Below are 113,629 nucleotides of genomic sequence, written 5' to 3'. Positions count from 1 at the left end.
CCGCTGCTGGTCCTGGCCGGCAGCTCCGCCGCCTGGCTCGCGTACCGGCGCCGTGCCGCCGCGGCCCTCACCTGAGGAGAAGCATGCGATGAGCGAGGAATTCGAGGTCCACGTCGCCTGGCCGGCCGACGAGACGGCGAAGCGTCCGCCCGACACGGTGTACTCCCGCGACAGCTGGCTCTCCGCTCCCGGCAAGCCGGAAGTGTTCGGCTCCTCGCCCCCGGCCTTCGGCGGCGATCCAAAGGGCTACAACCCCGAGGTGCTGCTGATCCTCTCGCTCTCGCAGTGCCACATGCTCACGTTCCTCGCGCTCGCCGCCAAGAACAAGCTCTCCGTCCTGCACTACGAGGACCGCGCCATCGGCAAGCTCGGCAAGAACGCCGAGGGCAAGATGCAGATGATGGAGGTCGTGCTGCGGCCGCAGGTGACGGTGGCCAAGGGCACGGACCGGGACGCCGCCGATTCGCTCCACAAGCGCGCGCACTCGCTCTGCTTCATGGCCAACTCCGTGAACTTCCCCGTGATCCACGAGCCGGGGCTGAACGAACGATGACGGAAGGGTTGTCCGGCGCGCCGCTCTCCGCGAGCGCCGCACGAGTGCAGCAAGCGTTGGCCGACCTCGGGCTGGACTGCCGCATCACCGAGCACGCCGCCTCCGCGCGCACGTCGCAGGAAGCGGCCCACCTCCTGGGTTGCGCCGTCGGGCAGATCGCGAAGTCGCTGATCTTCCGCGCCACGGTGAGCGGCGATCCGGTGCTGGTCGTCGCGAGCGGATCCAACCGCGTCGACGAAGGCAAGATCGGCGCGCTCCTGGGTGAAGCGATCGGTCGCGCCAAGCCGGAGTTCGTGCGGGAAGTCACCGGCTACGCCATCGGCGGCATTCCGCCCGTCGGCCATGCTCGCGTCATCCGGACGTTCGTCGATGAAGACTTGCTCGCGTTCGACGTCGTCTACGCCGCGGGCGGTACGCCCAACGCGCTCTTCCCCATCCAACCCGCCGACCTGCTCCGCGTCTGCGGCGGCCACGCCGCCGACGTCAAGAATTAGGGTCAGACCCTATTTCTTTTTCTTCTTCTTGGCGCCGGACCTGAGCGCCGCCGCGTAGGCGAGCCGCGCCCACTCCAGCATCTCCGCCGGACTGTCGAGCGCTTCCTCGGGTGCCTGCACGTACGACGTGGTGACCTTCTCGCCGGTCTGGGTCTTCTCGAACACGAAGGGCTCCAGGCCGCGGGCCTGGAAGACGGGCAAGGTCTCGGCGTCGGTCTTGAGGAAGAGCGTGTCGTCGACGATGAGCGCGAAGAAAACCTCGTCGCGCCAGATGCCCCAGCCGCCGAACATCGCCTTCGTGCGCACGGCGCCGAAGTCGCGCATCGTCTCCACGACGTGTTGGACGAACCCGGTCTGTTTCGGCATGAATTCGATGTCCGGAAACGGCGAGATAGCGCGCTCATGCAAGGCCATCATGGCCACCTCAATCACCGAGGAGGTTACATGGCTTTCAGGATCACCGGACTGGACCCGCGCGAGTTCACGCATCTCGCCCCGCTCACCGACGAGGCGCTCGCCCGCCACCGTGCCGTTCGCCGCATCTGCGACGCGAACCCGGGCTTTCCCTGCCGCGTGAGCCTCGAGGACGCGCAGCCCGGCGAGGCAGTGCTGTTGCTCAACTACGAGCACCTGCCCGTCGACTCGCCGTACCGTTCGAGCCACGCTATCTATGTGCGCCAGGCGGCGAACGAGCCGTTCGACGGGGTCGACGTGATCCCCCCGGCGCTGCGCTCGCGCCTGCTCTCGGTGCGTGCCTTCGACGCGCAGGGCCACATCGTCGATGCGGACATCACCGAAGGCCGCGACGTGGAGCCGCTCATCGAACGCTTTTTCGCCCTCGATGACGTGTCCTATATCCACGCCCACTTCGCCCGGCGCGGCTGCTTCGCTGCCCGGATCGACCGGCACGTCATTCCCGCGTAGGCGGAAATCCAGGCTCGATTTCGATGTCCGAAAACGGCGAGCCGAAAGGCTTCCGTCGGCAGATAATACGATCATGATGCTCGACGACACCCAGTGCTACCGCGCGCTCCTTTCCCACGACGCCCGTTTCGACGGCCGGTTCTTCGTGGGCGTGCGCACGACACGGATCTACTGCCGCCCGGTCTGCACGGTGAAGCCGCCGCTCGCGAAGAATTGCCGCTACTTCCCGAGCGCGGCGGCCGCGGAGATCGAGGGATTCCGCCCCTGCCTGCGCTGCCGGCCGGAGCTGGCCCCGGGGTTCGCCACGGTCGATGCCAATCGCCGCCTCGCGCAATCGGCCGCGCGCCTCATCGATGATGGGCGGCTGCAGGAAGCGAGCCTCGAGGACCTGGCCACGCAGCTCTCGGTCACGGACCGGCACCTGCGCCGCGTCTTCCAGCAGGAGTTCGGCGTCTCGCCCGTCGAGTACGCGCAGACGCAGCGCCTGCTCCTCGCCAAGCGCCTGCTCACGGACACGGACATGACGGTGCTGGATGTCGCGCTCGCCAGCGGCTTCGCGAGCCTTCGCCGCTTCAACGACCTCTTCAAGAAGCGCTATCGCATGACGCCGGGCGAGCTCCGCAAGTCGCGGGGCGCCAAGTCGCCGACCGATCGCCTGGTTTTCGATCTCGCCTATCGCCCGCCGTACGACTGGCCCGCCACGCTCGCCTTCCTTGCGAAGCGCGCGATCACCGGCGTGGAGGTCGTGGACGACAAGCGCTACCGGAGGACCATGCGCGCCGGGAAGCTCTCGGGATGGATCGAGGTCGTGCCGGCACCCAAGCGCGCCGCTCTTCGCGTCACGGTGAGCGCCTCGCTCGCACTCGCCTTGCCGTCGGTCCTCTCGCGCGTGAAGGCGCTCTTCGATCTCGCGTGCAATCCGACTGAGATCGCCGACGCCCTGGGTCCACTCGCGAAGGCAAACCCCGGCCTGCGTCTTCCCGGCGCCGTCGATGGCTTCGAGATCGCGGTGCGCGCCATCCTCGGCCAGCAGGTCACGGTGAAAGCCGCGATCACGATCGCGGGCCGCTTCGTGAAGGCCTTCGGAGACGAATGCGAAACTCCCTTCGAAGGCCTCGACCGCCTCTTCCCGAAACCGGAGGCGATCGCGACCCTCACGCAGGACGACGTGGCGAAGCACGGCATCATCGGCGCCCGCGCACGCGCCATCATCGCGCTCGCCCAGGCGCTCGAGAGCGGCGATCTTTCGCTCGAGCCCACCGCCGAGATCGATGCGACCGTCGCCGCGCTGGAGACGATTCCCGGCGTCGGCCCCTGGACCGCGCAATACATCGCCATGCGGGCTCTCGCGTGGCCCGACGCTTTCCCCCATCCCGACGTCGCGGTGCTGAAGGCCATGCGCCACGACAAACCGCGCGACGCGCTCGCGAACGCCGAGGCCTGGCGCCCGTGGCGAGCCTACGCCGTGCTCCACCTGTGGAAGTCCCTGGAGAAATCGACATGACGACCAAGTACGCCCGATTCGAAACCCCGCTCGGCACGATGTTCGCCGTGGCCACCGATGGCGAGATCACGCGCCTGGATTTCACCGACGCCAAGTACGTCGCGAAGCTCTCCGACGACGCTGTCGAAGACGCCAAGGATCCGGTGCTCGCCAGATGCGCGAAGCAGATGGCCGAGTATTTCGCCGGCAAGCGCGACACGTTCGATCTTCCTGTCGCCCCGCACGGCACCGAGTTCCAGGAAAGCGTGTGGCGCGAGATTGCGCGCGTGCCCTTCGGCAAGACCATCACGTATTCGGAGCTGGCGCGCCGCGCGGGCGCTCCCGGCTCCGCGCGTGCCGCCGGTGCCGCGACCGGCCGCAACCCGATCGCCGTGGCGATTCCCTGCCACCGCATCGTCGGCGCGGACGGCAGCCTCACGGGTTACGCGGGCGGGTTGCCGCGGAAGACGAGGCTCCTCGAGTTGGAAGGCGTGTTGCAGGGCTCGCTCGTTTGAGGCCAGCCGATCTCGCCCGCCTCGTCACGCTGGCGGCGATGTGGGGCGCGTCGTATCTCTTCATGCGCCACGCGGTGCCGTACTTCGGCCCCGTGCCGATGATCGAGCTGCGCGTGATCTTCGGCGGCTTGCTGCTGCTCGCGTACGTGATGGCCACGCGCGACACGGTCGGTTTCCGCCAGCACTGGCCGGCATACCTCTTCGTGGGTGCGATCGGCCTCGCCACGCCGTTCGTGCTGATCGCCGAGGCGCTCACGGCCATCGATGCTTCGACGGCCGCGATCCTCAACGCGCTCTCGCCGCTCTTCGCTTCCGTAGTGGCCGCGATCTGGATCAAGGAGCGCCTCACGCCCGTGAAGCTCGCCGGCATCGCGCTCTGCGTCGCCGGTACCGCGGTGCTGGTGGGCTGGACGCCGAAGCCAATGAGCGGGCGCGAGCTGCTCGCGGCGTCGTTCTCCGTCCTCGCGACGGTGATCTACGGCTACACGATCGTCTTCACCAAGGTGAAGCTGAAGACCGCGAGCCCCATCGGCACCTCGGCGGGCACGCTGCTCATGGCCGCGATCGTGCTCGCGCCCTTCCTGCTCGTCGCTCCGCCCGCGCATCCACTTGCGGAGATCCCCGCCATCGCGTGGATGTCCGTCGCCGGCCTCGCGGTCTTCTCGACGGCCTTCGCGTTCATCCTGTACTACCGGTTGATCGCCGACGTGGGCCCCGTGAAGGCGATCACCGTCACGCTGCTGGTGCCGATCTTCGGGATGATCTGGGGCGTGCTGTTCCTCGGCGAGCCCATCACGCCGGGACGCATCGCCGGTTGCGTGATCATCCTCGCCGGCTGCTCGCTGATCCTGGGCCTCGTTCGATTGCCTTGGGCGCGAGCCGCGGGGTAACGTTGGAGCGATGTCTTCCCGCACCTCCCTCCTCGTACTGCTGATCGCGTTGGGCCTCTCCAGCTGTGCCTCGATCGCGCCTCCCGCGCAGGAGGCCGCGCTGCCGTTCAAGGCGACCGAACACGCCGGTGTGTGGCTCTCCGACGGCTACGGCTATGCGCTCGATTCGCGCCGTGGCGTGCGCCTGTTCCACGTCGCCGGCGAAACCTGCGTGGAAGACAAAACCGAGGGCGACGATTCGATCGTCGCGTTCTACGACCGGTACCGCGCGGCCGATGGCGGGCGAACGCTGCTGCTGTCGAGCACGCTCGATCCCTACGAGGTCCGCTTCCGTCGCGCCGAGCGCTTGCCCGAGCCCTGCGACGCACCGATGCCGAGCACGCCGGCTGCGAACCTGCAGGCCTTCTCCGACTATTACGCGCGTCACTACGCGTACTTCGATCTCTACGGCGTGAACTGGGCCGAGCGTTCGGCCGCGATGCGCAAGGGCGTCACCGGTGCCACGACCGACCGCGAGCTCTTCGAGCGCATGCGTGAAGCGGTCGCGCCGCTCCGTGATTCGCACGTGAAGATCGAGGCGAAGATCGATGGCAAGGCCGCGGTCCACGAGGGTGACCGCGGACGTACGAAGATCAACCCGCGCGCGTATTGGCTCGACGACATCCAGCGCGACCTGCTCGGCGGCAAGGGCCGGATGGTCGCCAACCGGCGCATCCAATACGGTTTCGTGGCGCCGGGTGTCGGCTACCTCGCGTTCGCGAGCATGGGCGGCTTCGTCGACGGCGAGCTGGCTTCGATCCGCAAGGAGCTGCCCACGCTCGAAGCGGCGATGGACGAGGCGATCGCGCACCTCGACGCAGGCGGCGCACGCGCGATGATCGTGGACGTGAGCTTCAACACCGGCGGCTACGACTTCATCGGCCTCGCGATCGCGGGGCGTTTCGCCGAGCGGCGCACTTTCGCCTACGGCCGGCGTGCGGGCGACGATCCCACCGCGCGCGATTTCCCCATCGACGTCGTGCCCTCGGGTGGCCCGCGCTTCACCGGTCCCGTGTACCTGCTCACCTCCGACGGCACCGTGAGCGCCTGCGAAGTCCTCACGCTCGCGATGCGCGCACTGCCCAACGTGACACATGCGGGCGAGCGCACGCGCGGCGCCTTTTCGACGGTGCTCACGAAGTACCTGCCGAACGGATGGGAGCTTTCGCTCTCCAACGAGATCTACACCGACCCGCGTGGCATCGTGTGGGAAGGGCGGGGCATCGAACCGGCGGTGCCGCTCGCCGTGTTCTATCCGGATAACCCGCTGCAGGGCCACGTGGAAGCCGTCCACGCCCTGGCCCGCAGCCTCGAGCCTCGCTGAACCATGCCCAATCGCCTCGCGCAGGAAACCAGCCCCTACCTCCAGCAGCACGCGGACAACCCGGTCGACTGGTACGCGTGGGGGCCGGAGGCGCTCGCGGAATCGAAGCGCAGCGGCAAGCCCATCCTGCTGTCGATCGGCTACTCCGCGTGCCACTGGTGCCACGTGATGGCGCATGAGTCGTTCGAGGACGCGGACGTCGCAAAGGTGATGAACGAACTCTTCGTGAACATCAAGGTGGACCGTGAAGAGCGCCCCGACATCGATCAGATCTACCAGACCGCGCAGGCGATGCTCACGCAGCGCAATGGCGGCTGGCCGCTCACGATGTTCCTCACCGCGGAGCAGGTTCCGTTCTTCGGCGGCACGTATTTTCCGAAGACGGCGCGCTACGGGCTGCCGGGCTTTCCCGATCTCCTGAAGCGCGTGCGGGCGTACCACGACGAAGCCGGCGGCGAGATCCGCGAGCAGAACGCGCAGCTCCTGGCCGCGCTCGCCCGCACCGGTCCCAAGGCAAGCGGTGCGGTGGCGATGCCCGATCGCGGCGCGATCGATGCCGCGTTCGAATTCCTGAAGCAATCGTTCGACGGCGAGAACGGCGGCTTCGGAGGCGCTCCGAAGTTTCCGCATCCCGAATCGATCGAGACGCTGCTCCGCCGCTACGCCGCCGACGGCGACCGCGACGCGCTCTCGATGGCCGCCTTCACGCTCGCGAAGATGGCCGAGGGCGGGATCTTCGACCAACTTGGCGGCGGCTTCGCGCGCTACAGCGTGGACGACGAGTGGGCCATCCCGCACTTCGAGAAGATGCTCTACGACAACGGCTGGCTGCTGCGCCTCTATGCCGATGCGTGGCTCGCGACGCGCGAACCGCTCTTCGAGCGCACTGCCGAAGAGACCGCGGCGTGGGTCATGCGCGAGATGCAATCGTCCGAAGGCGGCTACTACTCCTCGCTCGACGCGGATTCCGAGGGCCACGAGGGCAAGTACTACGTTTGGACGCCCGACGAAGTGAAGGCCCTCCTCAAGCCGGAGGAATACGCGGTCGTGGCGCCGCACTACGGACTCGACGGTGCGCCCAACTTCGAGAACGTCGCATGGAACTTCATCGTGACGGGGCCGGTTACGGATTCCGCTCTGCTGGAGTCCGCGCGGAAGAAGCTCTTCGTCGCGCGCGAGAAACGCATCCGGCCCGGACGCGACGACAAGGTGCTGGTGTCGTGGAACGCGCTGATGATCGCGGGCATGGCACGTGCGGCCCGTGCGTTCGGCAAGCCCGAGTGGCTCGCCTCGGCACGTCGATCGCTCGCGTTCATTCGCCAGCAGATGTGGAAGGACGGCCGCCTCCTCGCTACTTACAAAGACGGCCGCGCGCACCTCGATGCCTACCTCGACGACTACGCCTTCCTGCTCGCCGCTCTCCTGGAGGCGATGCAGGCTTCGCATGAGCCCGGCGATCTCGAGTGGGCCACGCAACTGGGCGACGTGCTCCTCGAGCATTTCCAGGATGCGCAGGACGGCGGCTTCTTCTTTACCGCCCACGACCACGAGACGCTGATCCACCGCCCGAAGCCCGGCCACGACAACGCCACGCCTTCGGGCAACGGAGTCGCGGCGCTGGCCCTGAACCGACTCGCCTACCTCACGGGCGAGATGCGATTCCGTGATGCCGCCGAGAGAACGCTGGCGCTTTACGCGCCGCAGATCGCGCGCCACCCCGCCGGCTTCGGCAGCCTCATCGCCACGCTGGAGGAGATGCTCGTGCCGCCGCGCCTGGTGAAGCTCTCCGGTCCCGAGGACGCCATCGCGCCCTGGAAAGCGATGCTCGACGCCGTCTACATGCCCGCGACGATGGTCGTGTCACAACCCGGAGCCTCGAGCGTCAACGCTTTGGTGTGCGAGGGCGTTACCTGCCTGCCGCCCATCACGAGCGAGGCCGCATTGCGGGAAACGCTGAAAATCCCGACAATCGCGTCTTCGTAGATCCGCGACATTCCACCCGGGAGCTCCCCCTCATGAAGACCCCAGCCATCCTCCTCGCCACGGGCCTCGCCGTCCTCGCGGCCCCCGCTCTCGCCAACGAGGAGCTCGCCAAGAAGAACGCCTGCACCGCCTGCCACGCCATCGACAAGAAGCTGGTCGGCCCCGCGTACAAGGAAGTCGCCAAGAAATACGCCGGCGATGCCACCGCCGAAGCCAAGCTCGTGGACAAAGTGAAGAAGGGCGGCGTGGGTGTGTGGGGCCAGGTCCCGATGCCGCCCAACGCCACCGTGAAGGACGAGGACGTGAAGACCCTCGTGAAGTGGATCCTGGCGCTGAAATAGCGTGGACCACGGTGCCGGGCCAGGAGTGGCGAGGGGGTTGGCGAAACGATGTCCGGACACCGGCTGGTTCCGGAAGGTTTCGACAACCCCCTCGCCACTCCTGGCCCTGATCCTCTTCTCGCTCGCGGCATGCGGCAAGACTGAGGCACCTGCACCTCCCGCGTCCGACACGATCACCGTCACCATTGCCCACGCCGGTCCGCTCACGGGATCCATCGCGCACCAGGGCAAGGATGACGAGAACGGCGTGAACCTCGCGCTCGACCAGGCCAACGCGAAGAAGCTGAAGATCGGCGGCAAGACCGTCACCTTCAAGATTCTCTCCGAAGACGACCAGGGCGATCCCAAGCTCGGCACGCTGGTCGCACAGAAATTCGTCGACGCGAAGGTGGCCGCCGTCATCGGGCACTTGAACAGCGGCGTCACCATCCCGGCCTCCGAGATCTACGCCAAGGCCGGCATCCCCGTGATCTCCGGCTCGGCCACGAATCCGGACCTCACCGAGCGAAAGCTGAAGGGTGTGTTCCGCACCGTCGGCCGCGACGACCAGCAGGGCCCCGCGATCGCGGCCTACATCGCCGGCGAGCTGAAGGCGAAGAGCGTGGCCATCGTCGACGACAAGACGGCGTACGGCGAAGGCCTCGCGACCGAAGTCGACAAGTCGCTGCGCAAGGCCGGCGTCACGATGGTCGGCCGCGAGCGCACCACGGACAAGGAAACCGACTTCAAGTCGATCCTCACGCGCATCAAGAGCCGCAATCCCGACGTGATCTTCCACGGCGGCATGGATGCCACGGGCGGCCTGATGCTGAAGCAGGCGCGCGAGCTGGGAATGAAGTCGGTGTTCGCGTTCGGCGACGGCGCATGCACGGAAGAGATGGCGCAGCTCGCCGGACCGGCCGGCGAAGGCCTCGCGTGCTCGCAGGCCGGGCTGCCCGCGGAGGCTGCCAGCAAGGAATTCCTCGACGCCTTCACGAAGAAGTACGGCCCCACCAAGCTCTACGCGCCGTTCTTCTACGATGCCACCAACGTCGTGATCGAAGCGATGCGCAGGGCCGACTCCGTCGATCCCGCGAAATTCACGCCGGAGATGTACAACGTCTCGCTCGCGGGCGCCACGGGCAAGCTCGAGTTCGACGCGAAAGGCGACCGCAAGGACGCCGAGATGACCATCTTCCGCATGCAGGGCGGCAAGATCGTTCCGGTCGCGGTGGTCAAAGGTGGAGTAGCAACACCTTTTACCAAGTAGGGCTATAATTTTGCCCTTGGTTTTCTTGGCCTCACCGACCCCCGCCGCACCCCCATTCCAATAGTCCAAATCAGGAGAAGTCCATGAATTCGTCGTTCAAGCTGGCCCTCGCCGTTGCCGCCGCCATTGCGGTCGCATCGTGCGGCAAGAAAGAAGAAGCTCCGGCCCCGAAGGCCGCTGACGCCAAGCCGGCCGCCCCCGCCGGGCTGACGGTGACGATCGCCCACGCGGGCCCGCTCACCGGCTCCATCGCCCACCTGGGCAAGGACGACGAGAACGGCGTCGCCCTCGCCGTCGAGAACGCCAACAAGGCCGGCATCAAGCTCGGCGGCCAGCCCGTGACGTTCAAGATGGTGAGCGAGGACGACCAGGCCGACCCGAAAGTCGGCACCACGGTCGCGCAGAAGCTCGTGGACGCGAAGGTCGCCGCCGTCGTGGGCCACCTGAACTCCGGCGTCACCATCCCGGCCTCCGACATCTACGCCAAGGCCGGCATCCCGGTGATCTCCGGCTCCGCCACCAACCCGACGCTGACCGAGCGCGGCCTGAAGAACGTGTTCCGCACGGTCGGCCGTGACGACCAGCAGGGCCCGGCCATCGCCGCCTACATCGCCGGCGAGCTGAAGGGCAAGAAAGTCGCCATCATCGACGACAAGACCGCGTACGGCGAAGGCATCGCCAACGAAGTCGAGAAGACGCTGAAGGCCGCCAAGGTCAACATCGTGGCGCGCGAGCGTACGACGGACAAAGAAACCGATTTCAAATCGATTCTCACCAAGATCAAGGGCAAGAGCCCGGACGTCGTCTTCCACGGCGGCATGGACGCCACCGGCGGCCCGATGCTGAAGCAGGCACGGGAACTGGGCATCAAGGCCGTGTTCGCGTTCGGCGATGGTGCATGCACCAACGAGATGTCCAAGCTGGCCGGCCCCGCGTCGGAAGGCATGGCCTGCTCGCAAGCCGGCCTGCCCGCGGAAGCCGCGAGCAAGGAATTCAAGGACCAGTTCACGGCCAAGTACGGCGAGATCAAGCAGTACGCCCCGTACTTCTACGACGGCGCCATGGCGATGATCGAGGCGATGAAGAAGGCGGATTCCGCGGATCCCGCCAAGTTCGTCCCGATGATCAACCAGGTGAGCTTCACGGGCTCCACCGGCAAAGTCGAGTTCGACGCCAAGGGCGACCGCAAGGACGCGGAAATGACCATCTTCCGCATGGGCAAGGACGGCAAGATCGCCCCCGTGGCGATCGTGAAGAACGGCGTCTCGGCTCCGTTCGTCGCCGCTGCCGCCCCGGCTCCGGCTGCTGCCGCTCCGGCTGCCGCTGCCCCGGCCTCGGCCGCTGGCGCTCCCGGTACGGCTCCCGCCGACGCGGGCAAGTCGCAGGTTCCGGCAGCACCCGGCAAGGTCGAAGAGAAGAAGAAATAAGCCGGCAATAAGGCACAATGGAACGGCACCGGAAACGGTGCCGTTTCCATTTGAGCCGGGGGCACTCGACTGGATATTTTCCTTCAGCAGGTCGTGAACGGCTTGACGCTCGGCTGCGTGTACGCGGTCGTGGCACTCGGCTACACGATGGTCTACGGCATCATCCAGCTGATCAACTTCGCGCACGGCGAAGTCGTGATGATCGGCTGCATGACCGCCTTCTCCGTGATCGTTGCGCTGGCGGGCAGTAGCATGCCGCCGCTCGTGATCGTGGGCCTGGGCATCCTCGCCGCCGTGCCCGTGTGCATGGCCGTAGGCTATGTCGTCGAGCGCGTGGCCTACAGGCCGTTGCGCAATGCGCCACGCCTGGCGCCGCTCATTACCGCCATCGGCGTCTCGATCATCCTCCAGCACCTCGCACTCCTGGTGTGGAGCCGCAACGTCATCGCCTTCCCGCAGATCATCGAGCTGAAGCTCTTCCACCTCGGTACTTCGGAAAACAGCGCGGCGATCAGCAACGTGCAGATCGCGATCATCCTCACGTCGGTCGCAATGATGGCCGGCCTCCTCGCGCTGGTCTACAAGACGAAGATCGGCATCGCGATGCGCGCGACCTCGCAGAATCCTCAGGTCGCCGGGCTGATGGGCATCAACATCAACAACGTGATCTCGTTCACGTTCGTGATCGGCGCGGCGCTCGGCGCCACGGCCGGCGTGATGGTCGGCTCGTACTACGGCATCGCGCACTACCAGATGGGATTTCTCCTCGGCCTGAAAGCCTTCAGCGCCGCGGTGCTGGGCGGCATCGGCAACCTCGCGGGCGCGGTGCTCGGTGGAATCCTGATGGGGCTCATCGAATCGCTGGGCGCGGGCTACGTGGGGGATGCGACCAACGTCTGCTTCCTCAACCACTTCCTGCCGGGCTTCGCGGACGTGTGCGCGGCAAGTCCGGAGTCGAGCCTGTTCGGATCGAACTACAAGGATGTGTACGCGTTCATCGTCCTGATCCTCGTCCTCGTGTTCAGGCCGTCGGGGCTCCTTGGCGAACGTGTAGGCGATCGGGCATGACCATGCGTTATCGAGTGACACATGGAAAGTGCTTTGGAACCGCCGATCCCCGCCGATCTGCCGCCAATTCCCGCCGATATGGATCGAGAGCGACTCGATGCGATGTCGCGGAAGATCATCGGGGCCGCCCAGAAGGTCAGCACGAAGCTGGGTTGCGGGTTCCTGGAGAAGGTCTACGAAAATGCGCTGTGCGTCGAGCTCGCGAGGTCGGCAGTGCCGGTCGAGCAACAGCGCTCCGTGCTGGTCGAGTACGAGGGAACGGTGGTGGGGGAGTACATTCCGGACTTGGTCGTGGACAACGAGATCATCGTCGAGCTCAAGGTCTCGGACTTCCTGACCCGAGTGGATCGTGCGCAGTGCATCAACTATCTTCGCGCCACGGGCTATCGCGTCTGTCTTCTTCTCAACTTCGGGCAAAGGCGCCTGGAGGTTCGCCGTCTCGTTCACCGCTTTTGATCGGCGGCCATCGGCGATCGATCGGCGGGGATCGGCGGTTCCAAAGCCTTTCGTGACCATGGGCACAATCGTCGACATTATTCGGAAGCATCCCCAGGCCCGCTGGATCGGCATGGCGCTGATCGCCGTGGCGCTGCTGGCCCTCCCTTTCGTGCTGATCCAGGCAGGCACGGCGTGGGTGCGCATCACCAACCTCGCCCTCCTCTTCGTGCTGCTCTCGCTCGGCCTGAACATCGTGGTGGGCTTCGCGGGCCTGCTCGATCTCGGCTACATCGCCTTCTACGCGGTAGGGGCGTACGTCTACGCGCTCCTCGCCTCGCCGCACTTCAACCTCCACCTGCAGTGGTGGATGATCCTTCCGATCGGCGCCGCGATCGCGTGCTTCTTCGGAGTGGTCCTCGGCACGCCCACGCTGAAGCTGCGCGGCGACTACCTCGCCATCGTGACGCTGGGCTTCGGCGAGATCATCCGCATCTTCATGAACAACCTGTCGGAGCCGTTCAACCTCACCAACGGCCCGAAAGGCATCAGCAGCATCGACCCGATCCATTTCCCCACGGAGTCGTTCGGCGTCAGCTTCGGCAACATCACCACGTTCGGACCGCTGCAGTTCAACGAGGCGACGAAGTACTACTACTTCCTGCTCGCCGTGCTGATGCTGGTGATCGTCGTGAACCTGCGCCTGCAGGATTCGCGCATCGGCCGAGCGTGGGAAGCGATCCGCGAGGACGAGATCGCGGCGCGTGCGATGGGCATCAACACCACGCGCATGAAGCTGCTCGCCTTCGCGATGGGCGCTTCGTTCGGCGGCGTGGCCGGCGGCATCTTCTCCGCGATCCAGGGCTTCATCAGCCCCGAGAGCTTCGTGCTGAACGAGAGCGTGATGGTGCTCGCGATGGTCGTTCTGGGCGGCATGGGCAACATCTGGGGCGTGATTCTCGGCGCGATCCTCCTGTCCTTCGTGCCCGAGATCCTGCGCTACACGGTCGATCCGGCGCAGCGCATGATCTTCGGCCGCTCGATCATCGACCCCGAAGTCTTCCGCATGCTGCTCTTCGGCCTGGCGATGGTGGTCGTGATGCTGGTGCGGCCGGCCGGCCTCTGGCCCTCGGCCGTGCGCAAGCGTGAGCTCGCGCGCGAAGACGAAGACGTGCCGGTGCCCACCCCCGCGCCCACGCCGTGAGCCAGCCTCCCGTCGCACTGCTCCAGGTCGAGGGCGTCACCAAGCGCTTCGGCGGCCTGACGGCGCTCTCCGACGTCACGTTCACGATCTTCCAGGGCGTGGTCTACGGCCTGATCGGTCCGAATGGCGCCGGCAAGACCACGCTCTTCAACGTGATCACGCGCCTGTACAAGAACGAGGAAGGCACGCTCAAGTTCAACGGCGAGTCGCTCGCCGACGCTCCGCCCGACCGCATCGCCGCGCTCGGCATCGCGCGCACGTTCCAGAACATCCGGCTCTTCGCCAACCTCTCCGCCCTCGAGAACGTGATGATCGGCCGCCATGTGCGTACGCGCGCGGGCGTCTTCGGCGCCATCGTGCGCAACAAGGCCACGCGCGACGAAGAGAGCGCGATCCACAAGCGCGCGATCGAGCTGCTGGAGTACGTCGGCGTGGCCGATCGCGCGAACTCGCTGGCCAAGCACCTCTCGTACGGCGACCAGCGCCGGCTGGAGATCGCGCGGGCGCTGGCCACCGACCCGAAGCTCCTCGCGCTCGACGAACCGGCCGCGGGCATGAACGCCACGGAGAAGCTGGAGCTGAGGAAGCTCATCGAGCGGATCCGCGGCGACGGCATCACCATCCTGCTGATCGAGCACGACGTGAAGCTCGTGATGGGGCTCTGCGACCGCGTCCTCGTGCTCGACTACGGCCGCAAGATCGCCGAGGGCTCGCCGAAGGACGTGCAGAAGGATCCCAAGGTCATCGAGGCCTACCTCGGCACTCCCCATCCCTCGCAAGCCGCGGGCGGTGGTGAATGATTCTGAGAATCACCCCGGAACCGCCGATCCCCGCCGATCGTTCGCCGATGGCCGCCGATAGGAGCTTGGAGAATGGCGTCATCGAGACGCGACCCATCCCTTCATCGGCGGATATTGGCGAACGATCGGCGGGGATCGGCGGTTGCAAAGCCTTTTTCCCATCACTGTCATGCCGCTACTAGCACTCGAGAACCTGCAGGTCTCCTACGGCGGCATCAAGGCCGTCAAGGGCATCGACGTCACCGTCGAGCAAGGCGAGCTGGTCTGCCTCATCGGCGCGAACGGCGCCGGCAAGACGACGACCTTGAAGGCCATCACCGGCCTGATCCATCCCGCCGGCGGACGCGTGGTCTACGGCGGCGAGGATATCTCCGGCCGAAAGACATTCGAGATCGCGCGCAAAGGGCTGGCGCTCGTGCCCGAAGGCCGGGGCGTCTTCCCGCAGCTCACGATCGAGGAGAACCTCCTCATGGGCGCGTACTCCCGCGACGACAAGCCGCAAGTCGCCGCGGACGTCGATCGCGTCTTCGGCCTCTTCGCCCGCCTGAAGGAACGCCGTGGGCAGACCGCCGGCACGCTCTCGGGCGGCGAGCAGCAGATGCTCGCGATCGGCCGCGCCATGATGAGCCGCCCCAAGCTGCTGCTGCTGGACGAGCCCTCGATGGGCCTGGCACCCCTCATGGTGGAGAAGATCTTCGAGGTGATCCGCGGCATCGCGGCCGAGGGCGTCACGATGCTTCTCGTGGAGCAGAACGCCCGCCTCGCGCTGGAGGCTAGCCACCGCGGCTACGTGCTGGAAGGCGGCCTCGTCACGCTCTCCGGCGAGGCCCGGTCCCTGCTGGGAAATCCGCAGGTCCGTCAGGCATACTTGGGGGAGTAGTTGCAGCTGTAACCCCACGAGTGATACGGCTCACACGAGCTGCGCCCGTACAGGACAACAATAACGAATGACCCTCACTGGCAGCCGGCGATCCGCCTTGCTGGGAGGCATTGCGATCGCGCTGCTGGGCACATTGGTTTTTCTTTTCGTGCGCACGGCCGGCTTCGATGCCCGCCGCGATTCGGATAGCGCCAACCTCCTGCGCGAGCTCCGCGCGCTCGACCTCCGCCTCGACGGCGATGCGGGTCGCCTCACCAACGACTATTCCGCCGCGCAGCCCCCCGCCATCGACCGCAGTGCGGTGATCGCACGCGTGCTGCGCGAGCTGGAGCAGCGCGCCGGTCCCGAGCTCTCCCAGAAGGTACCGGGGCTGCGCGAGGGCATGGACCAGAAGCTCGCCGCGCTGCGGGCCCTGCGCACCGAGCACGGCAACTCCGTGGCGGCCCTGCAGGTCGCGGAGGAAGCGATCTCCCGCCTCAGCACCGAAGCGGCGACGGCCCGGCGCAAGAATCCGTCGCTGGCGCAGGCCTCGTTCGCGATCGAGGCGCAAGCCGAGGCACTTCGCTTTCGCTTGAGGGATGCCGGCGTCGACACGCACTCCGAAGACGCACGCACCCTCGACCCCGTGTTGCTCAAGCTGCGTGCCGCCACCGCGCTTCCGGATGCCAGCGTCGTGTCGGCCGGTGCAGGTGCCGATGCCGCGGCGCGCTCCTTCGTCGCGGCCCTCGCTCGCGAAGCCGATGCCTCCCGCAAGGTCCTCTTCCATTCGATCGGCTCGCGCATCGAGCTCACCGCGAACCAGCTCTCGCGCACGGTGGACATGCAGCTGGACGACCAGCAGCGCTGGCGCACCTACCTCTTCTTCTACGCGGCCGCGCTCCTCGTGATCGTGGGCTACCTCGGAACGCGCGTGGTCGCCGGCCAGGCGCTGCTGCGCTCGGCCAACGAAGGGCTCGAGAAACGCGTCGGCGAGCGCACCAGCGAGCTCTCCACCGCGCTCGTGCGCCTGAAGGAATCCGAGGCGCAGCTCGTGCAGTCCGAGAAGATGTCCTCGCTGGGGCAGATGGTCGCGGGCGTCGCGCACGAGATCAACACGCCGCTCGCCTACGTGAAGAACAGCCTCTGGTCGGTGAGGAGCCGCATGCCCGACCTTCGCGACGCGCTCGCCCATGCCGAACGCCTCAAGGTCATCCTGCAGAGCGAGTCGCCGGATGCGAAGGACCTCGAGGAGACCTTCTCCGCCCTCACCGTGCGCCTCGGCCAGCTGAAGGCGCACCACGTGATGGAGGACCTGGATTCGCTCACCAAGGACGGCGTGCACGGCATCGAGCAGATCTCGGAGCTCGTCACCAACCTCAAGAATTTCTCGCGCGTCGACCGCAGCCGGGTCGCGAGCTTCAACGTGAACGAGGGCGTGCAGGCCACGCTGCTGATCGCGCGCGCGCAGCTTCGCAACGTCACCATCGACAAGCGCCTGGGGGAGATTCCCTCGATCACCTGCTCGCCCTCGCAGGTGAACCAGGTGCTGCTGAACCTCGTCACCAACGCGGCGCAGGCGCTGGACAAGCCCGGCGGGCGCATCACGGTGTCCACGCGCCGCGTCGATGCGGGCGCCATCGCCATCGACGTCGAGGACAACGGCCGCGGCATCGACCCCGCGATCCTGCCGAAGATCTTCGATCCCTTCTTCACCACGAAGGAGGTCGGCAAGGGCACGGGCCTCGGGCTTTCGATCGCCTACAAGATCGTGCAGCAGCACGGCGGCCACATCGACGTGCGCAGCGAAGTGGGCTCCGGCAGCACGTTCTGCGTCACGCTGCCGCTCGTGCCTCCCGCCGATCTCGAGAAGGCCGCGAACGACGAGAAGGCCGGCGCGTGAAGCTCCCGGGCCGCATCGGCCGCTACGACGTGCAGTCGGTGCTGGGCAAGGGCGCGGCGGGCACGGTCTATCGCGGCTTCGACAGCGGCATCAAGCGTGCGGTGGCCATCAAGGTCGTCGTGAAGGGCGAGCTCGATCCCTCCGACCAGGACTACGTGCTGCAGCGCTTCCGCCACGAAGCCCAGGCCGTGGGCCGCCTCATGCACCCGCGCATCGCGGCGATCTACGACTTCCTCGAAGACGACGAGATGGCGTGCATCGTGATGGAGCTGGTGGAGGGCCGGCCCCTCGACAAGCACCTGCATGAGGTCCCGCAGTACGGCTTCCGCGAGGCGTGGGAGATCCTTCGCCAGCTTCTCGACGGCCTGGCCTATTCGCATGCCCAGGGCGTGCTGCACCGCGACCTGAAGCCCGGCAACATCCTCGTGCACACCGACGGGCGCATCAAGATCACCGACTTCGGCGTCGCCCGCCTCGACAACTCCACGATCACGCAGCTGGGCGACATCGTCGGCACGCCGCACTACATGGCGCCCGAGCAGTTCAGCGGTGCGGACAGCTCCGAGCGTACCGACCTCTACCAGGTCGGCGTGATCGCCTACGAGCTCGTGACCGGCGCGCGCCCCTTCCTCGGGACGAACGCGGAGATCCTTCGCCTGGTGCTGAACGAGCGGCCGGCGAACCCGTCGCAGCACAATGCGCGCATCACCTGGGGCCTCGACTGGGCGATCCAGAAGTCCTTGTCGAAGGATCCGGCCGACCGCTTCCCGACCTGCAAGGCGCTCGCCGAGGCACTGCGCAAAGGCCTCGAGGAAAGCCTGGGCGGCGCGATGGCGACGACGCGTGCCGCGGCCAACACGCCGCTCGCGGCCCCCGTCGGAGGGGCGACCACGCTGCTCGACAAGGCGCGGCTCCTCGCGGGCGCCAAGGAAGCGGGCTTGCTCACCAACACCGTTTCCGGCGACCTCAAGGCCTCGACCTTCATCGCGCCCGGCGACCCGAAGAAGGCGCGCGTGCTCTTCGTGGACGACGAGGAGCGCATCCTCAACGCGCTGCGCACCGTCTTCCGCTCGCAGTACCACGTGTTCACCGCCGAGAACGGCACGCTCGCCCTCGAGTTCGTGAAGCGCTTCGGCATCCACGTCGTGGTGAGCGATCAACGCATGCCGGGCATGTCGGGCGTGGAGCTGCTGCGCCAGGTGCGCGAGGCCGCGCCCGCCACCGTGCGCATCCTGCTCACCGGCTACTCGGACCTCGCCGCCATCGTGGGCTCGATCAACGACGGCGAGGTCTTCCGCTTCGTGAAGAAGCCGTGGGACAACGCGGACCTGCAGAAGACGCTCGCCGACGGTGTCGCCATCGCGCTCGAGCTGGCCGCGGCCGCCACCGACAAGCCCGCCGTTCCCGAGAAGTTCGAAGGCTCCGTGCTGGTCATCGAGCCCGCCAACGAGGTGACCGACGGCCTGCGGCAGCTCTTCGCCGGCAGCGCGGGTGTGCACCACGTCGATTCCCCGATGGACGCCGTGAAGGTGATGGAGAACGAGCCGGTCGCGGTCATCGTCGCCGACCTCGCCTCCAGCCGCGAAGGTCTCTCCACGCTCTTCAAGCTGCTGAAGGTGGAGCGCCCGGAGATCCTCGCCATCCTCGTCTCCGACACGCCCGACTCCGAGCTCGCCATCGAGCTCATCAACGAGGCGCAGCTCTACCGCCTGCTCGCGAAGCCGATCGACGCACGGCAGCTCCGCGTGCACGTCGATGCAGCGCTTCGCCGCCACGCGCTCTACAAGCAGAGGCCGTCGCTCACGAAGCAGCACAAGGTCGAAGAAAACGGGTTGATCGAGACCTCGCTCTGGGGCGCCCGCCTCCTCGACCGCGTCCGCTCCCTCTCCGAGAAATAGGCAGGGGAATAAAGGAGAAATAATTAGGGTCAGACCCTTTATTCCGCCAGCGTCGGCCTCGAGGCCGACGACGGAAAAAAGGGTCTGACCCTAATTATTTCTTCAGCCAGGCTTCGAGGTCGGCCGCGGGCATGGGCCGGGCGAAGCGGTATCCCTGGGCCATGTCGCAGCCGAAGCGCTGGAGGTTCGCCAGCTCGTGGTCGGTCTCGACGCCTTCCGCGACGACCACCAAGCCGAGGTTGTGGCCCAGCTCGATCGTGGAGCGCACGATGGCGGCGTTGCGGTCGTCGACCTCCATCCCCGCCACGAATGCGCGGTCGATCTTGAGCTCGTTCACCGGCAGCTGCTTGATGTAGGCGAGCGACGAGTAGCCGGTGCCGTAGTCGTCGATCGAGGTCGCCACGCCCAGGTCGCGGATGCGCCGCAGCGTCGCCTGCGCGCTCGAAGGATCCTCCATGAGGCCGCTCTCCGTGATCTCGAGGCACATCAGCGATGCGGGCACTTCCTCGACGCGCAGTGCGTTCGCCAGCGTTTCCACCAATGACTCTCCGGTACGAAGGTCGCGCGCGGAGACATTCGCCGACACGCGAAGCTGCAGCCCCTGCCGGTGCCACACCGCGCACTGGTGGACGGCTCGGCGCAGCACCCAATGCGTGATGGCGCCGATGGATCCCGTCTGCTCGGCGAAGGGCACGAACTCGCCGGGCGGGATGAAGCCGCGCACCGGATGGTCCCACCGCACCAGGGCCTCGACCGCGCCGACCTTCATCGTCGCGAGCGTCATCTTCGGCTGGTAGTGGAGGACCAGCTCGTCGTGCTCGACGGCGTGGCGAAGCTCCCCCAGCAGCGTGAGGTGCTCGCGGCGGCGCTCGTCGTGGCCCGGATCGTAGATCGCATACCCGCCCTTGTTGCGCTTGGCGACGTACATGGCGACGTCGGCGGCTCGCAGCAGTGCCGCAGGGTCCGAGCCATGCTGCGGGAACGTCGCGATGCCGATGCTCGCACCCAGGTCCATCGATTGGCCGTCCACGACGAGGCGCTGCTCGAGCGCCTTGAGGATCTTGATCGCGACCTGCGGCGCTCTCTCGGCGTCGCCCGTGGCGAGCAGCACCGCGAACTCATCGCCGCCCAGGCGCGAGACCACGTCCGACTCGCGCAACGCCGCGCGCACGCGCAGCCCCACTTCGCGCAGCACCTGGTCGCCCACGGGATGTCCCAGCGTGTCGTTGATCGCCTTGAAGCGGTCGAGGTCGAGCAGCATCACGGTGAGCGGCTCCTCGATGCGCTTGGCGGTCAGCACCGCCTGCTCGAGCTGCACGTTGAACATCGCGCGGTTGGGCAGCGCCGTGAGGCCATCCTCGTAGGCCAGGCGCAGGATCTCGCGCTCCCGGCTCTTGATGCCGTCCAGCATGTGGTTGAAGCCCACCGCGAGCTCGCCGATCTCGTCCTTGTGCTCGACCTCCACGGGACGGGAGTAGTCGCCCTGCTGGATGCGCTTGGCCCCGTCGGCCAGGCGCTGCATGGGCCCGGTGATGCCGCGCGCGATCACGAGGCTGCCGAGGGCCAGCGTGACGAGCGACGCGATGGCGAGGCCGACGAAGATGTTGTCGATGCGCCGGAAAGGCAGCAGCCCCTCGGCGAGCGGGCGCTGGAGCACCGCCACGATCGGCACGCCCGTCGCGGTGCGAAGGTCGCTCTCGCGCGTCTCGTAGGGCACACCCGCGACCTCGAGCTCGCGCGTGAGCCCGGCGAAGCCTTCGGCGGGCAGCGCCGCGGCGAGCGCAGCGCGCGCTTCAGTCCCGAGCGTCGAGGCATACAACCGCCATGGCGCCTGATGCGCCGTCCGCCCGACGAACGAGACCTCCAGGCCCGTGAGACCCTTCATCTCGCGCGCGAACTCGTCGTTTACTTCGAACGCCAGGCCGACCCACGCGATGGCATCCGGCGCCAGCACCGGTACGACGACGAGCTGGTAGGGACGCTCGCCCTGCACCACGATCGCCGTGGCCTTGCCTTCGTTCACGGCCTCTTCGATGAGGCTTCCGAACGGGAACGGTCTGCCGGTGCGCGCACGATCCTGCGTATCCGCGCGCACGACACGGTCGAGCGAGATCAGCATCATCGCGCTCGCGCCCAGGCGCGCCCCGTGGTTGCGCAGCACCGAAGTCACGGTGTCCGCGTCGCCCGTCGCGATGGCCTGCCGGAACGCGAAGTCCGCCGAGAGGATGGCGGCACCCTGCTCGAGGCGTGCCTGGTTCTGCGCCAGCAGCCGCTGGAACACGCGCTCGCCCTGCAGGAGCGCGGCGTCGATCGTCTCGCGTGCGACCTGCCCATTGGCGCGCGTCACCAGCACCGCGGCGATTCCCTGCACCAGGACCAGCAGGACCAGGAAGAGGATGGCGATGCGCGCGCGAAGGCTGCGGACGGCCATCAGTACTTGAGGCGATCGAGCGGAGGCTTGAAGCGCGGCTTGCGGGGTACCACGTCGATCACATACGCGGCTTCGTGGCGGCCCTGCGCATCGAGGGTCACGGTGGCGGGCTCCACGGCCGCACGCTGCCCCGGGTGCCACACGCGAAGCTCGTAGGCCCCCGCGGGAAGCTCGCGCAGCCGTGCCGCCCCGTGCTCGTCGGTGCGCGCGAAGTGCGGCGTCGAGACCACCAGGATGTAGGCGATCATCCAGTCGTGGATGTTGCAGCCGAGGGTGACGAGGCCGGGCCGGTCGAAGCGCACCTCGCCGGGCGGACGACCCGTGTAGAGCTTGATCTCGAACGGCTTGGCGGGCGAGAACGAATAGACGTGGTGCTGGATGGGATCGCGGTTGGGGAAGGCGACCTGCGTGCCCGTCTGGATCACGCTAACATACGGCACGAATTCGCGATCGACCTGCTGCACGTCGACCGTTTTCGCGGCGCGCGCTTCGACGGGGCCGCTTGCAGGCGTGGCATAGACCACCGCATCGGCCAGGGGCTTGCCGGACGCATCCCGGACCAGCGCCTCGATGGCGGCAGCTTCCACGGAAAGCGCCGTGAGCAGCGCGAGCGCCGCGCAAGCAGGGAGGAGGACCGCAGGTCTGGATCCCATGGGCGCACCTATTCTAGAGCTTCTCGTTGCCTTCGCATCGGTCTCCGGCCTGGCCGAGGAGCCCGCGCCCGGCCCCATGGACGCGCTCCAGGGCGGCCGCGCCATCGTGGAGCTGCGGCCCCGCTACAACCGCATCGAGGAAAGCGACAAGCCGCTCACCAGCGAGGGCTTCACCTACCGGGCCATTTTCGGATGGGCGAGCGCTCCCTGGCAGGACCTTCGCCTCACCGCCGAGCTCATCAACACCGGGCACATCGGACCCAAGAAGTACAACGACGACGGCGCCCTGATCCGCACGTCGCCTTATCCCCTGCTGCCGGATCCCGATTCGACCGACGTGAACCGCGCCTTCATCGACTACACCGGCATCGCATCGACGCGCCTGCGGGCGGGCCGCCAGCTCGTGCGCATGGACAACCAGCGCTGGGTGAGCGACAACGACTTCCGCAACACGCCACAGCTCTTCGACGGCGTGGCGGGGACCAACACCTCGATCGCCAACGTCGAGCTGCACGCGAGTTATTACTGGCGGCAGCGCACCACCAACGGCACGTCCGCGCCGCTGAACCTCACGCTGCTGCACGCGGCGTGGAATCCCGCGCCGGAGCACGCCCTCGGGGCCTACGCCTACTTCCATGACCAGGCCGTGAATGGTGCCTTCACCGGCTTCGCCGACAACTCGTACCGCGTGACAGGCGTTCGCGCGGAAGGCGCGTTCCGCGGCGTCGTGCCCTTCGACGTCGTGTACACCGCCGAAGCGGCCGCACAACGCCCCTACTCCGGCGGCGACTCGCGCATCGACGCGAACTACTGGCGCCTCGGCGGCGGGGCGAGCGCGGACGCCTGGACGATCCGCTACGACTACGAAGTAAAGGGCAGCAACGACGGCGTGTACGGATTGCAGATGCCGCTCACCGACTTCTACGGCTTCAACGGCTGGACGCTGCATTTCTTCAACACGCCGCCGCGGGGCCTGCGCGACCAGTGGCTCACGGGCCGCTTCCGGGCCGGGGCCTTCACGCTCTACGGCGAGACGCACCGCTTCAAGTCCGACTTCGGCTCGCTCGACTACGGCAAGGAAGACGACGTGGGCCTCACGTGGCAGGCGATGGACGGGCTGGCGCTTCGGCTGCAGCACGCGCGCTACCGGCCGGGAACTGCGCAGCCGCCGCAGCCTCGAATCACCAAGACCTGGGCCACCCTCACGTACACTTACTGACGATGCCGCTCTCGAAAACCGACCTCGAAGACCTGCAGCGCGCCAAGGGGCTGCTGGAGAATCCCGGCCTCGCCGCGAAGCTCACGGGCATGCTGGGCGCGCCGCTGGAAAAGGGCATGAAGCTGCTGCCCTCCTCGATGCAGAAAGCGGTGCACAAGGCCACGACGGCGGCACTGAACAAGGCCCTCGATACGGCCGTGAGGTCCATGGGAAGCCAGACGCATGGACCCGCCCGCGATCGCATGCACACGCTGGCCGCGGCTGCGTCGGGAGCGGTGGGTGGGGCGTTCGGCATCAGCGCCCTCGCCATCGAGCTGCCTATTTCCACCACCGTGATGCTCCGTTCGATCGCCGCGATCGCCGCCTCCGAGGGCGAGAATCCGCACCACATCGAGACGAAGGTCGCCTGTATCGAGGTCTTCGCCCTGGGCAGCACCAAGGACAGGCGTGACGACGCGGCCGAGTCGGGCTACTTCGCGGCACGGAGTGCGCTCGCCACGGCGGTGTCCGAAGCCACCAAGTACCTGGCGCAGAAGGGGCTGTCGAAATCCGGCGCGCCTGCGCTGATCCGGTTGGTAGCGCTGATCAGCTCGCGCTTCGGGATCGTGGTGTCCGAGAAGGCGGCCGCGCAGGCCATTCCGATTCTCGGCGCCGCGGGCGGAGCGATGATCAACACCATCTTCATCGGCCACTACCAGGACATGGCGCGCGGCCATTTCATCGTCCGCCGCCTGGAGAAGATCCACGGCGCGGAGCCGGTGCGCATCGCCTACAACAAACTCTAGGGAGAGAAACCGCAATGGCTGCTGCTTACGTGCTCGCCGAGATCGAGATCACCAACGCCGAGGGCTACAAGGATTACACCGCGGTCGTGCCCGCCACCATCGCGCAATACGGCGGCAAGTTCCTCCACCGCGGCGGCGGGGTGCATGTGCTGGAAGGCGATTGGCCGCAACGCCGGCGCGTGATCCTCGAGTTCCCCTCGAAGGAGCGCGCGCTCGAGTGGTACAACTCGCCGGAGTATGAGAAGCCGCTCGCGCTTCGCCAGGCCAATTCCAATGGCCGGCTGCTCCTCTTGGAAGGCGTTTAGAACCCTTCGGAACCCCTTGAACCACGGAGGCACGGAGACACGGAGGGCCACGGAGGAATGCTTGTGCGATCGTGAGGGATGCGAGCGGAGGTGAGTCGCGATCGCTTGAATCGATTTCCCTACAAGATTTTCCCGTGGCCCTCCGTGTCTCCGTGCCTCCGTGGTTCAAGGGGTTCCGAAGGGTTGTCTCTAAACCCAATCCCTTCCGACCAGGAAGTCCGAGTAGAGACGAGCCTCGGGTGAGCCGGGCTCCGGCACCCAGTTGTAGCGCCACGAGACGTTGGGCGGCATCGACATCAGGATCGACTCGGTGCGCCCGCCCGACTGCAGGCCGAAGAGCGTGCCGCGGTCCCACACCAGGTTGAACTCCACGTAGCGGCCGCGGCGATAGGCCTGGAAGGCGCGCTCGCGTTCGCCGTAGGGCGTGGCGACGCGCCTGGCGAGGATCGGGCCGTAGGCGGGAAGGAATGCGTTGCCCGTCGCGCGCATCACGTCGAAGGCGTGATCGAAGCCGCCGAGCGTGAAGTCGTCGAAGAACGTGCCGCCGATGCCGCGCGGCTCGCGGCGATGCTTGAGGAAGAAGTACGCGTCGCACGCCTTCTTGAAGCGCGGGTAGAGCGCCGGATCGTGGGGGTTCAACGCGTCGCGCAACGTGGCGTGGAAGTGGACGCAGTCTTCCTCGAAGCCGTAGTAGGGCGTGAGGTCCATGCCGCCGCCGAACCACCACACGTCGCCGGCGACGAAGCAGCGCACGTTCATGTGCACCGTCGGCGCGTAGGGATTGCGTGGGTGGAACACGAGCGAGACGCCGAGCGCCTCCCAGGGACGGCCGGCGATCTCGGGCCGGTGCACTGAGGCCGATGGTGGAAGGCTGGCGCCCTTCACATGCGAGAAGCCGACCCCCGCGCGCTCGAGTACGTCGCCGCCCTCGAGGATGCAGGTGAGGCCGCCGCCGCCTTCGGGCCGCTGCCATTCGTCGCGTGCGAAAGCACCGCCGTCGCGTTGCGACATCTCGGCGACGATCGATTGCTGCAGGCCCAGCAGGTAGTCCTTGACCGCGTTCACGTCCATGGCGCGCAGTCTATCAAGCCGTGGCGGGCTCGCCCTTGAAAAGCGCCTCGACCTCGTGCGCCCATTCGACGTGGTGGTCGGCCGCCGCGCGGCGCGACGCGATCTGCCCTGGCCAGAGCTCGGCCATGACGCCCGACACGAACACGGTGCGAAGCCCCACGGCCCTGGCACCCGCGAGCTCGTCGGAGCCACCGTCGCCCACGAACACGCACTCGCTCGCGGGAAGGCCCAATGCCTCGAGGCACTTGTGGAAGATCTCCGGCTCGGGCTTCACGCAGCCCACGTCGCACGAGAAGATCTCGACGTCGAAGCACCCGCGAAGCGCGCTGCTGCCGTAGTCCGCGATGTCGAAGGCGTCGGCATTGCTGAGCAGTGCGACCTTGTACCCCAGGCCGCGCAACGACCGGAGCATCGCCACGTTCTCGGCGGGAATGTTCCGGAAGCAGTCGGCGAAGCGCACCGTGCGGCGCGCGAGCACGTCACGCACCTTGGCATCGGGAATCGTCGGATCGACCTCGGTCACCAGGCGGCTGAAGATGGTGTACGGATCGCGCTCCTCGCCCACCAGGCGCCAGCGCGACGACTCCAGGAGCACGCGGTCCCATGCGACGCGGTCCACGCCCAGCATGTCGTACGTGGCCGGGCATGCGGACCACTGCGACTCGCGCGCGGTCAGCGTATGGAAGAGATCGAAGATGACACCGCGGATCGCCGGTGCGCTCATCGCAGCGTGTACCACCCCGCGTCGACGAGGATGCGCATCGCGTCGGCCGGCGTGCGCTGGCGGGAGAGGTCGATCGCGAAGAAACTGACACCCAGCGAATCGGAGAGGCCGTCGACGTACACCGCGACGGTCTTCTCGAAATTCGACGCCGAGACCGACGTGCGATCGACCACGGTCAGCTTCGCGGCCTTGTTTTCCGCAAGGACGACGAGCTCGATGGGCCCGGAAGACTCCGGTCGCGCCGACAGCAGCTTGTAGCGCACGCCCTCGGGGTTCTCCTCGTCCGTGGTCCAGGTCGAGAACCAGTACCGGTGCGGAAACCGGTGGACGTAATCGATGTCGATCGGTTCGTTCATGGCCTAGCGCCGGTTGAACGCGCGGTGGCCGATATCGCGGCGCATCTGCTGGCCGTCGAAGCGGATCTTCTCGGCGACCTGGTAGGCGCGATCGGCGGCGATCTTCACCTTGTCGCCCAGCGCGGTGACGCAGAGCACGCGACCGCCGTGGGTGACGACTTTTCCATTCTTCACGGCCGTCCCCGCATGGAAGACGTGGAAGTCCTCCTCGTCCTTCGGCAGGCCGGTGATCTCGTCGCCCTTCTTCGGCGCTTCGGGGTACCCCGCCGCGGCGAGGACCACGCCGAGCGCGGCGCGGCGATCCCATTCCGCCTCGACGTCACCCAGCGTTCCGTCGATCGCGTGGTCGACGATCTCGAGGAAGTCGCTCTTCAGGCGCATGAAGATGGGTTGCGTCTCGGGGTCGCCCATGCGGCAGTTGAATTCCACCACGCGCGGCGCTCCGTCCTTGCCGACCATGAGGCCCGCGTAGAGGAAGCCCGTGTACGGAATGCCATCGGCGGCCATGCCCTTCACGGTGGGCATGATGATCTCGCGCATCGTGCGGTTGTGGACTTCGGGCGTGACGACCGGCGCGGGCGAGTACGCGCCCATGCCGCCGGTGTTCGGGCCCTTGTCGCCGTCGAAGATGCGCTTGTGGTCCTGGCTCGAGGCGAAGGGCAGCACGTTCTTGCCGTCCACCATGACGATGAAGCTCGCCTCCTCGCCGTCCATGAATTCCTCGACGACGACGCGATGGCCGGCGTCACCGAGCTTGTTGCCGGCCAGCATCATGTCGATGGCGTCGTGCGCTTCCTTGAGGTCCATCGCGACGACGACGCCCTTGCCCGCGGCGAGGCCGTCGGCCTTGATCACGATCGGCGCGCCGTTCGCGTCGATGTACGCGTGCGCCGCCTTGGCATCGGTGAAGGTCTCGTACTTCGAGGTCGGGATCTTGTGGCGCGCCATGAAGCGCTTGGCGAAGTCCTTGGACGACTCCAGCTGCGCGCCCGCCTTCGTGGGGCCGAAGATGCGCAGGCCCGCTTCGCGGAAAGCATCGACGACACCCGCGGCGAGCGGTCCCTCGGGGCCGACGACCGTGGTCTCGATGCCTTCCTTCTTCGCGAAGGCCACGAGCTCGGGAATGCCGGTGATGTCGACGTTGAAGAGGCCGTCCTCGCGCGCGGTGCCGGCGTTGCCGGGCGCCAGGTAGACGCGCGAGACCTTGGGGGATTGCGCCAAGCGCCACGCCATTGCGTGTTCCCGACCGCCGGACCCGATGACCAGTAGCTTCATTGCTTCCCGACGCTCCCCATTTCGTCTCCCCCGCGCGAAAATAAATGGGGTCAGACTCCAATTAAGTTAATTCGGATGCGGAACACCGCATCGGAGGAATTAACTTAATTGGAGTCTGACCCCATTTATTTTCGCGGGAATGACGGATCTAGTGACGGAAGTGACGCATCCCCGTGATCACCATCGCCATGCCGTGCTCGTCGGCCGCGGCGATCACTTCCTTGTCGCGCATGCTTCCGCCCGGCTGGATCACGGCCTTCGCACCCGCGGCGGCGATGACGTCGAGGCCGTCGCGGAACGGGAAGAACGCGTCCGACGCGGCGACCGAGCCCTTCAGCGAAAGCCCGTTGTTCTTCGCCTTGATGGAAGCGATGCGCGTGGAGTCGACGCGGCTCATCTGCCCGGCGCCCACGCCCAGCGTCATGCCGCCGGAGCAGAAGACGATCGCGTTGGACTTCACGAACTTGGCGACGCGGAAGGCGAAGATGAGGTCGTTCATCTCCTGCTTCGACGGGTCGCGCTTGGAGACGATGCGGAGCTCGGAGACGTCGAAGTCATCCGCGGTCTGGACGAGCAAGCCGCCGCCCACGCGCTTCATCTCGACCTTGTTCAGGTTCTTGGCGACCTCGATCGAAAGCACGCGAACGTTCTTCTTGGCCGCGAACACTTCCAGCGCGGCCGCATCGTAGGACGGCGCGAGCACCACTTCGGCGAATTGCTTCGAGATGGCTTCGGCCGTGGTGCCGTCGACTTCGCGGTTGAACGCGATGATGCCGCCGAACGCCGATGTCGGGTCGGTGAGGAAGGCGCGCTGGTAGGCCTGCGCCGAGGATTCCGCGACCGCGACGCCGCAGGGGTTCGCGTGCTTCACGATCACGCACGCAGGCACGTCGAACGTGCGGACACATTCCCACGCAGCATCCGAGTCCGCGATGTTGTTGTACGAGAGCTCCTTGCCCTGCAGCTGCTTGAAAGAAGCCAGCGTGCCCTTGGGCGGATCGCGTTCGACGTAGAACGCCGCCTTCTGGTGCGGGTTCTCGCCGTAGCGCAGCTCCTGCGCGAGCTTCATCGAGACGTTGAAGCGGTCCGGGAAGTCGCGGGCCGTACCCTTGTCATCGCGCGCCGTGAGCCAGTTGCTGATCATCCCGTCGTACTCGGCGGTATGGCTGAAGGCCTTGGCCGCGAACGCGTAGCGGTCGGCCATCTCCAGCGCGCCGCCATTCGCCTTCATCGACTTGATGATCCCCGCGTAGTCGGCGGGATCGGTCACCACCGTGACGAACGCATGGTTCTTCGCCGCCGCGCGCACCATCGCCGGGCCGCCGATGTCGATGTTCTCGATGGCGTCTTCCATCGAGACGCCCTTCTTCGCGACGGTCTGCGCGAAGGGATAGAGGTTCACGACGACGAGGTCGATGGGCGGGATGTCGTGCTTCGACATCGCGTCCGTGTGTTCCGGGAGATCGCGCCGCGCGAGGATGCCGCCGTGCACCTTGGGGTGCAGCGTCTTCACGCGGCCGTCCATCATCTCGGGGAAGCCGGTGTAGTCGCCGACCTCGGTCACCACGACGCCGTTCAGCTGCAGGAGCTTCGCGGTGCCGCCGGTGGAGAGGATCTGCACGCCGTGGGTGAGGAGGGTCTTCGCGAGCTCGACGATGCCCGACTTGTCCGAAACGCTGAGCAGTGCCCGCCGGATCTTCACAGCGGACATGTCATTCGATCCCGTGTTCCTGGAGCTTCTTGCGCAGCGTGTTGCGGTTGATGCCGAGGAGCTCGGCGGCTTTCGTCTGGTTGCCCTGCGCGTGGTTCATCACCACCTCCAGCATGGGCTTCTCCACGCACGCCAGCACCATCGCGTACACGTCGACCGTCTTCTCGCCGTCCAGGTCCTTGAAGTACTGCTTCATGACCTTGCGCACGGTGGAGGAAAGCTCGTTCTCGCGGCCGGATGAATCGGCCCGGGCGTCGGAGCGCTTGTTTTGGTGGGTTCTAGGCTGCAAGGGCGACCTCGTCTTCGTATTCCAGGCGCGGCGAGGCTTCCAGCTGCTCGCCGAAGAATTGCTTGATCGCGGCGATCTGCTCCTCCGCGGACTCCATCGTGTTCATGCTCGAGCGGAAGACCGCGGAGTTCCGCAGGCCCTTCGTGTACCACGCGATGTGCTTGCGGGCCACGCGGGAGCCGCGTTCGATCCCGTAGAACTCGTAGAGATCATGAATGTGCTCGAGACAGACGTCGCGGATCTCGGTCACCTCGGGAGGTGCCAGCTTCTCGCCCGTCTTCAGGTAATGCTCGATCTCGCGGAAGATCCACGGACGGCCCTGGGCGGCGCGGCCGATCATCACGGCATCCGCTCCGGTGTACTCCAGCACGAACTTCGCCTTCTCCGGCGTGGTGATGTCGCCGTTGGCGACCACGGGGATCTTCACCGACTGCTTCACGGCGCGGATGGTGTCGTACTCCGCGTCGCCGGTGTACATGCAGGCGCGCGTGCGGCCGTGCATGGCGAGCGACTGGATGCCGTGCTCCTCCGCGATGCGCGCGATGATGAGCGCGTTGCGGTTGTCCTTGCTCCAGCCGGTGCGGATCTTGAGGGTGACGGGGACGTTGACGGCTCTCACCACCGCATCCACGATGCGCGCGACCAGCGGCTCGTCCTTCAGGAGCGCGGAGCCCGCGGCCACGTTGCAGATCTTCTTGGCCGGGCAGCCCATGTTGATGTCGATGATGTGGGCGCCCTTGTCCACGTTGTACCGGGCGGCCTCGGCCATCATCTCCGGATCGCTGCCGGCGATCTGGATCACCTTCGGCTCCACCTCGCCGTCGTGGTTGCCGCGGCGGATGGTCTTCTCCGAGCCCCACAGCAGGGAGTTCGACGCCACCATCTCGGACACGGCCATGCCCGCGCCGAGCTTCTTGCAAAGCTGGCGGAAAGGCCTGTCGGTCACGCCGGCCATGGGCGCGACGATGAGATTGTTCTTGAGCTGGTGGGGGCCGATTTTCACGGGAACGACGCTGTGTGTTTTCCACGCCGTGCATCGCGCGGAAGGGGTGCCTATTTTATACGCAGCGGGGGGTGCGACAAAGTGATTTTTCGCACACGGCCGTTGACGCTTCCGCTTGCAAATGAAAAATGTCAACCGAGGGCGCCCTCGCCTATAGTGGTCGTACAAACAGGACTCCCGGAGGAGCCAAAGATGATCCGACTGCGACTACGTATCGCATCGATCGCCGCTGCCTGCATGTTCGCCACCGCGGCGGGCGCCCAGGCACCGATACGACTCGGTGTTTCCGCCACCCTGACCGGACCCAACGCCGTCAACGGCGTGAGCACGGTGAACGGGCTCAACCTCGCGCTCGAGCACCTGAACGCCGCCGGTGGCGTGGACGGCAAGCCCGTCGCCCTCGACGTGAAGGACGACAAGGGAACGCCGGCGGATGCGCAGGCCGTGTTCGACCAGCTCATCAAGGCCAACGTCCTGATGATCTTCGGGCCGACCCTCACGCCGCAGGCCGAGCAGGCCTGGGTGTTCTCGGACGGGGCCAAGGTCGTCGCCTTCGGGACCAGCCTCACGTCCTCGCACCTCACGAAGATCGGCACCTACACGTTCCGCAACGCCGTGACCGAGGACATCATGACGCCGCAGTCGATCCGCGCCGCGGCGGCCAAGCTGGGCGTGAAGCGCGTCGCCGCGATCTTCCAGGACGACGACAACTTCGCCCAGAACGCCTTCTTCGCCGCCGGTCCGGAGATCCTGAAGAGCAAGGCCACGCTGGTGGCCCGCGAGCCCTTCCTCGCGGGGACGAAGGATTTCCCCGCCCGCATCACGCGCATCAAGGCCAAGACGCCCGACGTCCTCTACGTCTCGACCCGCGCCAACGACGCCGCGGCGATCATGATCGAGGCGAAGAAGCAGGGGCTGGACATCCCCATCATCGGCAACAACAACTTCGTCTCCCAGACGATCTACGACACGGCGAAGGACGCGGCGAACAACGTCGTGTTCACGATCCCGTGGTCGCTGGACTTCGACTCGCCCAGGAACCTCGCCTTCATCGCGGCCTACGAGGCGAAGTACAAGGTGAAGCCCAACCACTTCGCCGCGCTCGCCTACGACGCGCTCTTCATCGTGGCCGAGGGGCTGAAGAAGACGAGCCTCACCGGCAACGTCGCCGCCGACCGCACGGCCTTCCGCGACGCGCTGGCGAAGGTGAGCTACGAGGGTGCCACGGGCAAGATGAAGTTCGTGCGCAACGGCAGCAACGGCTACGACGCCGACAAGGACGTCTTCACGCACATCTATCGCAACAAGAAGTTCGAGTACTGGAAGACCGGATTCTTTGGCGGCTTCTAGCGGCTACGGCGTGCCGTAGCCTCCGCCGCCGGGCGTTTCGATGACGAAGATGTCGCCGATCTCCATCTCGGTCTCGTCGGCGAAGGAAAGCTCGGTGCGCGATCCGTCGGAGCGCTCGACCCAATTGGCGCCGACCGCGCCGGGCTTGCCACCCGCCATGCCGTAGGGAGGAATCCGCCGGTGGCCGGCCAGGATCGCCGCCGTCATCTTCTCGAGGAAGCGCACGCGCCGCGTAGCGCCATTGCCCCCATGCCATTTCCCGCCGCCGCCGCTGCCCTGGCGGATGGTGTGCTCGTCGATCCGCACCGGGAAGCGCCACTCCAGCACCTCGGGATCGGTGAGGCGTGAGTTGGTCATGTGCGTCTGCACGGTGTCGGTTCCGTTGAACCCGGGCCCCGCGCCCGTTCCGCCCGAGACGGTCTCGTAGTACTGGTAGCGGTCGTTGCCGAACGTGAAGTTGTTCATCGTCCCGCAGGAGGCGCCCATCGCGCCGAGCGCCCCGTAGAGCGTGTCGGTGATGCACTGCGAGGTCTCGACGTTGCCGGCGACCGTGGCCGCGGGCGGGCTCGGGTTCAACATCGAGCCCTCGGGGATGATCACCTTCAGCGGCTTCAGGCACCCGGCATTCAGCGGAATCTCGTCGTCCACGAGCGTGCGGAAGACGTAGAGCACGGCGGCGTACACCACCGCGGCCGGCGCGTTGAAGTTGCTCTCGAGCTGGGCGCTGGTGCCGGTGAAGTCGATCGTGGCGCTGCGGCGGTCGGTGCCGATGGAGATCTTCACGCGGATCATCGCGCCGTTGTCCATCTCGTACTCGTACGATCCGTCCTTCAGCACGCCGATCACGCGGCGAACGCTCTCCTCGGCGTTGTCCTGCACGTGCTTCATGTACGCCTTCACGACCTCCAGGCCGAAGTGGCCGACCATCCGGCGCAGCTCCTGCACGCCCTTCTCGTTGGCGGCGATCTGCGCTCGAAGGTCCGCGATGTTCTGGTCGGGATTGCGCGCGGGATACGTCGCCGCCTTCAGGCGCTCGCGCATCGCCTTCTCGAGCATGCGCCCGCCCTCGACCAGCTTCACGTTGTCGAGGAGCACGCCTTCCTCCTCGACCGTGTGCGAGAACGGCGGCATGGAGCCCGGCGTGATGCCGCCGATGTCGGCGTGGTGGCCGCGAGACCCGACGTAGAAAAGGATCCCGGCGTTCTTGTCGTCGAACACGGGCGTGATCACCGTGACGTCGGGCAGGTGCGTGCCGCCGTTGTACGGGTCGTTCAGCACGTACACGTCGCCGGGCTTCATCGTTCCCGCGTTCTTGCGGATCACGGTCTTGATCGATTCACCCATCGAGCCCAGGTGCACCGGCATGTGCGGAGCGTTGGCGATCAGGTTGCCCTCGGCGTCGAAGAGCGCGCAGGAGAAATCGAGGCGCTCCTTGATGTTGACGGAATAGGCCGTCTGCGCGAGACGCACGCCCATCTGCTCCGCGATCGACATGAAGAGGTTGTTGAACACCTCCAGCATCACCGGGTCGGCCTGCGTTCCGGCGGCGTAGCGCGCCTGCCGCGGCACCACGCGCTCCAGCACCATGTGGTCGAGCGGCGTCACGCGCGCCTCCCAGCCCGGCTCGACGATCGTGGTGGCGTTCTTCTCGGCGATGATCGCGGGCCCGGCGATCTTCTGGCCGACGGCGAGCTGGTCGCGGTCGTAGATCGGCGTGCGGTGCGAGGCCGCCTGCGTGGTCATCTCGGCGTGGCCCAGGGGTTGGGCGAGCGGGCGGGCGGCGAGCCCGGCGGCGGTCTGCTCCTCGGGCGCATCGGCCTGGCCCACCGCCTCGACCGAGACCGCCTCGATCACCAGCGAGCGGTCCGGCATGAGGAAGCTGAAGCGCGCGCCGTATTGCTTCTCGAATTCCGCGCGCATCTGCGCCGGCGGGCCGAGCGGCACCGGGAGCGCCGTATCCGTGCCGTCGTACTTGAGGTGGACGCGCTTGTGGATCTCGCCCACGGCCGCACCCTGCGCGGCCAGCTCCTCGGTGCACTGCATCGCGAGCTTGGCGCCGAGGAATTCCACGGTCGTGAGCGCTTCGTCGCCGAGCTTGCCTTCGACGGCCTCTTCGCGAAGCGCGCGCACCTGGGCCAGCCCCATGCCGTACGCGGAGAGGACGCCCGCGAGCGGATGGATGAAGACGCGCTTCATGCCGAGCTCGTCGGCCACCAGGCACGCATGCTGCCCGCCCGCGCCGCCGAAGCAGGCGAGCGTGTACTCGGTGACGTCGTGGCCGCGCTGCACGGAGATGAACTTGATCGCGTTGGCCATGTTCGCCACGGCGATCGCGATGTAGCCCTCGGCGAGCTGCTCGGGGGTCTGCTTCTTTCCGGTCGCCTTCTCGATCTCGGCGGCGATCGCGGTGAACTTCTCCCGCACCACGTCCGCATCGAGCGCTTCGTTCGCCTTCGGCCCGAATACCTTCGGGAAGTACGCCGGCTGGATCTTGCCCAGCATCACGTTGCAGTCGGTGACGGCGAGCGGGCCGCCGCGCCGGTAGCAAGCGGGGCCGGGGTTGGCGCCCGCGGAATCCGGGCCCACGCGCTGGCGCTGGCCGTCGAAATGCAGGATCGATCCGCCGCCGGCCGCGATGGTGTGGATCGACATCATCGGCGCCCGCATGCGCACGCCCGCGACCAGCGTCTCGAACTCGCGCTCGAGCGCTCCGGCGTAGTGCGAGACGTCCGTGGACGTGCCGCCCATGTCGAAGCCGATGACCTTGCCGAAGCCCGCGAGCTCCGACGTGCGCACCATGCCGACGATCCCGCCCGCGGGTCCGGAGAGGATGGAATCCTTCCCCTGGAAGCGATGCGCGTCGGTGAGGCCGCCGTTGGACTGCATGAACATCACGCGGGCACCCGGAAGGTCGCCCGAGACCTGGTCCACGTAGCGCCGCAGGATCGGCGAGAGGTACGCGTCGACCACCGTCGTGTCCCCGCGCGAGACGATCTTCATGAGCGGACTCACCTGGTGCGACACCGACACCTGGCGGAAGCCCGCCTCCCACGCCAGCTCCGCTACGCGCGCCTCGTGCTTCGGATAGCGGTAGCCGTGCATGAAGACGATGGCGATGGAGCGGAAGCCTTCGGCGTGCGCGGCCTTCAGCTCGCGCCAGGCCTCGCCCTCGTCCAGCGCCTCCACCCTGTCGCCCTGCGCGCTCATGCGCTCGGGCACCTCGACGACTTTCTTGTAGAGCAGCTCCGGCAGCCGGATGTGGCGCTCGAAGATCTTCGGCCGGTTCTGGTAAGCGATACGCAACTGGTCGCGGAAGCCCTTCGTGATGAAGAGCACCGTCGGCTCGCCCTTGCGCTCGAGGAGCGCGTTGGTGGCGACGGTGGTGCCCATCTTCACCGCCTCGATCTTCTCGACCGGCACCGGATCGCCCGGCTTCACGCCGAGCAGGTGGCGGATGGCGGCGACGGCCGCGTCACGGTACTGCTCGGGGTTCTCGGAGAGGAGCTTGTGGGTGACGAGGGAGCCGTCGGGCTTGCGGCCGACGACGTCCGTGAAGGTGCCGCCACGGTCGATCCAGAACTGCCATTTGGTCGCTTCGCTCATAACCCGGATTGAACCACGGAGAACACGGAGAACACGGAGGAAAAGCAAAGGCAATCTGAATGGATCGCGAAGGGCCCAATGTCGCCGCCACGAATCATCCTGCTTTGGCTTTTCCTCCGTGTTCTCCGTGTTCTCCGTGGTTCATATGCTTTTCTTTAGTCGTTAAAGAGAAGACGCAGCGCGAGCGGCTTGGTCATACAGTCCCGACATGAAACGCAGGAAGGAAGCAACGTCCGCCAGCTTGTCGTTGTCCGAGCCGTCGGGGTTCAGGCTCGCCACCAGGCACGCCTCCCGCACTTCCCGATACTTGTCGATCAGCGCCTGCCCGCGAGCCGTGGTGGCGAAGAGGACCTCCTTGCCGTTCCGCTCGCTCTTCACGAAGCCGGCCGCGGCGAGCTTCTTCAGCGAGTAGCTGACGACGTGGGTATCCTCGACGTTCAGCACGAAGCAGATGTCGGCGAGCTTCTTGTTGCGGGCGCGGTGGTTCACGTGATGGAGGACCAGGACGTCCATGGGCGTCATGTCCTTCATGCCCGCGGCGGCCATGCAGCGCACGATCCAGCGATGGAACGCGTGGCCGCACATGATCATCCCGTACTCGAATTCCGAGACCTCGGCCCCGCGCCCCACGGCGAGGTGGGCGGAGGAGACGATGCGCGGCGGGACGATCGGTTTCGTTTTCATGGCACTTTGCCGACAAATTATCAGTATTTCGTTGACATGCGCAAGTCGGCGATGCTAGAAAGACCGTGGATCCCCGCCCCCCGATAGATTCATTCGGGGGCAGGCTCCGCGGGAATGACGATCACCAACGGGAGAACACCATCATGAAGCGCCTGCACGCCCTCGCCGCCGCCTTTGCGATCGCGGCCGCCCTGCCCGCCGCCGCACAGACCAAATGGGACATGCCCACGCCGTACGGCCCGGCGAACCTTCATACCGTCAACATCAACCAGTTCGCGGCCGACATCGACAAGGCCACGGCCGGCAAGCTGAAGATCACGGTGCACGCCAACGCCTCGCTCTTCAAGGCCAACGAGATCAAGCGCGCCGTGCAGAGCGGCCAGGCGCAGATCGGCGAGATCCTCATCTCCGGCTACTCCAACGAGGACCCGATCTTCGGCCTCGATTCCGTCCCCTTCCTCGCCACCAGCTATGCGGACGCGATGAAGCTCTGGCAGGTCTCGCGCAAGGTGACCGAGGACCGCTTCGCCAAGCAGGGCCTGAAGATCCTCTACTCGGTGGCCTGGCCGCCGCAGGGCATCTACACCAACAAGCCGATCGCCTCGGTGGCCGACATGAAGGGCCTCAAGATGCGCGCCTACAACCCGGCCACGGCGAAGATCGCCGAGCTGGTCGGTGCGCAGCCGGTCACCGTTCAAGCAGCCGAGCTCGCGCAGGCCATGACCACGGGTGTGGTGAACGCCAACATCACGTCCGGCGCCACCGGTGTCGACACGAAGGCCTGGGAGAGCGTGAAGTACTACTACGACACGCAGGCGTGGCTCCCGAAGAACATCGTGTTCGTGAGCCAGGAAGCGTTCGACAAGCTCGACAAGCCCACGCAGGCCGCCGTGCTGAAGGCGGCGGCGGATGCGGAGGCTCGCGGCTGGAAGGACAGCGAGGAAAAAGCCAAGGGCTACCTGGAGACGCTCGCCAAGAACGGCATGACGGTGGCACCCCCTTCGCCGCAGCTGCGCGCGGACCTGAAGAAGATCGGCGACACCATGACCGCGGACTGGGTCAAGGCCGCGGGGCCCGACGGGCAGGCGGTCGTCGACGCGTTCAAGAAGTAGGTCGTGCGCAAGGCGCTCGACTTCCTCTACGACGCCGCGGGCTACCTCGCGGCGTTTTTCGTTCTGGGGATCTTCGTCCTCATGATCGCGCAGACGGTGCTGCGCGAGACGGGCATGAAATCGGGCGGCATGGATGACCTCGTGGCGTGGTTCTGCGCGGCTTCGGCCTTCCTCGCGTTCGCGCACACCTTCCGCTATGGAGATTTCGTGCGCGTGACGCTCGGCATCGACAAGCTGCCGGCGCGCGCCCGCCACTGGCAGGAGGTCGCCTCGCTCGCGATCGCCTCGGCCTTCACGGGCTACCTCGCGTTCTGGGCGGTGAAGTACGTCTACGAGAGCTGGAAGTACCACGAGATGTCCACGGGGCTCCTGGTCGTGCCGATGTGGATCCCGCAGATGTCGTTCGTCGTCGGCGCCACGCTGCTCTTCGTGGCCGTCCTCGACCAGTTGATCGTGGTGCTGCGCGGCGGGAAGCCCATCTACGTCGTGAAGATGGAAGAGCGCCACGCCCGCGGCGACTACAGCGAGGACATGTAGATGGAGTTGATCGAGATCGCGGGCCTGCTCCTCGTGTTCATGTTCGCGCTGCTGGCCGGCGGCGTGTGGATCGCGCTCACGCTCGCGATCGTGGGCTTCGTCTGCTTCTCGTTCTTCACCGGCACGCCGCCCGGCAAGAACCTCTTCACGGCGTTCTGGAGCTCGTCGTCCTCGTGGACGCTCGCCGCACTGCCGATGTTCGTGTGGATGGGCGAGATCCTCTTCCGCACCAAGCTCTCGCAGGAGATGTTCGATGGGCTCGCCCCGTGGCTCAACAAGCTTCCGGGCCGGCTCATGCACGTGAACATCCTCGGCTGTGGGATCTTCGGCTCCGTGTCGGGCTCCTCCGCGGCTACGTGCGCCACGGTGTCGAAAGTGGCACTGCCCGAGTTGATGAAGCGCGGCTACGACGAGAAGGTGGCGTTGGGCTCGCTCGCCACGGCCGGGACGCTGGGCATCCTCATCCCGCCGTCGATCACGATGGTGGTGTACGCGGTTGCGGCGGACGCATCGATCATCCGCATCTTTCTCGCGGGCTTCATCCCCGGGTTCATCCTGATGGCGCTCTTCTCGGGCTACATCATCGTGTGGGCGCTCATGAACCCCGAGAAGACGCCGCCGCCGGGCCCGTCGATGACGTTCATGCAGAAGATCAAGGCCTCGGGAAACCTGATCCCGGTGACGCTCCTGATCGTGTTCATCGTGTGGGTGCTGGTGACCGGTATCGCGAGCGCCACGGAATGCGCGGCCTACGGCGTGCTGGGGTCGCTCGCCATCGCGTGGTGGAGCGGCTCGCTCACCGTGCGCAATTTCTTCGAGAGCCTCATGTCCGCCACGCGCGTGTCGTGCATGATCATGATCATCCTCGCCGGCGCCTCGTACCTCTCGCTCGCGATGGGCTTCACCGGCATTCCGCGCGCGCTCGCCGAGTGGGTGGCCGCGATGAACCTGAGCCCGTACATGCTGATCGGCGTGCTCGCCATCCTCTACATCGTGCTGGGCACCGCGCTGGACGGCATCTCGATGATCGTCCTCACCTCGGCCGTCGTGCTGCCGATGATCCAGAAGGCCGGCTTCGACCTCGTGTGGTTCGGCATCTTCATCGTGCTGATGGTGGAGATCGCGGAGGTCACGCCGCCGGTGGGCTTCAACCTCTTCGTGCTGCAGAACATGACCGGGCACGACTCGAACTACATCGCGAAGGCGTCGCTCCCGTTCTTCGCGATGCTCGTCGTCACCATCGCCATCATCACGATCTTCCCCGCGACCGTGACGTGGCTCCCCGACGTCGTGATGGGAATCGAGAAGAAGTAAGGCTGAATAAAGGGGTCAGACTCCTTTATTGCTGGCTGGATTCCCGCCTTCGCGGGAATGACGAGCAATAAAGGAGTCTGACCCCTTTATTCAGCATTTATACTCGGGGGATGGAGTCCGTGACGCAGTTGCTCTCCTCGATACGCTCGGGGGAGCCGGATGCCGCCGCGCGGCTCTACGCAGTCCTCTATCCCGAGATCAAACGTCTCGCGAGGGCGCGCCTCTTCGAGGCGGGCGGCGTCACCAGCCTCAACACCACCGCGCTCGTGAACGAGGGGTTCCTGCGCATCGCGCAGCGCGAAGGCATCGAGGGCGCCACGCGCGCCCAGTTCTTCGCCTACATGGGCAAGGTGCTTCGTTCCGTCGTGCTGGACCACCTTCGCGGCCAGGCCGCGGACAAGCGCGGCGCCGGAGCGACACACGTCACGCTGTCGGGCGCGGAGAACATTGCCGCGGGCGGTGACCTGGACTCGTGGGCCGCGCTCGACGAAGCGCTCGCGCGCCTGCAGCGTGTGGAGCCCGACTTGCATGCGTTGGTGGAGCTGCGCTACTTCGCGGGCTTCGGGCTGGACGAGATCGCGCAAATGCGCGGCGTCTCCACCCGCACCGTGGACCGTGACTGGGTCCGTGCCCGCGCGCTGCTGGAAGAAATGCTCGGGACCGCGAATGGATGACGCACAGCTCCGCCGGCGTTCCGCACTGATCGCCGAAGCGCTCGAGCGCGACCCCGCGACGCTCGAAGGCTGGCTCGCCACGTTGCCCGAGGAAGAGGCGCGCGCCGTTCGCCGGGCCCTCGAGCTGCAGGCCCGGCCCGACGCCGGCAACCTGGGCGGCGTGAGCGCCGATCGTTTCGCGCACGCGCTCGCCGCCGCGGTCGATCGCGGTGCCATCCCCGCCGCACACGCCGGCGATCGCTTCGGTCCGTGGTCTCTCACCCACAAGTTGGGCGAGGGCGGCATGGGCGAGGTGTGGAAGGCCGAGCGCGCCGACGGCCTCTACCAGGGCGCGGCCGCCATCAAGCTGCTGCGTGCAGACGTGGATCGCCACGTGCTTGCCCGCCGCTTCGCGCGCGAGCGCGAGGTGCTCGCGCGGCTGGACCACCCCAACATCGCGCGCCTGCTCGACGCCGGCCTCGCGGATACGCACCCGTTCATCGTGCTGGAGTATGTCGAGGGGCGCACGCTGCTCGAGCACGCCGCGCAGCGCAAGCTCTCCACGCGCGCGCGAGTGTCGTTGGTGCAGAAGGTCGCCGAGGCGGTGGCGCATGCGCACGGGCGCCTCGTGGTGCACCGCGACCTGAAGCCCCACAACATCCTCGTGACCGATGCGGGCGTGCCCAAGGTCCTGGACTTCGGCATCGCCGCGCTGCTCGACGCCGAGGGCCAGGCTGGCGACGGGCTCACGCGCGCCACGGGGCGGGCCCTCACGCTCGAGTACAGCGCGCCCGAGCAGGTCGCCGGCACGGCCACCGACGTGCGAGCCGATGTCTACTCCCTCGGTGTCGTGCTCTATGAGTTGCTCGCCGGATCGCGTCCGCACCAGCCGAAGGACGGCACGCGCCGCTCGCTCGAATACGCGATCGTCCACGACGAGGCGCGGCCGCTTGCGGGAAGCTTCGACGCAAGCCTCGTCGCGGTGCTCGCGCGCGCGCTGGCGCGGGAACCGGAACGCCGCTATCCCACCATGGCCGCGTTCGCCGACGACCTCGCGCGCTGGCTCGACGCGAGGCCGGTCACGGCAACGACGCCCACCGCTCTCCAACGCTTGCTGCTGTGGTCGCGCCGCAACCGTGCGCTGTCGATAGCCACCGCCGCGGCGCTGGTCGCGGTGACGGTCGGCCTCGTGGCGGCGATCTGGCTCGCGGAGCAGGCACGCGGGCAGGAGCGAGTGGCCGTTGCCGCGCTCGCCGATGCGCAGCAGCAGGCGCTGCGCGCCAAGGCGGCACTCGCGCGTGCGGAGAGCGAATCGTCACGCGCCGAGCGCGAGGCGGCGAACGCGCAGCAACAGGCGGCGATCGCCACCAGCGAGAGCGACAACGCGAAGCGCGGCGAAGCAAAGGCGCTCGCGGCCGAGGCCGCATCCCGGCGCGACAAGGCGCAGGCCGAAAGCGAGGCCGGCAAGGCGAAAGCCGTGAGCGCGTTCCTCGTCGACATCTTCCAGGCCGCCGACCCCGAGAAGGCCAAGGGCGAGAAGCTCACCGCCCGCGACGTGGTCGATGCCGCCACGACGGAGCTCGACAGGCGGTTCGCCACGCAACCCGAAACACGCGCCGAGCTGCAACGCACGCTGGGCACGACGTACACGTCGCTGCAGCGCCCGGACAAGGCGCTGCCGCTGCTCCTCGCGGCGGCGAACGCGGAGGAAGCGAAGTCGGGGAAGGGCTCGCTGGAACGCGCGCGCATCCTGCTGTCGCTCGCCCTCGCCGAGTCCGACGCCGAGAAGTTCGCCGATGCAGTGGGGCACTACCGCGAGGCGCTACCGATCGTCGAGGCCGCCGACGGGCCGGTGGCCGAGTCGGTCGCACTGGGCAAGGTCTACCTCACGTTCGCGCAGTGCAAGGTGGAACCGAACGACGCCTGCCTGGTGACCTCCGAGAAGCTCGCGGAAGACGTACGCGCGCGGCTCGGCGAGACCCACTGGCTCTACGCCGAAGCGCAGAACGGCCGCGCCACGGGCTTGAGCGTGATCGGGCGATGGCGCGAAGTGCCGGGGGTGCTGCGCCCGCTGGAGCCGATCCTCCTCACGCCACCGCCGGGCAAGGTCGTCTCGGCGCTCACCATTCGCGGCAACCTCGCGATCAGCATTTACCGCAGTGGCGACATCGTCGGCGCCGCGGCGCGCCTGGGGCCTCTCACGGACGATCTCGCGAAGGTCCTCGGCCCCGATGCCAACCAGACGCTGATCCACCGCTGGTACCTGGCGGAGTTCCAGCGCCAGCTCGGCGAGTACCGCGACTGCCAGGCGCAGAACGCCCAACTGGTGGAGGTGCGCTCGCGAACCTCCGGGCCCGACCACGCGCTCACCATCGACGTGCTCTCCAAGGCCGCCATCTGCGCGCGCGCGGCCAACGATCCGGCCGCGGCAAAGGCCTACTTCGATCGGGCGCTCGCCGCCCTGCCCGAGAAGGACGTCCCGCCGCAGCGTTCGGTCCTCCGCGCCCTGGTGGGCCTGGCGAACGTCGCGATCGATGCAGGAGACCTGCCGCGCGCGACGGCCCTCCTCGACCGTTCGCAGGCGCTCATCACCGCGTTGAAGCTCGAGACCGGCGACGAGTGGCTCATGCTCTGCGCCCTCCGCGCCACGGTTCGCAGCGCCACCGACGCTCCCGGCGCGGCGGCGCAACTCTCGGCCGACTTCGCGACGCCCACCGGAGCACGCACCGCCGGCAGCCACGCGCTGAAGGGAATCCTCTCTTACGTCCTTGCCCAGGCCGGGCAATCGGACCGCGCGCGCGAGGAAAGCGCCACGGCCCGCAAGCTCGCCGCCACCCGCATCCCGGCCACGCACCCTTACTTCGCCGTGCTCGACCACGTGGACGCCATCGCGAGCGGCGATCCGGCGAAAAAGGCGGCCACGCTCGCCGCGCTGGAGACGGCCGCGAAGCGCCCGGCAACCCTTCCGCTCGCTCCGCTCTGGTTCACGCTCTAACCGTCGTTCCCGCTCGAGCCGTCGTTCCCGCGTAGGCGGGAACCCAGCCGCTGGATTCCCGCGTTCGCGGGAATGACGGGCATGTCGTAGTTTCCGCCGCGCCCGCGTCTGTATCGGTAAGCCTCCTTGCCGGAACGACCGACTTGCCGCGCGCCGCACTTTTTCTCCTCCTGGCCTTCCTGGTTTCCCCCGCGTTCGCGGCCGCGATCGATTTCGGCGGCTTCGCCTTCGACCGCCAGCCCTACGAGGCCTTCGCGCGCTCGACAGGCATGAGCTGCCATGCCCATGCCACCACCACGACCTGCTCCGGCGCGATCGATATAGAAGGCATGAAGGTCCCCGCCGTCGCGGTGTGGCGCAAGACCCGGCGCGGCGAGAGGGTGCTGGCCCAGGGCACGGCCGACCTCGGCTGTGACACCGCGAGCGTCCAGCGCCTCGTGAACGCGGGCATCAAGCGCTGGGGCAAGCCTGCCGCACACGTGCTTCCGGCCCGGAAGACCCTCTGGACCTGGCGCGACGCCGCCGGCAACCGCGCCACCTTCACCGACGCCCCCGACGCCGGCCGCGCGACCTGCACCTTGCTGGTCGAAGACGGTCGCTGGGCACGCGAATAGATGTCGTGTTTCGCGGCGCGCCCGCGTCTGTATCCCTGAAGCCCCTCTTTCCAACACCCGGAGAACCCGCATGCGCCCCACCCGCCTCGCCGTAGCCGTTGCCGCCCTCTGCCTCGCCACCGCCGCGCATGCCGACGTGAGCCGGCCCGGCAAGTACGACTACTCCGTGAAGGTGACCATGATGGGAATGGGCATGCCCGCCATCAACTTCTCCCAGTGCGTCACGAAGAAGGACATCGACGAAGGCAAGGCCTACGTGAACAAGGAGCAGAAGGGCTGCACCTACTCCGACATGAAACGCGAGGGGGACCGCATCTCGTTTCGCATGTCCTGCAGCGATCCGAAGATGACCGGGCAGGCGACCGGCACGATCGGCGCCGAGGCCTTCACCATCGACATGCAGGCGAAGATCACCGAGCCCATGCAGATGGAGCAGCGCTCGACCGTGAGCGCCAAGCGCGTCGGGGATTGCTGATGAACACGCCCTCGCGGCTGCTCGCGCTCTCCCTCGTTGCGCTTGCCGCGACGGGCGCGCGCGCCGACGTCTTCAGCGACGCGTACCAATGCGTGAAGGCCAACGCGAAACTGGCGCTCGTCACCGCGGAGCTCGGCCCGGGTGCCGTGGAGTTCGTCGTCACCAAGCCGCAGTGCGTGGCCCTCGTGACCTCGCCCGCGCCGGTGCCGGCGACTGTCATGATCGGCACGCTCGGGCTGACCGCCACCAACGTGCTGCCGAAGAAGAACCCGCAGTGCGAGGGCGCGCTCTACACGACTGCCGCGAAGCCCGTCGCGAAGATCCTGGACAAGGCCGGCCTGCTGCCGGACTCCGTCAACAAGCTGATCTCCGGCAATGCCGCAGATGCGGCCGTCGGAGAGGCCGTCCAGAAGATCCCCGGCGCATCCATCGCGTTCGCCTCGTTCAGCTGCGGCTGCGGGCTTTCCAACGCCGGCTTGAATCCCGACTCGGTGAAGGAGATCTATAAGGCGACCGTGGCCGCCGGCAGCAAGTGCTCGGACGTCCTCGGCAACGTGATCGAGGGCGGAGCCAAGGGCATCGAGTCCGCGGCCAGCGCGGCCGGCGATGTCCTCTCGGGCCAGACGAAGCACGTCGACCCGCAGGTCTACTACAAGGCCGCGTTCCGGCCGCGGCTCTATCGCGACTACGCCGCCTTCAAGAACCAGCCGCAGAACCTCCGCCCCTACATCTGGAACGACGAGCCGGTGCCGCAGTGCATCCACTACTTCGACAAGCACACGATGTCGCCGGACAACGCGTCGAAGACCTGCCACGCGCTCGCCGAGCAGTACTTCGCGGAATACGCGCAGAAGCAACCGCAGATGGAAGAGACGCGGCAGATGACGGACCTGCGCTCGTTCGGCCCCGACACGCAGAGCGCGGGCCGCTACCTGCTCAACAGTGACACGACCCCCTATGGCAAGTACTGCGCCACCAAATTCAAGAAGGAACCCGGATACACCGTCGACAACCGGGCGCGCGAGAACTTCCAGCTCGCCTGCATGACGACCGCGGGCCTGTACCTGGGTTACACGGTGAAGCATTACGAATACAAGCATCCGAACTGGACCTACACCGTCAACCAGAACAGCCCGGACCGCTTCCAGAACCGGATGGCTGCCGCGGCCAACAACCCCGGCAACCGCAAGGCGGCAGACATCCGCAAGCAGGCGATGGACCAGCTCTACGCGGAGTTCGCGCCGTTCGCGGACAAGGCGTACCCGGCGTGGGTATCCGCCGTCGTGAAACTGGAGAAGGAGACGGACGCGAAAGGCGCGAAGCAGGAGGCCTCCAACAAGGAGAAGGAGGCCAAGGACAAGGCCGACAAGGAAGCGAAGGAGAAGGCCGCCGGCGCCAAGAACCTCGCCGAGGCGCAGGCCGCGTGCAAGGACGAGCGCTGCAAGGCCGACATCGTGTCCTATCTCGCGAACTGCAAGTCGCGCTCCGGCGGCACCGAAGGCGCGCAGTTCAAGTCGGATCTCAACTGCAAGTCGAACATGGGCGTGCTGCACGACATCTCCGCGCGCCGCGCCGCACTGGACGCCCGGCTCGACGGCGAGGTGAAGAAGCACGTCGCCATCCTCTGTCCGCCCGACAAGGATTGCTCCACCGGCGTGCACAAGCAGCGCTCCGACATCCAGGCCGAAGAGGACAAGGTGTGGAAGTACGTGAGCGACTCGGCCAACGAACGCGGCAACCAGGACAACGCGAAGGCGCTGATCTATGCCGAGGCGTTGAAGATGCTCACGCCCATCGAGGCGAAGACGATCGTCGCGGCCACGGTGACGAAGGTGAACACGGTCGGGCGCGAGCCGATCCGCATTCCGGGCAAGAAGGCGAACGACCCGCCGCCGCCCCCGCCCGTGGTCGCCTACACGCCTCCGCCCACACCCACCACGACCGCGAAGCCGCCGACGACGTACACCATCCCGCCGCCGGTCGCGAAGCCGCCGCCCCCGCCGCCGTCCACGTTCCCGAAGAACACGCCGGGCTCGATCGGAGGAAACCTCGCCGCGGGCGGCAGCAGCATCGTCGCCGGGTGCGAGCCGAAGAGCGCGTCGGAACTGCAGGCCCTCGTGTGCGAGACCGAGGCCGCGCTGAACAAATGCCGCTCGCTGATCGTATCGGGCAAGGTGCGCAGCTGCGCCAAGTCCCGCTGAACCGGAGACCGCGATGAAGATCGTCCTGCTGGCCGTTGCAACCACGCTGGCCCTCGTGCCCGCCGCCCACGCGGCCGACGCGAAGGTCGACCGATCGAAGAGCACGCAGCGCCTGGAGAAGATGGAGAAGGCTCCGACGCGCCCCTACGTGACCGTTTACGAGGTGAAGTCGAACGTGGGCGAGATCGACGCCCGCGGGACGACGGCGATGTTCACCACCGCGCTCGTGAAGAGCCGGCAGTGGCGCGTGGTCGAGAGGAACCGCCTCGCCGAGGGCGTGGGCCGCGAGCGCGAGCTCAACGCCTCGGGCGTCACCACGGGCGACGGCGCCACGAAGCAGCTCAAGGGCGCGGGCTACGTGTTCGAGGCCTCGATCACGGAGCTCGCCGCGCAGACGTCGCAATCCTCGAGCGGCTTCTCGATCGGCGGCATGCAGATCGGCCAGTCCGCTTCGCAGGACGAGCTCGGCATGGACATTCGCGTGCTCTCGGTGCAGACGGGCGAGGTGCTCGACTCCATCAACGTCCGCAAGAAGCTCGATGCCTCGGGCTCGAGCGTGAGCGGCGTGGGCTCGCTGCTGGACACGATCGCGAGCCGCAAGGGCGTCAACACCGGCGGCCTCACGCCGGACGTGAACGCGCAGGGCTCGAAGCGCGAATCGATCGACCGCGCGCTGCGCGAGCTGATCGAGCTCGCGGTCGTGGAGCTCTCGCAGCGCCGCTCCTCGTGGGAAGAAGACTAGGGCGATACACTCGGAGGCATGTGCCTCATCGCCCTCGCCTGGCAGTCGCATCCGGAGTTTTCCCTCGTCGTCGCCGCGAATCGCGACGAATGGCGCGAGCGGCCGACCGAGGCTTCGGGATGGTGGAAGGATCATCCGGAAATCCTCGCGGGCCGCGACCTTCGCGCCGGTGGAACCTGGATGGGCATCACGAAGGGCGGGCGCTTCGCGGCGGTGACGAACTTCCGCGATCCGTCGGACAAGCGCACGACGGCGCTCTCGCGCGGCAACCTCGTGGCCGACTTCCTGCTCGCCGACTCGTCGCCGCACGACTACCTCGCGAGCCTCGTGCCGCGCGCTCCGCAGTTCAACGGCTTCAACCTCATCGTGGGCGACGGAAAGTCGCTCGCCTACTTCGGCAGCCGTGAATCGACGGCGCGCGACATCGAACCCGGCGTGCACGGCCTTTCCAACCATCTCCTGGACGAGCCGTGGCCCAAGGTCACGCGCGCCCGGCTGGCGATGGAAGCCGCACGGGGCGACCCGAAGCCCGCGCCGCGCCTGTTCGCGCTGCTCTCGGATAGGAACGTCGCTTCAGATGGCGAGCTTCCCGACACCGGCGTCGGCATCGCCTGGGAGCGCCGGCTGGCTCCGGCCCTGATTACCGGCGAGGAATACGGCACCCGGTCGTCGACGGTCCTCACCGTTTCCCGGGCCGGACTCGTCACCTGGGAGGAACGCACCCTGGACGCCGCCGGGGGGGATTCCGCCGTCCGAAACGCCTCCTTCCGCGTATCATGATTCCCAGTGTCACCCGCGTCTGGGGAGAAGCGATGGATACCGAAAAGACCGTCAAGAACCCGTACATCCAGGTGGTCGAGGACCACGTGGCGAGCGGGGATCCACCCGATACGAAAGCCGCGGTGGATACGCTGGTCGGCAAGGGCCGTTCGCCCGGCGAGGCGAAGCAGCTGGTGGCCACCGTCGTCCGCGACGAGATGCAGGAAATGCTGTCCGCAGGCCGCGACTTCGACAACGCGAAATACGCGGCCGCGTTAAAGAAGCTTATCGCGACCGAAAAGTAGTCCGTCGCACTCGCTTGGAGGTGCACCGATGAATCACGGCAAGCTCGCCCTCGCGGCGGTGGCAGCGTTTGCGCTCGCACTGACAGCGCAGGCCGCCGCCCCCGGCGTCACGGACAAGGAAATCCTCATCGGCCAGGACGTGGACCTGACCGGTGCCATCGCCGTGCGCATGAAGCCGCTCAACCAGGCCGCCGACGCGTACTTCGAGAAGGTGAACGCCGCCGGCGGCGTGCACGGCCGCAAGATCCGCATCCTGCGCATCGACAGCGCCAACAAGCCCGACAAGACCAAGGAGAACCTCAAGGTCTTCGAGAAGGAAGGCGTGTTCGCGATGTGGGCGGTCTCCGGCACGGGCAACACGGCCGCCGCGCTGCCCACGCTCACCGAGAAAGGCATCCCGCTCATCGCCTCCACGTCCGGCGCCGATGCGTTCTTCCTGAAGAAGAACCCGATGCTCTTCAACCTCAAGGCGGGCTACGGCGACGAGATCCGCCGCATGATGGTCCACCTGAAGGACTCATACACCACCCGCGTGGGCATCGTGTATGTCGATAACGGCTTCGGCAAGGAAGCGCTCAAGACAGCGCAGGAATCGATCAAGGCCAACAACCTCGAGCTGGCCGGCGTCGCCGGGCACAAGGAGGACAAGTCGGACATCGACGCCGCGGTGAAGAAGGTCGCGGACACGAAGCCCGCCGCCGTCCTCGCGCTCACGCTCTCCGGCCCCGCACCGGACGTGATCGCGGCCTATGCGAAGACCGGCCAGAAGACGCAGCTCTTCGCGCTCTCCATCGTCGCGGCCGACGCGCTCTACAAGTCGATCGGCGACAAGTCGCGCGGCGTCATCGTCACGCAGGTGGTTCCGTATCCGCAGGACCGCACCAACCAGGTGGTGCGCGAATACCAGGACCTCGTGATCCCGAAGGGCGTGAAGGACTTCTCGCACGCCGGCGTCGAGGGCTACATCTACGCCAAGACGCTCGTGGAAGGGCTGCAGGCCGGGGGCAAGAACCTCACGCGCGAGAGCCTCGTCGCGGGGATGGAGAAGATGCAGCGCGACTTCGGCGGCATGAAGATGGCCTTCTCCCCGACGAGCCACAACGGCAGCGACTTCGTGGAGATCACGATGATCGGGCGCGAAGGCAAGCTGGTGCGTTGATGCGCATCGCGGGCGGCTGTCACTGCGGGAACATCGCGTTCCGCTTCGACTGGCCGGAGGACTCCACCGAGATCCCCGCGCGCATTTGCAGCTGCTCTTTCTGCGCCAAGCACGGCGGCGTGTGGACGTCGCACCCCAAGGCCTCGATCGAGGTCACCGTGAAGGATCCGGATCAGGTCTCCCGCTATGCGTTCGGCACCGCCACGGCGGATTTCCACGTGTGCAAGCGCTGCGGCATCGTGCCGGTGGTCACCAGCACGATCGAAGGCCACCTCTACGGCATCGTGAGCGCGAATGCCTTCGATGCCGCGCAGGACCTTCGCATCCGCAAGCTGCCCGCGGATTTCGAGGGCGAGCATGCCGCGGACCGCCTCGCGCGTCGGCAGCGCAACTGGGTCTACGACGTGAAGTTCGTCGGCGGCTGAATCAGTCGACGATGTAGAGGCGGGCACCCCGAGGGGCGCTCGAGCGATGCGGCTCGGCCCCGTCGGCCACCTGGTAGCTCATGCCGGGCCCCAGCACCATCGTCCGGCCATCCGCGAGCTTCGTGTGCAGCTCGCCCTCCAGGCAGAGCAGCAGGTGGCCCTTCTCGCACCAGTGGTCGGAGCGGTAGCCGCGCGAGTACTCCACCATGCGCACGCGGATGTCGCCGAAATTCTGCGTGCGCCACGTGGCTTCGCCCTCTTCCCCGGCGTGGCGCGTGGCCTCCACCGTGCTCCAGTCCGTGACGCAGAACGGGATGTCGGCGAGCTTCACAACAGCTTGCCTTCGGCCTTCGCCTTCGCGACCTCGGCGGCGAGCGCCTCGCTGGTCTTGTAGTGCGGCACGCGGAACACCATCCGCTTCGAGCGCTGCCAGAAAGCGTTCGAGCCGTTCATCTCCTCGCTCCAGTACTTGTTGGCGAGCGCCATGTTGCCCTTCGGGTCGAGCAGGAACGCGTCCTTCGCGCCCTGGCCGCCGAAGATGTAGACCTTCCCGTCGATCATCGCCCACGAGTTGGCATTGCCGCCCCAGGGGATGCCGTAGACGATGCCGTTGGTGCAGTAGCCGCCGAACTGCGGGATGAATTTCTCCGGCGCCATGTCGAACATCTTCTTGTGCTCGGCGGTCGCGAAGCGGAACGTGACGCCCTTGTAGACGCTCTTGATCGCCGGGTCGCCCGCCTTGTGCGTGTTGTCGGTGAAGTAATTCACGACGTCGTAGCCGAAGAGGAAGAGGTGCTTGTCCTCGCCCTCGGAAACGGCGTTCACCGGCGAGAGACCTTCACCCGGGCTTTGCGTGAACATCGGCGCGCAGCCTGAAAGTCCAAGAACGGCGAAACACAAAATCAACAATCTGTTTGTTATGGACGCCATCGAATCCTCCAATGAATACAAACCCGCTAGAGAAGGGTCTCTCTGTCCCCCAAAACACCCTCGAAAGCCAACGCTCCATCCAATGTCAGAGTTACCCTCTGCCTGATCGGATTGCCGATATTTCCATGAGTTAGCGACAGAGTGTCATTCGCCATAAATTTTTCATTCTCCCAGCCACCAAGTTTCTTCCCCTGAAGGTCGCGTACCTGAACACGGGCTCGAAACGGGCCGGGCGAGCGGCTCGCAGCGTTGAAGCGAAAGGTTGCGCGGTCCGGCGCAAGCGACACCGATTCAAGAAATGTCCAATATTTATAGTGAACCTTCGTCGAGACACCAACAAATCTTGCATACCGTCGGCGCACTTCCGGAGAAACGATGTTGAGCAGCGTTTCGTGTTCGGCCTGACTTCGGCAAAGAATGTGTCTGAGGTGTTCTAGTCCCAATTGATTGGGAACCAAAACTTCCGCGCAACGACGAAACACAATGTCGGCCTTGTGGGATTCTGAGATTGGGCCATCGTGATGAACCCTCTCGAACGGAATCGAAGAGAGAAATTTGGCCGAGCTGCCTCGACTAACGGAGTGTGAAGCAGCGTTGCCATCAGTGAACTGCGTACCATCTGCGCACAGTATTGGCACCGCGTCGAAGACCATCACAATCGGCATAGGTCGATGCGCACCCATACTGATGTCGGTCTGCGCTCGAAATCCTTCGCTCCGAAATTCCGTTGGCGTGCGGGGGCGAAAGTACAGGCGGGCAAACTCTCGAATCCAATCTGGAGAGTGGCCCATTACGTCCGGGCTGGCCGCGTCGTGGCCCAAAATTCCCAAAGCAGTCGCACGATTTCGCGCCAAGAGCGCTCCTCGCTCCAAAATTGACGCTATTGCACGGACGTCATCTACGCGGAAAAGATGGAGGGGCCACTTCGCTCGCGCTGACCCTGCGATCCACGGCTGCAGTGGCAAGCTACGAACAAATTCTTCGATCGTGGCGCTGTCAGCTTTCACGTCACTCTGCGCCCATCTCCACCGTCACCTCAGAGGAAGAATTCTTAGCGGCAGGCACATGAAGCTGCAATCCCAGTTCCACCGCCGGACTCTTGTCACTGGCCGAGAGTTGAATGGATCGAAAATAGGGGAGTTCCCGCAGCAGGGAGATGACGTACGGGGTTAGCTCTTCGAGACCAACCGGCATCGTCTGTGAGTAGCAGAATCCATTGAAACGGATGGCCTGCCAGAGTTCGAGCAATGAGTCCTCAGGAACAAACACCGCTCGCGGAGAGACCAGACGCCAGGTCCGCAGCTTTCGGTTAACGAAGTCCCGCACCGAATCTCTAAACTCTTCTGCCCAAGTACGTTCCTTGAGATAGAGCAAGAGACCCTCCTGATCGTATCGCACGATTGAAGCCGAAAACGTCGCCTCGGATATGACTTCGCGAAACAGCGGCTTAGTACGAACGACATCCTTGATGTCGCTCCAGAATTCATCGAACGGGAGAGCAGCAGGCTCGGATCGCAACCAAGTACGCATGCCAGCAAGATCCCGGTGTTCCACCTCGCCGCCGCGTTGGTAGAGGTATACAAAAACATTAATTGGGAGAGCCCGGAGATATCGCTGCATCACGGGCTCCACATCCTCCCACAGCAGTTCACCGTTGCCGCAACCGAGCTGCGGGAACGCAATGCTCACGATGTTTTGTTCGGAATACGTGTCAACGAATTTCTGAAGACCCCGCTCGATATACTCCAACTTTGAGGGGTTCCTCCAGTGTTTTTTCGTCGGGAAGTTGAGAATCCACTTATTTTGCGTCTTGTATAGAAATAGATTGCCGATGTCGAACTGCTTACTTTCACAAAGCGCCACGTACTTCGTGAACATCTCCGGATAGACGGACTTGAAGGTCAGTGCAATTCCCTTCCCCATAACACCGACGGTGTTGACCGTGTTGACCAACACCTGCGCTGGAGAATCAAAAAGGTTGCCGCGGACATAAGTAAGCATCTGTGCCTCTACGATGTCTCTTGATCTAACTCAAAGTGTTCAAAGTATGACCTGAGATGTCTGCTGAAAACCCACTTGAGTCAGATTGTTAATAATTTGTTCCTTCGCGTCTCGTTACTCATGGCTCGTCCGACTCATTCACTGCTTTCGACGCGCGCCCGAGTCGGTCGTTCACGGCGTCCCATGCCAAGTCCGCAGGCGGTGCCTCCACGGCGATGATGTCGGCACCGCTCGAATCGAGTGAACGCAGGTAAGCGTACAGATCGTGTGCGTAGGCGGCGGGGTTCTCCGCGGCTGCCTGCCAGACGAATGCGGCCGAAGCGCGCGCCGGACCGCGTGCAAGCACCGCGACGCGCTTGCCGGCGGTGGCAAGCTCGCGCACGCGAAGCTCGAGCTGCGCTTCGGCCACCAGCTCCAGCGGCGTGCGCGGCGCGTAGTGCGACGCCAGGGTTCCGGAGGCGCGCGGGGCATCGGCATCCGGAGCACGCGGCTCCACGCCGAGCGCATGCGCGAGCTGCTCGCGCGTGATGGCGCCCGGGCGCAGGAGCACCGGCGTGCCGCGCGACAGATCCACGATCGTCGATTCGATTCCGACGTCGCACGCGCCGCCGTCGAGAATCAGGAGATCGGGGCCGAACTCGTCGCGCACGTGCTGCGCCGTGGTCGGGCTCACGTGGCCGAACTTGTTGGCGGAAGGTGCGGCGATCGCGCCGCTGCCCATCTTCGCGAACGCGCGCAGCAATTCCTGCGCCACGGGATGCGAGGGACACCGCAGGCCCACGCTGTCCTGGCCGCCGGTGACCGCGGGAGAGACGTGTGCAGCCTTCCTGAGAATCAGCGTGAGCGGTCCCGGCCAGAAGGCCGCGGCGGCTTTGCGTGCGCCCTCCGGAACATCACGCGCCCAGTCGTCGAGCGCTTCCGCATCGGCCACATGCACGATCACCGGATGGTCGGCGGGACGGCCCTTCAGCGCGAAGATCTTCGCGACGGCCTTCGGGTTCGCGGCGTCGGCGCCCAGTCCGTAGACGGTCTCCGTCGGAAACGCGACGAGCTCTCCCGCCGCGAGTCGTGCCGCGGCGGCGGCGACGCTATCCGTCATGGCGGCCGCACTTCACGTGCAGCGGCATCGTGACCCGGCGGGATCCGTCGCCCCAGAGCGGCGCGAGCGCGGCAGCGATCTCCTCGAGATAGGCCGGCTGCGATGGGAGCAGCGTCCGCGTAGCGCTCCACGACGCCACGTAGCCCAGCAACTGTTCCAGCGTCCAGTCCAGCTCGATGTCCGTCGCCGGGAAGTCGACCGGCGTGAACGGAAACGGAAGGTCCTTGTAGCCATCCCACAGCAGCTTGTTCTGCTGGGGCCAATGCGGTTTAAGCGGCGCCAGCACGATCCGCTCGAACTCGGGCTCGATCGCCGGCTCGAACCGGGAGCGATCGTATCCGACGACGAGCAGCAGGCCGCGCGGACGCAGCACGCGCTTCGCCTCCGCATAGAACCGCCCCACGTCGAACCAGTGCAGCGCCTGCGCGACGCAGATCGCGTCGAAGCTGCCCGCCGCGAAGGTCGTGGACTCGGCCGGCTGCACGGAGAACGTCACGCCGGGTGTTGCGATCGCATTGCCGATCTGCTGCGCGCTCGCGTCGGTGGCCTCGACGTGCTCGAAGTGGCGCGCGAGGCCGATCGCCGCCTGGCCGCTGCCGGTGGCGCAGTCCCACGCGCGCTCGCGGGCCGGGGCGAGGTCCGCCAGGCGACGGAAGATCGAGTCCGGATAGGTCGGGCGCGACTGCGCATACACATCCGAGTGCTTCGAGAAATGGTCGACGAACCGCGCGGCGCTCAATGCGCCTTCTCCCAGTTGTCGCCGACCCCCGCCTCCACCACCAGCGGCACGTCGAGTGTGGCGACACCCATCATCAGCTTCTCGACTTCCGGCTTCACGCGATCGAGCTCGTTCTCCGGAACCTCCAGCACCAGCTCGTCGTGCACCTGCATCACGAGCTTGGTGGCGAGCTTCTCGCGCTCGAGCCAGCCCTGCACCGCGATCATCGCGAGCTTGATGAGGTCCGCGGCCGTGCCCTGCATGGGCGCGTTGATCGCCTGGCGCTCGGCGCCCTGCCGTCGCGGCGCGTTGCCCGAGTTGATGTCCGGGAGCCACAAGCGGCGGCCGAACACGGTCTCCACGTAGCCGTGCTCCTTCGCCTCCTGCCGCGTGCGGTCCATGTACTGGGCCACGCCTGGATAGCGCGCGAAGTACTTGTCCATGTAGCTCGCGGCGGCCGAGCGCTCGATGCCGAGGTTGCCCGCGAGGCCGAAGGCGCTCATGCCGTAGATGAGGCCGAAGTTGATCACCTTCGCGTAGCGGCGCTGCTCGGAGGTCACTTCATCCGTCGTGGCACCGAACACTTCCGCGGCGGTGTGGCGGTGGATATCCTCGCCGCGCGAGAAGGCGTCGATCAGGCTCTTGTCGCCCGAGAGGTGCGCCATGATCCGCAGCTCGATCTGCGAGTAGTCGGCGGAGACGATCTTCGAGGCCGCGGGCGCCACGAACGCTTCGCGAATACGCCGGCCCTCGGTAGTGCGCACCGGGATGTTCTGCAGGTTCGGATCGTTCGACGACAGGCGCCCGGTCACCGCGACGGCCTGCGCGTAGTTGGTGTGCACGCGCCCCGTCTTCGGGTGGACCATGCGCGGCAGCTTGTCGGTGTAGGTGCTCTTCAGCTTCGACACCGAGCGATGGTCGAGCAGCGTGCGGGCGAGCGGATGGTCTTCGGCGAGCTTCTCGAGGACTTCCTCATCGGTGGACGGCGCACCGGACGGCGTCTTCTTGACCGCCTTCAGTCCCATGCGCACGAAGAGGATCTCGGCCAGCTGCTTCGGCGAGCCGAGGTTGAAGGGCCCGCCCGCGAGCTCGTGCGCCTTCCGCTCGAGGTCCAGCATCTTCTGGCCGAGCTCCTGGCCCTGCTTCGCCAGGAGCTGCCCGTCGATGAGCACGCCGTTCCGCTCCATCGTGAGCAGCACGCTCGACACGGGGATCTCGATGTCCGCGTAGATGCGCTTCAGCTTCGCGTCGGCCTCCACGCGCGGCCAGAGCGCGCCGTGGATCTGCAGCGTCACGTCGGCGTCTTCGGCGGAGTAGGCCGCGGCGCGCGCGATGTCCACCTGGTCGAAGGGGATCGACGAGGCACCCTTGCCCGCGACGTCGGTGTACTGCATCAGGCCGGAGGCGCCCAGGAAGCGCGTGGCGAGCGCATCCATGTCGTGGCGCTGGTGGCTCTGGAAGACGTACGACTCGAGCAGCGTGTCGTGCAGGAACCCGCGCGTGGCGATGCCGTAGCTCGCGAACACCTGGCGGTCGTACTTGGTGTTCTGGCCCACCTTGGCCTTCGAGGCATCCTCGAGCCATGGCTTCAGGCGCGCGAGCACGCCCTCGATCGGGAGCTGGTCCGGGGCGCCGGCATAACGGTGCGTGAGCGGGATGTACGCGCCCTCGCCGGGCGCCGCGGAAAACGAGATGCCCACGATCTCGGCCAGCATGGGGTCGAGGCTCGTCGTTTCGGTATCGACGCTCGCGAGCGTCGCCGCTTCCAGCTTGCGCGCCCAGCGCTCGAGCGCCTCGCCGTCGAGGATCGTCTCGTAGTTGCGCGTATCGACGAACGGCACGGCGTCGGCCACCGTGTCGATGCCCGCATTGAGGATCGCGAAGTTGCGGCCCTTCTTCTCCTGTACGCGTGCGCCGGCGGCGCGCTTGGCCTCGTCGGAATCGGCGGCCGGTGCGGGGGCGTCACCTTTCTCCGGCGCATCTTCGGTCTTGAGGATCGCGTCGCGAAGCGTGCGGAAGCCGAAGCGCTCGAAGAGGCCGAGGAGCTTCTCGCGATCGATGTCGCGCTCGACCAGCGTCTCGACCGCGAACGGAAGCTCCACGTCGCATTTCACGGTGACGAGCGTCTTCGCGGTGGGCAGCCAATCCAGCGCCTTGCGAAGGTTCTCGCCGACGGCACCCTTCACCTGCGCCGCGTTGGCCATCAGCCCATCGAGCGAGCCGTATTCCTGGATCAGCTTCGCCGCGGTCTTCGGGCCGACCTTGTCGACGCCGGGCACGTTGTCCACCGTGTCGCCGACGAGCGCCAGGTAATCGATGATCCGCTCGGGTGGCACGCCGAATTTTTCCTTCACGCCTTCCGGGCCGAGGCGGTCGCCGGACATCGTGTTGACCCACAGCGTGCGCTCGTCCACGAGCTGCGTGAGGTCCTTGTCGCCGGTGGAGATGATCGTCTTCCAGCCTTCGCGGCGCGCCATCGCGGCGATGGTGCCGATCACGTCGTCGGCCTCGACGCCGTCGACGACGACGATGGGCCAGCCCAACGCACCGATGGTTTCGATCAGCGGCTCGATCTGCGAGGCGAGGTCCTCGGGCATGGCCGAGCGCGTGGCCTTGTAGTCGGCGTAGATCTCGTCGCGGAAGGTCTTGCCCTTGGGATCGAGAACGCAGGCGATATAATCGGACGGAAAGTCCTGCTTCGCCTTGCGAAGCATGTTCACCACGCCGTAGATGGCGTTGGTGGGCTCGCCCGCCGGGCTGGTCATCGACTTGATCGCGAAGAACGCGCGATACAGGTAGCCGGAGAAGTCGACCAGCAGGATGGTCTTTTGGGCTTCCGTCATCTCACTTCCGCAGGTCCCGACATGCTCTCCAACAAGATTCCCAAGCTCTCCGACCCGCAGCTCATCCAGAAGACCCAGACGTCCGCGCGCGAATCGTGGCGGATGCTCGAGATTATCGCAGAGTTCGTGAACGTGACCGAGCGCCTGCAGGAGGTGCAGCCCGCGGTCACGATCTTCGGCAGCGCGCGCACCACGCCCGAGCATCCGTACTACGTGCTCGCCGAGCAGGTCGCGCGCCGGCTCTCGGATGCGGGCTTCTCCGTCATCTCCGGCGGTGGCCCCGGAATCATGGAGGCGGCGAACAAGGGCGCCTTCGCGGGGCCGAGCCCGAGCGTGGGGCTCAACATCGAGCTGCCGCACGAGCAGGGCGCGAATGCCTACCAGGACGTGTCCACCACGTTCAAGCACTTCTTCGCGCGGAAGGTGATGTTCGTGAAGCTCTCGGCCGCGTTCGTGATGATGCCCGGCGGCTTCGGCACGCTGGACGAGCTCTCCGAGGTGCTGACGCTCGTGCAGACCGCGAAGATCCGCAAGGTCCCCGTCATCCTCGTGCACTCGGGGTTCTGGGGCGGCCTCGTGGAGTGGATGCGCGGCACGCTGGAAGCCCAGGGAATGATCAGTCCCGGCGACCTCGAGCTCTTCCAGGTGATCGACGATCCGGCGAAGGTCGTCGACGCCATTTTCGAGCACTACCAGACGCGCGGATTCACTCCTTCTCCCTCGGAACGCGAGGCCGAGCTCGCACTCTAAGTGTTAGACTGGTTTTCGAAAGAAGAGAGGCACGCCATGCGTTTCCCGCTCGCCGTGATGCTCCTCGCCGCGACGTTCGCGGCCCAGGCCCAATCGCAACCCCGCCCCACCCCGCCCGGCTCCCGGCCGCTCGACGAGCCGCCGCCGATGCCCGCCGCAACCACGCCGCGCGATCTCGCCATCGCACCCGCCACGGCCACGCGCATGGATGGTGAGGACGAGGTCACCGAGTACCGCGTGAAGGGCAAGCTCTACATGATGAAGGTGAAGCCCAAGAACGGCCCCGGCTACACGCTGATGGACAACAAGGGCGACGGAACCTTCACCCGGCAGGACCACACGCTGACACCGAACACCTCGGTGCCGCAGTGGGTCCTGCTCGAATTCTGAACCCCACGACCCGGTCCTCTTCATGTCGGTCTACACGCCGGTCACGGATGCCGACGCATCCGCGCTGCTCGAGCACTACACGCTGGGCGAGCTCGAGCTCCTCGAAGGCATCGCCCAGGGCATCGAGAACAGCAATTTCTTCCTGACCACCACGACGGGCCGCTACGTCCTCACGCTCTTCGAGAGCGTGCCGCGCGAGGACCTGCCGTTCTACATGGGGTTGATGGACCACCTCGCCACGCACGACATCCTGTGCCCCGCGCCGATGAAGCGGGACGACGGTGCGTTCGTCGGCGAGCTGAACGGCAAGGCCGCGGCGATCGTCACGCGCCTCGAAGGCGAGCCCCACATGCATCCGGACGCGGACGATTGCCGCGCCACCGGGCGCATCCTCGCGGCGATGCACGTCGCGAGCATCGAGTACGACGCGGGCCTCGCCAACGCCAAGGGCCAGGAATGGCGCGAGCATTTCGCGCAGGTCGCGGCGCCCAGGCTCTCGCGCGCCGAGAACGACCTCATCGCCTCCGAGAACCGCTACCAGGCGATGCACGACGATTCCGTGCTGCCGCAGAGCATCATCCACGGCGACCTCTTCCGCGACAACGTGCTGTGGGGCGAGCAGGGCGGCGGCGTGATCGACTTCTACTTCGCCTGCGACGACGTGCTGCTCTACGACCTCGCCATCACCGCCAACGACTGGTGCGTGACCCGCGAGGCGGCGCTCGATCCCGCGCGCGCCAAGGCGCTGATCGCCGGCTACGAGACGCTGCGCCCGTTGACCGAGCTCGAGCGCGAGCTCTGGCCGGTGATGCTGCGCCGGGCGGCGCTGCGCACGTGGCTGGGCCGCATCGGCTACAACCACTTCCCGCGCGATTCGCACATGACGATCCCCAAGGACCACGAGTTCTCCCGCCGCCTGCTCGTGCACCACATCGAGCACGCCCGCGAGCTGCAAGAGTCGGCGGCATGAGCGCGGCCCCGCCGGCCGGCACGGCGCCGATCCACGTCGCCGACGTGAAAGCCGCGCGCGGCGCGGCGTGGCTGAAGCAGGCTTTCCTGATGTATCGCGGCCGCCCGCTCGCGTGGACCGGCCTCGTCTTCGGCTGGATCGCGATCACGCTGGGCCTGTCGATCGTGCCGCTGGTCGGCTGGGCCGCGGCCTACCTGCTGCAGCCGGTGTTCTTCGCGAGCTTCGCGCTCATCGCCCGCAAGCAATTGGCCGGCGGCCGCCCCGAGATGGGCGACCTCTTCCTCGCCTTCAAGGGCAACGTGCGCTCGTTGATGGGCATCGGGGCGATCGAGCTCTTCGCCTTCGTGGCGGCGATGCTGCTCATGGCCACGTTCGTGCTGCCCGCGGGCGCCGACGGGCAGGCACTCACTCGCGAGGAGCTGCCGGCCCAGCTGAAGGGCAAGGAATGGGGCGTGCTCGCGTGCCTGGCGATCGTGGCCCTGGTGCGAAGCGCGCTGTGGTTCGCGCCGGCCGTGATCGCCTTCCACGGCATCCCCACGGCGCACGCGGTGCGCTGGAGCATCTATGCGGTGCTCTCGAACCTGGGCGCGATGGTCGTCTACGCGCTCGTGCTCACCGCCATCATGGTGCTCTCGGCGCTCACGCTCTATCTCGGGCTGCTGGTGGCCGTGCCGGTGATGGCGATCAGCACCTTCGTCGGCTACACCGACGTCTTCGAGAAGCCCGGGGAGCCTACGCCGGCGTGAGCTTGGCGTACTGGAGGGCGAGCCACTTGGTGCCCTCGTTGCGGAAGCGCACCTGCACACGCGCGTCCAGGCCCTGGCCCTCGAAATTCAGCACGACGCCCTCACCGAACTTCGCGTGCGACACGTTCTGGCCGATCGCGAACGGGTGCGCGTCGGGACGCTTGGTCTCGAACGCGGCTCTCGGAGCCGTTGCATAGCGGTCCGGATCGGCCTGCGGTGCGCGCCCACCGCCCGAGGACCAGCGCTCCCCGCTGCCGTGTCCGCCGCCGTAGCCTCCGCTCCACTTGGACGATTGCGGCGTGAAGAACTGCTTCTTCTCGGGCAGCACGATCCACTTGCACAGCTCGTGAGGGATCTCGTCGATGAAGCGCGAGACGATGCCGTAGCGCGGCTGGCCGTGCAGCATGCGGCTGCCGGCGTAGGTGATGTACAGGCGCTTCCGCGCCCGCGTGATGGCCACGTACATCAGGCGGCGCTCTTCCTCGATGCCGCCGTCCTCGTTCATGCTGTTGTCGTGCGGGAAGAGCCCTTCCTCGAGGCCGGAGACGAACACGGCCGAGAATTCCAGGCCCTTGGCCGAGTGCACCGTCATCAGCTGCAGCGCATCCTGGCCCGCGGTGGCTTCGTGGTCGCCCGCCTCCAGGCTCGCGTGCGAGAGGAATGCGGCGAGCACCTGCTGCTGGTGCGTGCCCGTGGGCGGCACGTCGGCCGCGGCTTCTCCCGCCGGCGTGTCGCCGTGCTCGAACTCCTCCGCGAAGAGCGCCGCGGCGTTCCCGAGCTCGGTCAGGTTCTCGAGGCGGTCCTGCCCATCGCGCTCGGCGGCGTAATGGTTCTTCAAGTTGCTGCGCTCGAGGATTTCCTCCACCAGCTCCGGGAGCGTGAGCGTTTCGCTCGCGACGGTGAGGCCGTCGATCATCGCGACGAATTGCCCGAGCGCGGAACCGCTGCGCCCGCCGATCGCGCCGGTGCGCGCGGCCTTGAGCAGGTTGGGCGCGACGCCCCGTTCCACCATCTCCTGGAGCTGCTCGATGCTGCGCGAGCCGATGCCGCGCGTGGGGAAGTTCACGACGCGAGTGAAGGCCGTGTCGTCGTCCCCGTTGCCCGCGAGGCGCAGGTACGCGAGGGCGTGCTTCACTTCCTGGCGCTCGAAGAACCTCAGGCCCCCGTAGACCTTGTACGAGATGCCGGCACGGAAGAGCGCGTGTTCGAGCGTGCGCGACTGGGCGTTGGAGCGATAGAGCAGCGCCATGTCGGAGAGGTTGGTCCCTTCGCGGTGGAGCTGCTTCACCTCGTCCACGACGAACTGCGCCTCTTCGAGATCGTTGGAGGCCGCGAAGACGCGCAACTGTTCGCCCTTGCCCTCGGCGGTCCAGAGGTTCTTGCCGAGGCGCGCCTTGTTCTGCGCGATGACGGCATTGGCCGCGTCGAGGATGTGGCCCTGCGAGCGGTAGTTCTGCTCCAGCTTCACGACGCTCGAGATCCCGAAGTCCTTCACCAGCTCGTTCATGTTGCCGACGTCGGCGCCGCGGAAGCGGTAGATCGAGTTGTGCGTGACGATGCCGTTGGCGACGAAGTTGTGCGTGGGCTCGACGTCCAGGTCGTGCACGAGGCGGCCGCGGCCCGCGATGCGGTCGACCGATTGCACGACGGTGAAGTCGCCGTGCTCGTCCAGCATCGACATGCCGGGGACGACCTGCGTGGCCAGGAGCTGGCCGAAGGGCAGCTCGACTTCGTCCTCCTCCAGGCCGGGAACGATCGACTGCTCGATGATCATCTCCGGACCGCCGGGGCGAACACGCGCGGTGCGGGTCACGGTGAAGCCGTCGTGCGTCTCCTCGACGGCGACGAAGCCCGCGAAGTGGGCATGCTCCGGCGTGCTGGTGAGCGTGCGCCCGTCGCGAAGCGTGATGCGCACGAGGTCCTTCCGCGCACGGCTCGCGTGCACGCCGACCACCTTGGCCACGCCCATCACGCCTTCGGCGAGGCAGGTCATCACGCGATCACCGGGGCGCACGTCCTCGATGGCCTTGTATTCGCCGCCGGCCATCGTGACCGCCGTGCCTTCGACCAGGCACTGGTCGTCGTCGCCCACCGCGAAGACGCAGCCGTTGGTGCCGGCCAGCAGCTTGATCCACTTGTACTGGAGCTTGTTCGTGTCCTGGAACTCGTCGACGAGGATGTACTTGAAGCGCTCCTGGTAGTGGTGCAGGAGGTTCAGGTGCTTCGTGAGGAGCTCGTAGGTGCGCAGCAACAGCTCGGCGAAATCCACCACGCCTTCGCGGTTGCACTGTGCGTCGTAGTCGGCATAGAACGCGACCATCCTGCGCGTGAAGTCATCCCCCGCCTCGACGGCGTTGGCGCGCAGGCCCATTTCCTTGCAGTTGTTGATGAAGTTCTGCAGCTGCCGGGGCGGGAATTTCTCTTCGTCCACGCCCTGCGCCTTGGCGAGGCGCTTGATCAGCGCCTGCTGGTCGGCCGAATCGAGGATCTGGAAGAGCTGGGGCAGGCTCGCGTCGCGGAAATGCGCGCGGAGCATGCGGTTGCACAGCCCGTGGAACGTTCCGATCCACATGCCGCGCGTGTTGATGGGCAGCATGGCCGAGAGGCGCGTGAGCATCTCGCGGGCGGCCTTGTTGGTGAAGGTGACCGCCAGGATGCCCGCGGGGCTCACCTGCCCGGTCTGGACCAGGTAGGCGATTCGGGTGGTGAGCACTCGCGTCTTGCCGCTGCCGGCGCCCGCCAGGATGAGGGCGGATTCTCGCGGCAGGGTGACGGCCTGGTGCTGCTCGGGGTTGAGTCCGGAAACGAGGGCGTGCATGGAATGCGGGAGGATCGAACAGCGCTATTTTCTCACGCCGGGCCGCGGAATACCTCCCGGAATTTCGAACAAAAAAAAGGGCGCCGAAAACGGGCGCCCTTTAAGTTGTTACCCCAATCCAAAGGAGAACCGAGCCCGAATTGCAGGCTCAACGGATAGACCGCGGGACCTCGGCAAAAGTTCCCATCTCGGTCTCCCGGGCGTACTCGGCCAGGGTGGCCGGATCGAGCCGCTTCACCCCGGCGGCTCCCGCGGCGGTGCGCTCGTAGAAATCGAGGGGCGTGGAGAGCGTGACCGGCGGCTGCCCGGCCGCGCCCACGGAGATCCGACCCTCGATCAGCACGATGAATTCCCGCTCCGGCGTGGACTTTCCCCAGAGGTCGGTGCCGCGCACGCCCGCCGTCACGTGGAGCGTCTTGATTTCGACGTCCCGGCCCTCACCTTTTCGGGAGGGATCGGTCGTGAACCGGAAGGCTCCGGCCGTGGCCGTGAAAGTTGCGCGAAAGACACCGCCCGCCTCCGCTTTCTCGACGCCGAAGCTGGCCTGCTTGCCGAGCTTCACGGTGCTGCCCTCGGCGAGCTTGAGCCGCAGCCGCCCCTCCTCGCCGGTGCGCAGGCGATCGCCCGCACGCACTTCATCTCCCGCCTTCACTTCGACGCGCTGCCCGCCGCGCTCGACCCAGGCCGGTGCCTGGACGGCGTCCACGACGACCGCCGGTGCCGCGAACACGGGGAGTCCTGCCGCAATGCTCGCGATGGCGAGCCACAGCCTTGCCTTGTCCATGTGAATTCCCTCCTGCAGCCATTACGCAACCCCGAGGAAGGCGGATGCGGCCCGGTATAATTTCGGGATGGAACCGCAATACCACCCGAAGGCGATCGAATCGAAGGTGCAGGACGAATGGGCCCGTACGAAGGCCTTCGTCGCACCCGACGATTCCCCGAAGCCCAAGTACTACTGCGTCTCGATGCTCCCGTACCCCTCCGGCAAGCTGCACATGGGGCATGTTCGCAACTACACGATCAACGACGCGCTCTACCACTACCTGCGCATGAAGGGCATGAACGTGCTCTTCCCCATGGGCTGGGACGCCTTCGGCCTGCCCGCGGAAAACGCGGCGATGAAGAACGGCGTGCCGCCCGCGAAGTGGACGTGGGAAAACATCGCGTACATGAAGAAGCAGTGCGAGGCGATGGGCTGGGCCATCGACTGGTCGCGTGAAGTCGCCACCTGCTCGCCCGAGTACTACCGCTGGAACCAGTGGTTCTTCCTGCGCCTGTGGGAAAAGGGCATCGCGTACAAGAAGACCGGCACGGTGAACTGGGATCCGGTCGACATGACCGTGCTCGCCAACGAGCAGGTGATCGACGGCAAGGGCTGGCGCACGGGCGCCACGGTCGAGAAACGCGAGATCCCCATGTGGTACATGCGGATCACGGACTACGCCGACGAGCTCGTCGATTCGCTGGACGGCCTGGGCTGGCCCGAGCAGGTGAAGCAGATGCAGCGCAACTGGATCGGCCGCTCGTCGGGCGTGGAATTCACGCTGCCCTACGACGAGGCCACCGCCGCGCGCATGAAGGACGGCAAGAAAGGCCTCAAGGTCTTCACCACGCGCGCCGATACGATCATGGGCATCACCTTCGCCGCCGTGGCCGCGGAGCATCCGCTCGCCACCGAAGCCGCGAAGGACAATCCGGCGCTGGCCGCCTTCATCGAGGAGTGCAAGCAGGGCGGCGTGCAGGAAGCCGAGCTCGCCACGATGGAGAAGAAGGGCATGCGCACCGGGCTTCACGTGCTGCACCCCTTCACGAAAGAGAAGGTCGAAGTCTGGGTCGGCAACTACGTGTTGATGGGCTACGGCGAGGGTGCGGTGATGGCCGTGCCGGGCCACGACGAGCGCGACTTCGCGTTCGCCAAGCAGTACGGCCTGCCGATCAAGCCCGTGATCGACGTGAACGGCCAGGCCTATTCGACCGACGCGTGGCAGCCCTGGTACGAGGCCGCGGGACGCAACGTGAATTCCGGCAAGTACGATGGGCTCGAGCAGGTCGCGTCGATCGACGCGGTGTCGAAGGACCTCGAGGCGATGGGCCTCGGCACCAAGCGCATCCAGTACCGCCTGCGCGATTGGGGTATCTCCCGCCAGCGCTACTGGGGCACGCCAATCCCGATCATCCATTGCCCGAAGTGCGGCGACGTGGGCGTTCCCGACGACCAGCTCCCGGTGAAGCTGCCCGAGGACCTCGTGCCCGACGGCAGCGGCAACCCGCTCAACAAGTGCGAGTCGTTCCTGAAGGTGAAGTGCCCGAAGTGCAACGCGGATGCGAAGCGCGAGACGGACACGATGGATACCTTCGTCGATTCTTCGTGGTATTTCATGCGCTACGCCTGCCCCGGCGCCCCGAAGATGGTGGACGGGCGCACCGACTACTGGATGCCGATGGACCAGTACATCGGCGGCATCGAGCACGCGATCCTCCACCTGCTCTACGCGCGCTTCTGGACCAAGGCCATGCGCGACATGGGCCTGGTGAAGATGGACGAGCCGTTCCAGAACCTGCTCACGCAGGGCATGGTGCTCAATCACATCTACTCGCGCCGCGGCGCCAAGGGCGGCATCGAGTACTTCGCGCCCGAGGAGATCACGCCGGTCTTCGACAAGGAGGGCAAGACGATCGTCGGGGCTACGCTCAAGTCCGACGGCAAGCCCGTGGAGTACGAGGGCATCGGCACGATGTCCAAGTCGAAGCGCAACGGCGTCGATCCGCAGGACATGATCGAGAAGTACGGCGCCGACACCGCCCGCTTCTACGTGATGCAGGCCAACCCGCCGACGGACACGATGCTCTGGTCCGACGACAGCGTGGATGGTTCCTTCCGGTTCCTTCGCAGCCTCTGGAAGATGGTGCATGACCACGTTGCAGCCGGAGTCGTGCCGAGGTTCTTCCTGTCACTTGAAGCGGGCTACGAAGCAGGTTTGAATAAAGAGCTCAAGGATTTGCGTTTCAAGTTGCACAAGACGATCGACAAGGTAGGCGACGACTACGGCCGGCGCATGCAATTCAACACGGCGATCGCGGCGATCCGCGAGCTGCTGAACCTGCACGACACGCTGAAGGACAGGACTCCCGCCGCGCGCTCGGTCTCGCAGGAGGTGCTCGAGAGCGCCGTCGTGCTCCTCTCGCCGATCGTCCCGCACATCGCGACGGTGCTGTGGGGCGAGCTGCGCCCCGGCACGAAGCTGGTCGACCAGCCATGGCCTTCGGTGGATCCTGCCGCGCTGGTGCAGGACACGGTGCAGCTCGTCGTGCAGGTGAACGGCAAGCTTCGAGCCCACATCGAAGTTCCGGCCTCCGCGAGTCGCGAGGATATTGAACGCGTCGCACTCGCCGACGAAACCGTCATCAAATTTCTGAACGGACAGACCCCCAAGAAGGTGATCGTTGTGCCGGGAAAACTGGTGAACGTCGTTGTCTAGGCTCCTTCTGGCAAGCGTCGCGATCCTGCTCGCGAACTGCGGCTTCACGCTGCGCGGCGATGCGCCCACGGGCCTCAAGTCGCTCTATGTCTCGAACGACATGCCCTCGCAGGTGGCCGTCGAGGTGAAGCGCACGCTCGCCAGCAGCGCCACGCGCTTGACGAAGACGCCCTCGGAGGCCGAGGCGCACCTGCGCATCACGAGCGAGACCCGCGAGAAGACGATCTTCACGATCACGGGCGCGGGCCGCGTGTACGAGTTCCAGCTTCGCCTGCTGGTGACATACGTCGTGCAGGTGCCCGGCAAGGACGAGCCGCTCATCGCGCCCACGGAGATCGACATCCGCCGCGTGGTGACCTACTCCGAGACGGCGCCGGTGGCCAAGGAAGCGGAGGAAGCGCTGCTCTACCGCGACATGGTGACCGAGGCCACGGGCCAGGTGCTGCGCCGCATCTCCGCGGTGCGCCGCGCGGGCGAGCAATGAAGCTCGCGATCCGCACGCTCGACGCGTCGCTGAAGAAGGGGCTCGCCCCGCTCTACGTGATCCACGGCCCCGAGGCGCTGGCCGCCCTCGAGGCTTCCGACCGCATCCGCGATGCCGCGCGCGCCGCCGGTTACACCGAGCGCGAGGTCTTCACCGCCGAGCCGGGCGCGGACTGGGGCAAGCTCGCCGCGTCGGCGTCCAACCTTTCGCTCTTCGCGTCGCTCAAGCTCTTCGAGCTGCGCATTCCCACGGGCAAGCCCGGCGTCGAAGGCTCGAAGGCGATCGTTGCGTACACCTCGAAACTGCCGGACGACACGGTGACGCTCGTCTTCCTGCCCGAGCTCGACTGGCAGCAGTTGAAGTCCACTTGGTTCGAAGCACTCGATGCCGCGGGCTCCGTGATCGAGGCCAAGCCCGTCACGCGCGATGAATTGCCCGATTGGCTGGCTTCCCGCCTCGCGCGCCAGAAGCAGCAAGCCTCGGTGGAAACGCTCGAGTGGCTCGCCGACCGCGTCGAAGGCAACCTCCTCGCCGCGCGCCAGGAAGTCGAGAAGCTCGCCTTGCTGCTTCCGGAGGGCGAGGTGTCGCTGGAATCGATCCGCGAGGCGGTGACCGACGTCTCTCGCTTCGAACGCGACGGCCTGCTGGAAGCGATCCACGATGCGGATCGCGCGAAGATTGCCAAGGTGGTCGATTCCCTCGAGGCCGAGGGCGAACCGCTGCCGCTGCTGTTGTGGCAGCTCTCCGAAGAGCTGCGCCTGATGATGACGATCTCCGCCGGCCAGCGCCCGCGCCGCTTCATGCCGCCCGAGCGCCAGCAGGCCCTCGCGAAGACCGCGCGCAAGCACGACGCCGCGAGCTTCGGGCGCGAACTCTTGCGGGCCCACAAGATCGACCGCATGATCAAAGGCGTCGAGACCGGCGATCCATGGGACAGCGTGCTCGAGATGTCGCTGGGCCTCGCCGGCGCGCCCGTCATGAAGACTTCCCTCGCCGCATGAACATGCCCAACGACCTCCCGGATTCCGAGCTGCGCGACGCGATGCTGGCCCTCGGCAAGGCCGCGCGGAAAGCAGCGCGCGAGCTGGCGCGGGCGCCGACGGCTGCGAAGAATGCGGCGCTGCTCGCGGCGGCGGAGGCGATGGAGGAACGCGAGAAGACCATCCTCGCCGCCAACGCGCGCGACGTGAAGGCCGCGCGCGCCGAGGGCCGCGACGACGCGTTCATCGACCGCCTCGTGCTCACCGCCAAGGCGGTCGAGGAGATGGCCGCGGGGCTACGACAAGTGGCCACCCTCCCCGATCCCGTCGGCGCCATCACCGATCTCGCCTATCGCCCCTCCGGCATCCAGGTGGGCCACATGCGGGTGCCGCTGGGTGTCGTCGCGATCATCTACGAGTCGCGACCCGATGTGACGGCCGACGCGGGCGCGCTCTGTCTCAAGTCCGGCAACGCGTGCATCCTGCGCGGCGGCAGTGAGGCGACGCATTCCAACCAGGCGATCGCCGCGTGCCTCGCCGATGGCCTGAAGAAAGCGGGGCTCCCCGAGGCCGCGATCCAGCTCGTGGAGACGACCGACCGCGCCGCGGTGGGCGAGCTGATCGCGATGGAAGGCTACGTGGATGTGGTCGTCCCTCGCGGCGGCAAGAGCCTCATCGAGCGTGTCGCGAAGGATGCGCGCGTCCCCGTCATCAAGCACCTGGACGGCGTGTGCCACGTGTACGTGGACGCGAGCGCCGATCTTGCGAAGGCCGTGCGCGTCGCGGACAACGCGAAGACCCAGCGCTACGGCACCTGCAACACGATGGAGACGTTGCTGGTCGCGCGCCATGTCGCCAGCGCCTTCCTGCAGGAGATCGGCAAGGTCTATGTGGCCAAGGGCGTGGAGATTCGCGGCTGTGCCGAGACGCGCAAGTACATCCACGAGGCCAAGCTCGCCACCGAGGACGACTGGTACGCCGAGTACCTGGCGCCCATCGTGTCCATCAAAGTCGTCGCCGGCCTGGACGAGGCGATGGAGCACATCGCGCAGTACGGCTCGCAGCACACGGATGCGATCGTCACCGAGAACTGGGCGTGCGCGCAGCGTTTCCTCCGCGAGGTCGATTCCTCGAGCGTGATGGTGAACGCGTCCACCCGCTTCGCCGACGGCTTCGAGTACGGACTCGGCGCGGAAGTCGGCATCTCCACCAACAAGCTGCACGCTCGTGGCCCGGTCGGTCTCGAAGGCCTCACGTCCCGCAAGTGGGTCGTGCTGGGCGACGGCCACGTCCGGAGCTGACCGCGCGATGCCGGACCGATGACGAGCCCCCTGGGCCTTTTCGGCGGGACATTCGATCCGATCCACTTCGGGCACCTGCGGCTTGCCACCGAGCTCGCCGAGGCGTTCAAGCTGGAGCAGGTGATCTTCCTGCCCGCGGGCCTTCCTTATCACCGGGGCGCCGCCGCGCACGCCACGGCCGAGCAGCGCCTCACGATGGTGAAGCTCGCCATCCAGCGCGACGCGCGCTTCGACGTGGACGACCGCGAGCTTCGCCGCAGCGGGCCCACGTACACGTACGACACGCTGGCCGAGGTCCGCGCCGAGCGCGGGCCGCAAGTGCCCTTGGTCTTCCTGCTGGGCTCCGACGCCTTCGGCCAGATCCACACCTGGCACCGGTGGACCGAGCTCTTCGACCTTGCGCACTTCGCCGTGGCCATCCGCGCCGACGACACCGAGTGGCTTTCCAAGGGCCCGGGCGCCTTCCACGCGGATGTGGGCCCGCGCGTCACGCTGAACCTGCGCGAGCTGCTCGGCTCCCCCGCCGGCAAGGTGATGACCTTCTCGATGACGCCGCTCGCCATCGCCAGCACCGCGATCCGAAACCTCGTGAAGGATGACGGGTCTATCCGTTACCTCACGCCCGATCCCGTGGCGGAATACATCCGCTCCCACAAGCTCTACCACTCCGGAACCTGAATGACCTCACTCTCCACTCCCGCCAAGAAACGCCTCGTGGTCGAGGCGCTCGACGACATCAAGGCCCGCGACATCCTCGCCATCGACGTGCGCAAGGTCACGTACGCGTTCGACTGGATCGTGGTCGCCACCGCCGAATCCGCGCGCCAGACGAAGGCGCTCGCCCACCACGTGAAGGACAAGCTGAAGGAAGCCGGCTCCGTCGTGATCGGCATGGAGGGCGAGGGGACTGGGGACTGGATCCTCGTGGATGCCGGCGACGTAGTCGCGCACATCATGCAGCCGGTGGCGCGCCGCTACTACAACCTCGAGGAGCTCTGGGGCGAGGGCAAGAGCGATCCGGTGGTGAACTCCACGGAGCCGGTCGACACCACGACGATCCCGGTGCCCACGCGGCCGCCGCGCAAGAAGACGGAGGCGAAGGAGCCCGCGGCAAAGAAGCCCACCGTCAAGAAGCCTGTGGCGAAGAAACCGGCCGCGAAGAAGCCCGCCGTGAAAAAGCCTGCCGAGAAGAAACCCGCCGTGAAGAAGCCCGCGGCGAAGAAGCCCGTCGCGAAGAAGACCGTTGCGAAGAAACCGGCGGCGAAGAAGGCCGTTGCGAAGAAGCCGGCCGCCAAGAAGGCTGCCGTGAAGAAGAAGCCCGCGGCGAAGAAGGCCGCGAAGAAGCGCGCCGGCTGAAGGTGCGCGTCACCGTCCTCGCGATCGGCCACAAGATGCCCTCGTGGGTGCAGGAGGGCTACCAGGAGTACGCGAAGCGGATGCCTCCGGAGATCCGCCTCGATCTCGTCGAGCTGAAGCCCGAGGACCGCACCTCCGGCAAGACCACGGAGAAGGCGAAGGCCCTCGAAGGCGAGCGCCTGCTGGGGGCACTCCCGAAGGGCGACACGCTGATCGCGCTGGACGAGAAGGGCCGCGCGGTGACGACGCAGGGCCTCTCGGTGATGCTCGCCGAATGGATGCGCGACGGGACCAACCCGGCCTTCGCCATCGGCGGCGCCGACGGCCACGGGACGGAGGTGCGCGAGCGTGCCTCCAAGCTCATCTCGCTCTCCCCCCTCACGCTGCCGCACGCGATGGTGCGGGTGGTGCTCGCCGAGCAGCTTTACCGCGCCTGGTCTATCCTCGCCCGGCACCCTTATCACCGCGAATAAGAACTCACCATGATCTACCTGGCCTCCCGAAGCCCCCGCCGCCGAGAGCTGCTGCAGCAGATCGGGGTCAAGTTCGAGCCGCTGCTGTTTCGCGAGGGCAACCGCCAGGACAACGAGACCAGCGAGGACGTGCAGCCCGGCGAGCAGCCCGACGACTACGTGCGGCGCGTGACCGACCTCAAGGTGAACGCCGCCTGGGATCGCGTCGTGATGCGCCGCGGCCTGCAGAGAAAGCCCGTCCTCGCCGCCGACACGACCGTCGCGCTCGCGAGCGAGATCCTCGGCAAGCCCGCGGACCGGGCCGACGCCGAGCGCATGCTCACCCTCCTCTCCGGCACCCAGCACCGCGTGCTCACCGCCGTGGCGCTCAAGTTCGAGGACCGGACGCGAATGGAGGTGAGCGAGTCGCTCGTCACCTTCACGCCCCTGGATGCGGAGCGCATCACGGCCTACGTGGCCTCCGGCGAGCCCTTCGACAAGGCCGGCGCCTATGCCATCCAGGGCCGCGCCGCCGTCTTCGTCGAGCGCCTCGAGGGGAGTTACACTGGGGTCATGGGCCTGCCGCTTTTCGAGACGGCCCGCCTTCTACGGGAATTCGGCGTCACCGTCCCCTGACGGGCTTCACGCTCCGCTGCGGACCCAAGACTTTTTCATCCACGGATAAACACGGATAAACACAGATGGGTTTCGAGGACATGAGGTGCTGCACCGTTAGCTAGCGGACACCCTCCATTCTCGCTTCGATGGATTCGTGGTTGGAATCCATCCGTGTTTATCCGTGTTTATCCGTGGACATCGCCTTAGTCTTTCCGCGAGCCACCGATGAACGAGCAGATCCTCATCAACGTCACCCCGCAGGAAACGCGGGTCGCGCTCACCGAGCAGGGCTCGGTGCAGGAGCTGCACATCGAGCGCGACTCGAGCCGCGGCCTCGTGGGCAACGTCTACCTGGGCCGCGTGTGCCGCGTGCTGCCGGGCATGCAATCCGCGTTCGTCGAGATCGGCCTCACCCGCGCCGCCTTCCTGCACGTGGCCGACATCTGGTCCGCGCGCAACGGCGGTGTCGAGCGGCCCATCGAGCGCATCCTCACCGAAGGGCAGACGCTGCTCGTGCAGGTGGTGAAGGATCCGATCGGCTCCAAGGGCGCACGCCTTTCCACGCAGGTGTCGATCGCCGGGCGGCTGCTCGTGTACCTGCCGCAGGACCCGCACATCGGCATCTCGCAGCGGATCGAGGACGAAGTCGAGCGCGAGCACCTGCGCGAGAAGGTCCACGCGCTGATCCCCGCGGGCGAATCGGGCGGCTTCATCGTGCGCACCGTGGCCGAGACCGCGACGGATGCCGAGCTCACCGCGGACATCGAATACCTGATCACCCTGTGGAAGCAGATCCAGGTGTCGGCCACGAGGGCCGCACCGCAGGAGCTGCTCTACCAGGACCTCTCGCTCGCAACACGGGTGCTGCGCGACTTCGTCTCCAGCAACACCGACCGCATCGTCGTCGACTCGCGCGAGACGCACCAGAAGCTGCTGGAGTTCGCGACCCGCTACACGCCGGCGGCGCTGCCGGTGCTGGAGCACTACCAGGGCGAGCGGCCCCTCTTCGACCTCTTCGCGGTGGAAGACGAGATCGAGCGGGCCTTGGCACGCCGCGTGGACCTGAAGAGCGGCGGCTACGTGATCCTCGACCAGACCGAGGCGCTCACGACCATCGACGTGAACACCGGCGGCTTCGTCTCCGGGAGATCCTTCGACGACACGATCTTCAAGACCAACCTCGAGGCCACGCAGGCGATCGCACGGCAGCTCCGGCTGAGGAACCTCGGCGGCATCATCATCGTCGACTTCATCGACATGGACACGCAGGAGCATCGCGACGCGGTGCTGGCGGAGTTCAAGAAGGCCCTCTCGAAGGACCGCACGCGCATCACCGTGAACGGCTTCACGCAGCTCGGTCTCGTGGAGATGACGAGGAAGCGCACCCGCGAATCATTGGCCCACGTGCTGTGCGAGGCCTGCCCGGTGTGCGCGGGGCGCGGCGAGATGAAGACCGCGCAGACGATCTGCTACGAGATCCTGCGCGAGATCCTTCGCGTGGATCGGCAGTTCAGCGCCAAGGAGTACCGCATCCTCGCTTCGCAGAAGGTGATCGACCTCTTCCTCGACGAGGAATCGCAGGGCCTCACCTCCCTGGGCGACTTCATCCAGAAGCCCATCTCGATGCAGGTCGAGACCGCCTACGCCCAGGAACAGTACGACGTGATCCTGGTGTAGAAGAAATTAGGGTCAGCTACTTTTTTCGCGCAGCACGCGAAAAAAGTAGCTGACCCTAATTTCTTCCTGTCCTGCTTCCTACGACTTGAGGTTCTGGAGGAGGCGCTTCGCTTCTTGCAGCCGCTGGATCGAGTTGTCCAGGCGCTGGGTGGTGGTCGCATCCTTCTCGACCTCCGTGCCCGGCACCGGCGGACGCCAGTTGGGGTCGAGGGCGGCGATCTGGACGGTCTTGTCGCCTTCGGCGTTGGGAATGCGCTGCGTGCGCTCCGGCTCGGCCGCCGGAGCGGGAGTCGATGCTACCGGCGCGGCAGCAGCAGGCGGAGGAGTTGCAGCCGCCAGGCGCTGCGTGTCCATCATCCCCGCACCCTCGGAGGGCTTCGTACGTTGGGTGCGCTGGATCTCCTCCGGAATACCCGAGATGCCGAGCGCCAGGCGCTGCGTCTCCTGCATGCGGTCGACCGCGGAGGGCACCGATTCCGTGGGTGACACGGCCGCGAGCTGCGCCAGGAGGTCGTCGGAAGCGATCATCGGTTGGGCGGTGCTGGGCGCGGGCTTCGGTGCGCTCGGCACGGCGGCAACGGGGGCGGGGGCGGGAGCAGCCTTCTGCGCTCCGGCCGCGGCCATGCGCGCCGTCTGCATCATCTCGGGCGTGATGGTGTCGTCGGGGCGGGCCAGCGGGGCGCCGACCATGTCGGGGATGGGCGCGCGTCCCTCGGAGGCGGACACGCGGGAGATGAGGCCCTCGATCATGTCGCGCTGTTTCTTCAGATCCGCTTCGACCTTCTTCAGCTCCGCCATCTGCTCGTTGATGGTGGTGGTCTTCTCGTTGATCTTGGAGAGGTTGTCGAGGCGCGACTGCAGCAGCTGCTTGTGGTCCTTCATCTGCGTCTCGAGCGGCATGATCACGGCCTGGACCCAGCGGTCGGCCTGCGTCTTGGCGTCCGTGAACGTCAAGCGCGCCTGCTTCACGATCGTGTTGTAGAACTTCTTGATGAAGGGGCCGGTGTAGTGCGCGACGTTGACCGGGTCGCGCGAGAAGGCCTCGGCCTCGTGCACCAGCAGCTTCAGTTTCGTGCGCTGCGGGTCGAGGTCCAGCGAGGGCAGCGTCATCTTCTGGAAGCCGAACTTCTGGATGAACGTGTTGTACACGCCCTGCATCATCTTCTTGATGTCCTCGCTCGCGACGAAGACGGTCTCGAAATCCTCGCTCATCAGGCGCGACATCTCGCGCATCGAGCGCTGCAGGCCCACGGTGGTCCAGGACTTTTCCATCGCCGCTTCGCTCTTCCCCATGATCTGGTCGAGGTGGGCGGGGTTGAGCCGGTCCATGAGCGCCGCACGCTTGGCGTTGAACTGGGCGCTGTTGACCTTGTATTCGGCGAGCGACGTGTTGTACGCGTTCTTCTCGGCGGTGATCTTCTGCCAGAGCTTGGTCACCACGTCGCGGCTCTTGCCCTGCAGGCCCTGGAGCTCGGCCACGGCGGCGAGGTTGGATTCCTGCTTCTTGGCCACGAGCGCGCGCGACGAGCTCATCATGCCGCCGATCTCGCTCACCACGGCCTTGCAGAGGATGGAGCGCTTCATCGGGACGATCTCGTCGGCCATGAAGCGCTCGAGCTGCTCGATGCCGCTCTTCTTCACCAGCGCGGGATCGTCGCGGATCTTGCCCAGCAGCGCCTTCTGCGCCGAGATCGGGAAGATGCGCTCGCGCGGCAGGTTCAAATGCGCTCCGGTGGTATCCACCATGCGGGTGATGGCGCGGTCGATCTCCGGCGGAGTCTTCAGCTCGTCCCACATGAGGTCGATCTTGTTCAGCACCGCGATCTTCTGCGGCAGGCCCGGGCGGACGTAGCGGTCCCAGATCTCGAGGTCGCTCTTCGTGACGCCGGTGTCGATCGAAAGCAGGAACAGCACCGCATGCGCCGACGGGATGGTGGAGACCGTGAGCTCCGGCTCCATGCCCAGCGCGTTGAGGCCCGGCGTGTCGAGGATGGACAGGCCGTTGCTCAGCAGCGGGTGCGGGTAATTGATCATGGCGTAGCGCCACGCGGGCACTTCCACCAGCTCTTCTTCGCCGGGCAGCTCGCCGTTCTCGTTCAGCATCGGCGAAAGGCCGAGCATGCGGGCTTCGAGCGCGTAGACCTTCTTGGTCTCGGCGAGCGCGGCCAGGGCCTTCTGCATTTCCGCCGTGGAGTTGGTGTTCAGGCGGATCTTGCTCCACTCCACCGGCATGTTCTTCAGCTGCGAGATCGACTCGTCCCGGTAGCGGGTCTCCACCGACAGGAGCTTCAGGTACGGCTCCTCGGTGGGGTCGTGGAAGATCTCCGTCGGGCACATCGTGGTGCGCCCCACGTCGGAGGGCAGCAGCCGCTCCTTGAAATTGGAGAAGAAGAGGGCGTTGATGAGCTCGGACTTCCCGCGGGAGAACTCGGCCAGGAAGGCGAGCAGCAGCCGCCCCTTGTTGAGGTTCTCGAGGAGGTCGTAGAAGCGGATCGATTGCTGGACGTCGAGGTGTCCGTTGCTCTCCAGCCAGTCGTGGTACTCGTGGACGGACTGGGTGAGCTCCTCGCGCCACTGGTTGTAGCGGCCGATCTCGGCTTCGAAACGCGTGTGGTTGGGGTTCTGGGGCGCGGGCATAGGGACCCATTATTAGCCCGATTCCCGAAAAGAACCAGTGAGTTACTGCACAGAAAGCAGAAGGCCGGGCGCCAGGCCCGGCCTTCCGGTGTTACGAGCGTAGGAGACAGCGGTGGTGCGGGGTCCTACGCGACTCGCGAGAACGTGTCGTCGTTGGCCGGTTTGGCGTAGTACTGGCCGTCGTTGGCGGCGGCCTGCGGCGTCCAGTCCGTGGACGGGAGCATCAGGGTGCCGCGCTCGCCTTCCAGCATCAGGAAGACGTTCATGGCGAAGATCACGGCAAGCGGGGTGGCTACGGCAAACAGCAGGGCGAATTCCTGGATGAAGCTGATCATGGTGTGTCTCCTTGGGCTCGTTTGGTTCGGGGTCTTTTTGTGCCTTGGCTGCAGCACATGACCGCACTCTAGGGACGGGCCCGGGGACCTGCCAGCGGGATGCGACGAAACGAAGAAACCGGGGGCTGAAACGCTGGTGCGGGGGCGTTTCCGACAGCCTGGCCGATCGCCAGGAAGCGTTCCCGCCAGGCTGTCCGGCGTCCGAAGGCGGGGGATTGGGGGGTCACGACGGTGATCTTCATGACCCGGACGATACGGGGCCAACGTGACGATTTCGTTGGAGGTTTCCGTCCTCCGGGCCGTGAATTTGCACGGCCGAATAAAGGGGTCGGAACCGGTAATTAGGGTCAGACCCTTTATTCCGCTAGCCTCGGCCCGCAGGCCGAGGACGGAAAAAAGGGTCTGACCCTAATTACCTAGAAAGCCCCGCCGGTGGCGGCGAGGACCCGGTCCCGGAGGGCCAGGAGGCGGGGACCGATTTCGGCGATGACCCGCTGCCGGGTCATGTCGAAGATGGGTCCGCTGCAGTTCAGGGCCAGGATCCGGTGGCCGTCGCGGGAGACCATCGGGACCCCGACCGCCCAGACGTCCTTCACCCACTCCCCCACCGACAGGCAGAAGCCATAGCGCTCGTAGTCGCGAACGGCTTTCTCGAGCCCGGGCTCGATGTTCTCCCACTGGGCGCGGGGAGTGTTCTTGCGGTAGTTGGCGAGGCGTTCTTCGCGAGCCTCGGGGGTGAGCGCCGCGAGGTAGGCCCGGCCCATCGCCGTCCAGCCGTGCGGCACGCGCGAGCCCACTTCGAGGCTGATGTGGAACATCTGGCCCGCGCCCTGGCAGATCTCGAGGAACACCATGTGCTGGCCGCTGGGGTCGGGCGCGCCGAGCGAGACCGAGGCGTGCACATCGTCGGCGAGCGCCTGCATGAGCGGCCGCGCGAGGTTGCGCACGTCGAGCGTGCCGAGATAAGCGTGGCTGAACGCGAGCACGCCGACCGACAACGCGTAGCGGCCGGTCTCGGGCGAATAGGTGAGGTAGCCGAGCTGCGTGAGCGTGAACGTGAGGCGGCTCACGGTCGGCTTGGCGAGCCTGGTGCGCTTGGCGATCTCCGCGTTGCCGAGCTCGCGATCCTTGCGCGAGAAGCATCGCAGGATATCCAGGCCGCGGGCGAGCGCGGTGACGAAGCGCCGGTCCTGCTGGGCGGAGCGGCTTCGGATCGGCGGCAGGGCAGCGCGCTTCATGGATTCACCACGACCTTTCCCAGCACGCGCCGGCCGGACATGCGCTCCAACGCGTCCGCCACGCCGTCGAGGCCGATGCGTTCGGTGATCGCGGGGCGGGCACGGCCTTCGCGCATCCACGCGACCAGTTGTTCCATGTTCTTCGCATGGGCGGCGGGATCGCGCCTCGTCCAGTCGCCCCAATAGACGCCGAGGATCTGGCGTTCCTTCAGCAGCGCGAGGTTGAGCGGCAGCTTCGGGATCTCGCCCGCGGCGAAGCCGATCACCAGCAACCGCCCGCGCCAGCCCAGCGCGCGCATCGCAGGCTCCGTGTGCGGGCCGCCGACCGCGTCGAACACGACATCGATGCCCTTCTTCCCCGCGATGGCATCGAGCCGCGCGCGAAGATCCTCGGTCGTGTAGTCGATCGTCTCGTCGGCGCCGTGCTCCCGTGCGAGCGCGAGCTTCTCCGCGCTCGACGCGCATGCGATCACCCTGGCGCCCATCGCCTTGCCGCATTCGATCGCCGCGATGCCCGTGCCGCCGGCCGCGCCCAGCACCGCGAGCGTCTCGCCGGGCTGGATCGCCGCGACTTCCTTCAGTGCGTGAAGCGCGGTGCCGTACGTGAGCGCGAAGGCCGCGGCCGTGTCGAAATCGATGCCCTTGGGAAGCGGCATGGTGCGCGCGGCATCGGCAACGCACAGTGCAGCGCAGCCTCCGTGCCCCGAGAGCGCGATCACCGAATCGCCGATGCGCGGGCGCTCGACGCCCTCGCCCACCGCGACGACCACGCCCGAGAGCTCCGCGCCCGGCGAGAACGGCAGCGGCGGCTTCACCTGGTAGAGGCCGCGCACCATCAACGCGTCGGGAAAATTGAGCGAGGCGGCCTTCACCTCGATGACTACTTGCCCGGGACCGGGCGGGGGATCGGGAAGATCGCCCACGGCGAGCGCGCCCGGACCTTCGAGCTTCGAGCAGATCACGGCCTTCATGCAGCCCTCCCGGCATCTCGCAGCACGCCCTGCTCCAGGTGCGGGATCACGGAGAGCACGTCGCGCTGCGCCGCATAGGCGACTTCCGCATCCAGGCCGCGCTCGCGCATCATCCGGCCGACGCGCGAGTCGCGAAGGCATTCGTCGGGCGTCGTGCCGTCGAAGAGCTTGATGGCGGCGAGCGCCGCATCGGAGAGATCCACGCCGCCGTCGCGCGCGAAGAGCTTCGCGAAATGGCCCGCGCCGTAGAAGTCCTCGAGGTTGAAGTTCTGCACCGAACCGGAACACACGATGAGCACGGTCTCCTCCGGATGCTGGTCGCGCACGCGATCGACGACGGCGCGCGCGTTCACGAGCGCCGCCGCATAGACATGGTCCGCGCCCACCGACTTGGCGATCGCCACGGTGCCATTGGTGGTCGCGTAGATGAGCGTGCTTCCCTTGAGCGGCGCGCGGCTCGTGAGCGCGAGCGGCGACGGATGGTGGAATCCGGCGATCGTCTCGGCGCGCAACTCGCCGGAGAGCACGTAGGTTCCTTCCGCACGGCCCTTCGCGGCGGCGCGTGCGGAATCGCCGTCCAGTGCGGGAACGACCTCCGTAGCGCCGGCCGCGAACGCCGCGGCGATCGTCGTCGTGGCGAACAGCACGTCCAGCACGATCACGACCTTGCCCGGCAGGCGCTCGGCATCGAGGTCCTCCTTGCGCATCAGCACGTGCACGCGGCGCGTCATTTGCGGGGCTCGACCACCGCGAACGTGCCGTTGGCGCGCATCACCTTGCGGTCGCCCACGAGGAGCAGGCCCTCGACGAACGCGAGGCGCCGGCCGATGCGCAGCGCGTCGACGTGCGCCTCGATCCAGTCGCCTTCCTTCGCGGGCTCGAGGTAGTCCATGCCCAGGCTCACGGTCACGGTCGAGATCTTTCCCTCGGTGGTGCGCCAGAGCGTGATGCCGAAGGCGGTGTCGATCAGCGAGGCCAGCGCCCCGCCGTGAACGATGCCGCGCAGGTTGAGGTGCTTCTTCATCGCGCGCATCGCGATCACGTTCCGGATCGCGGGATCGCTCGAGCGGTAGAGCGGGCCGAAGAGCTCGAGGTAGTCGCCGGGCCGGTCGAGTGCGACAAACCCCGCCGGTACCTCGCTCAAGCGTCCTCTTTCAACAGCAGGTCGCTGAAGACGCCGAGGTGGTGCTCCGCGTCGCCGAACGTCGCGTTGATCATCGCGAGGCGCTTGAACCAGTGGCTCACGATCAGCTCGTCGGTGACGCCGATGCCGCCGTGCAGCTGAACCGCCTGCTGGCCCACGTAGCGCGCGCATTGGCCGATGTGAGCCTTGGCCGCGCTTACCTTGCGGCGGCGCTCCATCGGGTCCGAGTCGTTGGCGCCCGCCGCGGCCACGATCGCCATCGAGCGCGCCTCGACGGCACGGATCGTCATGTCGACCATGCGGTGCTGCAGCGCCTGGAAGCGGCCGATGGGCTGGCCGAACTGCTGGCGGGTCTTGAGGTATTCGAGCGTGGCCTCGTTCAGCGCGTCGATGATGCCGAGCGCTTCGGCGCACAACCCGGCGATGCCCCGGTCCACCGCGCGCTCGATCACGGGATAGGCCTCGCCCGCATTTCCGAGCAAGGCGTCCTTGTCGACCTGCACCCCAGTGAGCGTCACTTCACCCGCGCGGCCGCCGTCCTGAGTCGCATAACCGCGGATGGCGACACCCTTTGCTTTCGCATCCACGAGGAAGAGCGAGATGCCTTTCTCGTCCGACGTGCTTCCGGCCGTGCGTGCGGAGACGAGCAGGACGTCGGCCGTAGCCGCATCGCGCACGACGGCCTTCTGCCCATCGAGCTTCCAGCCCGCGCCGTCGGCTTTCGCCGTGCACTCCACGTGCGAAAGCGCGTAGCGCGAACGCGGCTCGCCATGCGCGAAGGCGACGAGCGTCTCGCCGCCCACGATCGCCGGCAGCCACTTCGCCTTCTGGTCCGCGTTGCCCGCGGCCGCGATGGTGGCACCGCCCAGCACCACGGTGGAGAGATAGGGCTCGACCACGAGCGCGCGGCCGAGCGACTCCATCACCAGCATCGAGTCGAACGCATCGCCGCCCAGGCCGCCGTCGTCCTCGGAGATGGCGATGCCCAGCAGGCCGAGCTCGGCCAGCTGCGCCCACGTGTCGCGCGAGAAGCCGTCGGCGCTCTCCGCACGCTTGCGCCGCGAATCGAAGCCGTACTCGTTGGCGAGGAACTTGCGAAGCGAGTCCTGCAACATGCCCTGTTCGGGCGTGAGGCTGAAGTCCATGGTCTTAGAGTCCGAGCGAGAGCTGCGCGACGATGTTCTTCTGGATCTCGTTGGATCCGCCGTAGATCGACGTCTTGCGCATGTTGAAGTAGTGGCCCGACAACGGCGCGGCGTACTCGGCGCCCACGGGCACCCCGCCCCATTCCGCATCGAGCGCCTCGGGCACATACGGGATTCCGTAGACGCCCACGGCCTGCATCATCAATTCCGAAAGGGACTGCTGGATCTCGGTGCCGCGCACCTTGAGGATCGACGCCTCGGGGCCGGGCGCACGCTTGCCACCTTCCGCCTCGGCGGAGAGCACGCGCAGGTTCGTGACCTCGAGTGCCATCAGCTCGATCTCGACCTGCGCGATGCGGTCGCGGAAACGCACGTCCTTCATGAGTGAATCGCCGCCGCCCGCGGGCTCCCTGCGCGCGATCTCCTTCAGGTGCTTCAGCTCCCGCTTGCACGCGCCCACGCCGGCGATTCCGGTGCGCTCGTGGCCGAGCAGGAACTTGGCGCACGTCCAGCCCTTGTTCTCTTCACCGACGAGATTGGCGACGGGCACCTTCACGTTCTCGAACCACACTTCGTTGATCTCGTGCTCGCCATCCAGCATGCGGATCGGACGCACCGTGATGCCGGGCGTCTTCATGTCCACGAGCAGGAAGGAGATGCCCTCCTGGGGGCGGCCCGCGCTCGCGGTGCGAACCAGCACGAAGATCCAGTCGGCGAACTGTCCGAGCGTGTTCCAGGTCTTCTGGCCGTTGACGACGTAGTGGTCGCCGGCTCGCTCGGCCTTCGTCTTGAGAGAGGCGAGGTCCGACCCCGCGCCCGGCTCCGAATAGCCCTGGCACCACCAGTCTTCGCCCGAGAGGATGCGCGGCAGGAAGTGCTGCTTCTGCGCCGCGTTGCCGAACCGCATGATCACCGGCGCCACCATCTTCACGCCGAAGGGCAGGATGCGCGGCGCACCGGCGGCGGCGCACTCGTCGTCGAAGATCTGCTGCTGCACCGTGTTCCAGCCGGGGCCGCCGAACTCCTTCGGCCAGCCCGGAGCGACCCAGCCCTGGCGGGCGAGGATCTTGTGCCAGGTCATGTAATCGTCACGCCCCAGGCGCTTGCCGCCGTGGACCTTCGCGGCGATTTCCGGGGGCAGGTTTTTCGCGATGAACGCATGCACGTCATCACGGAAAGCAATCTCTTCGGCGGTATGGGCGAGGTTCATGGTCATCGTTCCGCGAAGCGGAACTGAATTCTGCTATTGATTGCGGCAGCTTATATCGGGCGCTATGCTTCGCGCAAAGACCCGAGGAGGAGAGACATGGCTACCCGGAAAATACTGGGGGCGGCGCTGGCGGCTTTCGCCTTCGCTGCACCCGCTTGCGCATGGGCGCAAGTCCGCATCGCATACATCGATCCCCTGTCCGGCGCGATGGGCGCCACGGGCGAGCACGGGCTTCGCGAGCTGGAGTTCGCCATCGAGGCGATCAATGCGAAGGGCGGCGTCCTCGGCCAGAAGATGGCCGTGGTGCCGATGGACAACAAGCTCTCCTCGCAGGAGAGCCTGAACCTCTTGAAGAGCGCGATCGACCAGGGCATCCGCTACGTTTCGCAGGGCAACGGTTCCGCCGTCGCCGGAGCGTTGATCGACGCGATCAACAAACACAACGAGCGCAACCCCGATCAAGCGGTGGTGTACCTCAACTACGCCGCGGTCGACCCCGACTTCACGAACGACAAGTGCAGCTTCTGGCACTTCCGCTTCGACGCGAACACGGACATGAAGATGGCCGCGCTCACGGACTACCTCAAGGACCAGAAGAAGGTCTCGAAGGTCTACCTGCTGAACCAGGACTACTCCCACGGCCACCAGGTCTCGAAGGTGGCGAAGGCGATGCTGGCCGAGAAGCGCCCCGACGTGAAAGTGGTCGGCGACGAGCTCCATCCCCTCGCGCGCGTGAAGGATTTCGCGCCCTACATCGCGAAGATCCAGGCCTCGGGCGCGGATACCGTGATCACCGGCAACTGGGGCACGGACCTCTCGCTGCTCGTGAAGGCCGCCAAGGACGCGAACCTGAAGGCGGACTTCTATACCTACTACGGCGGCACCGTGGGCGTGCCGCCCGCGATGGGCGATGCGGGCATCGATCGCGTGAAGGTCGTCAGCTACTGGAGCTCGAACTCGATGAACGCGGCGGGCCAGGTGGTGCAGGACGCCTATCGCAAGAAGTACGGCGCGGACCAGGACCCCTACTCCCAGTCGATCCGCATCTCCGCGGAATTCCTCGTGCGCGCGATGGAGAAGGCGAAGACGACGAACCCGGTCGCGGTCGCCAAGGCGATGGAAGGCATGAAGGTCGACGGCCCCTTCGGCGAGATCACGATGCGCGCGGAGGACCACCAGCTGATCCAGCCGATGTTCATCGCGACGTTCGTGAAGGCCGGCGGGCCACTCAAGTATTCGGCCGACGGCACGAAGGAATACGCCTTCCGCGCCGATGCGCGCGTGGAGGCGGCCGCGGCGGCGCGCCCCACCACGTGCAAGATGAAACGGCCGTAAGCCGTTGGAGCTGTTCCTCACGTCCCTGCTGAACGGGGTGACCTACGGGTTGCTGCTGTTCATGCTCTCGTCGGGGCTGACACTCATCTTCAGCATGATGGGCGTGCTCAATTTCGCGCACGCGAGCTTCTACATGCTGGGCGCGTACTTCGGCTACGTGATCTCCACGCACGTGGGCTTCGTTCCCGCGCTGCTGATTGCACCGCTCGTCGTGGGTGCCATCGGCGCATTGATCGAGCGCTACGGCGTGCGGCGCGCCCACGCCTCGGGTCACGTCGCGGAGCTGCTCTTCACGTTCGGCCTCGCCTTCCTCATCGAGGAGGTCGTGCACCTCGTGTGGGGCAAGTCGCCGGTGCCGTACAAGGTGCCCGCCGCGCTGGACGGCCCGCTCTTCACCGTCTTCGCCGCGACGTTCCCGACCTACAAGGCCTTCATGATGGCGGTGTCGGTGGGAATGCTGATCGCGCTCTACGCGGTGCTTACGCGCACGCGCGTGGGTCTTGTCATTCAAGCAGCCCTCTCGCGACCCGACATGGTCGAAGCGCTGGGCCACGACGTGCCGAAGCTCTTCATGCTCGTCTTCGGCGGCGGCGTGGCGCTCGCGGCGCTGGCCGGCGTGATCGGGGGCAACGCGTTCGTCACGGAGCCCGGCATGGCCGCGGCCGTCGGCACGATCGTCTTCGTGGTCGTCGTGGTGGGCGGGCTGGGATCGCTGATGGGCGCCTTCGTCGCGTCGCTCGCGATCGGCATCCTGCAGACGTTCGCGATCGCCATCGACTGGAAGGTGCCGGGCTTCGAGCGCCTCACCGTGTCGCAGACGGCGCCCGTGCTCCCCTACCTGATCATGGTGCTCATCCTGATCGCGCGGCCGCGCGGCCTGATGGGCACGCGCGAGACATGACGCGCCGCCTCGCGATGTGGGCGCTGCTGCTGGCCGCGCTCGCGCTGGCACCGCTGCTCTTCAGCAAGGGCTTCGCGATCTCGCTGCTCTGCCAGACCGGCATCCTCGTGATCTTCGCGCTCTCGTACAACATGCAGCTCGGCCAGACGGGGCTGCTCTCGTTCGGCCACGCCGTGTACTACGGGCTGGGCGCCCTCTTCTCGATCCACGCCCTGAACCTGGGCTACGTGCCCACGCCGCTCGTGCCGCTGGTCGGCGGCGCAGCGGGCCTCGTGTTCGGCTTGCTGTTCGGCTACGTGACGACGCGGCGCGCGGGCACCACGTTCGCCATGATCACCATGGGCATCGGCGAGATGGTCGCGGCCTGCTCGCTGATGTTCCCCGCGTTCTTCGGCGGCGAGGCGGGCGTGTCGGGCAACCGGGCGCTGCGCGAGCCCATCGCCGGCCTCACGTTCGGGCCGCAGATCCAGGTGTACTACCTCGTCGCCCTGTGGCTGGTCGTCTGCATGATCGCGATGCACCTCATCACGCGTACGCCGCTCGGGCGCATCGCCAACGCGGTGCGGGACAATCCGGAGAGAGCCCAATTCGTCGGCTACGACCCGCAGGCCGTGCGCTTCCACATGGTGGCGCTCTCCGGGCTCTTCGCCGGCATCGCGGGCGGGCTCGCGGCGGTGAACTACGAGATCGTCTCCGCCGAATCGCTCTCGGCGCTCACCTCGGGCCAGGTGCTGCTCGCCACGTTCCTGGGTGGCGTCGGCTTCTTCGCCGGGCCGGTGGTCGGCGCGATCGTCGTGACGCTCATGTCCACGGTCCTCGCGGCGTACACGCAGGCGTGGCCGTTCTACTTCGGCACGCTCTTCCTCGTGATGGTGCTCTTCGCCCCCGGCGGCCTTGCAAGCCTCGCGGTGCTGCAGAAGCGCCTGTGGGAAGCGGGAGCGCTGCGGGAAGCGTTCGCCGTCTACGCTCGCCTCGCCATTCCCGTGGCGTTTGCCGTCGGCGCGGCCGTGCTCGCCGTGGAGATGACGTATCGCGGGGTACGTACGCCCGGCGCGTGGCTTGGCGCCGCCGCGGTGCTCGTCGTCGCGTCGTGGGCCACGCGTTGGACCTGGATGCGTTCGCGCGACCGCTGGGCCGTCGCATCCACCGCGCTCGAAGCGAAGGCGCGCGCATGACCCCCGCGCTCGAGCTCACCGGCGTCCGCAAGAAATTCGGCGCCACCGAGATCGTGCGCGGCGTGGATCTCTCCGTGCGCCCCGGCGAACGCCATGCGCTGATCGGCCCCAATGGCGCCGGCAAGTCGGTGCTGTTCCACCTGATCTCCGCGCGCTTCGCCGCGAGCGAAGGGCGCATCGTGCTGAACGGCACCGAGATCACGCATCGCAAGCCCCACGAGATCAGCCGCCTCGGCCTCGCGCGGAGCTTCCAGGTCACGAACCTGTTTCATCGCCTGTCGGTGTTCGAGAACGTGCGCTGCGCCGTGCTCGGGTCGCTGGGACAGCGCTACGCGTTCTGGAAGCTCGTCGACCGCCCGCGCGAGGCGAACCAGCGCGCCCGCGACATCGTCGAACGCGTGGGCCTCTCCGCGCGCGAACGCTCGCCCGCGGGCATCCTTTCCTACGCGGAACAACGCGCGCTCGAGATCGGCATCGCCATCGCCGGCGACGCCAAGGTGATCCTTCTCGACGAGCCGACCGCGGGCATGAGCAGGACGGAGACCGGCGCCGCGGTCGAGCTGATCCGCCGCGTCACCGAGGGCCGCACGCTGCTCGTGGTCGAGCACGACATGAGCGTGGTCTTCGGCCTCGCCGACCGCATCTCGGTGCTCGTGTACGGCCAGGTGATCGCGACGGGCACGCCCGACGAGATCCGCGCCGATCCGAAGGTGCGAGAGGCCTATCTCGGGAGCGCGGGCCATGCTTGAGGTGCGCGGCCTCCACGCCTGGTACGGCAAGAGCCACATCCTCCAGGGCGTGGACCTGGACGTCCGCTCCGGCGAGATCGTGAGCCTGCTGGGCCGCAACGGCGTCGGGCGCTCGACCACGGTGAAGTCGATCATGGGCCAGGTCGTCGCGAAGGGCGCCGTGCGCTTCCGCGGCGAGGACCTCGTGGGACGGCGCCCGCACGAGATCGCGCGCCGCGGCCTGGGCTACGTCCCCGAGGATCGCGCGATCTTCCCCGACCTCACGGTGCGGCAGAACCTGGCGCTCGGCCGCAAGTCGCTTCGCGGCGCTGCCACGTTCACCGAGGACAATGCGTACGAGATGTTCCCGCGGCTGAAGGAGCGCGCGGAGACGCCCGGCGGCGTGCTTTCCGGCGGCGAGCAGCAGATGCTGACGCTCTGCCGTACGCTGATGGGCGATCCCAAGCTCGTGATGGTCGACGAGCCCACCGAGGGCCTGGCGCCGAAGATCGTGGAGCTGGTGGCGCAGTTTCTCTTGGCGATCCGGGATCGCGGGATTCCGATCCTGCTGGTGGAACAGAAACTCGACATCGCGCTGGATATCTCGGAGCGCGTTTACGTGCTGGGGCATGGCAAGACCGTCTTCGAAGGAACGCCCGCGGAGCTTCGCGAGCGTGGCGATATCAGGAAAGAATGGCTTGAAGTCTAGAAACCAAAACCCGGGTCAGAGTGGAGTTTTCCTGCGCATTCAAGTCGGGAAAACTCCACTCTGACCCGGGTTTTGATGTCAATCAGGAGAGATCGTGGAAAAGAGCAACACGGCACGCTATGAAACAAAGGGCGACGTCGCCCTGATCACGTTCGACAACCCGCCGATCAACGGGCTCGGCCACTCGGTACGCACCGCGGTCGTCGCCGGCCTGGACAAGGCGAACGCGGACCCGGCGATCAAGGCGATCGTCGTCACCGGCGCCGGCCGCGCGTTTTCGGGCGGTGCGGACATCAAGGAATTCGGCACGCCGAAGGCGGCCGCGGAGCCCACGCTCCACACGATGATTCGCGTCGCGGAGGCCTCGCCCAAGCCGGTGATCGCCGCGATCCACACGGTGTGCATGGGCGGTGGGCTCGAGTTCTCGCTCGCCTGCCACTTCCGCATCGCCTCGCCTGGGGCGCAGATCGCGCTGCCGGAGGTGAAGCTGGGCCTGGTGCCGGGCGCCGGCGGCACGCAGCGCCTGCCGCGCGCAGTGGGGCTCGAGGCGGCGGTGAACATGATCGTCTCGGGCAATCCGGTTCCGTCGGAGAAGCTGAAGGGCACGGCGCTCTTCGACGAGATCATCGAGGGTGATCTCACCACCGGCGCCATCGCGTTCGCCCAAAAGGTGGTCGCCGAGAAGCGGCCGCTGAAGAAGGTGCGCGACATGAAGGTCACGCATCCCGCGGCCGAGGCGTTCCTCGATTTCGCCCAGACGAGCGTGAAGGCGGTCGCGAAGAACTTCCCGGCGCCCGCGAAATGCGTCGAGGCCATTGCCGCCTCCGTGGACAAGCCGTTCGAGGAAGGCCTCAAGATCGAGCGCGAGATCTTCCTGGGCCTCATGCAGTCGCCGGAATCGCGGGCGCTGCGCCACGCGTTCTTCGCCGAGCGAGCCGCCGCGAAGATCCCCGACATCCCCGAGGACACGGCGGTTCGCAAGATCGAGAAGGTGGCGGTCATCGGCGCCGGCACCATGGGTGGCGGCATCGCCATGAACTTCCTCAACGCCGGCATCCCGGTGACGATCCTCGAGACGAAGCAGGAGGCGCTCGACCGCGGCCTTGCCACGATCCGCAAGAACTACGAGGGCACGGTGAAGAAGGGCCGGCTCACCGCGGACAAGATGGAGCAGCGCCTGGGCCTGCTGAAGCCCACGCTCTCGTACGACGACCTCAAGGATGCGGACCTCATCATCGAGGCCGTGTTCGAGGAGATCGGCGTGAAGGAGCAGGTGTTCAAGAAATTGGATGAGGTCGCCAAGCCCGGCGCCATCCTCGCCTCCAATACGTCCACGCTCGACGTCGACAAGATCGCCGCGTTCACCAAGCGCCCGCAGGACGTGGTCGGCATGCACTTCTTCAGCCCCGCCAACGTGATGAAGCTTCTCGAAGTGGTCCGCGGCAAGAGGAGCGCGCCCGATGTGATGGCCACCGTGATGGGCATCGGCAAGAAGATCAAGAAGACCTCCGTCGTCTCCGGTGTGTGCGACGGCTTCATCGGCAACCGCATGCTGAAGTACTACGGCCGCCAGGCGAACGAGCTGGTGGAGGAAGGCGCCTCGCCCCAGCAGGTGGACCGCGCGATGGAGAAGTTCGGCTTCGCCATGGGCCCGTTCCGCGTGGCCGACCTCGCGGGCAACGACATCGGCTTCGCCATCCGCAAGCGCCTCTACGCCGAAGACCCGAAGTCGAAGAAGCTGCCGATCGCCGACGCGATCTGCGAGCTGGGCCGCTTCGGCCAGAAGACCGGCGCCGGCTGGTACCGCTACGAGCCGGGCAAGCGCGACGCGCTCCCCGATCCGGTGGTCGACAAGGTGATCGAGGACGTCCGCAGGGCCCAGGGCATCACGCCGCGCAAGATCAGCGACGAGGAGATCGTCGAGCGCTGCGTCTACGCGCTGGTGAACGAGGGGGCCCGCATCGTCGAGGAAGGCATCGCGCAGCGCGCCTCCGACGTCGACATGGTCTACCTCACGGGCTACGGCTTTCCGCTCTTCCGCGGCGGGCCGATGCTCTATGCGGACATGGTGGGATTGCCGAATGTGGTGCGGGCGATGGAGCGGTTCCGGGTGCAGACGAAAGATGAATTCTGGAAGCCCGCCGCCCTGCTCTCTCGCCTCGCGGCAGACGGCAAGACCTTCAACTGACTAAAGAAAGGCCATGTCCACGGATAAACACGGATAAACACAGATGAGAGTCTCGATGCAGGCTATGTCGAAGTCGCATTCCCTGCAGCAACCGATCCGTGTTTATCCGTGTTTATCCGTGGACAACGCCTTTCGCCTTTGACCTTGTTTTAGGAGAATCACATGCGTGAAGCAGTGATCGTTTCAACCGCCCGCACGGGCCTCGCGAAGAGCTGGCGAGGCGCCCTCAACATGACGCACGGCGCCGACATGGCCGGCCACGTCGTGAAAGCCGCCGTCGAGCGCGCGAAGATCGAGCCCGGCGAGGTCGAGGACATCATCATGGGCTGCGGCTATCCCGAAGGCGCCACCGGCGTGAACATCGCGCGCCAGGCGGGCATCCGCGCGGGGCTGCCGGTCACCAGCACCGGCGTCACCGTGAGCCGCTTCTGCTCCTCGGGCCTGCAGGCCATCGCGATGGCCGCGCACTCGGTGATCGTGGACGGCTCGCCCATCATGGTCGCGGGCGGCGTCGAGTCGATCTCGTGCGTGCAGCAGCACTCGAACCAGCACATGCGCAAGAACCCGTGGATCGCCGAGCACAAGCCGGCGCTCTACATGACGATGCTGGAGACCGCGGAGAACGTCGCCAAGCGCTACGGCATCCCGCGCGACAAGCAGGACGAATACGGCGTGCGCTCGCAGCTGCGAGCAGCGGCGGCCGCTGCGGCCGGCAAGACCAAGGACGAGATCGCGCCCTTCAAGACGCTGATGGGCGTGGGCGACAAGGACAGCGGCATGCTCTTCACGAAGGAAGTCACGCTCGAAACCGACGAGGGCATCCGCGCCGACACGACGCTGGAAGGGGTCGCCAAGATCAAGTCCGCGGTGCCCGGCGGCGTGGTGGCCGCGGGCAATGCGAGCCAATTTTCCGACGGCGCCTCGGCTTGCGTGATCATGGATTCGAAGCTCGCGGAGAAGCGCGGTATCGCTCCGCTCGGCATCTTCCGCGGCTTCGCGGTCGCCGGCTGCGAGCCCGACGAGATGGGCATCGGCCCGGTGTTCGCGGTACCCCGCCTTCTCGAGCGCCACGGCTTGAAGGTCGGCGACATCGGCCTGTGGGAGCTGAACGAGGCGTTCGCGGTGCAGGTGATCTATTGCCGCGACAAGCTCGGCATTCCCGACGAGCGCCTCAACGTGAACGGCGGATCGATCGCCGTCGGCCATCCCTTCGGCATGACGGGCGCACGCCTCGTCGGCCATGCGCTGATCGAGGGCAAGCGCCGCGGCGTCAAGTACGTCGTGGCCACGATGTGCGTAGCCGGCGGCATCGGCGCCGCGGGCCTGTTCGAGGTGGCGTGATGGGCGCGCGGGATCTCTTCGACTTGAAAGGGCAGGTCGCACTCGTGACGGGCGGCTCCCGCGGGCTCGGGCTGCAGATCGCCGAGGGCCTGGGCGAGATGGGCTGCAAGGTCGCGATCACGGCCCGCAAGGCCGACGAGCTCGCCGAAGGCAAGGCGCGCCTCGAGAAGCTCGGCATCGAAGTCCTCACGGTCGTCTCCGACCTCGGCAAGCCCGAGGGCATCCCGGCGCTCGTGGACGCGGTGCTCGCGAAGTTCGGCGCCATCGACGTCCTGGTGAACAACGCCGGCGCCACGTGGGGCGCGCCCGCCGAGGATTATCCCAACGAGGCGTGGCACAAGGTCATGAACCTCAACGTGAACGCGATGTTCTTCCTCTCGCGCGAAGTCGCGAAGCGATCGATGATCGAGCGGAAGGGCGGACGCATCATCAACGTGGCGTCGATCGCGGGCCTGCGCGGCGGCCCGCCCGACATGCACACGGTGGCCTACAACACATCGAAGGCGGCCGCGATCAATCTCACGCGCGCGCTGGCTTCCGAGTGGGGCCACTACGAGATCCGCGTGAACGCGATCTGCCCGGGCTTCTTCCCGTCGAAGATGGCCAACGGGATCCTGGAGAAGGTGGGCCCGCGCATCATGAAGGCCACACCCCTGGGCCGCATCGGCGGCGACGAGGACCTGAAGGGGGCCGCGATCTTCCTCGCCTCCAACGCCTCGCGCCACATCACGGGGCAGCACATCGTCGTCGACGGAGGCATCAGCATCGCATGAGCTTCGAGAAATTCACCGGCACGCGCCCGGTCGCTCCGCAGCACGCCTTCGACGCGGGACGGCTCGCGCAGTGGTTGCGCGCGAACGTCGATCCGGCCGCGAAGGAGCTGGAGGTCGCGCAGTTCAAGGGCGGCCAGTCCAATCCGACGTATCTCGTCTCCGGCGGTGGCAAGCGCTATGCGCTGCGCAGGAAGCCCCCGGGGAAGCTCCTCCCGTCCGCGCACGCCGTCGATCGCGAGTACCGCGTGATGACCGCGCTTCGCGACACGGACGTCCCGGTCCCGAAGACCTACGCGCTGTGTGAAGACGCGGAGGTGATCGGCACGCCGTTCTTCCTCATGGATTACCTCGAGGGCCGCGTGCTGTGGGATCCGCAGCTCCCCGGCTTCACGCCCGCCGAGCGCGCCGCGCACTACGAGGAGATGGGCCGCGTGATCGCGGCGCTCCACAAGGTGGACTATGCGGCCGTGGGCCTGGGCGACTACGGCAAGACCGGCAGCTACCTCTCGCGGCAGATCGACCGCTGGAGCAAGCAGTACCGCGCCTCGGAAACCGAGCCCATCGAGGCGATGGACCGCTTGATCGAGTGGCTGCCCGCGAACCTGCCCGCCGGCGACGAGACCTCGATCGTCCACGGCGACTACCGCATCGACAACGTCGTGTTCCACCCCACCGAGCCGCGCATCCTCGGCGTGCTCGACTGGGAGCTCTCGACACTGGGACACCCGCTCGCCGACTTCGCCTACCACTGCATGACGTGGCGCATGCCCGGCGGGCCACACGCGCGCGGGCTGCTGGGCGCGGACTTCGCGGGACTTGGCATTCCCGACGAAGCGTCGTACGTCGCCGCGTACTGCAAGCGCACCGGGCGCAGCGGCATCGAGAATTGGGAGTACTACCTCGCGTTCAACATGTTCCGCCTCGCGGCCATCCTGCAGGGCGTGATGGCGCGGGCGCTGCAAGGCAACGCGGCGAGCGCGGAAGCAGTGGAAGCAGGCAAGCGCGCAAGGCCGATCGGCGAAGAGGGTTGGCGGCAGGCACAAAGACTGAATGCTGGATCCCCGCCTACGCGGGGATGACGAAGTCGTAGGGGATACCAAGGGGAACGCACATGCAATTCGGCTATTCGGACAAGACCCAGAAGCTGCGCGAGCGCGTCACCGCGTTCATGGACCAGAACGTGTATCCGGCGGAGCACGCGTTCGCCGACGAGGTGCGCGCCAACCGCGCCCAGGGCAACCCCTGGCAGCCCACCAGGGTGATGGAGCAGCTGAAGGAGAAGGCGCGCGCCCAGGGCCTGTGGAACCTCTTCCTTCCGGCTTCCGAGAAAGGCGCAGGGCTCACCAACCTCGAATACGCGCCGCTCTGCGAGATCATGGGCCGCTCGGAGATCGGGCCCGAGTCGTTCAACTGCAACGCGCCCGACACCGGGAACATGGAGGTGCTCGAGCGATACGGCACCCCCGAGCACAAGCGCCAATGGCTGGAGCCGCTGCTGGCCGGCAAGATCCGCTCGGCCTTCGCGATGACGGAGCCCGATGTCGCGTCGTCGGACGCCACCAACATCCAGGCGCGCATCGAGCGCGACGGCGGCGACTACGTGATCAACGGCCGCAAGTGGTGGACGACGGGCGCGCCCGATCCGCGCTGCAAGATCCTCATCTTCATGGGGAAGACGGACCCGGACAACGCCAACAAGCACCAGCAGCAGTCGATGGTCCTCGTGCCGATGGATTCGCCGGGCGTGAAGCTGATCCGCCCCCTCACCGTCTTCGGTGATGACGATGCACCGCACGGCCATGGCGAGTTCGTCTTCGAGAACGTGCGCGTGCCGGCCTCGAACATCCTGCTCGGCGAGGGCCGCGGCTTCGAGATCGCGCAGGGCCGCCTCGGGCCTGGGCGCATCCACCATTGCATGCGCCTCATCGGCGTGGCCGAGCGCGCGCTGGAACTGATGTGCAAGCGCGTGAAGTCGCGCGTCGCGTTCGGCAAGCCTGTGGCCGACCAGGGCGTGACCCTCGAGCGCGTGGCCAATGCGCGAATCATGATCGACCAGGCGCGCCTCCTCGTGCTGAACGCCGCGTGGATGATGGACACGGCCGGCAACAAGGTCGCGCGGAAGGAGATCGCGATGATCAAGGTCGCCGCGCCCAACATGGCGCTCACCGTCATCGACTGGGCGATCCAGGCGCACGGCGCGGCCGGCGTCTCGGAGGACTTCCCGCTCGCCAGCATGTACGCCAAGGCGCGCACGCTTCGCCTCGCCGACGGGCCCGACGAAGTGCATCGCGCGCAGATCGGCCGCCTGGAGCTGGCTCGCCATGGCTGAGGCCACGATGCGCCACTACGCGGTGTGGCCGAGGGAGGTGCCGCACGACCTGGACCTGCCGCAGACCTCCGTCTGGTACAACCTCGAAGTGAGCGCGACGCGCTATGCGGGCAAGGACGCGTTCATCTGCTACGACAACGCGATGACCTACGCGACGCTCCGGTCCGAAGCGGAGGCGGTCGCCGGGTTCCTGCAGAAGCGCTGCGGAGTCGCGAAGGGCGACCGCGTGCTGCTCTTCATGCAGAACAGCCTGCAGTTCGTGATCGCGTACTACGCGATCCTGCGCGCCGACGCCGTCGTGGTGCCGCTCAACCCGATGAACCTCACCGACGAGCTGCGCCACTACGTGAAGGACTGCGGCGCCAAGGTCGCCCTGGTCGCGCAGGAGCTCTGGCCGCAGGCCGCACCGCTCGCCGCCGACGGCACCCTCGCGCATTCGATCGTCGCGGCCTACGCCGACTACCTGCCGAAGCCCACGGACCTCAAGGTGCCGGATGCCTTCAAGCTCCCGCGCCAGCCGATCGCCGGCCCCAACATCACGCTGTGGTCGGATGCGGTGGGCCAGCGCCTCGCACCGGGGCCGCACACCGTGGGACCCGACGACCTTGCCGTCATGCCCTACACCTCGGGCACCACGGGCCAGCCCAAGGGCTGCATGCATACGCACCGCACGGTGATGAGCACGGCGGTGTTCAGCAGCGAGTGGTTCAAGATCTCGCACGAGGTGAAGTACCTCGGCGTGCTGCCCTACTTCCACGTGACGGGCATGCAGAACAGCATGAACACGCCGATCTTCAACGGCGGCACGGTGATCCTGCTGCCGCGCTGGGACCGCGAGGTCGCCGGCCCGCTCATCGCGCGCTACGGCGTGCAGGCGTGGACGCTGATCCCGACGATGGTGGTCGATCTCCTCGCGAGCCCCAACGCCGCAAGCTGGGACCTCTCCAGCCTGCAGCGCATGAGCGGCGGTGGCGCCGCGATGCCCGAGGCAATCGCGACCAAGCTGAAGGAGCTCTGCGGCATCTCGTTCGTCGAGGGCTACGGCCTCACCGAGACGATGGCGCCCTCGCACGTGAACCCGCCCGACCGGCCGAAGAAGCAATGCCTCGGCATTCCCTTCATCGGCACCGATTCACGAGTGGTCGATCCCGGCACGCTCGAGGAGCTGCCCGTGGGCGAAGTGGGCGAGATCGTCTCGGCCGGCCCGCAGATCTTCCTCGGCTACTGGGGCAAGCCCGAGGCCACGGCCGAGGCGTTCTTCGAGCGCGACGGCAAGCGCTTCTTCCGCACCGGCGATCTCGGCCGCGTGGACGAGGAAGGCTATTTCTTCCTGGTCGATCGCCTGAAGCGAATGATCAACGCGCACGGCCTCAAGGTCTGGCCCGCGGAAGTGGAATCGCTGCTCTACGGGCATCCCGACGTGCAGGAGGCGTGCGTCATCGCCGCGAAGGATGCGACCCGGGGCGAAACGGTGAAGGCTGTCGTGGTGCTCAAGCCCGCCAGCAAGGGCAAGGTCGATGGCGAGGCCATCACCGCCTGGGCGCGCGAGAAGATGGCGGCCTACAAGGTGCCGCGCGTCGTGGAATTCGTCGACGCCCTGCCGCGCTCCGCCACCGGCAAGATCCTGTGGCGGGCGCTGCAGGAACGGGAAAACGCGAAGTAGCCTTACGAAGCGGTGCGGAACTGCTCGTAGCTCAAGCCGTAGATCATCCGCGTGCGCTGGATGAAGCGGCGCAGCTCGGCGGGGCCTTTCTTCGCGGCCTCGACGGCGCGCTGCTCTCCGGTGTTGGGCTCGGAGGCTTGCGCGACCGGGGCGAGGATGAAGCCCGCAGCAACGGCGGCTGCGGCAAAACGCATGGTGCGGTTCATGGCGGATCTCCTGGGTTGCGACTGGGGGGTCACTGCAGCATCCACGCTAGACCGCGGTTCCAGCACGGACGATCCTTTTGCGACGAGGCGCGCCTTAGCGGGAACGGACTGCGCCCGCGGCGGAGTCCCCGGCTTCGAAATCGAGTATCGGAGCGACGCGTTCGCCCACCGATCCCGGCGGCCAGCGCAGCGGGCACGACACTTTCGTGTCCACCCGGGCACCGGCCGGGATGTTGTTGAAGACCCAGACGGGGGACTCGCCCCGCGTGCGCTTACGCGACTTCACGGAAGGACTCGTCGTTGGCCGCTTCGAACGCGGCCGGGAAGCGGGCCAGGCGGGCGCGTTCGGCGGACCTCAGGATCGCGCCGAGCACGCAGGCCGGGCAGGTGCGCAGGTCGAAGGCGCCGGTCGCGGGCAGGAGCAGGGAGCCGCGCTCTCCGTTCAGCGCGAGCCACGCATGCAGGGCGGCGACAGCCGCAACCGGCACGGTGATCGCGAAGAGCAGCCAGAGGTTCGGGGCATCCATGTTTCTTCCTTTCGGTCAGTGGGGCGCGATCAGGTCTCGCGCTGGAACCCACTGTACGGATCGGTGCCCGGGAAGTCCGTCGGACGCTCTACGCGTTACAGGTGAAATTGTGGACGCGTTTATGTGACGAATCGCACAGCAATGCCCTAGTAGCCCGCCAGCATCCTCAGCGTGGTGACCCTGCAGGCCTCTTCCAGCCAGGTGACGGGGATCATGAGGATCAGCTGGCCGAGGATCAGCACCAGGATCGGCGTGATGTCCACGCCGCCGATCAGCGGCACCATCTTCCGGAAGGGCTTCAGGAAGGGGCGCGTGAGGGCGTCGAAGAACGGCATCACCGGGTGGTAGGGATTCACCCACGAGAGGATCGCCTGGATGAACACTGCACCCAGGACGATGTAGACCGAAAGGCGCACCAGCTTCACGAAGGCCCACAGGAATACGGGAGTGAGCGCCGCCGGGTATTGCGCCAGCGGCAGGTCGTCCAGCAACAGCAGGATCACCAGCAGCACGAACTCCGCGAGCCACGCGACGATGAGCGAGGCCAGGTCGAGGCCGAAGAGGCCCGGCACGATGCGGCGCAGCGGCTTCACGGCGAAATCCGTGAGCGCCATCGTGAACTGCGCGATCGGGTTGCGGGCGGGCGCCCTCAGCACCTGCATCCAGAAGCGCAGCAGCGCCGAGAGGATGAACAGGTTGAAGAGCGTCTCGACGACGAACTTGATGGCGGGGATGAGCATGTCCGTCAGTCCTTCCCGAACTCGTCGCCCAGCTCGCGCGAGCGCTGCGCGGCGGCCTTCACGGCTTCCATGATCTTCTCGCGAACGTACGAGGCTTCCATCACGGAGATGGCGCGCTCCGTGGTGCCGCCCTTCGAAGTCACGTTGGCGCGGAGCTTTGCCGGATCTTCGTTGCGTTCGATGGCGAGCTTGGCCGCGCCGACGAAGGTCCAGAGGGCGAGCGTGCGCGCCTTCTCGGGTGCCAGGCCCAGCTCGCGCGCCGCCGCTTCGAGCGACTCCATCGCGAAGAAGACGTAGGCCGGGCCGCTGCCCGAGACGGCGACGACGGCATCGAGGTCGGTCTCCTTGTCGAACCACACGGTGGCGCCCACGGCGTTCATCAGTGTGTCGGCGAGGCGGCGGTCGCCTTCGGAAACGGCCGGGTCCGCATAAAGGCCCGTGACTCCGGCATGCACCAGCGCCGGCGTGTTGGGCATCGTGCGCACGAGACGCGCGTAGCCCCCGAGCCAGCGCGAGAGATCGCCCAGGCGGATGCCCGCGGCGATGGAGATCACGACCGCGCGATTCACGTACGGCTTGATCGACGCCGCGGCCTCGCGCATCACCTGCGGCTTCACCGCGAGGACGATCGCCTCGGCGTGCGAGAGCTCCTCGCCCGGAGCCTCGACGGCGTTCACGCCGTAATCCTTCGCGAGCGTCGCGCGCGCCTTCGCGTTGGGCTCGACCACGAGGAGGTCCTCCCCGCGCGTGCCCTTGGCCACGAGGCCGCCCACGATCGCCGCGGCCATGTTGCCGCCGCCGATGAATGCCACCTTCATGCCGGGTGCTTCCTTTCGCGTTCGCCGAAGATTGCCGTGCCGATCCGCACCATCGTCGCACCCTCCGCGATCGCGGCCTCGAGATCCTGCGTCATGCCCATCGACAGGGTATCGACTTCGTGGCCTTCGGCGCGCAGATCCTCGAGCAGGCCTCGCAACAGCGCGAACTCCTTGCGCTGCCGTTCGGGACCCACGTCGGGTGTGGCGATGCCCATCAGTCCCCGCAGGCGCAGGCCCGGGAGCCTGGCGACGGCGGCGGCGAGCGGCAACGCCTCGGCGGCTTCCACGCCGCTCTTCGTCGCCTCGCGGCTGATGTTCACCTGGATGCACGCCTCCAGCGGCGCCATGCCCGGCGGCCGGTGGCGCGAGAGCGCTTCGGCGATCTTCAGGCGGTCGATGCTGTGGCACCAATCGAACGCCTGGGCGACGTCCTTCGCCTTGTTGCCCTGCAGCGGCCCGATGAAATGCCAGGTCGCTCCGGAGCCCGAAAGGGCGGCTACCTTGGGTAGGGCTTCCTGCACATAGTTTTCGCCGAAGTCGCGGCACCCGGCGTCGAGGGCTTCGCGTATCGTCCCGGAAGAGCGCGTCTTGGACACGGCGACAAGGCGAACTTCGCGCCTATCCCCTTGTAAAGCCTCGGAAATGCGCCGCCGGACGGCTTGCAGGTTGGCGGCGATTGGGGACATACTTAGGCTCGTTGTCGAGGCGCAATTCTAACGGATCGACCCCATGGATATCGCAGAGCTTCTCGCCTTTTCGGTCAAGAACAAGGCTTCCGACCTTCACCTCTCCGCCGGCCTGCCGCCGATGATCCGCGTGCACGGCGACGTGCGGCGCATCAACGTGCCCCCGCTCGAGCACAAGGACGTGCACGGGATGGTGTACGACATCATGAACGACTCGCAGCGCAAGGTGTACGAGGAAACGCTGGAGGTCGACTTCAGCTTCGAGATCCCCAACCTCGCGCGCTTCCGCGTCAACGCGTTCAACCAGAACCGCGGCGCCGGTGCTGTGTTCCGGACCATTCCGTCGAAGGTCCTCACGCTCGAGGACCTGAACGCCCCCAAGATCTTCAAGGAAATCGCCAACCAGCCGCGCGGCCTGGTGCTGGTGACGGGCCCGACGGGCTCGGGCAAGTCCACGACGCTGGCCGCCATGGTCAACGACGTGAACGAGACCGAATACGGCCACATCCTCACCGTCGAGGACCCGATCGAATTCGTGCACGAGGCGAAGAAGTGCCTCATCAACCAGCGCGAGGTCGGACCGCACACGCTGTCGTTCTCCAACGCGCTTCGCAGCGCCCTTCGCGAGGACCCGGACATCATCCTCGTGGGCGAGATGCGAGATCTGGAAACCATCCGCCTCGCCATGACGGCCGCCGAAACGGGCCACCTGGTGTTCGGCACGCTGCACACGTCCTCGGCCGCCAAGACCGTGGACCGCATCATCGACGTCTTCCCGGCGGCGGAAAAGGAAATGATCCGAGCGATGCTGTCGGAATCGCTGCGCGCGGTGATCTCGCAAACGCTCTGCAAGACCAAGGACGGCACGGGTCGCGTCGCGGCGCACGAGATCATGATCGGCACGCCCGCGATCCGGAACCTCATTCGCGAGGCGAAGGTCGCGCAGATGTACTCCGCGATCCAGACCGGCGGCAACATCGGGATGCAGACGCTCGACCAGAACCTGCAGGACCTCGTGAAGCGCAACCTCATCTCGGTCCCCGAGGCCAAGACGAAGGCCGCCAACAAGGATGCGTTCATCGGATAAGCGCGTGCGCGCGCGATAGGAGAAGCTCATGGAACGCGAACAGTCACTCAAGTTCATGCACGACCTGCTGCGCGCCCTGATCGCGCGCCGTGGCTCCGATCTCTTCATCACCGCGGGCTTTCCCCCGGCGATGAAGGTGGACGGCAAGGTGACGCCCGTGTCCCAGCAGAGCCTGTCGCCGGTGCACTCGCAGGAGCTGTGCCGCTCGATCATGACGGACAAGCAGGCGGCCGAATTCGAAGCCACCAACGAGTGCAACTTCGCGATCTCGCCCTCGGGCATCGGCCGCTTCCGCGTGAATGCGTTCGTGCAGCAGGGCCGCGTCGGCATCGTGCTTCGCACCATCACCACGACCATCCCCAAGTTCGACGACCTGGGCCTGCCCCACGTGCTGAAGGACGTGGCGATGACCAAGCGCGGCCTGGTGATCTTCGTGGGCGGCACGGGCTCGGGCAAGTCGACCTCGCTCGCCGCGATGATCGGCCACCGCAACGAGAACAGCTACGGCCACATCATCACCATCGAGGACCCGGTCGAATACGTCCACGAGCACAACAACTGCATCATCACGCAGCGCGAAGTGGGCGTGGACACCGACAACTGGTTCGCCGCGCTCAAGAACACGCTGCGCCAGGCGCCCGACGTGATCCTCATCGGCGAGATCCGCGAGAGGGAGACGATGGAGTTCGCCATCGCCTTCGCGGAAACCGGCCACCTGTGCATGTCCACGCTGCACGCCAACAGCGCCAACCAGGCGCTGGACCGGATCATCAACTTCTTCCCCGAAGAGCGCCGCGCCCAGCTGCTGATGGACTTGTCGCTGAACTTGAAGGCCATCATCTCGCAGCGCCTGATCCCCAAGAAGGCCACCAAGGGCCGCGTGGCCGCGATCGAGATCCTGCTCAACTCGCCGCTCATGTCGGACCTCATCTTCAAGGGCGAGGTGCACGAGATGAAGGCACTCGTGGCCCGCAGCCGCGAGCTCGGCATGCAGACCTTCGACCAGGCGCTCTTCGACCTCTTCGAGGCCGACATGATCACCTTCGAAGACGCGCTGCGGAATGCGGACTCGGTCAACGACCTTCGCCTGAAGATCAAGCTCGAGAGCAAGAACGCGAAGAACCGCGACCTCGGCTCCGGCCTGGAGCACCTCGAGATCGTGAAGTGACGAGGCCGAAGGTGGCGATTGCCACCTGAGGTTTCGTCATCCCCGAGTCGTCGGGGATCCAGCGTCTTTTTCTAACTGGATTCCCGCCTTCGCGGGAATGACGGCGTGGCACCTACCAGCGAGCCGGAGGCTTCCGGTGGATCACGATCCGGTCGGTCTCGACCGAGATGTAGTTCCCCTGCACGAGGTCCTTGAAGATCCGGCTCACCATCTCGCGGGAGCAACCCACGCGGCTCGCGATCTCCGCCTGCGTGAGGCGTTCCGGGATGTACTGCACGCCGTCGTTGGTGACGGCGCTGTCCAGCAGCAGCCGCGCGACGCGGCCGTAGGCGTCCATGAGTGCTAGGCTGCGCACGTTCTCGGTGAGCACGCGCACCTGGTGGATGAGCTTGCGGATGAAGCTCATGGCGAAGGCGGGGTTGGTCTTGATGAACTCCGCGAACTCCGCGCGCGGCACGACCAGCATCTTGCAGGTCTCGAGCGTGATCACGGAGGCCGAGCGCGGCCCCTCGTCGAAGGCGATCTCGCCGAAGTACTCCCCCGGTCCCATGATGGACAGCACCACCTCGCGCCCGCTGGCGTCTCCCACGTAGGCGCGCGCCTTGCCCTCGACGATGATGTAGAGGGCGTCGGTGTTCTCGCCCTCGCTCACCAGCACCGTGCGCGGGCGGAAGGTCCGCGCGACGGCGTGGCGCGTGATCTCGGCGAGCTCCTCGGGACTGAGGACCAGGCTGGCGTCTGCCTTGACGCGGTCGTTCATGGGGCCTCCTTCGCTAGGGCCCCATTGTGCACGTACCGCGGGCGACGGCGAACCCGCCCGGCGGCGCAGGATGCGGCGCCGCGGGCGTTAAATCTTCACGTCAGGAGAGATCGGCCAGGAGGTCCGAGAGGTCGTCGGCGTGCTCTTCCTCGACGGCGAGGATGCCTTCGAGCATCCGCTTGGTCGTGGTGTCGTCGTCGCCGATGTAGTTGATCATCGCGCGGTAGCTGTCGATCGCGATGCGCTCGGCGATGAGGTTTTCCTTGATCATGTCCTTCAGCTGCGTGCTCGGCCGGTACTCGGCGTGCGCGCGCTCCTTCAGGCGGGCCGGGTCCATGTCCGGCTCACCGCCCAGCTGGACGATGCGCTCGGCGATCTGGTCGGCGTGGCCCTGCTCCTCGTTGGAATGCTCGAGGAATTCCTCCGCCGCGATCTTGGCCTTGATGCCGCGGGCGACGAAGTAGTCGTGGCGATAGCGCAGAACGCAGATGAGCTCGGTCGCGAGCGCCTCGTTCAGCAGCTTCACGACTTCCTCGCGATTGCCGATGTACGTGGGGGTCACCGCCCCGTCCTCGATGTGCTTGCGAGCGTCGCGGCGCAGGGTCTCGACGTCGGGCATCACCCGCTTCTGTATCTGAGACTGGTCGTTCATGGAACCTCCCGGGGGTCGAAAATGGGACTGCGCGGAGGGGTCCCCGCGCACCTTCCCTCATTCAACCGTTTCGAAGGGGGGTTCTCTGTAGGAAACGAGCGAATCGCCTGTGGGAGAGGTCCGACGAGCCGCCGGGGGAGGACCCGGAAGGCGCGCCATGATGGCCGGCGACGGGCCGCGCATGCGCAGCAGCTCGCGCAGGATCCGCCCGGTGAGCTCGTCGTCGTGCAGCTGGGCCGAGGGCGGCGCGAAGTAGAAGCCCTGGAGGTAGTCCGCACCCGACTCGATGGCAATCAGCGCCCCGGCGGAGTCCTCGATGCCCTCGACCACGACGCGCGAACCCGCGGCGTGGAGGATGTCGATCAGGGACGGCAGCACGCGGCGCGCCTTGGCGTCGCCCATGGCGTTGGCCAGCACCGTGCGGTCGAGCTTCACGTAGTCGGGGCGCAGGGCCGCGACACGGTCGAAATTGGAGCGCTCCACGCCGAAGTCGTCCATCGCCACCGCGAAGCCCATCTCGCGGCAGGCGGCAACGGCGTCGACCAGCAGGCCCTCGTCGGCGCACGCGCCCTCGAGGATCTCGAAGCAGATGCGCGACGGCTGGAGGCCGAAGTACCCCACGCGCCCGCGCATGGCCTTGGCGCTGCCGGCCTCGGCGAGCGCGGCCACGGGGTGCAGGTTCAGGAAAAGGGTTTTGGTACCCGGGTCGACCGAAGCAAAGGTGCGCAGGTGCAGCGTGCGCGCGGTGCGGTCGAGGGAAACGATCTCGGCGTCGTTCAGGCCGGCGATGAGCGCGTTGATGCGGATCATGCGGCCGGGGGCGGCGCTGGCGCGCAGCAGCCCTTCGTACCCGGCGAGCTCGCCCTGGGCCACGGCGTAGATCGGCTGGAATACGGAAGTGAGCTGGTGCTCGTTGAATGCGATGGAGGGCGGCACGCTCGGCGATCCCGGTCTTGTCGTGCCGGCGTCTCCGGCGATGGACGTACTTTGCCCGGCAGGAATTACCCGGCAATGACATGGGTAGAAGGTTTCATTACAGCTGTCACCGTCTACCGGTTCGGGAAGAACCCCGCGAGGGCCTCGGCGATCTCGGTCATGCGGTACGGCTTCTTCAGCACGCGGTTGATGCCCGCCGAAAGGGCGCGCGTCTCGAAGCCCGCGCCGCCGTAGCCGGTGGCGATCACGATCGGGATCGACGGCTTCATGCGCCGCAGCTCGACCGCGAGCGAGGTGCCCGACATCTCCGGCATCACCTCGTCGCTCACCACCGCGTCGAAGCGCTTCGGGTCGGCCTGGAAAGCCTCGAGCGCCTCCTGGCTGGACGAGAAGCCCGCGGGCTCGTAGCCCAGGTTGGCCAGCATCTCCTCCAGGGCCGCGAGCACCTGGATCTCGTCGTCCACGGCCAGGATGACTTGTCCGCGGCCGGGCAGCGCCGGTTCCGGTTTCGCCGCTTCCACCGCCGCTTCGTTGAGGCGCGGCATCCAGACGATGAACGCGGTGCCCTTGCCGAGCTCGCTCTGCACGTCGAGGCAGCCCTTGTGCTCCTTCACCACGGAGTGCACGAGGGCCAGGCCCAGGCCCGTGCCGCGCCCGGCGCGCTTGGTGGTGAAGAACGGCTCGAAGATGCGGTCGATCACCTCGGGCGCGATGCCGTGGCCCGAGTCCTTCACCGTGACGCGCACGTAGTCGCCGGGGCCGAGCTCGCCGATGCGCGTGATGCGCGCGTGCTCGACCACTTCGATCGCCAGGCTCACGTCGAGCACCCCGCCGTCGGGCATCGCATGGACGGCGTTGGTGCAGAGGTTCATGAAGAGCTGGTGCAGGCGCGTGGGGTCGCCCATCACCGTCGCCTCGCCCGACTCGGGCTCGTAGCGCACGTCCACGCCCGCCGTCGATCCGCGGATCAAGTCCACGGCTTCCTGCACGATCGGGCTCACGAGCACGGGGATGCGCTCCCCCGTGTCCACGCGGCTGTACGAGAGGATCTGCGTCACCAGCGACTTGGCGCGGTTGCCCGCATTCATGATCGTGTCGAGGTAGCGCTTCATGTCCTCGTCCTTCGCCTTCAGCTGGGCCAGCTCGCCGTAGCCGAGGATCGCGCCGAGGATGTTGTTGAAGTCGTGCGCGATGCCGCCCGCGAGGTGGCCCACCGCCTCCATCTTTTCCGCCTGCTTCAGCTGCGACTCGAGCCGGACGCGGTCTTCCTCCGACTTGATCTTCTCGGACACGTCGGTGACGAAGCCGATGAGCCGCTTCTTCGGCGGGCCCAGCGACATCGGCTCCTCGATCATGTAGCCGTTCACGCTCACGGGCACGTAGCTGCCGTCGTCGCGCTGCATGCGGTACTCGATCGCCATGTGGCGCAGCTTCCCGCCCTCCAGTTGCTCGCGCACGCCCCGCAGCCTTGCGCGGTCGTCCGGGTGCGTACGCGACATCCAGGGGCCCAGCTCGCTCACGTTCTCGGGCGCCACGCCGATCACCGCCATCGTGTCGCCGTCCCAGAGGATCTTGCCGGTCGCGGGGTCGAGGTCGTAGAGCAGGTTGCCCGAGGCGCGAATCACCGCTTCGTATCGCCGTCGCCAGGCCCGCGTGGTCTTGGCCGCATCCTGGCGCTCGTTCAGCAGCGCCGCGGCGAAGAGCGTGGTGACCACGATCGTCGCGAGGTAGGCCTGCAGGTGGAGGATCGACTTCCAGTCGGCGATGCCGTCGATGGAGAACGGCCCGAAGCCCTGCGCCGTGTGCCAGTAGCAGATGAGGCCGAAGGCGGCGAGGCCCAGCGTCGCGGCGCGCAGGCCAAAGCCCAGCGCGGCCCAGATCAGGAACGGGGCGCACAGGTAGGCGAGCGGCGGGATGAACCCCGAGGCCTGCGAGCGCGTGCCGAACACGTAGTGGGCGGTGAAGACCAGGCCCGAGTACAGGACCACCAGCTCCGGGAGGCGCGAGCGCGAGGCCTGCATCGCCTCGCGCCAGCCTTCGCGGCTCCACGCGAGGATGAGGGGCGCCACGAGGATCATGCCCAGCATGTCCGAGACGAACACCACCGACCACTGCTCGCGGAAGGGCGCGTCGAACTGCACGTAGCTGGTCAGCGCGTCGAAGATCGACAGGCCCGCCACCAGCGGCACCATGCCGATCAGCATCGCGGCCAGGCCCTTCACCGTGTCGATCGTGACCTGGGGCTTGGCGAGCTGCTGGAGGCCGAGGGCGACCAGTGCCGGCTCGGCCGTGTTCACGAAGGACGCGACGAAGGTCCGGGGAAGGGAGACCCCCAGCTCGTAGCCGAAGAACAGGTTGGCCAGGAAGACCAGGCCCAGGTAGACGGGCCAGCGGCGCGGGGCGGCCACGAGGAGCGTCCCCAGCACCAGGCCGTCGGCGGGCCAGATGAAGTGGGGAAAGCGCGTCTGGACCGGGAGGTCCGTCGCGTACCAGGCGAGGGCGAAGTAGAAGACGCCGAAGGAGAGATACGCGAGTGCCTGCCCCATGGGGGAGGCCCCCGCCGCCCAGTCCTCCGCGCTCCAGCGGGTGGCTGAATTCATGGGTTTTGGCGAACGCTTCGGATTCTACGGGCTCCGGCGGTAAAATGCGCTTTCAGGCCCCCGCTGAGGAACCTCCAAGCACATGGAAGCCCACATCCTGGTCGTCGACGACGATCCGGCCATCCGCGAACTGATCCGCGAGTACCTGGCCGAGAACGATTTCAAGGTGTCCGTCGCAGAAACGGGCGGAGACATGGACCGCGTCCTCGGCGCCGAGGTGGTGGATCTCGTGATCCTCGACCTGAAGCTCCCCGACGAGGACGGCCTGGCCATCGCGCGGAGGCTGCGCGAGTCGCTCGACCTGCCGATCATCATCCTCACCGGCCGGAAGGACGAAGCCGACCGCGTCATGGGCCTCGAGCTCGGCGCGGACGACTACGTCACCAAGCCCTTCAGCCAGCGCGAGCTCCTCGCCCGCATCAAGGCGGTCCTGCGCCGGACGGAATCCAAGCGCGAGGCGCGCCGCGGCGAAAGCGTGCGGGCCTACCTCTTCTCCAACTGGGAGCTGAACACCGGCACGCGCCGGCTGAAGGCCCCGGCGGGCGAGATGGTGGACCTCACCAACAGCGAGTACGCGCTGCTGGTGGCTTTCCTCCGCTCGCCGCAACGCGTGCTCACGCGCGACCAGCTGCTGGAAGCGAGCCGCCTGCACGACGACATCTACGACCGCTCGATCGACGTCCAGATCCTGCGCCTGCGCCGCAAGATCGAGGAAAGCCCCAACCAGCCGAACCTCATCAAGACCGAGCGCGGCGCCGGCTACTATTTGAATTCGTCCGTCGAGACGAAATGACCGCGGGGCGGCGGAATGGCTGAGTCGCGCCTCCGCTACCTGCGCTTCAAGCCCCGGCTGGTCACGGCGCTTCGCGGCTACAGCCGCGACGATTTCTTCGCCGACCTCGCCTCCGGCATCACGGTCGCGATCATCGCCCTGCCCCTCGCGATGGCCTTCGGCATCGCCTCGGGCGTGCGGCCCGAGCAGGGGATCGTCACCGCCATCGTCGCCGGTTTCCTGATCTCCGCGCTGGGCGGCTCGCGCGTGCAGATCGGCGGGCCCGCGGGCGCCTTCGTCGCCCTTCTCTATTCCATCGCGGAGAAGTACGGCGTCGCGAACCTCCTCATCGCCACGATGATGGCCGGCGTGCTGCTCTTCGCGATGGGGGCGCTGCGGATGGGCTCGCTCATCCGCTACATCCCCGTGGCGATCATCACCGGCTTCACGGCGGGCATCGCGGTCATCATCGGCATCTCGCAGGTGCGCGACTTCCTCGGCATCGAGGTCGAGAAGATGCCGGCCAATTTCTTCTCGCAGCTGAACGTGATCGCCGAGAACCTCGAGACCGCGAACGTCTACGCCATCGTGATCGGGCTGGTGTCGCTGCTCATCATCATGGTGTGGCCCGTGCGTTCGTCCCAGGACCAGGGCAGCGGCTTGCGGAAGCTCGCCGCGAAGCTGCCGGCCACGATCGCGGTGCTGGGCCTCTCGGGCGTGGCGGTGTGGGCGCTGCAGCTGCCGGTGGAGACGCTGGGTACACGCTTCGGTGAGCTGCCAAGGGGGCTCCCCATGCCCGCGCTGCCGCGCTTCGACTGGGCCACGGCGCAGAACCTCTTCGCGCCGACGATCGCGATCGCGCTGCTGGGGGCGATCGAATCGCTGCTCTGCGCCCGGGTGGCCGACAACCTGATCGACGAGCGCCACGATCCCAACCAGGAGCTGATGGCGCAAGGCATCGCCAATTTCGTGAGCCCGTTCTTCGGCGGCATCGCGGCCACGGGCACGATCGCGCGGACCGTGACCAACGTGAAGAGCGGTGGCCGCACGCCGATCGCCGGGATCATCCACGCGGCGGTGCTCTTCCTCATCGTGCTCGTGCTGGCACCCTTTGCGCGCTACGTGCCGCTCTCGGCGCTCGCGGCGATCCTCCTGTGGGTCGCGTTCAACATGGGCAACTGGCGCGAGTTCCCGAAGATGCAGCAGTTCTCGCTCGCCTATCGCGCGACGATGCTCACCACGTTCGTGCTCACAGTGGCGCTGGACGTCGCCGTGGCCGTGCAGGCGGGCCTGATCCTCGCGTGCCTCTTCTTCATCTACCGTATGTCGGCGCTCACGCGCGTGGACAAGCTGCCGATGCCGCCCGCGCTCGCCATCCGCGCCGACGGACGACGCGTGGAGGCCTGGCGTGTGTACGGCTCGCTCTTCTTCGGCTCGGTCACCAAGGTCGAGGCGCTGGCCGAGCCGGGGACGGAACCTCCGGGCGCCCTGGTGCTCGAGCTCCACCAGGTGATCAACATCGACAACACGGGGCTGGAGGCGCTGGAGCACCTGCTCGCCCACATGCGCCGGCACAACGCGCGGCTGATCCTCGTGGCGCCCAACGACCAGCCGCTCAACATGCTGCGGCGCGGCGGCTTCCTGGAGCGCCTGGGCAAGGCCCATCTCTTCGAAACCATGGACGCGGCCCTCGAGGCCCTCCGCGCCGAGTCCGGACGCTTCACCCCCTGATTTCTGCAGTTGGTCACTGTTTGTCACGGCTTGTCGACAAAGCCTTGCGCGGCTACGCGGGCGCCACCAAACTGCGCGGATTCCATCAGGGGGTAACCAAGAATGCTCACGCTCGAAGGCGTCACCCACGTCTATCCCAACGGCACGCGCGCGCTGGACAACGCCTCGCTCACGATTCCCAACGGCATGTTCGGCCTGCTCGGCCCCAACGGGGCGGGCAAGTCCACGCTGATGCGCTGCATCGCGACGCTGCAGACGCCCTCGCAGGGCACGATCCGCTTCGGCGACATCGACGCGATCCGCGAGCCGGAACGGCTGCGCGCCACGCTGGGCTACCTGCCGCAGGATTTCGGCGTCTATCCGCGCGTCTCGGCCTGGGACCTCCTCGACCACCTGGCGGTGCTGAAGGGCATCGCGACGAAAGGCGAGCGCAAGCAAACCGTGGAGACGCTGCTGCAGCAGGTGAACCTGTGGGACGTGCGCAAGAAGGCCGTCGCGGGCTTCTCCGGCGGCATGCGCCAGCGCTTCGGCATCGCGCAGGCGCTGATCGGCAACCCCAAGCTCATCATCGTGGACGAGCCCACCGCGGGCCTCGACCCCGAGGAGCGCAACCGCTTCAACAACCTGCTGGCCGAGATCGGCCAGAACGTCGTCGTGATCCTCTCCACGCACATCGTGGACGACGTGACCGACCTCTGCGAGAACATGGCGATCATCGTGGGCGGCAAGATCGTCTCGGTGGGCAAGCCGCAGGAGCTGCTGCAGGCGCTGCGCGGGCGCATCTGGACCAGCGTGATCGACAAGGCGGCGCTCGAGGAGGCGAAGCAACGCCTGCAGGTGATCTCGACGCGGCTTCGCGCCGGGCGCACCGAGGTGCACGTGGCGGCGGATACGGCGCCCCCGGGCTTCGAGCCGGTGGAAGCGACGCTGGAGGACCTGTACTTCGCGACGCTGTCGACGCATCGGCGCGCTCCTGCTCCCGCCACCGCCGCCTAGGAGATCGCCATGCTCGGAAAGATCGCGGCCTTCGAGGTCCGCTACCAGCTGCGTGCGCCGCTCTTCGCGATCGGCTTCGCCCTCTTCTTCCTGCTCACGTTCGGCTCGGTGACGGTCGACACGATCCAGATCGGCGGGCGGGGCAACGTGAACGTGAATTCGCCCTACGCCATCGCGCTCACCGTGGCGACAATGTGCATCTTCGCGCTCTTCATCGCCACCGCGTTCGTCTCGAACGTGATCCTGCGCGACGACGAGACCGGCTTCGCACCCATCCTGCGCGCCACCCGCATCACCAAGCGCGACTACCTGGTGGGCCGCTTCTCGGGCGCCTTCCTCGTCGCGTTCCTGGTGGTGATGTCGGTGCCGCTCGGAATCCTCGTCGGCACATGGATGCCCTGGCTCGATGCGGAGAAGGTCGGCCCGTTCGTGGCCATGCACTACGTCTATGCGGCGTTCGTGATGGCGCTGCCGGCGCTGCTCGTGATGTCGGCCGGCCTCTTCGCGCTCGCCACCGTCACGCGCTCGATGATGTGGACGTACGTGGGATTGATCGCGTTCCTCGTCCTCTTCATCACCAGCCGCGTGCTGCTGCGGGACCCGGCATACGACACCATCGCCGCGCTCTCCGATCCGTTCGGCTTCAGCGCGCTCTCGCGCGTGACGCGCTATTGGACCGCGGCCGACCGCAACACGATGATGCCGCCGCTCGAAGGCCTGATGCTCGCCAACCGGCTGCTGTGGCTGGGCGTGGCGTTCGTGCTCTTCGCGATCGCGTACTGGCGCTTCCGCTTCGAAGTGGTCGGCAAGAAGACGAAGGCGCCCAAGGCGGAGGCCGCGGGCGATGCTCCGGCGGCGCTGCGCGAGCTGCCCGCCCCGCGCTCCGGCGGATCCACGAGCTGGGGGCAGCTGAAGGCGCTCACGCGCTTCGACATGGCGTTCGTGTTCAAGAGCCCCGCCTTCTTCGTGCTGCTGGCCCTGGGCTGCCTGAACGCGGTCGGCGGCCTGCTCGGCGTGGCCTCCAATCGCGGTATCGACTACTTCCCGGTGACGCGCGCCGTCGTGCGCGCGCTGAACGACTCGTTCACCTTCTTCCCGATCATCATCGCGATGTACTACTCGGGCGAGCTGGTGTGGCGCGACCACGACCGGCGCATGCACGAGATCGTCGGCGCCACCGCGGCGCCCGACTGGGCGTTCGCGCTGCCGAAGGTACTGGCCATCACGCTGGTGCTGCTCGCGACGTTCATCGCCGGCACGGCGATGGGTGTCGGCTTCCAGCTCTTCCACGGCTACACCGATGTCCAGCTGGGCAGCTATCTCCTGTGGTTCGTGCTGCCGAGCCTGATCGTCGGCACGCAGCTCGCGATCCTCGCGGTGTTCGTCCAGGTCGTGGCGCCGAACAAGTACATCGGCTGGGCCGTGCTGCTGATCTACGTGGTGGCGCAAACGGCGCTCGCTCCCGCGGGCTTCGAGCACAACCTCTACAACTACGGCGCGGCTTCCCCGACGCCGCTGTCGGACATGAACGGCCTCGGCCGCTTCTGGGTCGGCGCGGCGTGGTTCCAGTTCTACTGGATGGCCTTCGCGCTGGTGCTCGTCGTGTTCGCGCACCTGCTGTGGCGCCGGGGGACGGAGACACGCTTGAAGCCACGAGCCACGCGTGCCGTACGGCGCCTGAAGGGTTTGCCGGGCGCCTTCGCCGCCGTGGGGGTCCTGGCCTTCGCGGGCTCGGGCGCCTACATCTACTACAACACCAACGTCCTCAATCGCTACACCACGGTGCCGCAGCGCGAGGAGCGCCAGGCCGAGTACGAGAAGACGCTGCTCGCGTTCGAGAAGGTGCCGCAGCCGCGCATCACCGACGTGAAGCTCGACGTCGCGCTCTTCCCCCGGGATGCGCGTGCCACCACGAAGGGCGAGATGGTGCTGGAGAACAAGACCGCGCTGCCGATCGAGGCCGTGCACATCCGCTGGAATCCCGACGCGCGCATGGCGATGGACGAGATCGCCGTGGAGGGCGGCACGCCCGACAAGGACTATGGCGACTTCCATTACCGCATCTACAAGCTCGCGGCGCCGATGCAACCGGGTGAGAAGCGCAAGCTCGCGTGGAAGGGCACGCTGCAGGAGCGGGGTTTCCCGAACGGTGCCCCGCTCACGCGCATTGTCGGCAACGGCAGCTTCCTCGACAGCAACGAGGTCGCGCCCTTCGTGGGCATGGACCGGAACATGCTGCTCACCGATCGCGCCAAGCGCCGCAAGTACGGCCTGCCCGCCGAGTTGCGGCCGGCCAAGCTGGAGGACATGACCGCGGTCGGCAACCACTACCTCCGCCACGACAGCGATTGGGTCAACGCCGAGATCACGTTCACGACGGACGCGGACCAGGTGCCGATCATCCCGGGCCGCGTGGTCTCCGATACCGTCACGGACAACCGGCGCACGCTGGTGGCGAAGACCGAGGCGCCGATCCTGCAGTTCTTCTCCATGCAGTCGGCGTACTACAAGGAGACGAAGGACTCCTGGAAGCCCGCCCAGGGCGAGCCCGTCGCGCTGGCCGTGTACTACCACCCGGCGCACGAGCACAACGTGAAGCTGATGATGGACGCAATGAAGGTGTCGCTCGACATCTTCACCGAGCGCTTCTCGCCCTACCAGTTCCACCAGGCGCGCATCCTCGAATTCCCGGCGTACGAGAGCTTCGCGCAGGCCTTCGCCGGCACGGTGCCCTACTCCGAGGCGATCGGTTTCATCCAGAACCAGCCCCGGGACGCGGTCGCGGGAGACGAGAAGATCGACCTCGTCACCTACGTGACGGCGCACGAGATGGGCCACCAGTGGTGGGCACACCAGGTGATCGGCGCCGACAAGCAGGGCATGACGATGCTCTCGGAAACCTTCGCGCAGTACTCGGCCATGCTCGTGATGGAGAAGCTGTACGGGCCGGAGATGGCGCGCAAGTTCCTCAAGTACGAGCTCGATTCCTACCTGCGCAGCCGCGGCGGCGAGGTCGTGGAGGAGCTGCCGAGCGTGCGCGTGGAGAACCAGGGCTACGTCCACTACCGCAAGGGCACGCTGGTCATGTACTGGCTGAAGGACGTGGTCGGCGAGGACACGGTGAATCGCGCGCTTCGCCGCTTGATCGCGAAGTACGCGTTCAAGGCCGCACCCTATCCGTCGTCGTCGGAGTTCGTGCAGATGCTGCGCGAGGAAGCAGGGCCGCAGCACGACGCGCTCATCACCGACCTCTTCGAGAAGATCACGCTCTACGACATGAAGGCGAAGGACGCCAAGGCCACGAAGCGCGCCGACGGCAAGTGGGACGTCACCTTCGCCATCGACGGCAAGAAGTTCTACGCCGACGGCAAGGGCAAGGAGACCGATGCGCCCATGTCGGAGGTCTTCGACGTCGGCGTCTTCACCGCGCAGCCCGGCAAGAAGGGCTTCTCGAAGGCGAGCGTGCTGATGGTGGAGAAGCGCATCGTGGCTACGGGCGAGACGAAAGTGACCTACACCGTGGACCAGGAGCCGAAGTGGGTCGGCATCGATCCGTACAACAAGCGGATCGACCGCAACTCCGACGACAACCTCACGGCCGTGAAGGTCGCGTCGTGAGGCTTGTGGCGGAGTGGAGAGCGGCAGGATGGAGCGTGGCGGTCGCGCTCGCGGCGGCCGCGAGCGGGTCCGCCTTCGCACAAGGCGGTCCGCGTGAAGGCCCGCGTCCCACGCAGGCGCTCTTCGACGAGGTCGCGGCGCGGGACCGCACCGTCTTCGCCGCGATCTTCGACACCTGCGACATGAAGGTGCTCGCGGGCGCGCTCACGGACGACGTCGAGATGTACCACGACAAGGGCGGCCTCACGTTCACGACGTCGAAGCAGTTCGTCGAGGGCGTGACCGCCATCTGCAAGCGCCAGGAGACTGGGGAAGACTACCGGTCGCGGCGCGAGATCGTGCCCGGCACCATGAAGGTCTATCCGCTGAACAACTACGGCGCGATCCAGGTGGGCGAGCATCGCTTCTATCGCCTGACGCCGGGCAAGCCCGAGCAGCTGAGCGAGGTCTCGCTCTTCACGCACGTGTGGAAGCGCGAGCCCTCGGGCGCGTGGAAGCTCGCGCGCGTCCTCAGCTACGACCACCGGCTCACGCCCTAGCGGCAGGCGGTCGGCGTGGAGTAGATCGTCCGCGTGATCGGCTTCGATTGCTGGAGGCCGTTCACCGAGTACGTGAACGTCCCGTTGCTCGCGTCGCTGAAGGCGAACGTCGCCGTCCCCACCTTCGTCGAGCGCACGTCGGCCTTGTTCCACGGCACGGCGCTGAAGGCCGGCCCCGTCGTGGTGAAGATCTCTCCCGTGTAGACGCCGGCGCCGGTGC

107 protein-coding genes and 1 pseudogene (2 of these 108 only partly in view) are annotated in these 113,629 nt (G+C 66.8%); 68 read left to right on the top strand and 40 right to left on the bottom strand.

Features of this window, described 5'->3' with window-relative positions; genetic code table 11:
• The 3 genes in view from DSM104443_RS01060 to DSM104443_RS01050 are tightly spaced (at most 13 nt apart) and all read left to right on the top strand, a layout consistent with a single transcriptional unit that may run on beyond the window.
• Positions 1–75, top strand: the 3' portion of a protein-coding gene (locus tag DSM104443_RS01060) for an MFS transporter (RefSeq protein ID WP_171088866.1). It extends 1,107 nt beyond the left edge of the window; 75 of the gene's 1,182 nt are visible here — the last part of the coding sequence; the start codon falls outside the window, past its left edge; it ends in the stop codon at positions 73–75.
• Positions 76–88: 13 nt separating this feature from the next.
• The gene (locus tag DSM104443_RS01055) at positions 89–553 is read left to right on the top strand and encodes an OsmC family protein (protein ID WP_171088865.1); all 465 of its coding nucleotides are present in this window, start codon (positions 89–91) and stop codon (positions 551–553) included.
• Positions 550–1,047, top strand: a complete 498-nt coding sequence (locus DSM104443_RS01050; protein ID WP_171088864.1) for a YbaK/EbsC family protein — start codon at positions 550–552, stop codon at positions 1,045–1,047. Before DSM104443_RS01055 ends, DSM104443_RS01050 begins: the two co-directional genes overlap by 4 nt.
• A 9-nt stretch (positions 1,048–1,056) precedes the next feature.
• Here DSM104443_RS01050 and DSM104443_RS01045 read toward each other — a convergent pair whose 3' ends face one another.
• Positions 1,057–1,464: a TfoX/Sxy family protein gene (locus tag DSM104443_RS01045; protein ID WP_212756868.1), complete on the bottom strand. Its 408-nt coding sequence runs from the start codon at positions 1,462–1,464 to the stop codon at positions 1,057–1,059.
• 27 nt (positions 1,465–1,491) lie between these two features.
• On the opposite strand from DSM104443_RS01045, the gene DSM104443_RS01040 reads away from it, so the two are divergent.
• The 16 genes from DSM104443_RS01040 to DSM104443_RS00965 all read left to right on the top strand — a co-directional run bounded on the left by DSM104443_RS01040 (position 1,492) and on the right by DSM104443_RS00965 (position 19,386).
• On the top strand, positions 1,492–1,971 hold the full coding sequence (locus DSM104443_RS01040) for a DUF1203 domain-containing protein (protein ID WP_171088863.1): 480 nt from the start codon (positions 1,492–1,494) through the stop codon (positions 1,969–1,971).
• 73 nt (positions 1,972–2,044) lie between these two features.
• The gene (gene alkA / locus DSM104443_RS01035; protein ID WP_171088862.1) at positions 2,045–3,475 is read left to right on the top strand and encodes a DNA-3-methyladenine glycosylase 2; all 1,431 of its coding nucleotides are present in this window, start codon (positions 2,045–2,047) and stop codon (positions 3,473–3,475) included.
• A complete protein-coding gene (locus tag DSM104443_RS01030) occupies positions 3,472–3,969 on the top strand; it encodes a methylated-DNA--[protein]-cysteine S-methyltransferase (RefSeq protein ID WP_171088861.1) in 498 nt (165 codons plus the stop codon). Before alkA ends, DSM104443_RS01030 begins: the two co-directional genes overlap by 4 nt.
• A complete protein-coding gene (locus tag DSM104443_RS01025; protein WP_171088860.1) occupies positions 3,966–4,859 on the top strand; it encodes a DMT family transporter in 894 nt (297 codons plus the stop codon). Before DSM104443_RS01030 ends, DSM104443_RS01025 begins: the two co-directional genes overlap by 4 nt.
• Positions 4,860–4,869: 10 nt before the next feature.
• Positions 4,870–6,222 (top strand): S41 family peptidase, encoded by a 1,353-nt coding sequence (locus tag DSM104443_RS01020; RefSeq protein WP_171088859.1) that lies wholly within the window; start codon positions 4,870–4,872, stop codon positions 6,220–6,222.
• A gap of 3 nt (positions 6,223–6,225) precedes the next feature.
• The gene (locus tag DSM104443_RS01015) at positions 6,226–8,205 is read left to right on the top strand and encodes a thioredoxin domain-containing protein (protein ID WP_171088858.1); all 1,980 of its coding nucleotides are present in this window, start codon (positions 6,226–6,228) and stop codon (positions 8,203–8,205) included.
• A 32-nt stretch (positions 8,206–8,237) separates the two neighbouring features.
• Positions 8,238–8,546, top strand: a complete 309-nt coding sequence (locus tag DSM104443_RS01010) for a c-type cytochrome (protein WP_171088857.1) — start codon at positions 8,238–8,240, stop codon at positions 8,544–8,546.
• Between the two features lie 37 nt (positions 8,547–8,583).
• Positions 8,584–9,795, top strand: coding sequence for a branched-chain amino acid ABC transporter substrate-binding protein (locus tag DSM104443_RS01005; protein ID WP_171088856.1), 1,212 nt, complete (start codon positions 8,584–8,586; stop codon positions 9,793–9,795).
• Positions 9,796–9,878: 83 nt separating this feature from the next.
• Positions 9,879–11,222, top strand: a complete 1,344-nt coding sequence (locus tag DSM104443_RS01000; RefSeq protein ID WP_171088855.1) for a branched-chain amino acid ABC transporter substrate-binding protein — start codon at positions 9,879–9,881, stop codon at positions 11,220–11,222.
• A gap of 93 nt (positions 11,223–11,315) precedes the next feature.
• Complete coding sequence (locus tag DSM104443_RS00995; protein ID WP_425509613.1) at positions 11,316–12,290, top strand: branched-chain amino acid ABC transporter permease; 975 nt, start codon at positions 11,316–11,318, stop codon at positions 12,288–12,290.
• Between the two features lie 33 nt (positions 12,291–12,323).
• Positions 12,324–12,746, top strand: a complete 423-nt coding sequence (locus DSM104443_RS00990) for a GxxExxY protein (RefSeq protein ID WP_212756866.1) — start codon at positions 12,324–12,326, stop codon at positions 12,744–12,746.
• Between the two features lie 58 nt (positions 12,747–12,804).
• Positions 12,805–13,929 carry an ABC transporter permease subunit gene (locus DSM104443_RS00985; protein WP_171096123.1) on the top strand — a complete coding sequence of 375 codons (1,125 nt, stop codon included), beginning with the start codon at positions 12,805–12,807 and terminating at the stop codon, positions 13,927–13,929.
• Entirely contained in the window at positions 13,926–14,729 is an 804-nt protein-coding gene (locus DSM104443_RS00980) for an ABC transporter ATP-binding protein (protein ID WP_212756864.1), read from the top strand. Before DSM104443_RS00985 ends, DSM104443_RS00980 begins: the two co-directional genes overlap by 4 nt.
• Positions 14,730–14,898: 169 nt before the next feature.
• Positions 14,899–15,609 carry an ABC transporter ATP-binding protein gene (locus DSM104443_RS00975; protein WP_171088854.1) on the top strand — a complete coding sequence of 237 codons (711 nt, stop codon included), beginning with the start codon at positions 14,899–14,901 and terminating at the stop codon, positions 15,607–15,609.
• Between the two features lie 67 nt (positions 15,610–15,676).
• Entirely contained in the window at positions 15,677–17,488 is a 1,812-nt protein-coding gene (locus tag DSM104443_RS00970; protein ID WP_171088853.1) for a sensor histidine kinase, read from the top strand.
• Entirely contained in the window at positions 17,485–19,386 is a 1,902-nt protein-coding gene (locus tag DSM104443_RS00965) for a protein kinase domain-containing protein (protein ID WP_171088852.1), read from the top strand. The genes DSM104443_RS00970 and DSM104443_RS00965 overlap by 4 nt, the downstream gene beginning before the upstream one ends.
• Before the next feature lie 94 nt (positions 19,387–19,480).
• On the opposite strand, the gene DSM104443_RS00960 is transcribed toward DSM104443_RS00965, so the two are convergent.
• Positions 19,481–21,817, bottom strand: coding sequence for a putative bifunctional diguanylate cyclase/phosphodiesterase (locus tag DSM104443_RS00960; protein ID WP_171088851.1), 2,337 nt, complete (start codon positions 21,815–21,817; stop codon positions 19,481–19,483).
• Positions 21,817–22,470: a methylamine utilization protein gene (locus DSM104443_RS00955; RefSeq protein ID WP_171088850.1), complete on the bottom strand. Its 654-nt coding sequence runs from the start codon at positions 22,468–22,470 to the stop codon at positions 21,817–21,819. The genes DSM104443_RS00960 and DSM104443_RS00955 overlap by 1 nt, the downstream gene beginning before the upstream one ends.
• Between DSM104443_RS00955 and DSM104443_RS00950 the strand changes: the two genes are divergently transcribed.
• From DSM104443_RS00950 to DSM104443_RS00940, 3 genes are read left to right on the top strand one after another with little or no spacing between them, the layout of a single operon-like run.
• Positions 22,469–23,689: an alginate export family protein gene (locus tag DSM104443_RS00950; RefSeq protein WP_171088849.1), complete on the top strand. Its 1,221-nt coding sequence runs from the start codon at positions 22,469–22,471 to the stop codon at positions 23,687–23,689. The two genes, DSM104443_RS00955 and DSM104443_RS00950, sit on opposite strands and share 2 nt — an antisense overlap.
• A gap of 2 nt (positions 23,690–23,691) precedes the next feature.
• Positions 23,692–24,474, top strand: coding sequence for an EcsC family protein (locus tag DSM104443_RS00945; RefSeq protein WP_171088848.1), 783 nt, complete (start codon positions 23,692–23,694; stop codon positions 24,472–24,474).
• Between the two features lie 14 nt (positions 24,475–24,488).
• Positions 24,489–24,779, top strand: a complete 291-nt coding sequence (locus DSM104443_RS00940) for a DUF1330 domain-containing protein (RefSeq protein ID WP_171088847.1) — start codon at positions 24,489–24,491, stop codon at positions 24,777–24,779.
• 189 nt (positions 24,780–24,968) lie between these two features.
• Here the strand turns inward: DSM104443_RS00940 and hemF are convergent, their stop codons facing one another.
• The 7 genes from hemF to dusB all read right to left on the bottom strand — a co-directional run bounded on the left by hemF (position 24,969) and on the right by dusB (position 31,208).
• Positions 24,969–25,850, bottom strand: a complete 882-nt coding sequence (gene hemF, locus DSM104443_RS00935) for an oxygen-dependent coproporphyrinogen oxidase (RefSeq protein WP_171088846.1) — start codon at positions 25,848–25,850, stop codon at positions 24,969–24,971.
• 13 nt (positions 25,851–25,863) lie between these two features.
• The gene (locus DSM104443_RS00930; protein WP_171088845.1) at positions 25,864–26,574 is read right to left on the bottom strand and encodes an HAD family hydrolase; all 711 of its coding nucleotides are present in this window, start codon (positions 26,572–26,574) and stop codon (positions 25,864–25,866) included.
• On the bottom strand, positions 26,571–26,930 hold the full coding sequence (locus DSM104443_RS00925; RefSeq protein ID WP_171088844.1) for a hypothetical protein: 360 nt from the start codon (positions 26,928–26,930) through the stop codon (positions 26,571–26,573). Before DSM104443_RS00925 ends, DSM104443_RS00930 begins: the two co-directional genes overlap by 4 nt.
• 3 nt (positions 26,931–26,933) lie before the next feature.
• Complete coding sequence (gene purD / locus DSM104443_RS00920; RefSeq protein WP_171088843.1) at positions 26,934–28,205, bottom strand: phosphoribosylamine--glycine ligase; 1,272 nt, start codon at positions 28,203–28,205, stop codon at positions 26,934–26,936.
• 148 nt (positions 28,206–28,353) lie between these two features.
• On the bottom strand, positions 28,354–29,916 hold the full coding sequence (gene purH, locus DSM104443_RS00915; protein ID WP_171088842.1) for a bifunctional phosphoribosylaminoimidazolecarboxamide formyltransferase/IMP cyclohydrolase: 1,563 nt from the start codon (positions 29,914–29,916) through the stop codon (positions 28,354–28,356).
• A gap of 1 nt (position 29,917) precedes the next feature.
• Positions 29,918–30,205: a DNA-binding transcriptional regulator Fis gene (gene fis / locus DSM104443_RS00910; protein ID WP_171088841.1), complete on the bottom strand. Its 288-nt coding sequence runs from the start codon at positions 30,203–30,205 to the stop codon at positions 29,918–29,920.
• Positions 30,195–31,208 (bottom strand): tRNA dihydrouridine synthase DusB, encoded by a 1,014-nt coding sequence (gene dusB / locus DSM104443_RS00905; protein ID WP_171088840.1) that lies wholly within the window; start codon positions 31,206–31,208, stop codon positions 30,195–30,197. Before dusB ends, fis begins: the two co-directional genes overlap by 11 nt.
• Before the next feature lie 192 nt (positions 31,209–31,400).
• On the opposite strand from dusB, the gene DSM104443_RS00900 reads away from it, so the two are divergent.
• Positions 31,401–32,558 carry an ABC transporter substrate-binding protein gene (locus tag DSM104443_RS00900; RefSeq protein ID WP_171088839.1) on the top strand — a complete coding sequence of 386 codons (1,158 nt, stop codon included), beginning with the start codon at positions 31,401–31,403 and terminating at the stop codon, positions 32,556–32,558.
• Positions 32,559–32,561: 3 nt separating this feature from the next.
• Here DSM104443_RS00900 and DSM104443_RS00895 read toward each other — a convergent pair whose 3' ends face one another.
• Entirely contained in the window at positions 32,562–36,161 is a 3,600-nt protein-coding gene (locus DSM104443_RS00895; protein WP_171088838.1) for a hydantoinase B/oxoprolinase family protein, read from the bottom strand.
• 162 nt (positions 36,162–36,323) lie between these two features.
• Entirely contained in the window at positions 36,324–36,845 is a 522-nt protein-coding gene (locus DSM104443_RS00890) for a winged helix DNA-binding protein (RefSeq protein WP_171088837.1), read from the bottom strand.
• A 143-nt stretch (positions 36,846–36,988) separates the two neighbouring features.
• On the opposite strand from DSM104443_RS00890, the gene DSM104443_RS00885 reads away from it, so the two are divergent.
• From DSM104443_RS00885 to DSM104443_RS00825, 13 genes are all read left to right on the top strand, one after another.
• Entirely contained in the window at positions 36,989–37,957 is a 969-nt protein-coding gene (locus DSM104443_RS00885; RefSeq protein ID WP_171088836.1) for a TRAP transporter substrate-binding protein, read from the top strand.
• A 3-nt stretch (positions 37,958–37,960) separates the two neighbouring features.
• Positions 37,961–38,494 (top strand): TRAP transporter small permease, encoded by a 534-nt coding sequence (locus DSM104443_RS00880; protein ID WP_171088835.1) that lies wholly within the window; start codon positions 37,961–37,963, stop codon positions 38,492–38,494.
• Positions 38,495–39,808 carry a TRAP transporter large permease gene (locus DSM104443_RS00875; protein ID WP_171088834.1) on the top strand — a complete coding sequence of 438 codons (1,314 nt, stop codon included), beginning with the start codon at positions 38,495–38,497 and terminating at the stop codon, positions 39,806–39,808.
• Between the two features lie 110 nt (positions 39,809–39,918).
• Positions 39,919–40,482: an ECF-type sigma factor gene (locus DSM104443_RS00870; RefSeq protein WP_171088833.1), complete on the top strand. Its 564-nt coding sequence runs from the start codon at positions 39,919–39,921 to the stop codon at positions 40,480–40,482.
• Entirely contained in the window at positions 40,475–43,456 is a 2,982-nt protein-coding gene (locus DSM104443_RS00865; protein ID WP_171088832.1) for a serine/threonine-protein kinase, read from the top strand. The genes DSM104443_RS00870 and DSM104443_RS00865 overlap by 8 nt, the downstream gene beginning before the upstream one ends.
• A 143-nt stretch (positions 43,457–43,599) precedes the next feature.
• Entirely contained in the window at positions 43,600–44,070 is a 471-nt protein-coding gene (locus tag DSM104443_RS00860; protein WP_171088831.1) for a hypothetical protein, read from the top strand.
• A 70-nt stretch (positions 44,071–44,140) separates the two neighbouring features.
• On the top strand, positions 44,141–44,545 hold the full coding sequence (locus DSM104443_RS00855; RefSeq protein WP_171088830.1) for a DUF3617 domain-containing protein: 405 nt from the start codon (positions 44,141–44,143) through the stop codon (positions 44,543–44,545).
• Positions 44,545–46,746 (top strand): hypothetical protein, encoded by a 2,202-nt coding sequence (locus DSM104443_RS21710; protein WP_212756862.1) that lies wholly within the window; start codon positions 44,545–44,547, stop codon positions 46,744–46,746. The genes DSM104443_RS00855 and DSM104443_RS21710 overlap by 1 nt, the downstream gene beginning before the upstream one ends.
• Positions 46,747–46,759: 13 nt before the next feature.
• Complete coding sequence (locus DSM104443_RS00845; protein ID WP_171088829.1) at positions 46,760–47,488, top strand: CsgG/HfaB family protein; 729 nt, start codon at positions 46,760–46,762, stop codon at positions 47,486–47,488.
• Between the two features lie 18 nt (positions 47,489–47,506).
• A complete protein-coding gene (locus DSM104443_RS00840; protein WP_171088828.1) occupies positions 47,507–48,268 on the top strand; it encodes an NRDE family protein in 762 nt (253 codons plus the stop codon).
• A 32-nt stretch (positions 48,269–48,300) separates the two neighbouring features.
• Complete coding sequence (locus DSM104443_RS00835) at positions 48,301–48,552, top strand: hypothetical protein (RefSeq protein ID WP_171088827.1); 252 nt, start codon at positions 48,301–48,303, stop codon at positions 48,550–48,552.
• Between the two features lie 28 nt (positions 48,553–48,580).
• Positions 48,581–49,711, top strand: a complete 1,131-nt coding sequence (locus DSM104443_RS00830; protein ID WP_171088826.1) for an ABC transporter substrate-binding protein — start codon at positions 48,581–48,583, stop codon at positions 49,709–49,711.
• Positions 49,711–50,136 (top strand): GFA family protein, encoded by a 426-nt coding sequence (locus DSM104443_RS00825; RefSeq protein WP_171088825.1) that lies wholly within the window; start codon positions 49,711–49,713, stop codon positions 50,134–50,136. The genes DSM104443_RS00830 and DSM104443_RS00825 overlap by 1 nt, the downstream gene beginning before the upstream one ends.
• 1 nt (position 50,137) lies before the next feature.
• Here the strand turns inward: DSM104443_RS00825 and DSM104443_RS00820 are convergent, their stop codons facing one another.
• The 7 genes from DSM104443_RS00820 to polA form a co-directional block, all read right to left on the bottom strand.
• Positions 50,138–50,467 carry a DHCW motif cupin fold protein gene (locus DSM104443_RS00820; protein ID WP_171088824.1) on the bottom strand — a complete coding sequence of 110 codons (330 nt, stop codon included), beginning with the start codon at positions 50,465–50,467 and terminating at the stop codon, positions 50,138–50,140.
• The gene (locus tag DSM104443_RS00815; RefSeq protein WP_212756860.1) at positions 50,464–50,997 is read right to left on the bottom strand and encodes a YHS domain-containing (seleno)protein; all 534 of its coding nucleotides are present in this window, start codon (positions 50,995–50,997) and stop codon (positions 50,464–50,466) included. The genes DSM104443_RS00820 and DSM104443_RS00815 overlap by 4 nt, the downstream gene beginning before the upstream one ends.
• A gap of 95 nt (positions 50,998–51,092) precedes the next feature.
• On the bottom strand, positions 51,093–51,920 hold the full coding sequence (locus DSM104443_RS00810) for a DarT ssDNA thymidine ADP-ribosyltransferase family protein (RefSeq protein ID WP_246232434.1): 828 nt from the start codon (positions 51,918–51,920) through the stop codon (positions 51,093–51,095).
• Between the two features lie 154 nt (positions 51,921–52,074).
• A complete protein-coding gene (locus DSM104443_RS00805; protein WP_171088821.1) occupies positions 52,075–53,067 on the bottom strand; it encodes a macro domain-containing protein in 993 nt (330 codons plus the stop codon).
• A gap of 118 nt (positions 53,068–53,185) precedes the next feature.
• A complete protein-coding gene (locus DSM104443_RS00800; RefSeq protein WP_171088820.1) occupies positions 53,186–54,166 on the bottom strand; it encodes an L-threonylcarbamoyladenylate synthase in 981 nt (326 codons plus the stop codon).
• On the bottom strand, positions 54,156–54,905 hold the full coding sequence (locus tag DSM104443_RS00795) for a class I SAM-dependent methyltransferase (protein ID WP_171088819.1): 750 nt from the start codon (positions 54,903–54,905) through the stop codon (positions 54,156–54,158). Before DSM104443_RS00795 ends, DSM104443_RS00800 begins: the two co-directional genes overlap by 11 nt.
• Positions 54,902–57,727, bottom strand: a complete 2,826-nt coding sequence (gene polA / locus DSM104443_RS00790; protein WP_171088818.1) for a DNA polymerase I — start codon at positions 57,725–57,727, stop codon at positions 54,902–54,904. The genes DSM104443_RS00795 and polA overlap by 4 nt, the downstream gene beginning before the upstream one ends.
• A gap of 21 nt (positions 57,728–57,748) precedes the next feature.
• On the opposite strand from polA, the gene DSM104443_RS00785 reads away from it, so the two are divergent.
• From DSM104443_RS00785 to DSM104443_RS00770, 4 genes are read left to right on the top strand one after another with little or no spacing between them, the layout of a single operon-like run.
• Positions 57,749–58,477: an LOG family protein gene (locus tag DSM104443_RS00785; RefSeq protein WP_171088817.1), complete on the top strand. Its 729-nt coding sequence runs from the start codon at positions 57,749–57,751 to the stop codon at positions 58,475–58,477.
• A gap of 36 nt (positions 58,478–58,513) precedes the next feature.
• Positions 58,514–58,867 carry a DUF2782 domain-containing protein gene (locus DSM104443_RS00780; protein WP_171088816.1) on the top strand — a complete coding sequence of 118 codons (354 nt, stop codon included), beginning with the start codon at positions 58,514–58,516 and terminating at the stop codon, positions 58,865–58,867.
• A gap of 22 nt (positions 58,868–58,889) precedes the next feature.
• The gene (locus tag DSM104443_RS00775) at positions 58,890–59,837 is read left to right on the top strand and encodes a homoserine kinase (protein WP_171088815.1); all 948 of its coding nucleotides are present in this window, start codon (positions 58,890–58,892) and stop codon (positions 59,835–59,837) included.
• On the top strand, positions 59,834–60,583 hold the full coding sequence (locus DSM104443_RS00770; RefSeq protein WP_171088814.1) for a BPSS1780 family membrane protein: 750 nt from the start codon (positions 59,834–59,836) through the stop codon (positions 60,581–60,583). The genes DSM104443_RS00775 and DSM104443_RS00770 overlap by 4 nt, the downstream gene beginning before the upstream one ends.
• Here DSM104443_RS00770 and DSM104443_RS00765 read toward each other — a convergent pair.
• Entirely contained in the window at positions 60,570–63,401 is a 2,832-nt protein-coding gene (locus tag DSM104443_RS00765; protein WP_246232432.1) for a UvrD-helicase domain-containing protein, read from the bottom strand. The two genes, DSM104443_RS00770 and DSM104443_RS00765, sit on opposite strands and share 14 nt — an antisense overlap.
• A gap of 148 nt (positions 63,402–63,549) precedes the next feature.
• Entirely contained in the window at positions 63,550–64,185 is a 636-nt protein-coding gene (locus DSM104443_RS00755) for a FecR family protein (protein ID WP_171088813.1), read from the bottom strand.
• Between the two features lie 67 nt (positions 64,186–64,252).
• Between DSM104443_RS00755 and leuS the strand changes: the two genes are divergently transcribed.
• From leuS to rng, 10 genes and pseudogenes are all read left to right on the top strand, one after another.
• On the top strand, positions 64,253–66,883 hold the full coding sequence (leuS, locus tag DSM104443_RS00750; protein WP_171088812.1) for a leucine--tRNA ligase: 2,631 nt from the start codon (positions 64,253–64,255) through the stop codon (positions 66,881–66,883).
• Positions 66,876–67,367 (top strand): LPS-assembly lipoprotein LptE, encoded by a 492-nt coding sequence (locus DSM104443_RS00745; protein ID WP_171088811.1) that lies wholly within the window; start codon positions 66,876–66,878, stop codon positions 67,365–67,367. Before leuS ends, DSM104443_RS00745 begins: the two co-directional genes overlap by 8 nt.
• Complete coding sequence (gene holA / locus DSM104443_RS00740; protein ID WP_171088810.1) at positions 67,364–68,368, top strand: DNA polymerase III subunit delta; 1,005 nt, start codon at positions 67,364–67,366, stop codon at positions 68,366–68,368. Before DSM104443_RS00745 ends, holA begins: the two co-directional genes overlap by 4 nt.
• A 2-nt stretch (positions 68,369–68,370) precedes the next feature.
• Positions 68,371–69,648, top strand: coding sequence for a glutamate-5-semialdehyde dehydrogenase (locus DSM104443_RS00735; RefSeq protein ID WP_246232849.1), 1,278 nt, complete (start codon positions 68,371–68,373; stop codon positions 69,646–69,648).
• Between the two features lie 18 nt (positions 69,649–69,666).
• Positions 69,667–70,326 (top strand): nicotinate-nucleotide adenylyltransferase, encoded by a 660-nt coding sequence (gene nadD / locus DSM104443_RS00730; protein WP_171088809.1) that lies wholly within the window; start codon positions 69,667–69,669, stop codon positions 70,324–70,326.
• Positions 70,327–70,587: pseudogene (rsfS, locus tag DSM104443_RS22115) on the top strand (ribosome silencing factor); the annotation flags it as partial. It lies immediately after the preceding gene.
• A gap of 15 nt (positions 70,588–70,602) precedes the next feature.
• Positions 70,603–71,004 (top strand): histone H1-like repetitive region-containing protein, encoded by a 402-nt coding sequence (locus DSM104443_RS22110; protein WP_425509626.1) that lies wholly within the window; start codon positions 70,603–70,605, stop codon positions 71,002–71,004.
• A gap of 2 nt (positions 71,005–71,006) precedes the next feature.
• Positions 71,007–71,477, top strand: a complete 471-nt coding sequence (gene rlmH, locus DSM104443_RS00720) for a 23S rRNA (pseudouridine(1915)-N(3))-methyltransferase RlmH (protein WP_171088807.1) — start codon at positions 71,007–71,009, stop codon at positions 71,475–71,477.
• Positions 71,478–71,486: 9 nt separating this feature from the next.
• Positions 71,487–72,092: a Maf family protein gene (locus tag DSM104443_RS00715; RefSeq protein WP_171088806.1), complete on the top strand. Its 606-nt coding sequence runs from the start codon at positions 71,487–71,489 to the stop codon at positions 72,090–72,092.
• Between the two features lie 207 nt (positions 72,093–72,299).
• On the top strand, positions 72,300–73,751 hold the full coding sequence (gene rng, locus DSM104443_RS00710) for a ribonuclease G (RefSeq protein ID WP_171088805.1): 1,452 nt from the start codon (positions 72,300–72,302) through the stop codon (positions 73,749–73,751).
• Positions 73,752–73,829: 78 nt separating this feature from the next.
• Here the strand turns inward: rng and DSM104443_RS00705 are convergent, their stop codons facing one another.
• The 8 genes from DSM104443_RS00705 to DSM104443_RS00670 form a co-directional block, all read right to left on the bottom strand.
• Complete coding sequence (locus DSM104443_RS00705) at positions 73,830–76,388, bottom strand: dynamin family protein (protein WP_171088804.1); 2,559 nt, start codon at positions 76,386–76,388, stop codon at positions 73,830–73,832.
• Positions 76,389–76,513: 125 nt separating this feature from the next.
• Entirely contained in the window at positions 76,514–76,723 is a 210-nt protein-coding gene (locus DSM104443_RS00700) for a hypothetical protein (protein ID WP_171088803.1), read from the bottom strand.
• A gap of 416 nt (positions 76,724–77,139) precedes the next feature.
• Positions 77,140–77,961 (bottom strand): IclR family transcriptional regulator, encoded by an 822-nt coding sequence (locus DSM104443_RS00695; RefSeq protein WP_171088802.1) that lies wholly within the window; start codon positions 77,959–77,961, stop codon positions 77,140–77,142.
• Entirely contained in the window at positions 77,958–78,932 is a 975-nt protein-coding gene (locus DSM104443_RS00690; RefSeq protein ID WP_171088801.1) for an NADPH:quinone oxidoreductase family protein, read from the bottom strand. Before DSM104443_RS00690 ends, DSM104443_RS00695 begins: the two co-directional genes overlap by 4 nt.
• Positions 78,929–79,663, bottom strand: coding sequence for a 2-phosphosulfolactate phosphatase (locus tag DSM104443_RS00685; protein ID WP_171088800.1), 735 nt, complete (start codon positions 79,661–79,663; stop codon positions 78,929–78,931). The genes DSM104443_RS00690 and DSM104443_RS00685 overlap by 4 nt, the downstream gene beginning before the upstream one ends.
• Positions 79,660–80,076, bottom strand: coding sequence for a PaaI family thioesterase (locus tag DSM104443_RS00680; protein ID WP_171088799.1), 417 nt, complete (start codon positions 80,074–80,076; stop codon positions 79,660–79,662). The genes DSM104443_RS00685 and DSM104443_RS00680 overlap by 4 nt, the downstream gene beginning before the upstream one ends.
• The gene (locus tag DSM104443_RS00675; RefSeq protein WP_171088798.1) at positions 80,073–81,221 is read right to left on the bottom strand and encodes an acyl-CoA dehydrogenase family protein; all 1,149 of its coding nucleotides are present in this window, start codon (positions 81,219–81,221) and stop codon (positions 80,073–80,075) included. Before DSM104443_RS00675 ends, DSM104443_RS00680 begins: the two co-directional genes overlap by 4 nt.
• A gap of 4 nt (positions 81,222–81,225) precedes the next feature.
• A complete protein-coding gene (locus DSM104443_RS00670; protein ID WP_171088797.1) occupies positions 81,226–82,431 on the bottom strand; it encodes an acyl-CoA dehydrogenase family protein in 1,206 nt (401 codons plus the stop codon).
• Positions 82,432–82,527: 96 nt separating this feature from the next.
• Between DSM104443_RS00670 and DSM104443_RS00665 the strand changes: the two genes are divergently transcribed.
• The 11 genes from DSM104443_RS00665 to DSM104443_RS00615 all read left to right on the top strand — a co-directional run bounded on the left by DSM104443_RS00665 (position 82,528) and on the right by DSM104443_RS00615 (position 95,573).
• Positions 82,528–83,766, top strand: a complete 1,239-nt coding sequence (locus DSM104443_RS00665; RefSeq protein ID WP_171088796.1) for a branched-chain amino acid ABC transporter substrate-binding protein — start codon at positions 82,528–82,530, stop codon at positions 83,764–83,766.
• Positions 83,767–83,770: 4 nt separating this feature from the next.
• A complete protein-coding gene (locus DSM104443_RS00660; protein ID WP_171088795.1) occupies positions 83,771–84,667 on the top strand; it encodes a branched-chain amino acid ABC transporter permease in 897 nt (298 codons plus the stop codon).
• Positions 84,664–85,842, top strand: a complete 1,179-nt coding sequence (locus DSM104443_RS00655; RefSeq protein WP_171088794.1) for a branched-chain amino acid ABC transporter permease — start codon at positions 84,664–84,666, stop codon at positions 85,840–85,842. The genes DSM104443_RS00660 and DSM104443_RS00655 overlap by 4 nt, the downstream gene beginning before the upstream one ends.
• A complete protein-coding gene (locus DSM104443_RS00650) occupies positions 85,839–86,591 on the top strand; it encodes an ABC transporter ATP-binding protein (protein ID WP_171088793.1) in 753 nt (250 codons plus the stop codon). The genes DSM104443_RS00655 and DSM104443_RS00650 overlap by 4 nt, the downstream gene beginning before the upstream one ends.
• The gene (locus DSM104443_RS00645) at positions 86,584–87,279 is read left to right on the top strand and encodes an ABC transporter ATP-binding protein (protein WP_171088792.1); all 696 of its coding nucleotides are present in this window, start codon (positions 86,584–86,586) and stop codon (positions 87,277–87,279) included. The genes DSM104443_RS00650 and DSM104443_RS00645 overlap by 8 nt, the downstream gene beginning before the upstream one ends.
• A gap of 94 nt (positions 87,280–87,373) precedes the next feature.
• Positions 87,374–89,467: a 3-hydroxyacyl-CoA dehydrogenase NAD-binding domain-containing protein gene (locus tag DSM104443_RS00640; RefSeq protein ID WP_171088791.1), complete on the top strand. Its 2,094-nt coding sequence runs from the start codon at positions 87,374–87,376 to the stop codon at positions 89,465–89,467.
• Between the two features lie 162 nt (positions 89,468–89,629).
• Positions 89,630–90,808, top strand: coding sequence for an acetyl-CoA C-acyltransferase (locus tag DSM104443_RS00635; RefSeq protein WP_171088790.1), 1,179 nt, complete (start codon positions 89,630–89,632; stop codon positions 90,806–90,808).
• Positions 90,808–91,581 carry an SDR family oxidoreductase gene (locus tag DSM104443_RS00630; protein WP_171088789.1) on the top strand — a complete coding sequence of 258 codons (774 nt, stop codon included), beginning with the start codon at positions 90,808–90,810 and terminating at the stop codon, positions 91,579–91,581. Before DSM104443_RS00635 ends, DSM104443_RS00630 begins: the two co-directional genes overlap by 1 nt.
• Positions 91,578–92,660 carry a phosphotransferase gene (locus DSM104443_RS00625; RefSeq protein WP_171088788.1) on the top strand — a complete coding sequence of 361 codons (1,083 nt, stop codon included), beginning with the start codon at positions 91,578–91,580 and terminating at the stop codon, positions 92,658–92,660. Before DSM104443_RS00630 ends, DSM104443_RS00625 begins: the two co-directional genes overlap by 4 nt.
• Positions 92,661–92,692: 32 nt before the next feature.
• The gene (locus tag DSM104443_RS00620; RefSeq protein ID WP_171088787.1) at positions 92,693–93,910 is read left to right on the top strand and encodes an acyl-CoA dehydrogenase; all 1,218 of its coding nucleotides are present in this window, start codon (positions 92,693–92,695) and stop codon (positions 93,908–93,910) included.
• On the top strand, positions 93,903–95,573 hold the full coding sequence (locus DSM104443_RS00615; RefSeq protein ID WP_212756858.1) for a long-chain fatty acid--CoA ligase: 1,671 nt from the start codon (positions 93,903–93,905) through the stop codon (positions 95,571–95,573). The genes DSM104443_RS00620 and DSM104443_RS00615 overlap by 8 nt, the downstream gene beginning before the upstream one ends.
• Positions 95,574–95,575: 2 nt before the next feature.
• On the opposite strand, the gene DSM104443_RS00610 is transcribed toward DSM104443_RS00615, so the two are convergent.
• From DSM104443_RS00610 to DSM104443_RS00585, 6 genes are all read right to left on the bottom strand, one after another.
• The gene (locus DSM104443_RS00610; protein ID WP_171088786.1) at positions 95,576–95,779 is read right to left on the bottom strand and encodes a hypothetical protein; all 204 of its coding nucleotides are present in this window, start codon (positions 95,777–95,779) and stop codon (positions 95,576–95,578) included.
• Between the two features lie 94 nt (positions 95,780–95,873).
• Positions 95,874–96,065 (bottom strand): hypothetical protein, encoded by a 192-nt coding sequence (locus DSM104443_RS00605; RefSeq protein WP_171088785.1) that lies wholly within the window; start codon positions 96,063–96,065, stop codon positions 95,874–95,876.
• Complete coding sequence (locus DSM104443_RS00600; RefSeq protein ID WP_171088784.1) at positions 96,052–96,306, bottom strand: hypothetical protein; 255 nt, start codon at positions 96,304–96,306, stop codon at positions 96,052–96,054. The genes DSM104443_RS00605 and DSM104443_RS00600 overlap by 14 nt, the downstream gene beginning before the upstream one ends.
• Positions 96,307–96,452: 146 nt before the next feature.
• Complete coding sequence (locus tag DSM104443_RS00595; RefSeq protein WP_171088783.1) at positions 96,453–97,046, bottom strand: YggT family protein; 594 nt, start codon at positions 97,044–97,046, stop codon at positions 96,453–96,455.
• Between the two features lie 5 nt (positions 97,047–97,051).
• Positions 97,052–97,864, bottom strand: a complete 813-nt coding sequence (proC, locus tag DSM104443_RS00590) for a pyrroline-5-carboxylate reductase (RefSeq protein ID WP_171088782.1) — start codon at positions 97,862–97,864, stop codon at positions 97,052–97,054.
• Complete coding sequence (locus tag DSM104443_RS00585) at positions 97,861–98,550, bottom strand: YggS family pyridoxal phosphate-dependent enzyme (RefSeq protein WP_171088781.1); 690 nt, start codon at positions 98,548–98,550, stop codon at positions 97,861–97,863. Before DSM104443_RS00585 ends, proC begins: the two co-directional genes overlap by 4 nt.
• A gap of 43 nt (positions 98,551–98,593) precedes the next feature.
• Between DSM104443_RS00585 and DSM104443_RS00580 the strand changes: the two genes are divergently transcribed.
• A complete protein-coding gene (locus DSM104443_RS00580) occupies positions 98,594–99,637 on the top strand; it encodes a type IV pilus twitching motility protein PilT (protein ID WP_171088780.1) in 1,044 nt (347 codons plus the stop codon).
• A gap of 28 nt (positions 99,638–99,665) precedes the next feature.
• Complete coding sequence (locus tag DSM104443_RS00575) at positions 99,666–100,805, top strand: PilT/PilU family type 4a pilus ATPase (RefSeq protein ID WP_171088779.1); 1,140 nt, start codon at positions 99,666–99,668, stop codon at positions 100,803–100,805.
• Between the two features lie 112 nt (positions 100,806–100,917).
• On the opposite strand, the gene DSM104443_RS00570 is transcribed toward DSM104443_RS00575, so the two are convergent.
• The 4 genes from DSM104443_RS00570 to DSM104443_RS00555 all read right to left on the bottom strand — a co-directional run bounded on the left by DSM104443_RS00570 (position 100,918) and on the right by DSM104443_RS00555 (position 105,753).
• On the bottom strand, positions 100,918–101,565 hold the full coding sequence (locus DSM104443_RS00570) for a Crp/Fnr family transcriptional regulator (RefSeq protein ID WP_171088778.1): 648 nt from the start codon (positions 101,563–101,565) through the stop codon (positions 100,918–100,920).
• A 100-nt stretch (positions 101,566–101,665) separates the two neighbouring features.
• Positions 101,666–102,217, bottom strand: coding sequence for a ferritin-like domain-containing protein (locus tag DSM104443_RS00565; protein WP_212756856.1), 552 nt, complete (start codon positions 102,215–102,217; stop codon positions 101,666–101,668).
• Positions 102,218–102,274: 57 nt separating this feature from the next.
• The gene (locus DSM104443_RS00560; RefSeq protein ID WP_171088777.1) at positions 102,275–103,153 is read right to left on the bottom strand and encodes an EAL domain-containing protein; all 879 of its coding nucleotides are present in this window, start codon (positions 103,151–103,153) and stop codon (positions 102,275–102,277) included.
• A gap of 113 nt (positions 103,154–103,266) precedes the next feature.
• Complete coding sequence (locus DSM104443_RS00555; protein WP_171088776.1) at positions 103,267–105,753, bottom strand: ATP-binding protein; 2,487 nt, start codon at positions 105,751–105,753, stop codon at positions 103,267–103,269.
• A gap of 82 nt (positions 105,754–105,835) precedes the next feature.
• On the opposite strand from DSM104443_RS00555, the gene DSM104443_RS00550 reads away from it, so the two are divergent.
• The 5 genes from DSM104443_RS00550 to DSM104443_RS00530 all read left to right on the top strand — a co-directional run bounded on the left by DSM104443_RS00550 (position 105,836) and on the right by DSM104443_RS00530 (position 113,409).
• Positions 105,836–106,546 carry a response regulator gene (locus DSM104443_RS00550; RefSeq protein ID WP_171088775.1) on the top strand — a complete coding sequence of 237 codons (711 nt, stop codon included), beginning with the start codon at positions 105,836–105,838 and terminating at the stop codon, positions 106,544–106,546.
• A 15-nt stretch (positions 106,547–106,561) separates the two neighbouring features.
• Positions 106,562–108,256 (top strand): SulP family inorganic anion transporter, encoded by a 1,695-nt coding sequence (locus DSM104443_RS00545; RefSeq protein ID WP_171088774.1) that lies wholly within the window; start codon positions 106,562–106,564, stop codon positions 108,254–108,256.
• 102 nt (positions 108,257–108,358) lie between these two features.
• A complete protein-coding gene (locus tag DSM104443_RS00540; protein WP_171088773.1) occupies positions 108,359–109,252 on the top strand; it encodes an ABC transporter ATP-binding protein in 894 nt (297 codons plus the stop codon).
• A gap of 9 nt (positions 109,253–109,261) precedes the next feature.
• Complete coding sequence (locus tag DSM104443_RS00535) at positions 109,262–112,870, top strand: ABC transporter permease/M1 family aminopeptidase (protein WP_171088772.1); 3,609 nt, start codon at positions 109,262–109,264, stop codon at positions 112,868–112,870.
• Positions 112,871–112,905: 35 nt separating this feature from the next.
• The gene (locus DSM104443_RS00530; protein WP_171088771.1) at positions 112,906–113,409 is read left to right on the top strand and encodes a nuclear transport factor 2 family protein; all 504 of its coding nucleotides are present in this window, start codon (positions 112,906–112,908) and stop codon (positions 113,407–113,409) included.
• Here the strand turns inward: DSM104443_RS00530 and DSM104443_RS21705 are convergent.
• Positions 113,406–113,629 carry the end of a hypothetical protein gene (locus tag DSM104443_RS21705; RefSeq protein ID WP_212756854.1) on the bottom strand. The gene runs 1,573 nt beyond the window's last position, so only the last 224 of its 1,797 coding nucleotides appear in the window; its start codon lies off the right edge, out of view — the gene reads right to left on this strand; the stop codon is at positions 113,406–113,408. The genes DSM104443_RS00530 and DSM104443_RS21705 overlap by 4 nt on opposite strands.

This window comes from Usitatibacter rugosus (assembly GCF_013003965.1).
Taxonomy (GTDB): Bacteria; Pseudomonadota; Gammaproteobacteria; order Burkholderiales; family Usitatibacteraceae; genus Usitatibacter; species Usitatibacter rugosus.
This window is presented reverse-complemented; position numbering and strand designations above follow the sequence as displayed.

Bases quoted from the DNA above. Each gene is read 5' to 3' on its own strand.
- DSM104443_RS00575 (WP_171088779.1), top strand. From the start codon at position 99,666: ATGGAACGCGAACAGTCACTCAAGTTCATGCACGACCTGCTGCGCGCC.
- DSM104443_RS00555 (WP_171088776.1), bottom strand. From the start codon at position 105,753: ATGAATTCAGCCACCCGCTGGAGCGCGGAGGACTGGGCGGCGGGGGCC.
- DSM104443_RS00705 (WP_171088804.1), bottom strand. From the start codon at position 76,388: ATGCCCGCGCCCCAGAACCCCAACCACACGCGTTTCGAAGCCGAGATC.
- DSM104443_RS01055 (WP_171088865.1), top strand. From the start codon at position 89: ATGAGCGAGGAATTCGAGGTCCACGTCGCCTGGCCGGCCGACGAGACG.
- DSM104443_RS00775 (WP_171088815.1), top strand. From the start codon at position 58,890: ATGTCGGTCTACACGCCGGTCACGGATGCCGACGCATCCGCGCTGCTC.
- DSM104443_RS00885 (WP_171088836.1), top strand. From the start codon at position 36,989: ATGAAGCGCCTGCACGCCCTCGCCGCCGCCTTTGCGATCGCGGCCGCC.
- DSM104443_RS00830 (WP_171088826.1), top strand. From the start codon at position 48,581: ATGAATCACGGCAAGCTCGCCCTCGCGGCGGTGGCAGCGTTTGCGCTC.
- DSM104443_RS00875 (WP_171088834.1), top strand. From the start codon at position 38,495: ATGGAGTTGATCGAGATCGCGGGCCTGCTCCTCGTGTTCATGTTCGCG.
- DSM104443_RS00655 (WP_171088794.1), top strand. From the start codon at position 84,664: ATGACGCGCCGCCTCGCGATGTGGGCGCTGCTGCTGGCCGCGCTCGCG.
- DSM104443_RS01040 (WP_171088863.1), top strand. From the start codon at position 1,492: ATGGCTTTCAGGATCACCGGACTGGACCCGCGCGAGTTCACGCATCTC.
- DSM104443_RS00610 (WP_171088786.1), bottom strand. From the start codon at position 95,779: ATGAACCGCACCATGCGTTTTGCCGCAGCCGCCGTTGCTGCGGGCTTC.
- polA (WP_171088818.1), bottom strand. From the start codon at position 57,727: ATGACGGAAGCCCAAAAGACCATCCTGCTGGTCGACTTCTCCGGCTAC.
- DSM104443_RS00540 (WP_171088773.1), top strand. From the start codon at position 108,359: ATGCTCACGCTCGAAGGCGTCACCCACGTCTATCCCAACGGCACGCGC.
- proC (WP_171088782.1), bottom strand. From the start codon at position 97,864: ATGAAGGTGGCATTCATCGGCGGCGGCAACATGGCCGCGGCGATCGTG.
- DSM104443_RS00945 (WP_171088848.1), top strand. From the start codon at position 23,692: ATGCCGCTCTCGAAAACCGACCTCGAAGACCTGCAGCGCGCCAAGGGG.
- DSM104443_RS00690 (WP_171088801.1), bottom strand. From the start codon at position 78,932: ATGAAGGCCGTGATCTGCTCGAAGCTCGAAGGTCCGGGCGCGCTCGCC.
- DSM104443_RS00585 (WP_171088781.1), bottom strand. From the start codon at position 98,550: ATGTCCCCAATCGCCGCCAACCTGCAAGCCGTCCGGCGGCGCATTTCC.
- DSM104443_RS00625 (WP_171088788.1), top strand. From the start codon at position 91,578: ATGAGCTTCGAGAAATTCACCGGCACGCGCCCGGTCGCTCCGCAGCAC.
- DSM104443_RS00895 (WP_171088838.1), bottom strand. From the start codon at position 36,161: ATGAGCGAAGCGACCAAATGGCAGTTCTGGATCGACCGTGGCGGCACC.
- DSM104443_RS00545 (WP_171088774.1), top strand. From the start codon at position 106,562: ATGGCTGAGTCGCGCCTCCGCTACCTGCGCTTCAAGCCCCGGCTGGTC.
- DSM104443_RS00845 (WP_171088829.1), top strand. From the start codon at position 46,760: ATGAAGATCGTCCTGCTGGCCGTTGCAACCACGCTGGCCCTCGTGCCC.
- DSM104443_RS00770 (WP_171088814.1), top strand. From the start codon at position 59,834: ATGAGCGCGGCCCCGCCGGCCGGCACGGCGCCGATCCACGTCGCCGAC.
- DSM104443_RS00970 (WP_171088853.1), top strand. From the start codon at position 15,677: ATGACCCTCACTGGCAGCCGGCGATCCGCCTTGCTGGGAGGCATTGCG.
- DSM104443_RS00865 (WP_171088832.1), top strand. From the start codon at position 40,475: ATGGATGACGCACAGCTCCGCCGGCGTTCCGCACTGATCGCCGAAGCG.
- alkA (WP_171088862.1), top strand. From the start codon at position 2,045: ATGATGCTCGACGACACCCAGTGCTACCGCGCGCTCCTTTCCCACGAC.
- holA (WP_171088810.1), top strand. From the start codon at position 67,364: ATGAAGCTCGCGATCCGCACGCTCGACGCGTCGCTGAAGAAGGGGCTC.
- DSM104443_RS00925 (WP_171088844.1), bottom strand. From the start codon at position 26,930: ATGAACGAACCGATCGACATCGATTACGTCCACCGGTTTCCGCACCGG.
- DSM104443_RS00665 (WP_171088796.1), top strand. From the start codon at position 82,528: ATGGCTACCCGGAAAATACTGGGGGCGGCGCTGGCGGCTTTCGCCTTC.
- DSM104443_RS01010 (WP_171088857.1), top strand. From the start codon at position 8,238: ATGAAGACCCCAGCCATCCTCCTCGCCACGGGCCTCGCCGTCCTCGCG.
- DSM104443_RS00855 (WP_171088830.1), top strand. From the start codon at position 44,141: ATGCGCCCCACCCGCCTCGCCGTAGCCGTTGCCGCCCTCTGCCTCGCC.
- DSM104443_RS00580 (WP_171088780.1), top strand. From the start codon at position 98,594: ATGGATATCGCAGAGCTTCTCGCCTTTTCGGTCAAGAACAAGGCTTCC.
- DSM104443_RS01050 (WP_171088864.1), top strand. From the start codon at position 550: ATGACGGAAGGGTTGTCCGGCGCGCCGCTCTCCGCGAGCGCCGCACGA.
- DSM104443_RS00685 (WP_171088800.1), bottom strand. From the start codon at position 79,663: ATGACGCGCCGCGTGCACGTGCTGATGCGCAAGGAGGACCTCGATGCC.
- DSM104443_RS00715 (WP_171088806.1), top strand. From the start codon at position 71,487: ATGATCTACCTGGCCTCCCGAAGCCCCCGCCGCCGAGAGCTGCTGCAG.
- DSM104443_RS00950 (WP_171088849.1), top strand. From the start codon at position 22,469: ATGGGCGCACCTATTCTAGAGCTTCTCGTTGCCTTCGCATCGGTCTCC.
- nadD (WP_171088809.1), top strand. From the start codon at position 69,667: ATGACGAGCCCCCTGGGCCTTTTCGGCGGGACATTCGATCCGATCCAC.
- DSM104443_RS01015 (WP_171088858.1), top strand. From the start codon at position 6,226: ATGCCCAATCGCCTCGCGCAGGAAACCAGCCCCTACCTCCAGCAGCAC.
- DSM104443_RS00765 (WP_246232432.1), bottom strand. From the start codon at position 63,401: ATGCACGCCCTCGTTTCCGGACTCAACCCCGAGCAGCACCAGGCCGTC.
- DSM104443_RS00570 (WP_171088778.1), bottom strand. From the start codon at position 101,565: ATGAACGACCGCGTCAAGGCAGACGCCAGCCTGGTCCTCAGTCCCGAG.
- DSM104443_RS00985 (WP_171096123.1), top strand. From the start codon at position 12,805: ATGGGCACAATCGTCGACATTATTCGGAAGCATCCCCAGGCCCGCTGG.
- DSM104443_RS00785 (WP_171088817.1), top strand. From the start codon at position 57,749: ATGCTCTCCAACAAGATTCCCAAGCTCTCCGACCCGCAGCTCATCCAG.
- DSM104443_RS01045 (WP_212756868.1), bottom strand. From the start codon at position 1,464: ATGATGGCCTTGCATGAGCGCGCTATCTCGCCGTTTCCGGACATCGAA.
- DSM104443_RS00975 (WP_171088854.1), top strand. From the start codon at position 14,899: ATGCCGCTACTAGCACTCGAGAACCTGCAGGTCTCCTACGGCGGCATC.
- DSM104443_RS21710 (WP_212756862.1), top strand. From the start codon at position 44,545: ATGAACACGCCCTCGCGGCTGCTCGCGCTCTCCCTCGTTGCGCTTGCC.
- DSM104443_RS00805 (WP_171088821.1), bottom strand. From the start codon at position 53,067: ATGCTTACTTATGTCCGCGGCAACCTTTTTGATTCTCCAGCGCAGGTG.
- DSM104443_RS01020 (WP_171088859.1), top strand. From the start codon at position 4,870: ATGTCTTCCCGCACCTCCCTCCTCGTACTGCTGATCGCGTTGGGCCTC.
- DSM104443_RS00550 (WP_171088775.1), top strand. From the start codon at position 105,836: ATGGAAGCCCACATCCTGGTCGTCGACGACGATCCGGCCATCCGCGAA.
- DSM104443_RS00635 (WP_171088790.1), top strand. From the start codon at position 89,630: ATGCGTGAAGCAGTGATCGTTTCAACCGCCCGCACGGGCCTCGCGAAG.
- DSM104443_RS00650 (WP_171088793.1), top strand. From the start codon at position 85,839: ATGACCCCCGCGCTCGAGCTCACCGGCGTCCGCAAGAAATTCGGCGCC.
- purH (WP_171088842.1), bottom strand. From the start codon at position 29,916: ATGTCCGCTGTGAAGATCCGGCGGGCACTGCTCAGCGTTTCGGACAAG.
- purD (WP_171088843.1), bottom strand. From the start codon at position 28,205: ATGAAGCTACTGGTCATCGGGTCCGGCGGTCGGGAACACGCAATGGCG.
- DSM104443_RS00600 (WP_171088784.1), bottom strand. From the start codon at position 96,306: ATGGATGCCCCGAACCTCTGGCTGCTCTTCGCGATCACCGTGCCGGTT.
- DSM104443_RS00930 (WP_171088845.1), bottom strand. From the start codon at position 26,574: ATGAGCGCACCGGCGATCCGCGGTGTCATCTTCGATCTCTTCCATACG.
- rng (WP_171088805.1), top strand. From the start codon at position 72,300: ATGAACGAGCAGATCCTCATCAACGTCACCCCGCAGGAAACGCGGGTC.
- DSM104443_RS00800 (WP_171088820.1), bottom strand. From the start codon at position 54,166: ATGACGGATAGCGTCGCCGCCGCCGCGGCACGACTCGCGGCGGGAGAG.
- DSM104443_RS00835 (WP_171088827.1), top strand. From the start codon at position 48,301: ATGGATACCGAAAAGACCGTCAAGAACCCGTACATCCAGGTGGTCGAG.
- DSM104443_RS00565 (WP_212756856.1), bottom strand. From the start codon at position 102,217: ATGAACGACCAGTCTCAGATACAGAAGCGGGTGATGCCCGACGTCGAG.
- DSM104443_RS00675 (WP_171088798.1), bottom strand. From the start codon at position 81,221: ATGGACTTCAGCCTCACGCCCGAACAGGGCATGTTGCAGGACTCGCTT.
- DSM104443_RS00870 (WP_171088833.1), top strand. From the start codon at position 39,919: ATGGAGTCCGTGACGCAGTTGCTCTCCTCGATACGCTCGGGGGAGCCG.
- DSM104443_RS00825 (WP_171088825.1), top strand. From the start codon at position 49,711: ATGCGCATCGCGGGCGGCTGTCACTGCGGGAACATCGCGTTCCGCTTC.
- DSM104443_RS00735 (WP_246232849.1), top strand. From the start codon at position 68,371: ATGCCCAACGACCTCCCGGATTCCGAGCTGCGCGACGCGATGCTGGCC.
- DSM104443_RS00645 (WP_171088792.1), top strand. From the start codon at position 86,584: ATGCTTGAGGTGCGCGGCCTCCACGCCTGGTACGGCAAGAGCCACATC.
- DSM104443_RS00900 (WP_171088839.1), top strand. From the start codon at position 31,401: ATGATCCGACTGCGACTACGTATCGCATCGATCGCCGCTGCCTGCATG.
- DSM104443_RS00670 (WP_171088797.1), bottom strand. From the start codon at position 82,431: ATGAACCTCGCCCATACCGCCGAAGAGATTGCTTTCCGTGATGACGTG.
- DSM104443_RS00940 (WP_171088847.1), top strand. From the start codon at position 24,489: ATGGCTGCTGCTTACGTGCTCGCCGAGATCGAGATCACCAACGCCGAG.
- hemF (WP_171088846.1), bottom strand. From the start codon at position 25,850: ATGGACGTGAACGCGGTCAAGGACTACCTGCTGGGCCTGCAGCAATCG.
- DSM104443_RS00960 (WP_171088851.1), bottom strand. From the start codon at position 21,817: ATGGCCGTCCGCAGCCTTCGCGCGCGCATCGCCATCCTCTTCCTGGTC.
- leuS (WP_171088812.1), top strand. From the start codon at position 64,253: ATGGAACCGCAATACCACCCGAAGGCGATCGAATCGAAGGTGCAGGAC.
- DSM104443_RS00700 (WP_171088803.1), bottom strand. From the start codon at position 76,723: ATGATCAGCTTCATCCAGGAATTCGCCCTGCTGTTTGCCGTAGCCACC.
- DSM104443_RS00890 (WP_171088837.1), bottom strand. From the start codon at position 36,845: ATGAAAACGAAACCGATCGTCCCGCCGCGCATCGTCTCCTCCGCCCAC.
- DSM104443_RS01030 (WP_171088861.1), top strand. From the start codon at position 3,472: ATGACGACCAAGTACGCCCGATTCGAAACCCCGCTCGGCACGATGTTC.
- DSM104443_RS00595 (WP_171088783.1), bottom strand. From the start codon at position 97,046: ATGCTCATCCCCGCCATCAAGTTCGTCGTCGAGACGCTCTTCAACCTG.
- DSM104443_RS00840 (WP_171088828.1), top strand. From the start codon at position 47,507: ATGTGCCTCATCGCCCTCGCCTGGCAGTCGCATCCGGAGTTTTCCCTC.
- DSM104443_RS00615 (WP_212756858.1), top strand. From the start codon at position 93,903: ATGGCTGAGGCCACGATGCGCCACTACGCGGTGTGGCCGAGGGAGGTG.
- DSM104443_RS00755 (WP_171088813.1), bottom strand. From the start codon at position 64,185: ATGGACAAGGCAAGGCTGTGGCTCGCCATCGCGAGCATTGCGGCAGGA.
- DSM104443_RS00620 (WP_171088787.1), top strand. From the start codon at position 92,693: ATGCAATTCGGCTATTCGGACAAGACCCAGAAGCTGCGCGAGCGCGTC.
- DSM104443_RS22110 (WP_425509626.1), top strand. From the start codon at position 70,603: ATGCAGCCGGTGGCGCGCCGCTACTACAACCTCGAGGAGCTCTGGGGC.
- DSM104443_RS00815 (WP_212756860.1), bottom strand. From the start codon at position 50,997: ATGTTCACGCAAAGCCCGGGTGAAGGTCTCTCGCCGGTGAACGCCGTT.
- DSM104443_RS00780 (WP_171088816.1), top strand. From the start codon at position 58,514: ATGCGTTTCCCGCTCGCCGTGATGCTCCTCGCCGCGACGTTCGCGGCC.
- DSM104443_RS00955 (WP_171088850.1), bottom strand. From the start codon at position 22,470: ATGGGATCCAGACCTGCGGTCCTCCTCCCTGCTTGCGCGGCGCTCGCG.
- DSM104443_RS00630 (WP_171088789.1), top strand. From the start codon at position 90,808: ATGGGCGCGCGGGATCTCTTCGACTTGAAAGGGCAGGTCGCACTCGTG.
- DSM104443_RS00535 (WP_171088772.1), top strand. From the start codon at position 109,262: ATGCTCGGAAAGATCGCGGCCTTCGAGGTCCGCTACCAGCTGCGTGCG.
- DSM104443_RS00695 (WP_171088802.1), bottom strand. From the start codon at position 77,961: ATGAAGCGCGCTGCCCTGCCGCCGATCCGAAGCCGCTCCGCCCAGCAG.
- DSM104443_RS01000 (WP_171088855.1), top strand. From the start codon at position 9,879: ATGAATTCGTCGTTCAAGCTGGCCCTCGCCGTTGCCGCCGCCATTGCG.